The following is a 111,410-nucleotide window of genomic DNA, read 5'->3' on the forward strand; positions in this document are numbered from 1 at the left end:
ATCGGCCGCCTGCTCGGCCTCTGGCAGAACAGCCAGCGCACCAGCGCCGAGGTCAAGGCCCTGGCCAGCGCGCACATCGCGGCACTGGAGCGGCGGATCGAGGAACTCGCCGGCCTGCGCGACACGCTGCGGGATCTGGTCGATCATTGCCGCGGGGACGAGCGCCCGGACTGCCCGATCCTCCGGGAGCTGGAGTCGGGCGGCTGCTGCAAGGAGCAGGGCCTGTCCTGACGACAGGCCCGCAGCGATGCTCCGGCCGACGGCCGGAGCGGGGCTCACATCTGCGATTGCAGGTAGTTCTGCAGGCCGATGCGGTCGATCAGGCCGAGCTGCTGCTCCAGCCAGTAGGCGTGGTCTTCCTCGGTATCGTTGAGCTGGGCCTGCAGAATGTTGCGGGTGACGTAGTCGCCGAGCTGCTCGCAGAGCTCGATGCCCTTGGCCAGCGCATCGCGCACGTGGTACTCCAGGGCCAGGTCGTTGCGCAGCATTTCCGGTACGGTCTGCCCCGGATTGATCGGCTCGGGGCTCATGTCCGGCGTGCCCTGCAGGAACAGGATGCGCTGCAACAGCGCATCGGCGTGCTGGGCCTCTTCGTGCATCTCGTGGTCCAGACGCTCGTGGAGCTTGCTCAGCCCCCAGTCGGCGTACATCCGCGAGTGGAGCATGTACTGGTCGCGCGCCGCCAGCTCGCCGCGCAGCAGTCCTTTCAGATAGTCGACGACTTGCGCCTGTCCCTGCATTTCAACCCCCGGTTCTCTATCGGTAAAAAAGCGCGCAAGGATCCGCGTTGAGCGCCCCTTGGTCAAGCCCGGCAGCGCGCCGGGCTTTTCCCCAGCATAGCGCCAGAGGATGAGCGGGAAAACCCGCCACGACGGATTCGCGGCCGCCAGCGGCCTTGAGCCGCAGCGCGCGCGCCGGCGATACTCCGGTCCTGTCCCGCGGAGCCCCGCCATGTCCCTGCCGCTGGTCTACCACGACGCCTACAGCCCGCCCTTCCCGGACGGCCACCGCTTCCCTATGGAGAAGTTCCGCCTGCTGCGCGACCACCTGGTCGCCAGCGGCCTGACCAGCGACGCCGCACTGCGCCGCCCCGAGCCCTGTCCGGCGGAGATCCTCGCCCTGGCCCACGACCCGGCCTACATCGAACGCTACTGCAGCGGCGCGCTGAGCCGCGAGGAGCTGCGCCGCCTGGGCCTGCCCTGGACTCCGGCGCTGGCCCGACGCACCGTGCTGGCGGTGGGCGGCTCGCTGCTGGCCGCCGAACTGGCCCTCGAGCACGGCCTGGCCTGCCACCTGGCCGGCGGCACCCACCACGCCCACTACGATCATCCTTCCGGCTTCTGCATCTTCAACGACTTGGCGGTGATCGCCCGCTACCTGCTGGCGAGCGGACGGGCCGGCCGCGTGCTGATCTTCGACTGCGACGTGCACCAGGGCGACGGCACCGCGCGGATCCTCGAAGACACCCCGGACGCGATCACCGTGTCGCTGCACTGCGAGCAGAACTTCCCGGCGCGCAAGGCCAAAAGCGACTGGGACATCGGCCTGCCGCACGGCATGGGCGATGCCGACTACCTGAAGGTGGTCGACGACGCGCTGAACTATCTGCTGCCGCTGTACCAGCCGGACATGGTGCTCTACGACGCCGGGGTCGACGTGCACAAGGACGACGCGCTCGGCTATCTGCAACTCAGCGACGCCGGCCTCGCCGCCCGCGACAGCGCCGTGCTGCGCCACTGCCTGGAGCGCGAGATCCCGGTGCTCGGCGTGATCGGCGGCGGCTACGACCGGGACCGCGCCGCCCTGGCGCGGCGCCACGGCATCCTCCACCACAGCGCAGCGCGCCTCTGGCGGGAATGGGGTCTCGGCTGAAGCGGTGCCGCCGGCGGAGTAGAATGCGCGCCCCCTCCCCTGCCCCGGAGCCAGCATGCCCGACGTCACTTCCACTTCCGCGGTCGCCATCATCGGCGGCGGACCGGCCGGCCTGATGGCCGCCGAGGTGCTCAGCCAGGCGGGCCTCGCGGTCGAGCTGTACGAGCGCATGCCCTCGGTCGGACGCAAGTTCCTGCTCGCCGGGGTCGGCGGAATGAACATCACCCACTCCGAGGCGCGCGAACCCTTCCTGTCCCGCTACGGTGCCCGCCGCGAGGAGATCGGCCGGCTCTTGGCGGACTTCGACGCCGAGGCGCTGCGCCAGTGGGTGCACGGTCTGGGCATCGACACCTTCGTCGGCAGCTCCGGGCGGGTATTCCCCGCCGACATGAAGGCCGCGCCGCTGCTGCGCGCCTGGCTGCGGCGCCTGCGCGAAGCCGGGGTGCAGATCCACACCCGCCACCGCTGGCTCGGCTGGGATGCCGGCGGCGCCCTGCGCCTGGCCGGTCCGGCGGGCGAGCGGAGCATCCGCCCCGCGGCCTGCCTGCTCGCCCTGGGCGGCGGCAGCTGGGCGCGGCTCGGCTCGGATGGCGCCTGGGTGCCGCTGCTGGAAGCGCGCGGGGTGCAGATCGCCCCCCTGCGCCCGGCCAACTGCGGCTTCGAGGTGGCCGGCTGGAGCGCACACCTGCGCGAGCGCTTCGCCGGCACACCGCTGAAGCACATCGGCCTGCGCCTGGACGACGGGCCGGCGCGCCACGGCGAATGCGTGCTAACCGCCGGCGGCGTCGAGGGCAGCCTGGTCTATGCGCTGTCGGCAGAGATCCGCGAGCGCATCGAGCGCGACGGCAGCGCCACCGTCCTCGTCGACCTGCTGCCGCAGCAGGCCCCGGCCAGGGTGCTCGCCGCCCTGAACAAGCCGCGCGGCTCGCGCTCCATGGCCAAACACCTGCACGGCCAACTCGGCCTCGACGGGGCCAAGGCCGCCCTGCTGCGCGAACTGGCGCCGGCGGCGGCCTTCGCCGAACCGGCCCGGCTGGCCGAACTGATCAAGGCATTGCCGCTGACGCTGGTACGCCCGCGACCGCTGGACGAGGCGATAAGCAGCGCCGGCGGCGTGCCCTTCGAGGCGCTGGACGGCAACCTGATGCTGCACGGCATGCGGGGAGTCTTCTGCGCCGGCGAGATGCTCGACTGGGAGGCGCCCACCGGCGGCTACCTGCTCACCGCCTGCCTGGCCAGCGGCCGCGCCGCCGCCCGGGGCATGCTGCGCTGGCTGGAGCGGCGCTAGACGCCGGCGCCCGCGCGCCGGGTCTCGGCCGGCCTACTTCTTCTTGCCAGGCGCGCTCAGGTTGGGCATCTGGCGCACCGCTTCCACGGCCGGCCGGGCCTTGTCGTCGAGCAGGCCGCCGAGGTGGATGCGGCTGTTGCCGGCCGCGCCGGGGATCAGCTTCTGCTTGGGCTTCTTCGGCTTCTTCAGGATCGCCCCGCCCAGGGCGGTTTCCGGCACCCGGTGCTCGGGGCTGAAGTCCGGCTCCTCGTGGCGCGGCAACAGCTGGCGGATCAGCAGCTCGATGGCGGCCAGCTGTTCGACCTCGTCGGCGCAGACCAGCGAGATCGCCTCGCCGCTGGCGCCGGCGCGGCCGGTGCGGCCGATGCGGTGCACGTAGTACTCAGGGGCGACCGGCAGATCAAGGTTGACCACCAGCGGCAGCCCCTGGATGTCCAGCCCGCGGGACGCCACGTCGGTGGCCACCAGCACCTGCAGCTCGCCGGCCTTGAACTGCTCCAGGGCGCGCAGGCGCGCCGGCTGCGGCAGGTCGCCGTGGATCGCGCCGGCCCGGTAACCGCGCTGCTGCAGCTCTTCGGCCAGCCGCTCGACGCCCTTGCGGGTCCGCGAGAAGACCAGCACCTGCTCCCAGCGCTCGCGCTCCAGCAGGTGCAGGAACAGCTCGACCTTGCGCTTCTTGTCCACCGGGATCAGCCACTGGTCGACGCTCGGCGCCGCCGAGTTGGGCGCGCTGATCTCGATGGTCAGCGGATCGCGCAGCAGGCCAGTGGCGATCTGGCGGATCTCCTCGGAGAAGGTCGCCGAGCAGAGCAGGGTCTGGCGCTGCTTCGGCAGCAGGGCGAAAAGCTCGTCCAGCTCGCGGGCGAAGCCCAGGTCGAGCATGCGGTCGGCCTCGTCGAGGACGAGGATCTGCAGCCGGTCGAAGCGCACGGCGTTCTGCCGGTACAGGTCGAGCAGGCGGCCGGGCGTGGCCACCAGCACGTCGAGGCCCGGACGCAGCATCATCATCTGCGGGTTGATGCTCACCCCGCCGTAGGCCACGGCGGTGCGCAGCGGCAGCTCCATGCCGCAGGCGCGAATGGATCCATGGACCTGCTCGGCCAGCTCGCGGGTCGGCACCAGCACCAGCGCGCGCACCGAATTGGCGGCCACCGGCGGACCCTCCAGGGTCAGCCGCTGCAGCACCGGCAGGGCGAAACCGGCAGTCTTGCCGCTGCCGGTCTGCGCCGCCACCAGCAGGTCGCGGCCGGCGAGCAGCGCAGGAATCGCCTGGCGCTGCACCGGCGTGGGCAGGATGTAACCGAGTACGGGCAAAGTCCGCAAAAGAGGCTCGATCAGGCCAAGAGAGGCAAAGGTCATGACAGGCCACCAATATGTAAAGGCGCCATTTTACCCGCAAACTTTGCAGGGTTGCTCGAAAAATGGACAACAAGCGAAGCGGCGCCGGGCGAAAAGGACAGCTGACGACGAAACGAAGCGATTATTCCACGGCCGGCCGGAGTGCGAAGGCCGTTCCGGATACGCGGGCCGTACCGGGCGCGCATGTTCATATCCTGTCTCGCCGCCGTCGGCAAGCCTCCCCCCTCAGCCCCCACCCGCCAATGGGCCGCCAGCGGCTATTGGGCGAGCCGTGCCAGCAGCCGGGCGCGCCAGTCGTGGCCGGACAGCACCACCAGATGACGGCGGCGCAGCGCGCCCTGGAAGATCGCCTCGGCGACGTCCTGCGCCGCGGGCGGACGATCTGCCGTGTCGTCGAACGGGTCGTCACGACCCGGCTCGCCGGCGCGGGAGCCGGGACAGACCAGCATCACGTTGACCCCGTCCGCCGCCACCTCGAGGCGCAGCGCCTCGAACAAGCCGAGCAGGGCCTGCCGGCTGGCGGCCACGGCGCCGTTACCGGGGCGCGCCGCGGCGAAGGCGGACAGCGCGCCGGCCACGACGATCTGCCCGCGCCGCGCGAGCAGGCTGGGCAGCGCCGCCCGGGCGCAGTGCAGGGCGCCGAAGAAGTTGACCGCCATGACCTCGCGGAACACCTCCGGCTCGGTGTCGAGGAGGCTGCCGTGCCGGCCGACGGCGGCGCAGCAGGCCAGCAGGTCGATGCCGCCGAAGCGTTCGCCGACCAGCGCCACGGCACGCTCCACCGCCTGCGCATCGGTCAGCTCGCAGGGCAGGCCAAAGACCTCGGCATTGTGGTGATCGGCCAGGTGCTCGACCAGGCTGTCCAGCGCCGGCGGGTCGACGTCGAGGATGGCCAGCTGCGCGCCGGCCTGCGCCAGGCGCACCGCCAGCGCCCGGCCGACGCCGGAGCAGCCGCCGCTGATCAGCGCCACCTGGCGCTCGAATACCCTGCTGGCGAAGATCCTGCGATGCATGCTTCCTCCCTGGAGCGATGCGGGCAATCCTGCCGAGACCTTCCAGCATAGTCCGGCAGGCCGGGGCTACTGCCTCGGCTTGGCACGGGCGGTGGGTTCGGCGATCAGCGGATCGTCCGGCCAGTAGTGCTTGGGATAGCGGCCCTTGAGATCCTTCTTCACCTCGGCGTAGGTATTGGCCCAGAAACTGGCCAGATCCTGGGTGACCTGCACCGGCCGGCGCGCCGGCGACAGCAGGTGCAGCTTGACCGCCAGCCGGCCGCCGGCGAGGCGCGGCGTCGCGGCCAGGCCGAACAGCTCCTGCAGGCGCACGGCGAGCACCGGCGGCTCCTCGGCGTAGTCGAGGCGGATGCGCGAGCCGGAGGGCACGGCGATGGCGGTCGGCGCCAGCTCGTCGAGACGCTGCGGCAGCGGCCAGGGCAGCAGGCCGGCGAGGATGCCGGGCAGGTCCAGCGCGGCGAAGTGGCTGAGCCGCGAGACCCGCCCCAGATACGGCGCCAGCCAATCCTCCAGGCCCGCCAGCAGGGCCGCGTCGGACAGGTCCGGCCAGTCGCTCTCGCCCTTTTCCGCCACATCGAGGCGGCGCAGCAGCGCCACCCGCGCCTGCCACTGGCGCAGCTCGGGCGTCCAGGGCAGCAGCTCCAGGCCCTTGCGCCGCACCAGGGCGACCAGCGCCCGGCCGCGCGCCGCCTCGTCGAGCCCCGGCAGCGCCTGGCGCTCCAGCACCAGCTCGCCGACCCGCCGCTGGCGCTCGGCGCGCAGCACGCCCTCGCGCTCGTCCCAGTCCAGTTCGTCGCGCACCGTCACCTGCTCGGCAAGCACGCCGTCGAACAGCGCCGGATCGAGCTCGGCGGCCAGGTAGATGCGCTCCTCGCGCTGACCCTGGCGGCTGCCCAGCTCGGCGACCACCAGCCAGGCGTGCTTCATCAGCGCATCGGGCTCGGCGAACAGCGCGGCGCGGCCGTTGGCCAGGCGGTACTCGCCGCCGCCGGGACGCCGCTGGCAGGCGATGCGGTCCGGATAGGCGAAGGCCAGCAGCGCCCCCAGCCAGCGCGGATCGTCCGGATCGGCGACCGCCTCCTGCACGCCCTTCGGCAGCAGTCCGCGGTATTGCCGGGCCAGCTGGCGGGCGCGCTGCACGCCGCCTTGGGCGGCACCGCGCCCGGCCCTTTCCGCGCCGCTCAGCAGAACCAGCCGGCTGTGCAGGTCGGCGCCGGCACCAGGTCCGCGCAGGATGTCGCGCTCGCCGAGCAGCGCGGCGACGTCGCAGGCCAGCGCGCCGAGGCCGAGGGCCTGGCCACGCAGCAGCAGATGGGCGATGCGCGGGTGCGCCGGCAGCCCGGCCATGGCCTGGCCGTGAGCGCTGAGGCTGCCGTTGGCATTGAGCGCACCGAGTCGGGCCAGCAGGTCACGGGCCTGGGCGAAAGCGGCCGCCGGTGGCGCATCGAGCCAGGCGAGCTCGGCTGGTTCCACGCCCCAGCGCGCCAGCTGCAGGGCGAGCCCGGCGAGATCGGCCGCCAGAATCTCCGGGCTGTCGTGGGCGGCCAGCTGCTCGTGCTGGGCCTGCGACCACAGCCGGTAGCACACCCCCGGCTCCAGGCGCCCGGCGCGCCCGGCGCGCTGGGTCGCCGAGGCGCGGGAGATGTGCTGGGTGTCCAGGCGGGTCATGCCGCTGCCGGGATCGAAGCGCGGCACCCGCGCCAGTCCCGCGTCGACCACCACGCGCACACCGTCGATGGTCAGGCTGGTCTCGGCGATGTTGGTGGCCAGCACCACCTTGCGTTTGCCGCCCGGCGCCGGCTCGATGGCAGCGCGCTGGGCGGCAAGGTCCAGCTCGCCATGCAGCGGGCAGAGCAGGATATCGCTGCGTTCGCCCAGCGCCTCGGACAGCTGCTCGTGAATACGGCGGATCTCCGCCTGGCCGGGCAGGAACACGAGCAGGCTGCCGCCCTCCTCGTCGAGCGCCTGCAGCACGGTCTGCAGGACCCGCGGCTCGATCCGCTCGCCGGGCTGGTACGGACGCCCCCAGCGCATCTCCACCGGGTACATGCGCCCCTCGCTGCGCACCACCGGCGCATCGTCCAGCAGCGTGGCCAGCCGCTCGCCCTCCAGGGTGGCGGACATCGGCAGCACCCGGAGCGGCGTGTCGCGCAACAGGGCGCGGCCGTTCAGGGTCAGCGCCAGGGCCAGGTCGGCGTCCAGGCTGCGTTCGTGGAACTCGTCGAAGATCACCAGGCCGACGCCCTCCAGCGCCGGGTCGTCCTGCAGGCGGCGGGTGAGGATGCCCTCGGTGACCACCTCGATGCGCGTGCGCGGGCCGACCCGGCTGTCCAGGCGGATGCGGTAGCCGACCGTCTCGCCGACCGCCTCGCCCAGCTCGGCGGCCAGGCGCTCGGCGGCGGCCCGCGCGGCCAGCCGGCGCGGCTCGAGCATCAGGATGCGCTGCCCGGCGAGCCAGGGCTCGTCGAGCAGCGCCAGCGGCACGCGGGTGGTCTTGCCGGCGCCGGGCGGGGCCTCCAGTACGGCTTCGTGGCGCAGGGACAGGGCTTCGCGCAGGGCGGGCAGGACGGCGTCTATGGGTAGCGGGTTCATCGGACACTCCACGGCAGGGGGTCGATTATAGGGCCCGCCACCAGCAGTGGACGCCTGTCACGGAGGCCTTGGTATAGTTCGCCCCCGACCACCTTCAGGACAGCTTCATGCACACCCGAACCCGCATTCTGGGCGGCCTGCTGGCCGTCGCCCTGACCACCCAGCTGAGCGCCTGCGGCAGCCTCTTCTTCCCCGACCGGCGCGGCCAGATCGACGGCCAGATCGACTACCTGGTCGCCGGCCTGGACGCCGTCGGCCTGCTTTTCTACATCATTCCGGGGGTGATCGCCTTCGCCGTCGACTTCACCACCGGCGCCATCTACCTGCCGCCGGGCGAGCGCTATTCGGTTTCCCCGGAAAGCCTGCGCGATACCCTTGACGCCGACGGGCGCGTCGATCCGGCGCGGCTCAGGACGCTGATCGAGCGGCAAACCGGCCGCCCCCTGCCGGCGGGAGAATGGCGTGCGCTGCCGCGCGGCGCCAGCGCCGAGCAGCTCGCCGCCCTCGGCCTGGCCCCGGCCGCCTGAGCCGGCCGCCGGCTCCGGCGCGGCGGCGCCCCTGCTATCATGCCGCCCCGCTTTCCATTCGCCGTTGAAGATCCTTCCGATGACGACCCCGCAGGAACATGCCCGCCTGATGCGCCTGGCCAGCGCCGCCGCCCTGGCCGTGGCCATCGGCCTGGCGCTGGCCAAGGCGATCGCCTGGTGGCTGAGCGGCTCGGTCAGCCTGCTCGCCGGCCTGACCGACTCGCTGCTGGACGGCGCCGCCTCGCTGATCAACCTGCTGGCGGTGCACTACTCGCTGCGCCCGGCAGACGACGACCACCGCTACGGCCACGGCAAGGCCGAGGCGCTGGCCGGCCTGGGCCAGGCGGTGTTCATCGGCGTCAGTGCCATCCTGGTCGGCGTGCAGGGCGTCGACCGCCTGCTGCATCCGCAGCCGCTGCACGCGCAGACCCTCGGCATCGCGGTGATCCTGCTGTCGCTCGCCGCCACCGCCGCCCTGCTGGTGTTCCAGCGCCACGTGGTGCGGGTGACCGGCTCCACGGCGATCCGCGCCGACTCGCTGCACTACCGCTCCGACCTGCTGCTCAACGCCAGCATCCTGTTCGCCCTGCTGCTGGTCAATTTCGGCCTCGGCGAGCTGGATGCGCTGTTCGGCCTCGCCATCGCCGGCTACATCCTGTGGAGCGCCGTGCAGATCGGCCACGAAGCGGTGACCGTGCTGATGGACACCGAACTGTCGCCCGAGGTGCGCGAGCAGATCGCCGCACTGGCCGGCGCAGTGCCGGAGGTCATCGACGTGCACGACCTGCGCACCCGCATCTCGGGCACCCGCTGGTTCGTCCAACTGCACGTGCGGCTGCCCGGCGAGATGACGCTGATCGAGGCTCACCGGCGTACCGAGGCGGTGGAGCGGGCGATCCACGCGGAATTTCCGCGCGCCGAGGTGCTGGTCCACGCCGACCCGCCACAGGGCGAGGCGGGCTGAGCGAAAGGGCGCAGCAACGAAAACGGGAGGAAAGGCCATGACCTTTCCTCCCGTTTCGGTTTCGTCCATTGCCGGCGGGGCTGTCGCCGTCTTCCCGCGCGCCTGGTTGGGCACAGCGAGCCCGGGTGCCGCGCGACCCGGTAAGATCGCGCGGCGCCGGAGTGCCTGGTTGGGCGCTCCGGGTGGACCAGATGTCCGGGCCTCGAAGTTGGGAAAAGAATAAACCTGCGAATCCGGCAGGCGATTGCGAACATTGTCCAGTAAAGTATGTCTTGCGCAATCGCTCGTCAGGAAAGCAAGATAATCGGCAATCTTTCCAAACGAGCTATCCGTCATGGGCAAACTCGACCGCTACGACCTGCGCATCCTCGCCGAACTGCAGCACGACGCCCGCCTGTCCAACCAGGAGCTGGCCGAACGCATCGGCCTGTCGCCCTCGCCCTGCTCGCGACGGGTCAAGCAGCTCGAGGACGACGGCTACATCCTGCGCCAGGTGGCGCTGCTCGACCGCAAGCGGCTCGGCCTGACCCTCACCGCCTACGTGCTGATCGGCATGGACCGGCACACCCCGGAGCGCTTCGAGCATTTCGAGGCGGTGATCGGCAAGTGCCCGGAGGTGCAGGAGTGCAGCCTGGTCACCGGGATGGACGCCGACTACCAGCTGAAGGTGGTGGTGCCGGACATGGACAGCTACCAGCAGTTCCTGCTCGGCACCCTGACCCGCATTGACGGGGTCTCCAGCGTGCGCTCGAGCTTCGTCCTGCGCCAGGTGCAGTCGAGCACCGAACTGCCGCTCGGCCACCTGCGCTCCTGAGGCGAAGCCAACTCCGTTATACTCGTCGGCCTGCCCCGTAAGCCCCGCAGGAGGTTGCAGTGGATCCCGCAGTGTTCGAAGAGTGGATGATGATCGGCCTGGTCACCGGCCTCATCCTGTACATGGCATTCATCGTCTGGGACCTGGCGCGCAAGTCCAACGCCGGCCGTCTCGGCACCATGGTCCTGTTCTTCGCCCTCGGCCTCGGCGTGCTCGGCTTCGTCATCAAGACCCTGGTGATCGGCAGCCTGGAAGGGTTCTGACGGTCTCCCTCACAACCGCGCCGGCACCTCCTTCCACTCCCCTGGCGCCAGGCCGTCCAGGCTCCAGGGACCGATGCGCACCCGCACCAGGCGCAGGGTCGGCAGGCCGACCGCGGCGGTCATGCGCCGCACCTGGCGGTTGCGCCCCTCGCGGATGGTCAGCTCCAGCCAGGCGGTCGGCACGCTCTTGCGAAAGCGCACCGGCGGGTTGCGCGGCCAGAGTTCGGGCTCCGGGAGCCTGCACGCCTCGGCCGGGCGGGTCGGGCCGTCGTTGAGCGTCACCCCCTCGCGCAGGCGCTCGAGCTGCTCATCGCTCGGCTCGCCCTCCACCTGCACCCAGTAGGTCTTGGCCAGCTTGTGCTGCGGATCGGCGATGCGCGCCTGCAGGCGGCCGTCGCTGGTCAAGAGCAGCAGACCCTCGCTGTCGCGGTCCAGGCGCCCGGCCGGATAGACGCCGGGGACCGGGACGAAGTCCTTGAGGGTCGCCCGCCCGTCGCCGCCGCTGAACTGGGTGAGCACGTCGAACGGCTTGTTGAACAGGATCAGCCGCGGCGCGGCCGGCGGCGCCTTGGGCGGTCCCGGACGGCGGGCGGGCGCCTGGCCGGCGGGGCGGCGGGGAGCGGGACGGGCTGGGCGGGCCATGGAAGGTTCACCGGCAAAAAGGGGCGCCCATGCTAGGGGTGCCCCCGACCTCCGGCAAGCCTCAGTCCTCGCCGAGCAGGAAGTTGCCCGGCCCCGAGCCGGCGCCGTCCAGCCGCGGCACTTCGGCCTCGTCCTTCAGCTCCACCCCGGAGCGCTGGCGGCGGTCGGCCTCGCGCATCAGGTAGAGCAGCTTGTGGGCGGCCATGGCGTAGCTCAGCCCCTCCGGGCGCACGTTGGAAATGCAGTTGCGCGCGGCGTCGGTGAGGCCGACACGCGGTGCGAAGGTGAAGTACAGACCCAGGCTGTCCGGCGAGCTGAGACCGGGGCGTTCGCCGATGAGGATGACCGTCATCCGCGCGCCGAGCAGCTCGCCGATCTCGTCGGCCACCGCCACCCGGCCCTGCTCGACCAGGCTGACCGGCGCCAGCGACCAGCCCTCGGCCGGCCATCGCTCCCGCAGGCAGTCGAGCAGCGGCAGGGCGTGGCGCTGCACGGCCAGCGCCGACAACCCGTCGGCGACGACGATGGCCAGGTCCCGGCCACCGCCGTGCGCGGCCCGGTGCTCGCGCAGCCGGTTGGCGGAATCGGCCTGCAGCCGGCGGCCCAGATCGGGGCGCTGCAGATAGGTGTCGCGGTCCCGGGCGGCGCTGTGCAGCAGCAGGCTGTCGAGGCCGCGCCGGTGCAGCCCGTCCTGCAGGGCGGCGGGCTCAAACGGCAGGTGCACGGCGTCGCGGGCCTGGGCGTGGGCGAACTGGAAGTCGAGGTGCGCCGCGGTCGGCAGGCTGGTTCCGGCGCGGCCGAGGGCGACGCGCGCCGGGGTCAGGCGGCGCAGCTGCTGCCAGGGGTTTTCGGTAGTAGGGGATCTGTCGGACATCGGAAACCTCGGGATAGGTGGCTCTTGTTGGAGCGGATTTACCCGCGATCCAGCGGAATATCGCGGATAAATCCGCCCCTACAGGGCAAGCGGCTCAGGACAGGCGCGCCAGCGCCGGGCGGAAGGCCGCCGGCAACTCGTCGCCGAGGCTCAGCCGGCCGCCGTCCTGGCGCAGGATGCCCATCCGCGCGAGCCACTCCTCGAACTCCGGCGCGGCACGCAGGCCGAGGCTCTGCCGGGCGTAGAGGGCATCGTGGAAGGAGGTGCTCTGGTAGTTGAGCATCACGTCGTCGGAGCCGGGCACGCCCATGATGAAGTTGACCCCGGCCACGCCGAGCAAGGTCAGCAGCATGTCCATGTCGTCCTGGTCGGCCTCGGCGTGGTTGGTGTAGCAGATGTCGCAGCCCATCGGCAGGCCGAGCAGCTTGCCGCAGAAGTGGTCCTCCAGGCCGGCGCGGATGATCTGCTTGCCGTTGTAGAGGTATTCCGGGCCGATGAAGCCGACCACGGTGTTCACCAGAAGCGGCTTGAACTGCCGCGCCACGCCGTAGGCGCGCGCCTCGCAGGTCTGCTGGTCGACGCCGTGGTGGGCATTGGCCGACAGCGCGCTGCCCTGGCCGGTCTCGAAGTACATGACGTTGTCGCCGAGGCTGCCGCGCCTCTGGCCGAGGCCGGCCTCGTACCCCTCGCGCAGCAGTGCGAGGTCGATGCCGAAGCTGGCGTTGGCCGCCTGGGTGCCGGCAATGGACTGGAACACCAGGTCGACCGGCAGGCCGCGCTCGATGGCGGCGATCGACGAGGTGACGTGGGTGAGCACGCAGGCCTGGGTGGGGATCTGGTAGCGCTGGATCACCGCGTCGAGCATCTTCAGGAGTTCGCCGATCGCCTCCAGGCTGTCGCTGGCCGGGTTGACGCCGATCACCGCGTCGCCGTTGCCGTAGAGCAGGCCGTCCAGCACGCTGGCGGCGATGCCCGCCGGATCGTCGGTGGGATGGTTGGGCTGCAAGCGGGTGGAAAGCCGTCCGCGCAGCCCGAGGCTGTTGCGAAAGCGCGTCTCCACGCGGATCTTCTGCGCCACCAGCACCAGATCCTGGACGCGCATCAGCTTGGACACCGCGGCGGCCATCTCCGGGGTCAGCCCCGGCGCCAGGGCGGCCAGCGCCGCCTCGTCGGCCTCGGGGCCGAGCAGCCAGTCGCGCAGGCCGCCGACGGTGAGATGGCTGACCAGGGCGAAGGCCGCGGCGTCGTGGCCGTCGAGGATCAGCCGGGTGACCTCGTCCGCCTCGTAGGGGATCACCGCCTCGCTCAGGAAGTGCCCGAGCGGCACCTCGGCCAGCGCCATCTGCGCCGCCACCCGCTCGGCGTCGCTCTCTGCCGCCACCCCGGCCAGATAATCGCCGGAGCGCGCCGGACTGGCCTTGGCCAGCAATTCGCGAAGACTGTCGAAGCGCCAGGTCTGGCCGCCGACGGCATGGGCAAAACCGCTCATGGGAATCCCCTCCCGGAATAAGGTCGTGTGCGGAAACCTTAGGGCCTGTTGACGTTTGGGCGTGAGCCGCGTTGCCGCGTCAAATGCCGCCAGGCCGGGCCGCGTTCGGCAAGGCGAGGGGCGCCGGCAATGGTCATTCCCTTGCCAAGTCCCGCAACGCCGCAGGCGGCATTTGCCGCGCAACCCGAAGGGACGGGGCCTACGCCCAAACGTCAACAGGCCCTAGCATCCCTCGTCCCGACGGGACGCCCTGGCGCTATTGAAGCAGACCCGCCGCGGCCGGCCTACCCGCAGCAAGCGGACCGGCCTAGAGCAGCCCTCGGCTGCCACGCTACACTGGCGCTCCACGACCACGGCAGATCCCGATGAACGCGCCCACGGCCCCCGTCCTGTTCAGCCCCGCCTGGCACGCCGAGCTGGACCTCGCCTATGCCCGCGCCGGCGACGCCACGCGTCCGGTCCGCCGCCGCCACGCGGGACCGCTGCGGGTGCAGAAGCACCTTTACCCGGAAGGGCCCGAGGTCTGCCAGCACATCCTCGTCCATCCGCCGGGCGGCATCGCCGGCGGCGACCGCCTGGAGATCGCCGCCGAGGTCGGCAGCGGCGCCTGGGCGCAGCTGACCAGCCCCGGCGCGGCCAAGTGGTACCGCGCCGCCGCCCCGGCCACGCAGCGGCTGCGGCTGCGCGTGGCGGCCGGCGCCACCCTGGAATGGCTGCCCCAGGAAACCATCGTCTACTCCGCCGCCCAGGCCGAGCTGGACACCCGCATCGAACTGGAGGGCGACGCCCGGCTGTGCTACTGGGACATCGTCGCCCTCGGCCGTCCGGCCAGCGGCGAGCGCTTCGCCGCCGGCCGCTACCGCGCCGCCCTGGATATTCGCCGCGACGGCCGCCTGCTCTGGCACGAGCGCCAGTGCCTGGACGGCGGCGACGGCCTGCTCGACTCGCCGATCGGCCTGGACGGCGCGCCGGTATTCGCCACTCTCTTGGTCACCGGCGAGATCGACGCCGCGCTGCTGGCGCGCTGCCGCGAGCTGCCCGCCCGGGTGCGCGGCGACCTCACCCAACTGCCGAATCTGCTGGTCGGCCGCTGCCTGGCCGACCAGGCCCTGCACGCCCGGGCCTGGCTGATCGGCCTCTGGCGCCTGCTGCGCCCCGCCCTGCTCGGCCGCAACGCCCTTCCCCCCGCATCTGGAGCACCTGAATGGATCTGACGCCCCGCGAGAAAGACAAGCTGCTGATCTTCACCGCCGGCCTGCTGGCCGAGCGGCGCCTGGCCCGCGGCCTCAGGCTCAACCACCCGGAAACCGTGGCCTACATTTCCGCCGCCCTGCTCGAGGGCGCCCGCGACGGCCATACGGTGGCCGAGCTGATGCACATCGGCACCACCCTGCTGACCCGCGACCAGGTGATGGAGGGCGTGCCGGAGATGATCCCGGAGATCCAGATCGAGGCCACCTTCCCCGACGGCACCAAGCTGGTGACCGTGCACCAACCGATCGCATGAGGAACCCGCGATGATCCCCGGCGAATACCAGATCCAGGACGGCGAGATCGAACTCAACGCCGGCCGCCGCACCCTCGTCCTGTCCGTGGCCAACACGGGCGACCGGCCGATCCAGGTCGGCTCGCACTACCACTTCTTCGAGACCAACGATGCCCTGCTCTTCGACCGCGCCCAGGCCCGCGGCATGCGCCTGAACATCCCGGCCGGCACCGCGGTGCGCTTCGAGCCGGGGCAGAGCCGCGAGGTCGAGCTGGTCGAGCTGGCCGGCCTGCGCCGGGTCTACGGCTTCGCCGGGCGGGTGATGGGCGAGCTGTAGCCGTCCCTCGCCATACCCTTGCGTAGGGTGGAAAACGCCGCAGGCTTTTCCACCGCTCACGGAAAATGCGGTGGACAAGCAGAGCGTTGTCCACCCTACAGACAGGAACGAACGCCATGAAAATCAGCAGACAAGCCTACGCCGACATGTTCGGCCCCACGGTCGGCGACCGGGTGCGCCTGGCCGACACCGACCTGTGGATCGAGGTGGAGCAGGACTTCACCGTTTACGGCGAGGAAGTGAAGTTCGGCGGCGGCAAGGTGATCCGCGACGGCATGGGCCAGAGCCAGCTCGCGAGTGACGCGGTGGTCGACACCCTGATCACCAACGCGCTGATCCTCGATCACTGGGGCATCGTCAAGGCCGACGTCGGCCTCAAGAACGGACGCATCGCCGCCATCGGCAAGGCCGGCAACCCGGACATCCAGCCGGGGTGACCATCGCCGTCGGCGCCGCCACCGAGGTGATCGCCGGCGAGGGGATGATCCTCACCGCCGGCGGCATCGACAGCCACATCCACTTCATCTGCCCGCAGCAGATCGAGGAGGCGCTGATGAGCGGCGTCACCACCATGATCGGCGGCGGCACGGGACCGGCCACCGGCACCAACGCCACCACCGTCACCCCCGGCCCCTGGCACATCGCGCGCATGCTGCAGGCCGCCGACGCCTTCCCGATGAACATCGGCTTCACCGGCAAGGGCAACGCCAGCCTCCCGGGCCCGCTGGTCGAGCAGATCGAGGCCGGCGCCATCGGCCTCAAGCTGCACGAGGACTGGGGCACCACCCCGGCGGCCATCGACAACTGCCTCACCGTCGCCGACCGCTACGACGTGCAGGTGGCGATCCACACCGACACCCTCAACGAATCCGGCTTCGTCGAGACCACCCTGGCCGCCTTCCAGGGCCGCACCATCCACACCTACCACACCGAGGGCGCCGGCGGCGGCCACGCGCCGGACATCATCAAGGCCTGCGCCCTGCCCAACGTGCTGCCCAGCTCGACCAACCCGACCCGGCCGTTCACCCGCAACACCATCGACGAGCACCTGGACATGCTGATGGTCTGCCACCACCTCGACCCGAGCATCGCCGAGGACGTGGCCTTCGCCGAATCGCGCATCCGCCGCGAGACCATCGCCGCCGAGGACATCCTCCACGACCTCGGCGCCTTCTCGATGATTTCCTCCGACAGCCAGGCCATGGGGCGGGTCGGCGAGGTGATCACCCGCACCTGGCAAACCGCCGACAAGATGAAGAAGCAACGCGGCGCCCTGCCCGAGGATGCGCCGGGCAACGACAACTTCCGGGTCAAGCGCTACGTCGCCAAGTACAGCATCAACCCGGCGATCACCCACGGCATCAGCCACGAGGTCGGCTCGGTGGAGGTCGGCAAGTGGGCCGACCTGGTGCTCTGGCGCCCGGCCTTCTTCGGCGTGAAGCCGTCCCTGATCCTCAAGGGCGGTGCTATCGCCGCGAGCCTGATGGGCGACGCCAACGCCTCGATCCCCACCCCGCAGCCGGTGCACTACCGGCCGATGTTCGCCAGCTTCGCCGGCGCGCGCCACGCCACCAGCCTCACCTTCGTCAGCCAGGCGGCCTTCGACGCCGGGGTGCCGGAACGGCTCGGGCTGCAAAAGAGAATCGGCGTGGTCAAGGGCTGCCGGAATGTGCAGAAGAAGGACCTGATCCACAACGGCGCCACCCCGCAGATCGAGGTCGACCCGCAGACCTACCAGGTCAAGGCCGACGGCCAGCTGCTCTGGTGCGAACCGGCCGAGGTGCTGCCGCTGGCGCAGCGCTATTTCCTCTTCTGACGCAGGATGCGGCGCCGCCGTGCAGGACCGCGGGGGCGGGTCCAGACTGGAGGGACTGTCGCGCTTCGGCGCACCTCCGGAGGACCGCCCCATGTTCCGATTCACCGCCACACCCGCCTTCGCCGGACTGCTGCTGGCCGGCGCGCTGCTCGATGCCCAGGCCGCCACCGTGATCCCGTTGAAGGGCCAGACACCGGAACAGATCCAGGCGGATGCCGCCGCCTGCCAGTCGCAGGCCGGCAGCGCCCAGGCCAGCTCGTCCAGCCAGAGCGACGATTCCCGCGAGGGCGGCCGCGTGCGCGGCGCGGCGCGGGGCGCCGCGGCCGGCGCGGCGGTCGCCGAGGTACGCGGCCAGCAGCACGAGAACCTCTACGACAAGGTCGACGACGACATCAAGGAGGAATATCGTCAGGAACAGGCACGCCAGGCAGCTGCCGCCGGCGTGGCGGTCAGCGGCTCCCGGCAGCGCCAGGATCGTCGCGAGGACCGTCGTGCCGATCGCAGCAGCGAGCAGAGCAGCGCCAACGCGGAGCAGGCCTATGCCAACTGCATGAGCGCCCGCGGCTACTCGATCAGCCCCTGACGGCGTGCCCTGACGCCCGGCAGCAGGGGCTCGCCGGGCAGCGGGGCGGACGCCGCCCTTGAAACTCCAAAATTCGGATACATATCCACTCCTGCGCCGGACGCCAGGCTCCGTGCGGATCGCCGGGCCTGCCCCGCGCAAGGCCCGGGCACGGCACTGGCCAAACCGCAGCGGATCGACCATAGTCGGCCGCTGTTCCCGGCAATATTTGATCAGGAGTAATTCAATGCTCGATTGGCTGAAAAGCAACACGGCTGCCGCACGCGAGAAGCTCGCTACCGAAGTGGCCAAGTTCCGCAACCGCGAGTTCATGGAAGCAGTGGTCGCCGGCTGCGCGCTGGTGGCGGCCGCCGACGGCAGCATCAGCAGCAGCGAAAAGCAGAAGATGATCGGCTTCATCCAGAACTCGAACGAACTGAAGGTGTTCGACCTCCAGGACGTCATCAAGGCCTTCACCGACATCTGCCTCAAGTTCGAATTCGACGCCGAGATCGGCCGCGCCGAGGCCCTGCGCACGATCTGCAAGCTGCGCGGCAAGGACGACGCGGCCCGCCTGCTGGTGCGCGTCTGCTGCGCGATCGGCAGCTCCGACGGCAACTTCGACGAGAGCGAGCGCACCGTCTGCCGCAGCATCTGCGCCGAGCTGGGCCTGAACGCCGGCGACTTCGGTCTCTGACCTCGCCCCGGCGGCCGGCAGGCGTTCAGGCCGTCTGCCGCTGCACCCAGACCGACAGCACCCCGCTGGCGATGACGATGGCGATGCCCAGCAGGGCACCGCCGTCCGGCACGTGGTCGAAGGCGACGAAACCGACCAGCACGGCGAACACCAGCTGCGAATAGGTGAAGGGCGCCAGGGTCGCGGCGCTGGCGTAGCGATAGGCATGGCTCAGCAGCAGGTGCCCGCACATCGCCACGCCGCCCACCCCGGCGAGCATCAGGCCGTCGTGCAGACCGGGAACTTCCCAGTAGAACGGCACCAGCAGGCTCATCAGCAGGGAACCGACCAGGCTGGAGAGGAAGTTGCAGGTGACCGGATCGTCGGTTTCGCTGAGACGCCGGGTGAGCAGCATGAAGGCCGCCAGGCAGAAGGCCGCGCTCAGCGGCAGCAGCGCCGCCGGGGTGAACAGCGCACTGCCCGGCCGCACGATGACCAGCACCCCCAGCATGCCGAGGATCACCGCCCCCCACTGCCCGCGGCTGACCCGCTCGCGCAGCAGCGTCGCCGACAGGCCGGTGACGAACAGCGGCGAGAGGAACAGCACCGCGGTCGCCTCGCCGATGGGGATGTGGCGCAGCCCGGAAACGAACAGCAGGCTCACCGCGACCAGGCACAGGCCGCGCACCAGCTGCAGGACCGGATGCCGGGTGCGGACCAGGGACACGCCCCGGCGCGGCCCGAACAGCAGCAGCATCACCACGTTCTGCGACAGGTAGCGCGCCCAGACCACCAGGACCAGCGGATGGCCCAGGGCCAGGTACTTGGCGATGCCGTCGTGGCTGGCCAGGACCAGTCCGGCGGCGAGAATCAGCAGTATCCCGTGGAACGGATGAGAAGCGGTGTTCAAGGATGGACCCTCGGCAGGGAAAGGGGGAACGGCAGGGAATGAAAGCAGCCTAAGCGTTAAGCTCGATAAGCATCAAGCGCAAAAATGCCGGTATGCTCCGCGCATGCGGCCAGCGCCCTGGCCCTTTGACACGACTGGGCCCGGCCGTCGAGCTAGCGCTATCCTGCGGCCTGGTCCGCAGCGTCGGCTCCGCCGCGGGAGCAGCCGGTGGCCCGACCGGAAACAGGGAGAAAGCGATGATCGGCAGGAGCAAGGCGGTTCTGGCACTGCTCGCCTGGGCGGCCGCGAGCGCACAGGCCGAGGTGCTGGAGCGCGAACTGGGCGATTTCGAGCTGAAACTCGGCTCGACGCCGAGCCGCAGCATGGCCCAGGGACTGGTGCAGCCGGAACGGGTCGGCGCCTTCCACGGCGGCTTCGACCTGACCCACCCCGACGGCTGGTACCTGGGCAACTGGTCGCCGAGCGCCGGCGTGCTCGGCAACAGCCGGCTGGAGATGAACTCCTACCTGGGCTACCAGCGCGCCTCCGACGACACCCTGGGCTACGAGCTCGGCCTGATCCGCTACAGCTTTCCGCGCCAGGAAGACCTCGACCGGCACGAGATCTACGCCGGCATCGGCCTCGCCGACAGCCGCCTGGGTGCCGCCTGGAGCCTGGCCCCGGCGCGCAGCGACGGCACCCTGCTGCTCGATCTGGACCTGTTGCACCCGCTGAACCTGGACATGAGCCTGAAATACGCCAACCACGCCCTGGACCGCCCGGTGCCGCTGTCCGACGGCGGCAGCGTGCAGCGCTTCAACGACTGGTCGCTGAACCTGTCGCGCCCCTGGCTCGGCCTGCAGGTCGGCGTCAGCTACAGCGGCTCGGACCTGCGCGGCAGCGGCTGCAGCGCCTATTCGGGGCAGAACGCCCAGTGCGACGACTCCCTGACCCTGAAGCTGGAGCATCCGCTGTTCTAGACCTGGCGCCCCGCTTGGCCCTACAGTCGGCCGATGACCGCCTGCCGCCGGCGAACGGCGCCGGGCCCCGGCCGCCCCTCCAGGAATCCGCCATGCTGACGATTCGCCAACGCACCGCGCCGCGTCCCGCCTGGGACGCCGAACTGGAACTGACCTACGAGGCGCGCAGCAAGAGCCGCCTGCGCTGCTTCACCACCGCTGGCGAGGACGTCGGCCTGTTCCTCGAGCGCGGCCAGCCGCCTTTGGCCGACGGCGACTGCCTGCTGGCCGACGACGGCCGTATCGTCCGCGTGCGCGCCCGCCCCGAGCGGCTGCTGCACGTCACCTGCGCCAGCGCCTTCGAGCTGACCCGCGCCGCCTACCACCTGGGCAACCGCCACGTCGCCCTGCAGCTCGGCGACGGCTGGCTGCGCCTGCTCGACGACTACGTGCTGAAGGACATGCTGCTCAAGCTCGGCGCCGGCGTCGAAGCCATCGAGGCGCCCTTCCAGCCCGAGCACGGCGCCTACGGCGGCGGCCACCACCACTCCCACGGCGGCGAGGCCGAATTCAGCTACGCGCCGAAGCTGCACCAGTTCGGCGTGCGCAAATGAACGCGACCTGGGCGTTGTTGAGACTCGCCAGCCCGCAGCTGCCGATCGGCGGCTACAGCTACTCCCAGGGTCTGGAACTGGCCGTCGAGCAGGGCCTGGTGCACGACTCGCAGAGCGCCCGGCGCTGGCTGGAGGACCAGTTGCTGCTCAACCTCGCCCGCTTCGAGGCGCCGCTGCTGCTCGCCCACTGCAGGGCCGCCACGGAGGGCGACTGGGCGGCGCTGGAGGAGCTCGCCGAGCGCCACCGCGCCAGCCGCGAGACCCGCGAGCTGCACCTGGAGAGCCGGCAGATGGGCTACTCCCTGCGCCAGTTGCTGGAGGACTTGCCGGAGCTGGACGCGCCGTCCCGCGCCTGCCTGGCGCGGCTCGCCGAGCCGGGCCTGGCGCCGGCCTGGGCGCTGGCCGCGCGCGCCTGGGGCATCGCGCCGGAGGACTCCCTCGCCGCCTGGCTGTGGGGCTGGCTGGAGAACCAGCTGGCGGTGCTGATGAAGGCCTTGCCGCTCGGCCAGCAGGCCGCCCAGCGCCTCACCTCGCTGCTGCTGCCCACGCTGTCCGAGGCGCAACGCACGGCCGGCGAACGCGAACCCGACGACTGGGGCAGCGCCGCCTTCGGACTGGCCCTGGCCAGCATGGCCCACGAGCGGCAGTACAGCCGTCTTTTCCGTTCCTGACAGGAGACAACCATAATGAACAGCCACCCCCTGCGCGTCGGCATCGGCGGCCCGGTCGGCTCCGGCAAGACCGCCCTGACCCTGGCGCTGTGCCGGGCCCTGCGCGACCGCTACAACCTCGCCGTGGTGACCAACGACATCTATACCCAGGAGGACGCCGAGTTCCTGGTGCGCAACGAGGCGCTGGCGCCGGAGCGGATCATCGGCGTGGAAACCGGCGGCTGCCCGCACACGGCGATCCGCGAGGACGCCTCGATCAATCTGGAGGCGGTCGACCAGCTCAACCGGCGCTTCCCCGGCCTCGAGCTGATTCTGGTGGAATCCGGCGGCGACAACCTGTCCGCCACCTTCAGCCCGGAACTCTCCGACCTGACCCTCTACGTGATCGACGTGTCCGCCGGCGACAAGCTGCCGCGCAAGGGCGGCCCGGGGATCTGCAAGTCGGACCTCCTGGTGATCAACAAGATCGACCTGGCGCCCCTGGTCGGCGCCTCGCTGGAGGTGATGGAACGCGACGCCCGCAAGATGCGCGGCGAGCGGCCGTTCGTGTTCAGCAACCAGAAGACCGGCCAGGGCCTCGACGCGATCATCGCCTTCATCGAGCGGCAGGGCATGCTCGGCGCGGCCTGACCGTCGCGTCCGGGCAGGGTGGGCAACGGCGCAGCCTTGCCCACCAGAGCCCGCGCCGGTGGAAAACGCTGCGCGGTTTTCCAGCCTACGACGCGCGCCTCAGCGGAACGGCGGTTCGTCGAAGCTGCGCAGCTTGCGCGAGTGCAGGGTGTCGAGCTGGCCGCGCAACAGGTCGAGGGCGGCGATGCCGATGCGCAGGTGCTGGCTCACCGCCCGCTCGTAGAAGGCGTTCGCCGCGCCGGGCAGCTTGATCTCGCTGTGCAGCGGCTTGTCCGAGACGCACAGCAGCGTGCCGTAGGGCACCCGCAGGCGATAGCCCTGGGCGGCGATGGTGCCGCTCTCCATGTCCACCGCCACCGCCCGCGACAGGTTGATCAGCGGGCGCTCCTGGGCCCAGCGCAGCTCCCAGTTGCGGTCGTCGTAGGTCAGCACGGTGCCGGTGCGCAGGCGACGCTTGAGCGCCTCGCCCTGCTCGCCGGTGACCTGCGCGGCGGCCTCCTGCAGCGCCTGCTGCACCTCGGCCAGCGCCGGCAGCGGGATGTGCGGCGGCAGCACCCGGTCGAGGATGCCGTCGCGGCGCATGTAGGCGTGCGCCAGCACGTAGTCGCCGATGGTCTGCGACTGCCGCAGGCCGCCGCAGTGGCCGATCATCAGCCAGCAGTGCGGGCGCAGCACCGCCAGGTGGTCGGTGATGTTCTTCGCGTTGGACGGGCCGACGCCGATGTTCACCAGGGTGATGCCGTGGCCGTCCTCGGCGATCAGATGGTAGGCCGGCATCTGGTAGCGGTGCCAGACCACCGCGTCGGCCACCGCCTGGGCATCCTCCTCGGACGTCCCGCGCTCGATGATCACGTTGCCGGGCAGCACCAGGCGCACGAAGCGGCCGTCCTCGCGCAGGCGCTCGAGGCCGTGGCGGACGAACTGGTCGACGTAGCGGTGGTAGTTGGTCAAGAGGATCCACGGCTGCACGTGGCGCCAGTCGCTGCCGGTGTAGTGCACCAGGCGACGCAGGGAGAAGTCCACCCGCGCCGCATCGAACAGCGCCAGCGGGAAGGACTCGGCGCCGGCCCAGGCGAGCAGGCCGTCGGCGACGTCGTCGGAGGCCGCGGCCAGGTCGGTGCTGGGGAAGACCCGCGCCAGCTCGGCGGCGGTGATCCCCGAGCCGGCCAGCTCGTCGCCCTGCTCCACCACATAGGGATAGGGAATGTCCTGCATCCCCACGCCGACCTCGACCTGCACGTTGAAGTCGTTCATCAGCGGGCGCAGCTGGTCGAGCAGATAGCGGCGGAAGGCCTGCGGCTGGGTCACGGTGGCGCTGTAGACGCCGGCGGCCTGGACCCGGGCATAGGCCCGGATGGTGGAGGGCACCTTGCCCTGCGGCAGATGGGTCAGGCGCAGCTCGGGATAGCGGAACAGCTGGCGCTGCGCGGCATCCGGCTCGATCCGCTCGCTCAGGTAGCGCTTGAGCGCCTGGCGCAGAGCGGAGGTGGCACGCAGGTGCAGGGCGGCGAGACGGTCCACCGCCTCCTCGGCGGTGGCCGCGACGACGAAGGCTTCGGTGTCGGTATTCACGATCGGACTCTCTGTCTGGTGTAGCGGCCTATCTTGCCCGGATTTGCCGCTCGGGCGTTAGCCGGGCGCTCGACGGCCGATTTTCACCCATGACGATAAGACGAAACGGAGTGCTTGACGTTTCGCTTACAAAACAATAACAATTCTCATTAATACAACAGTCAGACTTACATACACCCCTATGCTTCGACAATCCAATGTGTTCGCACGGCTGCAGCAAGGCGACGAAGTCTTTGGTTTGCTCAATTCGCTGCCCTCCCCGCTGCTCTGCGAAATGATCGCCGCCGCCGGCTATCACTTCGTGATCCTCGACATGGAGCACCTGCTGCGCTCCGGGGACGAGCTGATGCACTGCCTGCGCGCCTGCGAAAGCGCCGGCATCGCGCCCTGGCTGCGCCTGCCCGAGGCGGACGAGAAGCTGATCGGCCGGGCCCTGGACGCCGGCTTCGAAGCCATCGTGCTGCCGCGCGTGGAAAGCGCCGCGGAAGTCGAGCGGGCCATCGCCGCCGCCTGTTTCCCGCCCCGCGGCCGGCGCGGCATCAGCGGCGGCCGGGTCACCGGCTTCGGCGCCCTGGCCCTGCCGGACTACATCGAACTGGCCAACGGCGAGCCGCGCATCGTGCCGATGATCGAAAGCGCCGCCGGCCTCGCCGCCCTGCCGGAGATCCTCGCCCTGCCGGGGGTCGGCATGATTCTGGAAGGCGCCCTCGACCTGTCCCTGGACCTCGGACTCGGCCCCGAGCCGACCCATCCGCAGGTCTGGGCAGCGCTGCAGTCGATGGCCGCCGCCTGCGCCGCCGCCGGCGTGCCCTTCTGCGCCAACCCGCGCACCGCCGAACAGATGGGCCACTGGCGCGGACAGGGCATCAAGAGCTTCCTCGCCGGCGAAGACCGCGGCCTGCTGCTCGCCGCGCTGAAGAGTCGCCTGAACAGTTTCCAATCACCCACAGAAGTCTGACCATCCATGAAGACCAACACTCGCCAGTGCAGCTGGCGTTTCAGCCTGCTGGCTGTGGCTGTAGCCCTCGCCCAGCCTGCGCTCGCCGCAGAACGACAGGAAAACGAGACCGACAAGGACGAACAGGTCTCGCTCTCTCCCACGACGATCAAGGGTGACGTGCTGGGACAAGCCACTGACGAGGAGGTCCGCACCTACGCCGGCAGCCGCAGCGTGGTCAAGGCCGAGGATCTGGAGAAGGCCAGCGTGCGCGGTCTGGACGACGCCCTGCAGCGCGTGCCGGGCGTGAAGATCTTCGACGAGACCGGCACCGGCGTGCTGCCGCAGATTTCCGTGCGCGGCCTCTACGAGAGCCGCAGCGGCCGCGTGCAGGTGCTCTCCGACGGTATCCCGCTGTCCCTGTCGCCCTACGGCCAGACCAGCCTGTCGCTGTTCCCGCAGACCCTGGCGACCGTCGACCGGATCGACATCGTGCGCGGCGGCGCCGCGGTGCAGTACGGCCCGAACAACGTCGGCGGGGTGATCAACTTCATCAGCAAGCCGATTCCCAAGGAGTGGGAGAACACCCTCTCCGAGCGCATCACCTTCTACGAAGGCGGCCACCAGCTGTACGACACCTACTTCAGCACCGGCGGCCACGTCACCGACAACCTCGGCCTGTTCTTCGAGTACGACACCAAGAGCGGCCACTACGAGCGCGACAACTCCGACACCGACGTCGAGAACATCCGCCTGCGCGGCCAGTGGGACATCGACGAGAACCGCAGCCTGAGCTTCGGCATCCAGCGCTACGACGCCGACATGGACCTGGCCGGCGCCCTCAGCAAGAAGGACTACGACAAGGACCGCCGCGACTCGACCCGCCCCCTCGACCGCTTCGAGGGCGACACCGACCGCCTGTGGGGCACCTACAAGCAGTACCTGGGCAGCCTCGGCTTCGCCGACGACGTGGAATTTAGCTTCACCGGCTTCGGCCACCACGACTACCGCAACTATTACGTCGGCCTGGATTCGGCGAGGACCTTCAACCCGGCCAATCCGCCGGCCTTCGAGCAGGACGCGCCCCGCGACTACAAGGTCTGGGGACTCGAACCGCGCGTGAGCTTCACCATCTACGGCGACAAGGTGAACCAGACCTGGATGATCGGCGGCCGCTACGTGCGCGAGGACACCGAGTTCGAGGTCTACCGGAGAAGCCTGAAGACCGACGCGGTGACCACCGTCCGCGACTGGGACTTCGACACCGAAGGCAAGGCCACCTACATCAGCAACGCCATCAGCATGCTCGACGGCCGTCTGACCGTCACCCCCGGCATCCGCCACGAACGCGTGCACCAGGACTACTCGGACGCGGTCACCGGCAAGAAGACCGAGAACCTCGACGACGAATGGCTGCCCGGCCTGACCGTGGGCTTCCAGATGACCGACGACTGGTACCTGTTCGCCAACGCCCAGCGCTCGCTGCGCGTGCCGCAGATCACCACCATCGTCTACGACGGCGACGTCAGCTCCGAGGTCGCCTGGAACTACGAGGCCGGCTTCCGCTACACGCCCCTGCCGAACCTGCGCTACGACTTCAACCTGTACCGCATCGACTTCGACGACCAGATCGTCTTCCAGGACGGCGCCTGGAAGAACGTCGGCAGCACCCGCCAGCAGGGCTTCGAGACCGAGCTGTTCTGGACCCCGGCGGCCATGCCCAACCTCGACCTGCACGCCAGCTACGCCTTCCTCGACGCCAAGATCCGTACCGGCCAGTACGAAGGCAACGAGGTGCCCTACGCCTCGCAGAGCCAGTTCAACGTCGACGGCCGCTGGCGCTTCGCCGAGGGCTGGACCTACACCCTGGACGGCCTGTACGTCAGCGAAGCCTATTCGGACGACGCCAACCACCGCGAGGAGAACGCCACCGGCTCCTACGGCGAGCTGCCCTCCTACTGGATCTGGAACACCTCGCTGGAGCGCAAGTTCAAGCTCAAGGAAAGCGAGCTGACCACCTCGGTCGGCGTCAGCAACCTGTTCGACCGCGAGTACTACTTCCGCGGCATCGACACCAGTCCCATGGGCCGCCAGCCGGCGCCCGGACGCGCCGTCACGGTCGCGGCCAACTACCGCTTCTAAGCCTCACCCCCTACCCCCACTGCACAGCAGGCATCGCCGTCCAGCCTCACGGTCGGACGGCTCCTGCCCGGAGAACGCTCATGCAAAGGCCTTTCGTCATTCTCAGTCACGTCGCCACCCATGCCGTCTGCGAAGGCTTCCTGCCTGCCGCGCAGCGGCACGGGCACCCGCTTCTGCTCATCACCGACCATGCCCAGGGCCATTGGCGCCACCTGGCCGACGCGGGGATCTCGCTCGACGGGCTGGAGATCCTCGAATGCGACGTCTTCAACCCGATGGCGGTGATCGAGCTGCTGCACGCCCACGGCCAGCGCCCGCGGGCGGTGTTCTCCAACAGCGACCACCTGCAGACCAGCTGCGCCCTGGTGGCCGAAGCCTTCGACTGCCCCGGCAAGGACTGGCGGATCTGCCACGCGGCGAAGAACAAGGCGGAGATGCGCGAGCGCCTGCAGCGCCTCGGTCTGCCCGGCCCCTGGTTCCAGGTGCTGACTCCCGGTACGGCGCTGCCGGCGGACGCGCCTTTCCCGCTGGTCGCCAAGCCGCGCGAGGGCGTCGCCAGCCTGGACGTGCAGCTGTGCCGCAACGCCGCCGAACTGGCCGCCTACTGCGAGGCCTTCTGGCAGCGCCAGCCGAACCGTGCGCTGCTCCTCGAGGCCTACATGCAGGGTCCGCTGTTCACCCTGGAAACCCTCGGCGACGGCCAGCGCCTGCAGCCCATCGGCGGCTTCGACGTGAGCCTCTCGCCGCCGCCGCACTTCGTCGAGCTCGAAGCGCGCTGGAACGGCCCCATCGGGCGGGCCGTGCGCAACGCGGCGCTGGCCCAGGTCGCCGCCTTCGGCGTCAACTTCGGCGTCTGCCACAGCGAATTCATCCTCACCGCCGACGGCCCGGTGCTGGTCGAGATCAACTACCGCAGCATCGGCGACGGCCGCGAGTTCCTCCTCGACCGCCTGCTGCCGCAGGGCTGGTTCGAGCGCATCCTCGCCCTGCACCTGGGCGAGCCGCTGGACGACACCGAAAACAGCAGCGCCGAGGCCCTGGTGCACTACCTGGTCGCCCCGCACGGCGGCCGCCTGCAGGCGGCCAGCCCGAGTTTTCGCGACGAGGGCGACGGCTACTGGGTCGACTACTGCGCGCTGCGCGAGGTCGGCGAGGAAATCCGCCTGAGCAACTCGAACAAGGACTACCTGGGCGTGCTGCGCCTGATCGCTTCCGACGCCGCCGCGCTCGCCGCGCGCTTCGATGCCGCGCGCAGCGATCTGCGCTGGGAGCTGGTATGAACGCGAACACAGCGGACCAAGACCGCGCGGCCATCGGCCAGCGCATCCTCGACTGCTGCCTGCGCGAGGACATCCGCGGCCTGCTCGGCCGGGCACGGCCGGGCGCCCTGCCGGCCGAGCTGGCCGCCCACTGGCCGCAGCCGGCGGAAGCGGACTGGCTGTGCATCGACCACCTGGGCGGCGGCGAACTCTGGCTGCCGGTGCGCCGCGGCGCGCCGCTGCAGGACTGGAGCGCGGTCGGCGACCGCTGGCTGCGCCGCCAGGGCGACAGCGTGCACCTGGAGCAGGGCTACCGCCGCTGGCTCGAACACCTGGCCAGCGACCTGGATGCCGAGAGCCTAGCGCTGTTCGCCGACTACGTCGCGGAAGCCGACTGCGCGGCCGAGCACCGCCGCCTGTGCCGCGAGGCCTATGCCACGCACGCCGTCGATCTGGACGAGGTTCTCGTCGAAGCGGACTGGGGTCGGCGCCTGCTCGGTATCGACCGCCTGGCCAGCTACCTGGACCATCCCTTCTACCCCACCGCGCGGGCCAAGAGCGGCTTCGACGCCGCGGCCCTGCAGGGCTACGCCCCGGAGTTCGCACCGCGCTTCCGGCTCAACTGGCTGGCCGTGCCCAGAGCGCTCCTCGAGCAGACCAGCGCGCCGCCGGCGCTCTGGCCGAGCTTCGCCGCGGTCGGCCTGGACCCGGCGCTGGAGGACAGCCACGCCCTGCTGCCGGTGCACCCGCTGACCTGGCCCGAGCTGGACGCCCACGGCCTGCCGGAAGGCTGCCTGCGCGCGCCGCTCGGTGCTCTGGAAGTGGAGCCGACCCTCTCGGTGCGCACCGTGCTGTGCGTCGCGGACCCGCGCTGCCACATCAAGCTGCCGCTCTTGGTGCGCACCCTCGGCGCGCGCAACCTGCGGCTGATCAAGCCGAGCACCCTGTACGACGGCCACTGGTTCCAGACCGTCCTCGAAGCGCTCGCCGCCCGCGACGCCCAGCTCGGCACGCGCTATCTGCACGTCGACGAGCAGCACGGCGGGCATGCCGCCGGCGAGCGCCACCTGGCCTACATCGTGCGCCGCTACCCGGCGGGCCTGGAGCAGGCCAGCCTGGTGCCGGTCGCCGCCCTGGCCAGCCGTCTGCCCGACGGCCGGCTGCTGGTCGAGGCGCTGGTCGAGCGCTTCCACGGCGGCGACCTGCTGGCCTGGTGGCAGGACTACCTCGACCTGCTCTTCGCCGTGCACCTGCGCCTCTGGCTGCGCTACGGCATCGCCCTGGAAGCCAACCAGCAGAACGCCGTGCTGCTCTTCGAGGCCGGCCGGCCGCTGCACCTGCTGATGAAGGACAACGACGCCGCGCGGCTCTGGCCGGCGCGCTTCGCTGCCGCCTGCCCGGACCTGGCGCCGCGCCTGGCCGAACTGCGCGACGAGCGGATTCGCGTCGACGGCGTGCAGCCCCTGGCGGAGATGTTCTGCACCATCACCCTGCAGCTGAACATCGTCGCGCCGCTGGAGGCCATCGCCGCAGCCGGTCTGGCCGGGCGCGAAGCGCTCTACGCCGTCCTGCGCCAGCGCCTGCGCGCCGCCCTCGATGCGCTGGAGGGCGAAGGCGTGGATGTCGAGGAGGCGCGCCGCTTCCTGCTCGAGGCCCCGAAACTGCCGGTGAAGTACCTGCTCAGCGCCGGCAGCCTGTTCAGCAAGGAGCGCTCCGGCGCGGCGGACATCAACAAGTTCTACGGCTACAGCGCGGCGAACTTCCTCCAGGATACGGCCCCATGTCCCGGCGACTGACCGCCAGCGTCCTGCTTGGCCACTACCTGTCGGCCTTCACCGCCCTGGGTGCGCCGCTGTTCCTGCCGCGCATCCTCGCCGATCTGGGCAGCGCGGCGCCGACCTGGAGCATCGGCGCGCTCTACGTGCTGCCGACGCTCTGCACCGCGCTGGCGGCGCCGCTCTGGGGTCGCCTGGCCGACCGCCACGGCTGCCGGCTGTCGCTGCTGCGCGCCCACGCCGGCCTCGCCGCCGGCTTCCTGCTCGCCGGGTTCAGCCCGAACCTGGCGGTCTTCACCCTCGCGCTGATCGTCCAGGGCACCTTCGGCGGCGCCATGGCGGCGTCGAACGCCTACCTGGCGACCCAGCTCGACGGCGAAGGCCTGTCGCGCGCCCTCAACCTGACCCAGTACTCGGCGCGCCTGGCGATGCTCAGCGGCCCGGTGCTGGTCGGCCTGCTGGCCGGCGCCGGCCTGGGCGTCGAGATGTACCGCTACCTGGCCTGGCTGCCGCTCGCCGCCTTCCTGCTGGTCCTGCCGCTGCCGGCCGATGCGCCACGCGCCGAGGCGCGGAGCGCGGACGGCAAGCCGGAGGCCGGCGAGCTGCCGGCCGATCTGCTGCGCCTGCTCGCCGTGCAGTTCCTGTTCAGCTTCGCCATGGTGGTGACCTTCCCCTACTTCGTGCCCTACGGCGAAGCCTTGGGCATCGCCAACGACGCGCTGATCGGCCTGCTCTACAGCCTGCCGCACCTGGTCTACCTGCTCGCCCTGCCCTGGGTCCAGCGCCGGAGCGGCCCGCTGCTGCCGGCCGGGCTCGCCCTGCTGGCGCTCGGCAACCTGCTGCAGTTCCTGCGCCTGCCGGCCGAGCTCTTGTTCGCCCTGCGCCTGCTCGCCGGGCTGGGCATGCTGCTCGCCTTCGTCGGCCTGCACCGCTGCCTCGCCGCGCGGCGCCGCGCCGGCGGCGCCGGCCGGCTGTTCGGCTGGTTCGATGCCAGCGGCAAGTGGGCCGGCACCGCCGCCGGCCTGGTCGCCGGCCTGGCCTGCCAGCACTACGGCATCGCCATGCCCTTCCTGATCGCCTGCCTGGCCGCGCTCGCCGCGCTGGCCGTGGCCCACCCTCTATTCATACGCTCGCCGGAGATTGCCCCATGATCCGTGTCGCCCGCTCCCCCTACGAACGCACCCTGGACGGCGAGGCCCAGCGCCACGCCATCGACTGCCTGCTCAACTGCTACCTGCGCGAGTACGCCCTGCCGCGCGGCGAGGCGAGCCTCGACTGCCAGGCGCCGGACCTGCCGATGACCCTGCGCCACGCCGAAGGCCGCTGCGTCGGCATCCAGCTCGCCGACGGCAGCCGCCTGGCGCTGCTCGCCGACCGCACCAGCGTGCTCGGCCGCTGCCGCTTCGTCAGCCCGCCCTACTTCAAGGGCCATGGCCAGGGCTGGCGACCGCTCGACGCCGCCGAGCTGGCGCGTCTGCTGCTCGCCCCGCTGAACGGCCCGGAACGCCACGGCGAGCTGCTCGAGCAGATCGACAACAGCTTGCGCATCACCCGCACCTTTCTCACCCACGCCCGCGCCGCCAACCACGATCCCGCCGACACGCTGTTGCGCTCCGAGCAGGGCCAGGTCTGGGGCCATGCCCTGCACCCGACGCCGAAAAGCCGCGACGGCGTTTCCGAGGCCGACCTCTTGGCCTGCTCGCCGGAAGTCGGCGCGCAGTTCGCGCTGCACTGGTTCCGCGTCGACCCTGCGCTGATCCGCCACCAGGGCGACGACCCGCGCGGCCTGCTCGCCCAGGTCGCCGGCGCCGAGCACCTCTACCCCTGCCACCCCTGGGAGGTTGCGCGGGTGCTGGCCGACCCGCTGGTCCAGCGGGTGCGCGACCTCGGCCTGCTCGAATACCTCGGCCCGCAGGGCCTGGCGCTCTACCCGACCTCCTCGGTGCGCACTCTCTACCACCCGGCGCTGAGCCATTTCCTGAAATTCTCGATCCACGTGCGGCTGACCAACTGCGTGCGCAAGAACGCCTGGTACGAGCTGGACAGCGCGGTGGCCCTGACCCGCCTGCTCGGCCCGCTGATGAGCGAACTGGACGCCAGCCAGCCGGGCTTCGCGCTGATGCCCGAGCCGGCCGCCAGCACCCTGGACCTGTCCGCCTACGGCAGCGCGGAGGAGGCCCGCGAGGTCACCGAGTGCTTCGGCATCCTCTACCGGCAGAACCTCGACGAGGCCAGCCGCGCGCGCTACCAGCCGCGGGTCGCCATGGCCCTGTTCACCTGGACCCTGGACGGCATCAGCGCCTGCCAGCCGTTGGTCGCGCACTGCGCGGCGCAGCTCGGCGTGGACCCGGCCGAGGCCGCCGTGCGCTGGCTGCGCGCCTACGCCGGGCTGCTGCTCGGCGGCTCGCTGCATTGCCTGTTCCGCCACGGCGTGGTGCTCGAGCCGCACCTGCAGAACACCCTGCTCGGCTTCGACGCCCAGGGCCTGCCCTGCCGGGTGTGGATCCGCGACCTGGAGGGCACCAAGCTGGTCCCCGAGCACTGGCCGGCCGAGCGCCTCGCCCACCTCGACGAACGCACCCGCGCCTCGCTGCACTACGACGCCGACAAGGCCTGGAAGCGGGTCGCCTACTGCGCCCTGGTCAACAACCTCGGCGAGGCCGTGTTCCACCTGGCGGGCGGCGATGCGGCGCTGGAGAAACGCCTGTGGCGCGAGATCGCCGACCTCCTCGAAGCGCAGCGCGCGCCGCTCGGCGACCCGCCGGCGCTGCGCGAGCTGTGCGCCGGCGCGCCCCTGCCGAGCAAGGAGAACTTCATGACCCGCCTGCTGATGAAGGCCGACCGCGAGGCCGGCTACACCGCCCTGCCCAACCCGCTGACCGCCGCGGGTGCCACCGCCTGCTGTGGAGAGTGCCGATGAGCCTGCCCGCGTCCGTCCAACAGGCCATCGCCGGGCTGCGCCGCTCCTGCGCCGAGCCGCTGTGCGCCTATGTCTACGACCTGCCGGCGCTGGCGCGCCATGCCCGCGCCGTGCGCGAGGCGCTGCCGGCCGGCTGCGAGCTGTTCTACGCCGCCAAGGCCAACCCCGAGGCGCCGATCCTGCGCACCCTGGCGCCCTGGGTCGACGGCTTCGAGGCGGCCTCCGGCGGCGAGCTGCGCTGGCTCCACGAGTGTCATCCGGACAAGCCGCTGATCTTCGGCGGCCCCGGCAAGCTGGACAGCGAACTGGCCGCCGCCATGGACTGCGGGCTCTCCGCCTTCCACGTCGAGAGCCTCGGCGAGCTGCGCCGCCTGGCGGTCGTCGCCAAGGCCCATGGCCGCCCGGCCCCGGTGCTGCTGCGCCTCAACCTCAAGCTCGACGAGGCGCCGGACAGCCGCCTGGTGATGGGCGGCAAGCCGACCCCCTTCGGCCTCGACGAGGAGGCCCTGGACGAGGCCCTGGCGCTGCTCGCCGGCGAGCCCTGGCTGAAGCTTGAGGGCCTGCACTTCCACCTGCTCTCCCACCAGTTGGACACCAGCGCCCACCTGCAGCTGATGCGCAGCTACTTCCGCTGCTTCCGCCAGCTGAACGCGCGCTACGGCCTGGACCTGGAACTGCTCAACGTCGGCGGCGGCATGGGCATCAATTACCAGGACCACGCCCGCTCCTTCGACTGGTCGGGCTTCTGCGCGGGACTGGCGGCGCTAATCGCCGAGGAAGGCATGGCCGGCACGCGCATCCGCTTCGAGATCGGCCGCTTCCTCAGCGCCGCCTGCGGCTACTACCTGATGGAGGTGCTGGACATCAAGCGCAACCACGGCCAGTACTTCGCCGTGGCCCGCGGCGGCACCCACCACTTCCGCACCCCGGCGGCCCAGGGCCACGACCATCCCTTCGTGGTGGTCCGCGGCGAACGCCCGGCGGAGCTGGAGAACCAGCCAGTGACTCTGGTCGGCCAGCTGTGCACGCCCAAGGACGTGCTGGCCCGCCAGCAGCCGGTGGCCGCCCTGGCGGTCGGCGACCTGCTGGTGTTCACCCTGGCCGGCGCCTACGCCTGGAACATCTCGCACCAGCACTTTCTGATGCACGAGCCGCCGCGGATGCTGTTCCTTGAGGCCTGAGCGCCGCCTAGACCGGCTGCGGCGCGCTGCGCGCCAGCAGCTTCTCCACCTCCAGGCCGCGCGGCAGGGTGCCGTAGACCCGGCCGCCTTCGCCGAGGCGGCTGTGGATGAAGGCGTCCGACACCGCTGCGTTGCCGGCCTCCAGCAGCAGCCCGGCCTGCAGGGTCACGGCCAGCTCCTCGACCAGCCGGCGGGCGCAGTAGTGGATCTCGGTGCGGTCGGCCAGCGCCTTCCTGAGCCATTCGATGCGCGCCTTGAGCCGCGCATCGCCGTGGCCGCCGTCCAGCTCGTCGAACAGCGCCTCCAGCGCTTGCGGCTCCTTGCCGAGCACGCGCAGCACGTCCAGGCACTGCACGTTGCCCGAACCCTCCCAGATCGAGTTGACCGGCGCCTCGCGGTACAGCCGCGGCAGGAGGCTCTCCTCGACGTAGCCGGCGCCGCCCAGGCACTCGGCGGCCTCGCCGATCATTTCCGGAGCGCGCTTGCAGATCCAGTACTTGCCGATCGCGGTGAGCAGCCGGGCGAGCAGCCGCTCGCTCTCGTCCTCGCCATGATCCAGCGCCCGTGCCAGGCGCAGGGTCAGGGCCAGTGCCGCCTCGCTTTCCAGGGCCAGGTCGGCCAGCACGTTCTGCATCAGCGCGTGCTCGATCAGCACCTGGCCGCCGACCAGGCGGTGCGCGCAGTGGTGCAGCGCCTGGGTCAGCGCCTGGCGCATCAGCGCGCTGGAGCCGATCATGCAGTCGAAGCGGGTCAGGCCGACCATCTCCAGGATGGTGTTCACGCCGCGCCCCTCCTCGCCGATCATCCAGGCCAGGGCGCCGCGGTATTCCACCTCGGCGGAGGCGTTCGACCAGTTGCCCAGCTTGTTCTTCAGGCGCTGGATGTACAGCTGGTTGCGCCCGCCGTCCGGGCGGTGGCGCGGCAGCAGGAAGCAGGACAGCCCGCCATCGCTGTAGGCCAGGGTGAGGAAGGCATCGCTCATCGGCGCCGAGCAGAACCACTTGTGGCCGAGCAGCTCGTAAGCCTGCCCCGGCCCCGCGGCGCCGACCGGCCAGGCGCGGGTGGTGTTGGCGCGCACGTCGGTGCCGCCCTGCTTCTCGGTCATCGCCATGCCGAGGGTCACGCCGCTCTTGCGCTCCATCGGCAGGTTGCGCGAATCGTAGTCGCCGGCCAGCACCTTGGGCAGCCAGCGCTCGGCGATCTCTGGCTGCTGGCGCAGCGCCGCCACGCTGGCGAAGGTCATGGTCAGCGGACAGGCGGTGCCGGCCTCGACCTGGTTGTGCAGGTACATCAGCCCGGCGCGGGCCACCTGGGCGCCGGGGCGCGGCTCGCGCCAGGGCAGCGCCGGCAGGCCGTGGTCGATGGCGGTGGCCATCAGCTCGTGGTAGGCGGGGTGGAAGTCCACCTGGTCGATGCGCTGGCCGTAGCGGTCGTGGCTACGGAAGAGCGGCCGGTTCTCGTTGGCGGCGAAGCCGGCCGCCAGCAGCGGCCCGCCGGCCAGCGCGCCATAGGCCTCCAGCTGCCGGTCCGCCCAGTCGCCGTCGTAGCGGCACAGCCATTCCTGCAGCGGCCGGTCGATGCGGTAGAGGTTGGCGCCGTCCAGGGGCGGCACCTGGTTGGTCACCTCGTGGGTTTCGGCGTACTGGTGCAGGTCCATGGGGGCGCTCCTCGGCGGGCGGTTGCTCCGTTGAGTGAAGCACGCGAGCCCCGCTGCGACGGGCGCATCCGACGAGGGTTCCGCCCGGGCGATTAGTGGTAAGCTCGCACGCCATGAACATGCCGAACTTTCGTCCCGTCGTCCTCTGCCTGTCCGGCCACGATCCCAGTGGCGGCGCCGGCCTGCAGGCGGACATCGAGGCCCTGCTCGCCCAGGGCTGCCACGCCGCGCCGGCGGTCACCGCGCTGACCGTGCAGGACACCCGCAACGTCAGCGACTTCCGCGTGCTCGAGCCGGCCTGGGTGCTGGCCCAGGCCGAGGCGGTGATCGCCGACCTGCCGGTCGCCGCGATCAAGCTGGGCATGCTCGGCTCGCTGGAGATGGTCGACACCGTCGCCCAGATCGCCCGGCGCCTGCCCGGCGTGCCGCTGGTCTGCGACCCGGTGCTGCGCGCCGGCGGCGGCGGCGCGCTGGGCAAGGACGAGGTCGGCCAGGCGATCCGCGAGCGCCTGCTGCCGCTGTGCCGCATCGCCACCCCGAACCTGCCGGAGGCGCGCCTGCTCGCCGAACTGCCCGAAGGCAGCGCCGATGCCTGCGCCGAGCGGCTGCTCGAGCAGTGCGAGCACCTCTTGATCACCGGCGGCCACGGCGACGAAACCGAGGTGCACAACCGCCTGTACTCGCGGGACGGCGGCGCCCGGACCTTCACCTGCGTGCGCCTGCCGGGCAGCTACCACGGCTCCGGCTGCACCCTGGCCAGCGCCCTGGCCGGCCGCCTGGCCCTCGGCGAGGAACTGGCCAGCGCGGTGCGCTCGGCGCTCGACTACACCTGGCGCACCCTGCGCGACGCCGAGGCGCCGGGCCACGGCCAGTACGTGCCGCGCCGCCTGCCGCTGGATTTCGGCAGCTGATCCGGCGGCGCCTGGCGCAGGCCGGGCGCATCGGCTTGACTGGCCGGGGACGATCCATCCCCGGCAACTTCCGCCGGCCCTTCGCAGACGAGGCGAATCCACCATGAAACTACGCGGTCTCTACGCCATCACCGACAGCCAGCTGCTCGCCGACGGCAGGCTCCTGCCCTATGTCGAAGCCGCGCTCAGGGGCGGCGCCCGGCTGCTGCAGTATCGCGACAAGTCCGACGACGATGCCCGCCGGCTGCGCGAGGCCGAAGCGCTGCGCGACCTCTGCCTGCGCTACGGCGCGCAGCTGATCGTCAACGACGACCTGGAGCTGGCCGTGCGCCTGGGCGTCGGCCTGCACCTCGGCCAGCAGGACGGCTCGCTGTCCGCCGCCCGCGCCCTGCTCGGGCCCAAGGCCGTCATCGGCGCCACCTGCCACGGGCAGCTGGAACTGGCCGAGCAGGCCGCCGCCGACGGCGCCAGCTACCTGGCCTTCGGCCGCTTCTTCGACTCCTCGACCAAGCCCGGCGCGCCGCCGGCCAGCCCCGAACTGCTGGAAGAGGCCCGCGCGCGCCTTCCCCAGCCGCTGGTGGCCATCGGCGGCGTGACCCTGGACAACGCGCCGGAGCTGATCGGCCGCGGCGCCGCCATGATCGCGGTGATCAACGCGCTGTTCGCCGCCGAGAACGCCGCCGAGGTCGAGCGCCGCGCCCGCGCCTTCAGCCAACTGTTCGAAGGCTCCTGACTTCCCCTCACGGTGGCGCCCGCCGCGCGGCGCCGCCTCACGCTTGCGAGGCCCACATGTCCCGTTCCGAAACCCTCTTCGCCAACGCCCAGAAGCACATCCCCGGCGGCGTCAACTCGCCGGTGCGCGCCTTCCGCGGCGTCGGCGGCACCCCGCTGTTCTTCAAGCACGCCGAAGGCGCCTACGTGATCGACGAGGACGACAAGCGCTATGTCGACTACGTCGGCTCCTGGGGGCCGATGATCCTCGGCCACAGCCATCCGGAGGTGCTCGAGGCGGTGCGCCGGCAGCTGGAGCACGGCCTCTCCTACGGCGCGCCGACCGCTCTGGAAACCGAGATGGCCGAGCTGGTCTGCTCGCTGGTGCCGTCGATGGACATGGTGCGCATGGTCAGCTCCGGCACCGAGGCGACCATGAGCGCGATCCGCCTGGCCCGCGGCTACACCGGCCGCGACAGCATCATCAAGTTCGAGGGCTGCTACCACGGCCACTCCGACAGCCTGCTGGTCAAGGCCGGCTCCGGCGCCCTGACCCTCGGCGTGCCCAGCTCCCCCGGCGTGCCGGCGGCCTTCGCCAAGCACACCCTGACCCTGCCCTACAACGACCTGGGCGCGGTGGAAAAGACCCTCGCCGAGGTCGGCCGGGACATCGCCTGCATCATCGTCGAGCCGGTGGCCGGCAACATGAACTGCGTGCCGCCGGCGCCGGGCTTCCTCGAAGGACTGCGCGAGCAATGCGACAAGCACGGCGTGGTGCTGATCTTCGACGAGGTGATGACCGGCTTCCGCGTCGCCCTGGGCGGCGCCCAGGCGCACTACGGCGTCGTCCCGGACCTCTCGACCTTCGGCAAGATCGTCGGCGGCGGCATGCCGGTCGGCTGCTTCGGCGGCAAGCGGGCGATCATGGAATGCATCGCCCCGCTCGGTCCGGTCTACCAGGCCGGCACCCTCTCCGGCAATCCGCTGGCCATGGCCGCCGGCCTCGCCACCCTCCGGCTGATCGGCCGGCCGGGCTTCCACGCCGAGCTGAGCGACTACACTGCACGCATGCTCGACGGCCTGCAGCAACGCGCCGATGCCGCCGGCCTCCCCTTCGTCACCACCCAGGCGGGCGGCATGTTCGGCCTGTACTTCAGCGGCGCCGACGAGATCGTCACCTTCGCCGACGTGATGGCCAGCGACGCCGAGCGCTTCAAGCGCTTCTTCCACCTGATGCTGGACGGCGGCGTCTATCTGGCGCCTTCCGCCTTCGAGGCCGGCTTCACCTCGATCGCCCACGGCGAGACGGAGCTGTCGATCACTCTCGACGCCGCCGAGCGCGCCTTCGCCACCCTGGCCAAGGGCTGAGCGGCGGACCGCTCCCCCCGCTTGCGGGGGTGGCAAAACACGGTAAAGGCTTTGTAAGGCCGGCGCCGCTTATTCATAATGTGGCGGCCGGCACACTTTGCCGGCCGGGCGACCGCCCGCTCCGACTCGAGGCGCAGCGATTCCATGACCCGCCGTAACCTGACCCTGGGTTGCCTGTTGCTATTTTTCTTCTCCCTGCCAGTGGTGGCCGGGGAGAACACCCTGCTGATCCCGGCGCCGGGCAGCTGCGCCCTGGACAGCCCCGCCGACGAGCTGCCGGCGGCGCTGTCGCGCTGCGAGCAGGCCGCGCAGAACGGCGACCTGCAGGCCGAGTACGAGCTGGGCCAGTTCTACTACGACGGCAAACGCACCCCGCGCGACCTGTCCCGCGCGCTGAACTGGTTCGAACAGGCCTCGCTCAAGGGCCATGCCGAAGCGCAGCATCGCCTGGGGCTGATGTTCTTCCGCGGCGAGGGCGTGCCGGCCAACAACGTGCAGGCCTACATCGTGCTGAAGATGGCCGCGGTGAACGGTTCGGAGGAAGCCCTGGACAGCGCCGACCTGGTCGCCGAGCAGATGAGCCGCAACGAGCTGGAGATCGCCACCCAGGTGCTCGGCCAGATCTTCCGCAACTACCTCATGGAACTGCAGGCCCTCGAAGGCCGCTCGCCGTTCTCGCCGCTGCCCTAGGCCCGCTCGATTCGTACCGCGCGAGCCGCGGACGCTGCGTGAACTCAGCTCTTGTCCGGCATCGGCGGCAGCGGGAACGGCGTGACGTTGCCGCTGCCCTTGGCCTCGCTGATCCGCGCCGTGCCCAGGCGCTCCACCGCGTCGATGCGGACGATCGCGTGCAGCGGCACGTAACTGCGCTGCACACCCTCGAACTGGCTGCGCAGGCGCTCCTCGCCGGGATCGATCACCACCTGGGTGCGCTCGCCGAAGACGAACTCCTCGATCTCCAGAAAGCCCCACAGATCGCTCTGGCGGATCTGCTTGGCATACAGCTCGTAGAGCTGGCCCTGGTTGAGGAAGATCACCTTGTAGATCGTGGCGTCGCGCTTGCTCATCGGACTGCGGGGAAATCGCTGCAAAGGGGCTGCGAAGGATAGCACAAGGGCCGCGGCAGACGGTCGGCGCGCCACCCGCCCGACGTCTCTGGCCGAGCCTTCTTCACCTACCTATAATGCGCGGTCCTTCGAATCACCCAGACCAGACCCCCATGGCCAAGAAGCTTTTCATCGAAACCCACGGCTGCCAGATGAACGAGTACGACAGCTCGCGCATGGCCGACCTGCTGGGTGAGCACCAGGCTCTGGAAATCACAGAGAATCCGGCGGAAGCCGACGTCATCCTCCTCAATACCTGCTCGATCCGCGAAAAGGCCCAGGAAAAGGTGTTCTCCCAGCTGGGCCGCTGGCGCGAGCTGAAGCAGCGGAACCCGGCGCTGGTGATCGGCGTCGGCGGCTGCGTGGCCAGCCAGGAAGGCGCGGCGATCCGCGAGCGCGCGCCCTACGTCGACGTGGTGTTCGGCCCGCAGACCCTGCACCGCCTGCCGGAGATGATCGACGCCGCGCGCAGCACCCGCCAGCCGCAGGTGGACGTCTCCTTCCCGGAGATCGAGAAGTTCGACCGCCTGCCCGAGCCGCGGGTCGACGGCCCGAGCGCCTTCGTCTCGGTGATGGAGGGCTGCAGCAAGTACTGCACCTACTGCGTGGTGCCCTACACCCGCGGCGAGGAGGTCAGCCGGCCGCCGGAGGACGTGCTCGCCGAGGTCATCCACCTGGCCGAGAACGGCGTGCGCGAAGTCACCCTGCTCGGCCAGAACGTCAACGGCTACCGCGGCACGGCCGCCGACGGGCGCCTGGTCGACTTCGCCGAGCTGCTCTACCTGGTCGCCGCCATCGACGGCATCGACCGTTTGCGCTACACCACCAGCCACCCGCTGGAATTCTCCGACGCCATCATCCAGGCCCACGCCGAGATCCCCGAGCTGGTGAAGTTCATCCACCTGCCGGTGCAGTCCGGCTCCGACCGGATCCTCGCGGCGATGAAGCGCAACCACACTGCGCTGGAGTACAAGTCGCGGATCCGCAAGCTGAAGGCGGCGGTGCCGGACATCAGCATCAGCTCGGACTTCATCGTCGGCTTCCCCGGCGAAACCGAGCAGGACTTCGCGCAGACCATGAAGCTGATCGAGGAGGTCGGCTTCGACTTCTCCTTCTCCTTCGTCTACAGCGCGCGTCCCGGCACCCCGGCGGCGGAGCTGCCCGACGACACCCCGGAGGAAGTGAAGAAGCAGCGCCTGCAAATCCTGCAGAACCGCATCTACCAGCAGGGCTTCGAGATCAGCCGGCGGATGGTCGGCAGCACCCAGCGCATCCTGGTCAGCGACTACTCGAAGAAGGACCCGGGCATGCTCCAGGGCCGTACCGAAAACAACCGCATCGTCAACTTCCCGGCGAGCAACCCGCGGCTGATCGGCCAGTTCGTCGAGGTGCGCATCGACGACGCCCTGCCCCACTCCCTGCGCGGCAGCCTGCTCGACTGACGCCCACGCCAGGGTCTGGCCCGGCGGGCGGCGCCCGTCGGGTCCGCCGTTCGTCGGGCCTTGCCGGCTTCCCCCCGCCATCGACAACGCTATCCTTTCCTCATCACCCTGCCGCAGGACGGTTGTCCTCTAAAGCCCTTGAACGCACCCACAGAACCCCGTCGCTTCACCCTCGACCCCTTCGAAGCCCGCCGCTTCGCCAATCTCTGCGGACAGTTCGACGAACATCTGCGCCTGATCGAACAGCGCCTGGACATCGAGATCCGCAACCGCGGCAACCAGTTCGAACTGCTCGGCGAACCGAAACACACCCAGGCCGCCGAACAGCTGCTGCGCCGCCTCTACCGCGAAACCCACGGCGCCGACCTGTCGCTGGAGCTGGTCCACCTGTATCTCCAGGAATCGGGCATGGAGGCGCTGGCCGATCCCAAGGCCGAAGCCGGTGTCGCCCTGCGCACCCGCAAGGGGCTGATCCGCCCGCGCGGCGCCAACCAGCAGCGCTACGTCAAGGCGATCCTCGACAACGACATCAACTTCGGCATCGGCCCGGCCGGCACCGGCAAGACCTACCTCGCCGTGGCCTGCGCGGTGGACGCCCTGGAGCGCGAGCAGGTACGGCGCATCCTTCTGGTGCGCCCGGCGGTGGAGGCCGGCGAGAAGCTCGGCTTTTTGCCCGGCGACCTGGCGCAGAAGATCGACCCCTATCTGCGCCCGCTGTACGACGCCCTCTACGAGATGCTCGGTTTCGAACAGGTGGCCAAGCTGATCGAGAAGCAGGTGATCGAGATCGCCCCGCTGGCCTACATGCGCGGCCGCACCCTGAACAACAGCTTCATCATCCTCGACGAGAGCCAGAACACCACCCTGGAACAGATGAAGATGTTCCTCACCCGCATCGGCTTCGGCTCCACCGCGGTGATCACCGGCGACATCACCCAGGTCGACCTGCCGCGCGGCACCAAATCGGGTCTGGCCCATGTGATGGAAGTGCTCAAGGACATCCCAGGGATCAGCTTCACCCGCTTCCTGCCCAAGGACGTGGTGCGCCATCCGCTGGTGCAGCGCATCGTCGAGGCCTACGAGCGCTTCGAGGAGCGCCATCCGCCCCGCCCGCAGGGCGAGCCGTACCCGGAAGGACGCCGCGATGCTTGAGCTGGACCTGCAGGTGGCCAGCGCCCGGCCGCTGCCCACCGAGAGCGACTTCCGCCGCTGGTGCGAACTGGCCCTGCGCCAGCGCAGCGCCGACTCCGAACTGACCATCCGCCTGGTCGACGAGGCGGAAGGCCGCGAGCTGAACCGCACCTGGCGGCACAAGGACTACCCGACCAACGTGCTGTCCTTTCCGGCCGACGTGCCCGACGGCTTGCTGGACATCCCGCTGCTCGGCGACCTGGTGATCTGCGTGCCGGTGGTCGAGCGCGAGGCGGCCGAACAGGACAAGGCGCCGGATGCCCACTGGGCCCATCTGGTGATCCACGGCTGCCTGCACCTGCTCGGCTACGACCACATCGAAGACGCGGAAGCCGAGGAAATGGAATCTCTGGAACGGGACTTGCTAGCTGAGCTGGGCTATCCCGATCCCTACGATGGCGACGACCAGCCCGAATCCCCGGGCACCACGAGCGAAGGAAGATGAGCGACGATCGATCGAGCAACGGGCAATCCTGGCTGAGCAAGCTCACCCAGGCCTTTGCCCACGAACCCCGCAACCGCCAGGAACTGCTGGAGATCCTCCACGAGGCGCACGAGAACGAGCTGCTCGACAGCGAGGCGCTGACCATCGTGGAGGGCGCCATCCAGGTCGCCGACCTGCAGGTCCGCGACATCATGGTTCCGCGTTCGCAGATGATCACCGTCAAGGCCGGCCAGACGCCGCAGGAGTTCCTGCCGACCATCATCGACGCCGCCCACTCGCGCTATCCGGTGATCGGCGAAAGCCTCGACGACATCGTCGGCATCCTGCTCGCCAAGGACCTGCTGCCGCTCCTGCTGCGCGGCACCGGCGAGACCTGCGCCTGCGACCTCAAGCAGTTGCTGCGCCCGGCGACCTTCGTCCCGAATCCAAGCGCCTGAACGTGCTGCTGCGCGAATTCCGCAGCACCCACAATCACATGGCCATCGTCATCGACGAATACGGCGGCGTCGCCGGCCTGGTGACCATCGAGGACGTGCTCGAGCAGATCGTCGGCGACATCGAGGACGAGCACGACGTCGAGGAGGACAGCTACATCAAGGAGCTGCCCAGCGGCGATTTCGTGATCAAGGCGCTGATGCCGATCGAGGACTTCAACAAGCACTTCGGCAGCCAGCTGCCCGACAACGAGTTCGACACCCTGGGCGGCCTGGTGGCCCATGCCTTCGGCCATCTGCCCAAGCGCAACGAGACCGTCGACCTCGACGACTTCCACTTCCGCGTGCTGAATGCCGACAGCCGGCGCATCCACCTGCTGCGCCTGACCCCGCCGCGCCACTGAGCCTTCAGGGCACCGCAGCAATGCGGTGCCCTGCTCCTTCCTTTCACCGGACTGCCATGGCATGCCGCGGGCCGCTCCATTAAGCTTGCGCCGCCTCTTTTCCGAGCAAGGAATCCCGATGCGCTGGATCACCCGCCCCGGCTGGCCGGGCAACCTGCTGGCGCTGGCCGCCGGCGCCCTGACGCCCCTGGCCCAGGCCCCTTCGACTTCTGGCCGCTGGCCCTGCTGTCCATCGCCCTGTTCTACCTGGGCCTGCGCGAGCTGGCGCCGCGGGCGGCGCTGTGGCGCGGCTGGTGCTACGGCTTCGGCCTCTACGCCGCCGGCACCAGCTGGATCTATATCAGCATCCACGACTACGGCGCCGCCTCGCTGCCGCTGGCCGGCCTGCTCACCCTGGCGCTGATGCTCGCCCTGGCGTTCTTCTTCGCCCTGCCCGCCTGGCTGTGGAGCCGCTGGCTGCGCCGGAGCGAAGCGCCGCTGACCGACGCGCTGGGTTTCGCCGCCCTCTGGCTGGCCCTGGAGGGTTTTCGCGGCTGGTTCCTCACCGGCTTTCCCTGGCTCTACGCCGGCTACAGCCAGCTCGACGGCCCGCTCGCCGGCCTGGCGCCGCTGGGCGGGGTCTGGCTGCTGTCCTTCGCCCTGGCGCTGTCCGCGGCGCTCTCGGTCAACCTGCCGCGCTTGATGCGCCGGCCGCTGGCGCTGGTCGGCGCCCTCGGCCTGCTGCTCGCCCCCTGGGGTGCCGGCCTGGCGCTCAAGGGACACGCCTGGACCGCGCCGGCCGGTGCGCCGCTGAAGCTCGCCGCGGTGCAGGGCAACGTGCCGCAGAACCTCAAATGGGACCCGGAACAGCTCAGCGCCCAGTTGATGCTCTACCGCGACCTCACCCTGCAGCGCGCCGCGGCGGTCGACCTGGTGGTCTGGCCGGAAACCGCGGTGCCGATCCTCAAGGAGTACGCCGAGGACTACCTCGCCGGCCTCGACCGCTACGCCCGTCCGCGCAACATCGCGCTGCTCACCGGGGTGCCGATCCGCCAGCACAACGCCCAGGGCGAGCCGCGCTATTACAACGGCATCGTCGTGGCCGGCGAAGGCGCGGGCACCTACCTGAAACAGAAGCTGGTGCCCTTCGGCGAGTACGTGCCGCTGCAGGAGCTGCTGCGCGGGCTGATCGCCTTCTTCGACCTGCCGATGTCCGACTTCGCCCGCGGCCCGGCCGACCAGCCGCTACTGCAGGCCCGCGGCTGGCGAATCGCCCCCTACATCTGCTACGAGGTGGTCTATCCGGAGTTCGCCGCCGGCCTGGCCGCGCAGAGCGATCTCTTGCTCACCATCAGCAACGACGCCTGGTTCGGCACCTCCATCGGTCCCCTGCAGCACCTGCAGATGGCGCAGATGCGCGCCCTGGAAGCCGGCCGCTGGATGATCCGCACCACCAACAACGGCGTCACCGCGCTGATCGATCCCTTCGGGCGGATCACCGAGCGGCTGCCGCAGTTCCAGCGCGCCGTGCTCTACGGCGAGGTGACGCCGATGCGGGGCCTCACCCCCTACCTGCAGTGGCGCGCCTGGCCGCTGGCGACCCTCGCCGCCCTGCTGCTCTGCTGGGCGCTGCTGCGCCGACGCGCCGAACGCGCCGCGGCCAGCCCGGCCGTCGAGGCTCAGCGGTAGAGCAGCGGATAGGCCAGTTGTCCCAGCGCCTCGTTGAGCAGCAGGCCGCTCTGCCACAGCGCCCGCCCCTCCGGCAGCCAGCCGCCCAGCGGGCGCCCGTTGGGCACGCCGAGGAAGCCCGCCGGGGCCGGCACCACCGCAAAGCCGGCCCGCTCGAAGCACCAGCGCGCCCGCGGCATGTGCCAGGCCTGGGTCACCAGCACCACCCGGCGGATGCCCTGCGCCTGCAGCAGTTCGGCGCTGTAGCGGGCATTCTCCCAGGTGGTGCGGCTGCGCTCCTCGCGCCAGCGCAGCGTCAGACCATGGTCCTTCTCCAGCACCTCGCCGAGCAGCGCCGCCTCGCTGGGCGGCGCGCCGAAATGCAGGCCGCCGCTGGCCAGCAACGGCAGACCCGAGGCCTTGGCCAGGCGCGCGGCGTAGCGCAGCCGCTCGAGCGCCAGCGGACTCGGCTGGTCGCCGCCCCAGGCCGGATCGCCGCGCTCGCGGCCGCCGCCCAGCACCACGATGGCCTCGGCACGCTGCGCCAGCTGCGGCCACTGCGCCGCGTCCAGCGCCGGCTCGCGCTCGATGGCCCGTGCCGCCCATTCCACCGTCACCGGCAGGCTGAGCAGCCACAACCCGCCCGCGCCGAGCACGAAGCACAACCCGGCCGTCCGCGGCGCACGGCGGCGCAGCCACCAGCCGAGCGCCAGCAGAAGGAGCAGGCCGGACGGCGGCAGCAGGAGTTGTTTGAACAGGTAGCGAAACGGCATCGGCACCTCCAGGCGAGGCGCAGAGCCTAACCCGAGCGGCACCGCCGAGCGACCCGGAACAGCCGCGAAGCGCAGACCGGACAGGCCGCGATGCTGCCGGCGCGCCGCCAGCGCACGGCCCGACCGCACAGGGCGCAGAGCAAGTGGGCATGGCGCAGCGGGCGAAGCCGCGGTGGCGCGGCGGGACGCTCCCTCGGCACGAAGAGATGGGCACGCTGCTGGCGCTCGAGCAGCGCCAGCTCCTCGGCCGCCGCTTGCCAGCCGCGCAGCCACTGCAGGTCCTGGCGCAGCCAGGCGCGGATGAATGCCCGTTCGGCAGACGACAGATCGTGCAGCTCCAGCACGGCCGGCACCATACCACCCCGCCAGCCTGAGGCCTCGGCTCCGGCGAGAGCGCAGGCGATCCGCTCGATCAGGCGCCGGTACAGTCCGCCACGCACGCTCGCTTCGTCCATCCCACACCTCGACGTCGGGAAAAGCGGCCTCTTTCCCTGAGCTTAGCGCCCGTCCCCGCCGCGGTTTGCCGCCGCGACCAACGGCAGCGGAGCGCCAGCGGGCGGCGCCCGCGCCGGCCCGGCGTTTCCCATGGTCAAGGCCGCTCATGTATGCTACCGGGTTTTCCACGCCCTCTTTTCCAGCGCCAGCAGACCATGCACGAACAGTATCAGCCCCGCGAGATCGAAGCCGCCGCGCAGTCCCTCTGGGATGCCCAGAAGTCCTTTGAAGTGCGCGAGCAGCCCGGCAAGGACACCTTCTACTGCCTGTCGATGTTCCCCTACCCCAGCGGCAAGCTGCACATGGGGCACGTGCGCAACTACACCATCGGCGACGTGATCGCCCGCTACCAGCGCATGCAGGGCCGCAACGTGCTGCAGCCGATGGGCTGGGACGCCTTCGGCATGCCGGCGGAAAACGCCGCGATGAAGAACCAGGTGGCACCGGCCAAGTGGACCTACGAGAACATCGCCTACATGAAGTCCCAGCTGAAAAGCCTGGGCCTGGGCATCGACTGGTCGCGCGAGGTCACCACCTGCAAGCCGGACTACTACCGCTGGGAGCAGTGGCTGTTCACCCGGCTGTTCGAGAAGGGCGTCATCTACCGCAAGAACGGCACCGTCAACTGGGACCCGGTGGACCAGACCGTGCTGGCCAACGAGCAGGTCATCGACGGGCGCGGCTGGCGCTCCGGCGCGCTGGTCGAAAAGCGCGAGATCCCCATGTACTACTTCCGCATCACCGCCTATGCGGAAGAACTGCTGGCGAGCCTCGACGAGCTGAGCGGCTGGCCCGAGCAGGTCAAGACCATGCAGCGCAACTGGATCGGCAAGAGCTTCGGCGCCGACATTGTCTTCGACTACGACGAAGCCTCCGTCGGTGAGGAAGGCCAGCTGAAGGTCTACTCGACCCGCCCGGATACCCTGATGGGCGCCACCTACGTCGCCGTCGCCGCCGAGCACCCGCTGGCCCAGCGCGCCGCCGAAAACAATCCTGAGTTGCAGGCCTTCATCGCCGAGTGCAAGGCCGGCTCGGTGGCCGAGGCGGACATGGCCACCATGGAGAAGAAGGGGCTGGCCACCGGCCAGTTCGTCGTCCATCCGCTGACCGGCGACAAACTGCCGGTGTTCGTCGCCAACTACGTGCTCTGGGGTTACGGCGAGGGTGCGGTGATGGCCGTGCCGGCTCACGACGAGCGCGACTTCGAGTTCGCCAACAAGTACGGTCTGCCGATCAAGCAGGTCTACGCCGCCGAAGGCAGGGACTTCAGCGCCAGCGAATGGCAGGCCTGGTACGCCGACAAGGAAGGCCTGACTACCGTGGGCTCCGGCAAATACGACGGCAAGAGCTTCACCGAAGCCTTCGACGCCATCGTCGCCGACCTGGAAAGCGCCGCCCACGGCGCGCGCAAGACCCAGTTCCGCCTGCGCGACTGGGGCATCAGCCGTCAGCGCTATTGGGGCTGCCCGATCCCGATCATCCACTGCGACAGCTGCGGCGACGTGCCGGTACCGGAAGACCAGCTGCCGGTGGTGCTGCCCGAGGACGTGGTGCCGGACGGCACCGGCAGTCCGCTGGCCAAGATGCCGGAATTCTACGCATGCAGCTGCCCGAAGTGCGGCAAGCCGGCCAAGCGCGAAACCGACACCATGGACACCTTCGTCGAGTCGTCCTGGTACTACGCCCGCTACGCCTCGCCGCAATACGCCGGCGGCATGGTCGATCCCGAAGCGGCCAACCACTGGCTGCCGGTGGATCAGTACATCGGCGGCATCGAGCACGCCATCCTGCACCTGCTCTACGCGCGCTTCTTCCACAAGCTGATGCGCGACGAGGGCCTGGTGTCCTCCAACGAGCCGTTCAGGAACCTGCTGACCCAGGGCATGGTGGTCGCCGAGACCTACTACCGCACCCTGGAGAACGGCGGCAAGGACTGGTTCAACCCGGCCGACGTGGAAGTCGAGCGCGACGCCAAGGCCAAGGTGATCGGCGCCAAGCTCAAGTCCGACGGCCTGCCGGTGGAAATCGGCGGCACCGAGAAGATGTCCAAGTCGAAGAACAATGGCGTCGACCCGCAGGCGATGATCGACGCCTACGGCGCCGACACCTGCCGCCTGTTCATGATGTTCGCCGCCCCGCCGGAACTCTCCCTGGAGTGGTCCGACGCCGGCGTCGAGGGCGCCAGCCGCTTCCTGCGCCGGGTCTGGCGCCTGGCCCAGAGCCATGTGGGCGCCGGCCTGCCGGGCGCGCTGGACAAGGCCCGGCTCTCGGATGCCCAGAAAGAGATCCGCCGCGCCATCCACCTGGCCATCAAGCAGGCCAGCCAGGATGTCGGCCAGCACCACAAGTTCAACACCGCCATCGCCCAGGTGATGACCCTGATGAACGTGCTGGAGAAGGCGCCGAGCGCCGGCGAACAGGACCGCGCCCTGCTCCAGGAAGGCCTGGAGACCGTGGCCCTGCTGCTGGCGCCGATCACCCCGCACATCTGCCACGCGCTCTGGGAGGCGCTCGGCAAGGACGGCCTGATCATCGACGCCGCCTGGCCGGCGGTAGACGAGTCGGCCCTGGTGCAGGACACCCTGACCCTGGTGGTGCAGGTCAACGGCAAGCTGCGCGGGGAAATCCAGGTGCCCGCCGCCGCCTCCCGCGAGGAGGTCGAGGCTACCGCCCGCGCCAACGAGAACGTGCTGCGCTTCACCGAGGGTCTGGCCATCCGCAAGGTCATCGTGGTGCCGGGCAAGCTGGTCAACATCGTCGCCAACTGATGCGCCGTTCCGGCGGCAAGAAGCCGCCGGTCACTGAAGGGGAAACCAGATGATCAAACGAAGCCTCGCGCTCATCGCCCTGACCGGCCTGCTCGGCGCCTGCGGCTTCCAGCTGCGCGGCACCGGCGGCACCGGGAACATTGCCCTCAAGGAGCTCAACCTGAGTGCCCGCAATGCCTACGGCGAGACCCAGCGGATGCTGCGCAAGCAGCTCGAAGCCAGCGGCGTCAAGGTCTATCCCGGCGCGCCCTACGAGCTGGTGCTGACCAGCGAGAAAGAGGAACGCCGCACCGCCAGCTACACCAGCACCTCACGCAGCATGGAATACGAGCTGAGCACCACCCTCGCATACGAGCTGCTCGACGCCCACAAGCAACTGCTCGGCAACAACGAGCTGAAGGTGCAGAAGGTCTACGTCCACGACCAGAACAACATCACCGGCTCGACCCAGGAGGCCCAGCAGCTGCGCGAGGAAATGCGCCGCGAGATGGTCCAGCAGTTGATCCTGCGCCTGCAGCAGCTCACTCCGGACCGCATCGCCCAGATGGAGCAGGCTGCCAAGGAGCGCGCCCAGGCCGAGGCTCAGGCCGCGGAAGCGGCACGCCGCGCCCAGGAAGAACAGCAGAACGCGCCGCAGCAGTCGCCGCTCGAACTGCTGCCGCCCGCCCTCCTGCCCTGACGCCGCCGGGCGGGGCCGCGGCCCCGCCCCTCTCCGCATGAAACTCGCCCCCGCCCAACTGCCCAAACAGCTCAAGGATGCCCTGGCCCCCGTCTACGTGGTCAGCGGCGACGAGCCGCTGCTCTGCCAGGAGGCCTGCGATGCCATCCGCGCCGCCGCCCGCGCCCAGGGCTTCAGCGAGCGCCAGGTGTTCAACGCCGACGCCAACTTCGACTGGAACCAGCTCTACGCGGCCAGCGCCAGCCTCTCGCTGTTCGCCGAGAAACGTCTGCTGGAGTTGCGCATCGCCAATGGCAAGCCCGGCGACAAGGGCGCCGCGGCGCTGCTCGAATACCTGGCGCGGCCCGCCGAGGACAGCCTGCTGCTGATCGCCCTGCCCAGGCTCGACGCCGCCACCCAGAAGAGCAAGTGGGCCAAGGCGCTGCTCGACGGCGCGCAAGTGCAATTCGTTCAGATCTGGCCGGTCGACGCCCAGCAGCTGCCGCAGTGGATCCGCCAGCGCCTGGCCCAGGCCGGGCTGGCCGCCAGCCAGGAGGCGGTGGAACTGATCGCCGCCCGCGTCGAAGGCAACCTGCTGGCCGCCGCCCAGGAGATCGAGAAGCTCAAGCTGCTCGCCGAGGACAACCAGGTCGGTGCCGACACCGTGCAGGCGGCGGTGGCCGACAGCGCCCGCTTCGACGTCTTCGGTCTGCTCGACGCCGCCCTCGCCGGCCAGGCCGCCCATGCCCTGCGCATGCTCGAGGGGCTACGCGGCGAAGGCGTGGAGACGCCGGTGATCCTCTGGGCGCTGGCCCGCGAACTGCGCCAGCTGGCCGGCCTGGCCCAGCAGTACGCCCAGGGCGTGCCGCTGGAAAAGGCCTTCGCGCAAACGCGCCCGCCGGTCTGGGAAAAGCGCCGGCCGCTGCTGGCCAAGGCCCTGCAGCGCCATCCGGCGGCCCGCTGGAACCAGCTGTTGCGCGACGCCCAGCTGATCGACGCGCAGATCAAGGGCCAGGCCGAGGGCGAGCCGTGGAACGGCCTCGCCCGGCTGACCCTGGCCATCGCCGGCCAGCGCCTGCAGCTGCCGCCGGAAAGCTGAGATGCGCGGCGGCCCCTGCGGCATTTCCGCCGGGGTGCCAGGGAATCGGGGAGCCAGAAAAAAGCCCCGGATATCGGGGCTTGTCTTAAAAGCGGCGTCACAGAACAGACGGGTCAGGCCCAGCGCAGCACATTGGCGTCCAGTTCCATGCCGCTTTTCGGGATGATTTTTGCGTTCAGTATTTCCGCCAGCGCCTCTACCGACAGCGAGGACTCGCCGCCGGAGTCCGCGATGCGCGCGTACACCTCCAGCATCCGCCGATAGCCGTCGGCCAGGATCCTGTGCGAGTCGGTATCGCGCCCCTTGAAGATCGGCCAGCGGCCCAGGTCATCCACGAGGACATGGACGATCCTCCGCAGATCGGCCTCATGGCTGCCATCGAAGCCGCGAAACTGCGGGTCGCGCCCGAAGGTCGGGGCCAACTCGGCCAACCGGTCTTTCCGGGCCCGATCGAACCCGGCATAGGTCTCCTCGATGGCCTCCCACATGGTCAGCACCTCGGCGACGAAGGTGACGGCCTCCGGCGGCTCGATGGCGTCATCGAACAAGCCGGGGTAGGCCCAGCCCAGCGCCCAGCCGTGACCGCCCTGGACCATCCGTTGCACGAAGCGCGGGTCGACGCTGTTGTCGATCCCGAGACGGGCGTGGATATCGGTGAGCAGGGTGATGATCAGCTTCTGTTGGTTGGAAAACTCCATTTCTACTTCATCCTTGTTTTTGTTGTGGTGGGCATTACCTGCATATAGTCCGTCCATCAGGCAAATGCCAGTCGGACCGTCCGGGTATCGGGCAGCAAGGGCCTGGACGGACGAACGGAGCCAAACGCCCGCACCGCTGGACATTTTTTGACCAGCCGCGCATGATGCGCGCGCCCGCACGGAGCGGGTCTACAGGAGGACGCTATGGCCAAGAAATCCCCTTCCCGGCCGAACAAGGCCAAATCCCTGGTCGCCCAACCGCTGTTCCGCTGCCGCCAGGAACAACCGAAGAAGGGCAAGGGCAGCTACCGCCGCGAAGCCTTCCGGTCCGACGACCGGGAGGCTTTTGTCCTTCTGGCCGCCTGAAAGGCCCGCTTCCCCTCTCCTCCCCCGTATCGCTCCGCTTCGCCGCCACGGCAGAAATCTCCCCGGCATCAGCCGCAAGCCGTACGTCTTGCAGCCCTCCCCGCCGTGCGCCTCGCGACCCGGATGTCCCGCCGTGAGAACCATCGTCCTCGCATGCCGTGCTCTCGGTCGGCCTGCATCAACAAAGCGACCGCTGTGCCGGGAGATGGGCCTGTCCAGCCGTCGAAAACCGAAAGATCTCGTCCGGAATCCACTGAAGAATGTCCAGACGCCCCGTCATCCACAGGTAGGCGCCGCCTATCAGTGCACCCGCCGCCAGCATCCATGGCCATGGGTTCCAGCCCTTTTCAACTGGCCGAGCTTTCCCCTTCCCGAGCTTGCGCCACTCCCACGGCGGCACGCGCTTTGCCTTCGGCAGGGCCCACAGCCCTTGCCTGGCCTTGCGTGCCCGCTCCTCCAGCCGGGCAAATTCCGGCTCCCTGGAATAGTCATGGTAAACCCAGGCATGGCCATGCCTGACCATCTCCTCGTTGACAAACGTACGCCCGCGAAAGACCCTGCCGACAATGCGGCCATAGCGATCCCGGGCCGTCTGCTCGATCCTGACGCTCTTGTTGAGCACCATCGCCGCCAGCGCCGCTCTCGCCTCCGCACCATAGGGCTGAGCCTGCTCCGGGGTATCGATGCTGCACAGTCGCACCACCACGGTCAGGCCGTCGCCACAGTTCGCCCTCAAGGTATCCCCGTCGGGAACATGCACCACCTTTGCTTCCAGCAGTTTCTTCCTACCTGTCATCAATCGACACCACTCATGCTGCAACCCCGTCCGGGCCCCCTCGAAGCTCGTGGCCCCGGACTGACGATGAAAAAAGCCGCGCAGTATGACAGGGGAGTCCCGTGCCGTAAGCCATCGCCTACAGCAGATCGAGCGCTCTCCCCATTGGTTCGGAACGGCCACCGGCGTAGATTGAATCCCACCAAGACGTCGAAGGATCGACGCAGGCCGACCACGGATGGCGGCCAGAGGGACAGTCGCAGGATGCGGCTACTTCGTCAGGACGACGAGCACAGGGACGTAAGGAAGCAAAAACGGCGAGGCCAACCCCCTCGCCGTTTTTGCGTGCGCCGGAAAAAGCAGCCGCCCAGTTCCGCCGCCGCCGAAAGCGACCACGGAAAAGCGCGGCGGCGCGCTATGCCGAAGGCGCATCCAGCAGGGCCAGCACGGCGTGCAGCGCCGCCTGGGCGCACTGCTCGTCCTGCTGCTCGGAAGCGCCCGAGACGCCGATGGCGCCCACTGCCGCCCCCTCGAACAGAAAAGGCTCGCCGCCGCCGAACAGCGCCATGCGCGGCTGCAGCGGCAGACCCTGGCGGACGGCATCAGACATCCCGGCCAGGCGCTCCTCCCAGACCCGCGTCGGCGCCGCGAAGCCGACGGCGGTCAGCGCCTTGTTCAGGGCGATGTTCCGGCAGTGCAGCGGCGCGCCGTCCATGTGCGCGGTGTGGATCGGCTGGCCGGCCGCGTCGACCACGGCGATGCTGACCCGCACCGACAGCGCCGTGGCCTGGTCGAGCGCCGCCCGCAGGGCGTGCATGGCCAGGGCCAGGTTGATGCTGTCGGCCCGGCGCAGAGAAGGTTTCATCGGGTTCGCTTCCTGTCTTGGCAAAAAAGGCCCGGAAGCGAAACCGCTCCCGGGATCGAAAAACCGCCGCGGCGCCGCCGGGCGGAACGGTTGTGCGTTACGCGGAAGCCTGGCGGGCAACCTCGCCCCGCTGGCGCAGCAGATCCAGGGCCACGTCGACGATCATGTCTTCCTGGCCGCCGACCATCCGCCGCTTGCCCAGTTCGACGAGGATGTCCACGGTGCTCAGGCCGTATTTGTTCGCCGCCACCTCGGCGTGGCGCAGGAAGCTCGAGTAGACCCCGGCGTAGCCGAGGGCCAGGGTCTCGCGGTCGACCCGCACCGGGCGGTCCTGCAGCGGACGGACGATCTCGTCGGCGGCGTCCATCAGGGTGTAGAGGTCGGTGCCGTGGTTCCAGCCCAGGCGCTCGGCCGCGGCGATGAACACCTCCAGCGGCGCGTTGCCGGCGCCGGCGCCCATCCCGGCGAGGCTGGCGTCGATGCGGTCGCAGCCCTCCTCCACGGCGACGATGGAGTTGGCCACCCGAGCGACAGGTTGTGGTGGGCGTGGATACCGGTCTGGGTGGCCGGGTCCAGCACGTCCTTGACCGCGCGGAAGCGCTCGCGCACGTCCTGCATGCTCAGCGCGCCGCCGGAGTCGACCACGTAGATGCAGGTGGCGCCGTAGCTCTCCATCTTCTTGGCTTCCACGGCGAGGTTCTGCGGGCTGGTCATGTGGCTCATCATCAGAAAGCCCACGGTGTCCATGCCCAGCTCGCGCGCATAGGCGATGTGCTGGCGGGACACGTCGGCCTCGGTGCAATGGGTGGCGACCCGCACCACGCGGGCGCCGGCCTCGTAGGCTTCCTTGAGATGGTGCACCGTGCCGATGCCCGGCAGCAGCAGGGTGGCAATCCTGGCGTGGCTGACCACCTCGGCCACCGCCTCGATCCACTCGATGTCACTGTGGGCGCCGAAGCCGTAGTTGAAGCTCGAGCCCTGCAGGCCATCGCCGTGGGCGACCTCGATGGAGTCGACCTTGGCCTTGTCCAGCGCGCGGGCGATGTCCTGCACGTTCTGGATCGAGTACTGGTGACGCACGGCGTGGCTGCCGTCGCGCAGGGTCACGTCGGAGATGTACAGCTTCTTGTTCGGATCGAAAGTCATCTTGGCTCTCCTCAAGCGGCGCCACGGGCGCCGCTTTCCTTGACGGGTGTCTGTCTCACAGCTTCACGCAGACGTTCTTCAGCTCGGTATAGAACTCCAACGAGTGCACCCCGCCTTCGCGACCGATGCCCGACTGCTTGGCACCGCCGAAGGCGGTGCGCAGGTCGCGCAGGAACCAGCTGTTGACCCAGACGATGCCGGCCTCGATCTGCCCGGCGATACGGTGGGCGCGCGAGGCGTTCTCGGTCCAGATCGCCGAGGCCAGGCCGTAGGGCAGGCTGTTGGCCAGCTCGATGGCTTCTTCCTCGGTATCGAACGGGCGGATGTGGCAGCAGGGCCCGAAGATCTCCTCGGTGACCACCGGCGAATCGTCCTTCAGGCCGGTCCAGATGGTCGGCTGCACCCAGGCGCCGCCGGCCAGGTGCGAAGGCATGTCCGGCACGCCGCCGCCGGTGACGATGGTGGCGCCCTCGTCGGCAGCCTTCTGGTAGTAGCTGAGGACCTTCTCGCGGTGCTTGTGGCTGACCAGCGGACCGAAGTTGGCCTTCGGATCGTTCGGCTCGCCGATCGTCAGCGCCTCGGCGCCGGCCTTCAGGCGGGCGACGAACGCCTCGAAGATCGGCCGCTCTACGTAGACGCGCTCGGTGCCCAGGCAGACCTGACCGCAGTTGGCGAAGGCCGAGCGCAGGGTGCCCTCGATGGCCTTGTCCAAGTCGCAATCGGCGAAGACGATGCCGGCGTTCTTGCCGCCCAGCTCCAGCGACACCTGGCGCACGCCCTTGGCCGCGGCGCGCATGATGGTTTCGCCGGTGCCGGTTTCGCCGGTGAAGGTGATGCCGTCGACGTCCGGGTGGGCGGTGAGGAAGGCGCCGGCCGAGTCGCCGCCGAAGCCGTGCACCACGTTGTATACGCCGGCCGGCACGCCGGCGGCGTTCATCACCTCGCCGAGCAATGCGGTGGTGCTCGGGGTTTCCTCGGACGGCTTGACCACCACGGTGTTGCCGCAGGCCAGCGCCGGGCCGACCTTCCAGGTCATCAGCAGCAGCGGCAGGTTCCACGGGCTGATCACGCCGATCACCCCCTTGGGCCGGCGCACGCCGTAGTTGAGCGCGCCGCTGCCGTCCGGGGTGGCCATCTCGAAGGCCTCGGTGGGCACATTCTTCACCAGGTCGGCGAACACCTTGAAGTTGGCCGCGCCACGCGGAATGTCGATGTGGCTGGCCAGCGACTTCGGCTTGCCGGTGTCCTGGCACTCGGCCTCGAGGAACTCGTCGAAGCGCGCGGTGATGCCGTCGGCGACGCGGTGCAGGATCTCGCAGCGCTCCTGCACGCTCATCTTGCCCCAGGGGCCTTTGAGGGCGGCGCGGGCGGCCTTGACCGCGGCGTCCACCTCGGCCTCGCCGGCTTCGTGGATCCTGGCGATCACCTGGCCGTTGGCCGGGTTGACGTTGTCGAACAGCTTGCCGCTCGCCGAGCCGACGTACTGGCCGTCGATGAAGTGCTTGATCTCTTTCATGGGCTCAATCTCGTGAAATCTGGAATCAGGTCAGGGCGGTGAGGAAGCGTTCGTTGAGCTGGCGGTCGTGGTAGAAGATCGCCTTGCCCAACTGGTCGGCGGTCCAGGTCACCGGCGGATGGTCCGGGTAGTGGTAGTCGCCGCCGCAGAACACCTCGTTGCGGTTGCCCGAGGGATCGAAGAAATAGATGGTCTTGCCGTGGGTCAGGCCGTGGCGGGTCGGGCCGATGTCCAGCGAGGTGCCGCTCATGCTGATCAGGTCGGCGGCGCGCAGCACGTCCTCCCAGCTCTCGAGGAAGAACGAGGCGTGGTGGAAGCGGCCCTTCTCCGGGTGCTGGATGAAGGCCACGTCGTGGGCCTTCATGCCGACGGTGAGGAACTGGGCGACGCGCTTGCCCGCCTCGTCGAGCACCTGCTCGGCGAGGCTGAAGCCGAGCACCTCGGTGAACAGGCGCAGGGTCTCCGGCAGCTCGACGCCGTACAGCAGGCAATGGTCGAAGCGGGTCGCCTTCATGCCCTGCAGGCCGCGCGGCCAGGCTTCCGGGTTGACCTCGGAGACGCCCCACTTGCCGGTCTGCTCCTTCTCGGCGAACAGCTCGAAGCGGTGGCCGGAGGGCGCCTCGAAGCGGATGCGCCGGCCGCAGCCCTTGAGCTCGCCGGCCGGCAGACTCTCCACCGGGCAGCCGAAGGCGGCCAGCTCCTCGCTCAAGCGGCAGAGGGTGGCATCGTCGACGACCTTGAAGCCGAGAAAGTCCATGCCCGGCTCGTCGGCCTCGCGCAGCACCACCGAGAACCGGTCGACTTCGGTCCAGCCCTTGAGATAGACGCGGCCCTGCTCGTCCCTGTCCATTTCGATCAGCCCGAGCAGATCGACGTAGTGTTGCAGGGCAGCTTGCAGGTCCAGCACGCGCAGCTGGATATGGCCCGGACGCATTACACCTTTTTTCATGATGACACCTATTGTTGTTCTGGAGCCGCCCGGACTGCCTCGCCGCACGCCTGTATCTCGGCATCGCCCAGGGGAAACAGCCGGCAGGCCAGGGCCAGGCCCTGACCGCGCTCGTCGGCACTTACGTGGCGGCAACTCATGGCGCCGAAGTCGAACCGGCCGGCAACCACCCGGACCTTGCAGACTCCGCAACCGCCGCCCCGGCAACCGACCGGAATGCACCGCTTCCCCTGGCGTTCCATGGCGCGCAGCAACGATTCGCCAGGCCGCACTTCAAGCACTTCTCCACTGACCCGCTCGAGGACCCGATACAGTCGATTCATGGCCTTCTCCCGCGAGCCCGGTCCACCGTCTAAACCAACGCCGAAGGCAGCACCCGTACCTTGCCGCGCTCGGCCATCCGCTCGGCGCAGGACAGCGCCGCCGAGGTCATGATGTCGAGGTTGCCCGCATAGGCCGGCAGGTAGTGGGCGGCGCCTTCCACCTCGAGGAAGATCGAGGTCTTGAGCCCCGCCACCAGGCCCACGCCGGGCACGTTGACCGGCGTTTCGAGCAGGTCGAACTGCACTTCCTGCTTGAGCCGGTAGCCCGGCACGTAGCGCTGCACGCTGGCGACCATCTCCGCGACGCTGGCGGCGATGGCGTCCCGGTCGACCGCCTCGGAGAGCACGAACACGCTGTCGCGCATGATCAGCGGCGGCTCGGCCGGGTTGAGGACGATGATCGCCTTGCCCTTGCGCGCCCCGCCGATCACCTCGATGGCCGTGGAGGTGGTCTCGGTGAACTCGTCGATGTTGGCGCGGGTGCCGGGACCGGCGGATTTCGAGGCGATCGAGGCGACGATCTCGGCGTAGTGGACCTGGGCCACGCGCGACACCGCGGCGACCATCGGGATGGTCGCCTGGCCGCCGCAGGTGACCATGTTGATGTTCGGCGCATCGAGCTCGGCATCCAGGTTGATCGCCGGGACCACGTAGGGGCCGATGGCCGCCGGGGTCAGGTCGATGACCTTCACCCCGTGGGCCTGCAGCAGCTCGTTGTGACGGGCATGCGCGCCGGCCGAGGTGGCGTCGAAGGCGATGCCGATGTCCTTGAACTCCGGCAGCGCCAGGAGGCCCTCCACGCCTTGCGCGGTGGTGGCGACGCCGAGCCGCTTGGCGCGCGCCAGGCCGTCGGATGCCGGGTCGATACCAACCATGGCGCCCATTTCCAGGTGCTGGCCATGGCGCAGCACCTTGATCATCAGGTCGGTGCCGATGTTGCCCGAACCGATGATCGCAACCTTGCAACGGGACGATGTCTTTTCCACGGAAAACCTCGACTTGTTGTCCTTGTGATGAATGTCGAGCGGCACGCTCAGCGGCCGCGCTGCTTGGCCGTCTGGCCGGCGATGCCGAAGTTGGTGTTGGGCACCTCGGTGATCACCACGCGCACGCTCTCGATCGGCGCGTCGAGGGCATCCACGGTGGCACGGGTCAGGGCGTCGATCAGGCGGGCCTTCTGCTCTTCGCTGCGGCCTTCGATCAGGTAAACCTGCATGATGGGCATGGTGTCTTCCTCGCGGTCATACGAAGCGCATCGATACGCTGCCCAGATGCTGGTAGCGCACGGTGACGTTGTCGCCGGCGGCCACCGCCACCGCCTCGGTGACCCCGCCGGTGAGAATCAGGGTGCCGGCGGGAATCTCCCGGCCGCGGGCGCCCAACATGTTGGCGAGCATCGCCACGCTCTGCGCCGGATGGCCGAGCACCGCCGCGCCGGAGGCCATGGCCACCACCTCGCCGTTCTTCTCCATCACCACGCCGAGGTTCTTCAGGTCGATGCCTTCGGCGTTGCGGTAGGTGCCGCCGAGGACGTAGCGCGCCGACGAGGTGTTGTCGGCGATCACGCTTTTGAGGTCGAAGCGGAAGTTCTCGTAGCGCGAGTCGATGATTTCCACCGCCGGCAGGATGAAGTCGGTGGCCGCCAGCACGCTGCCGATGTGGCAGCCCGGCCCCTTCAGCGGGCGCTTGGTGACGAAGGCGATCTCCGCCTCGACCTTGGGGTGGATCAGGCGCTGGGTGTCGATCTCGCCGCCGTCGGCCACCGCACCGTAGTCGGTGATGAAGCCGTAGACCGGATCGACGACGCCCATCTGGCGCATCTTGGCGTGGGAGGTCAGGCCCATCTTCAGGCCGGCGACGCGCACGCCGCGGGCTTCCTTGAGCGCACGCTGGGCGTCCTGGATGGCGTAGGCGTCCTCCCAGTCCATGTCCGGGTAGTCGTCGGTGATCTTGTGCACTTCGCGACGCTCGGTTTCGGCGGCGTCGAGATGGGCGGCGAGGCGCTCGATGGTTTGCGGGTCGAGATTCATCGAAATTCTCCTGTCAGACGAAACGCACGCCGGCCGAGCCGATGCCGCCGATGCCGATGCGCAGGTTGTCGCCGGCCTTGACCGGCAGCATGGTGGAGAGGGAGCCGGAGAGGATCACCTCGCCGGCCTTGAGCGGCACTTCCAGGCGGCCGAGGGTGTTGGCCAGCCAGGCCACGGCGTTGGCCGGATGGCCCAGCGCGGCGGCGCCGGCGCCGGTGGCGGCGATCTCGCCGTTGAGTTCGAGGGTCATGCCGACCACGCCCAGATCCAGGCGGCGCGGATCGACGGCGGCATCGCCGAGCACGAACAGCGCCGAGGAGGCGTTGTCGGCCACGGTGTCCTGAATCTTGATTTTCCAGTCGGCGATCCGCGAATCGACGATCTCGAAGCAGGGCACCACGTATTCGGTGGCACGCAGCACGTCGGCGACGGTCACCCCCGGCCCGGCCAGCTCGTGCTTGAGCACGAAGGCGATCTCGCCCTCGGCCTTCGGCGCGATCAGCCCGGCGGCCTCGATGGCCGCGCCGTCCGCGCGGAGCATGCCGGAGGTCAGGTGGCCGAAGTCGGGCTGGTCGACCTTGAGCAGGTCCATGACCACCCGGCTGGTGACGCCGATCTTCTTGCCGATCACGGTCTCGCCATCGGCGTCCAGGCGCCGGGCGATCAGGCGCAGCTGGATCTGGTAGGCCTCTTCCAGGCTGAGGTCGGGATCGCGCTCGGTCAGCGGGGCGATGGGACGACGGTCCTTGAGCGAGCGGTAGAGCTCGTCGGCGTACTGGTTGAGCAGGGCTTGGCGCATAGTGGTTTTCCTGCGGGCTAAGCGTGAATGGCGAAAGGGGTGTCGGTAGCGAGGCGCCCGCCAGGAGCGGAACGCGTCGGGAGTGGCTGGAAGGTAAACAGGGGCAGCAATGCCGTCCAATCGAATCTAGTCACCAAACGATGCCTTAAAGGCATCGTCGCATTGCGTTCTTCGCGACTGCCGAAGAACTTTCGGCAAATCAGGCAATTGCCTTGTTGCGCGGGCGGAAGTTGCCGGCCCAAGTTCGAGCAAATGCTCTTGCCGGATATCCGGTTTTCAATCGGGCATGGTTGGCCGAAAACGAAAAAACGCTCTTTTTCGATCATCAACCAAAACGACAACAGTCTGTTGCGCATTTATGCCTTGTCCTCCCGAGCAGATAACCCTGAAAATTCGGAAACGTTGTACGGAACAGTACGGCAGCCTGTTTCTTGCAACTTCATATATCCATAGGGTCTGGTGTTAGTTGCCCCCCTACAGGGAGCGCCTAATAACAGCGGCTAAAACAACTTGATCGCGTAGTTGATGATGATGCGGTTCTCGTCGATGTCGCTGGCGTAGTTGGAACGGGCGATCGCGTTGCGCCAGCGGATGCTGACGTTCTTCAACGGGCCGCTCTGGACGGTGTAGGCCAGGTCCAGGTCGCGCTCCCACTCCTCGCCCTCGAAGCCGCGCGGCCCGGTGTCGACGTTGTCGCCCTGGACGTAGCGCAGGGTGCTGGTCAGGCCGGGCAGGCCGAGGGTGGCGAAGTCGAAGTCGTGGCGGATCTGCCAGGAGCGCTCGTCCGGCGCGGAGAACTGGTAGGTCGGCAGTTCGTTGCCGAGCGGCGAGAGGGTGTCGCCGATGCGCAGGAAGCCGTCGTCGCCGTAGACGCCCTGGTAGCCGACGAAGAAGGTATGGCCCTGGTATTTGGCCGAGAACAGCCCGTACAGCAGCTGGTTGTCGAGGCTGCCGGCGTCGGTGTTGCCGTCGTCCTGGGCGGTGTAGTAGCCGATGTCGGCAGCCAGGGTCCAGGCACCCAGCGGCAGGGCATGCCTGATGCCGTAGAAGCGCTGCTGGTAGATGTCCTCCAGCTGGCCCTGCCAGAAACTCAGCGTGGTGCGGTTGGCGTTGAAGCTGTAGTCGCCGCCGAGGTAGTTGTAGTGATCGCCCGTGACGTGGGCCAGGCGCCTGGGGTTGATCGGGTCGTTGATGATCAGCGCGGTCATCTCGCCGTCGTCGGTCGAGTTGCGCATGCTGGCCGAGTTCAGCCGGCCGGCCTGCAGGGTCAGCCCGGGGATCTCCCGGGAAGTCAGGGTCGTGCCCTGGTAGGTCTGCGGCAGCAGGCGGTTGTCGGTGTGCGCCAGGATCGGCAGGTTCGGCGTCTGCTCGCCGAAGCGCAGCTCGGTGTTGGAGAAGCGGGTCTTCAGCGTCAGCCCCAGGCGGGAATACTCGTCGGCGGCCTCGCCGTCGTCGTGCACCGGCAGCAGGCCGGTGCCAGCGCGGTCGCGGCTGCTGTCGAGCTTGACGCCCACCAGGGCGAGCGCGTCGAGGCCGAAGCCGACCGGTCCCTGGGTATAACCGGACTTGAAGTTGAGGATGAAGCCCTGCGCCCACTCCTCCGCCTTGGACTGCCGGTTGCGTCCCTGGATATCGGAGAAGTCGCGCATGAAATAATAATTGCGCAGTTGCAGGGTGGCGGTGGAGTCTTCGACGAAGCCACTTTCGGCCATTGCTGCCGGAATGCCGCCGGCCGTCGCAAGCGTTATAGCGAATTGCAGTTTTCGCTTCATGATGTGTCTCTTGTTGTTATTGTAAGAAGTGCCTTGGAAGTTTTCGGGCGCACTTGCAGGCAGATATTGGCAATATATTTTCAGGGCGCAGCAATACCGGCTTCTGTTCGGCTGCCTTGATTAACGGTGCCGTGTTTATTTCCCGTTTCCGAAACAACTTTCGTCAGGCGGCAGAAGGAAGGCGCACAAACAGACCCGGCAGCCCCTTGCCTCCCTCCGCCGCCTCTTCCCCCGTTATGCCAGCGCCTCGCCGGCCGCAGCGCCGGTCGCCTGCCGGTGCGCGCAGAACAGGGTCATGGCGATGGCCGCGACCAGGCCGGGGATGGCGAAGGCGATGAAGTTCACCTGCAGCGGCAGGCTCATGCCGACCAGCGCCCCGCCGAGCAGCGGGCCGACGATGGCGCCGTTGCGGCCGATCCCCGAGGCCCAGCCCAGACCGGTGGAGCGGATGGCCATGGCGTAGAACTGCGCGGCGCAGGCGTAGAGCAGGATCTGCGAGCCGATGGTGGTCGCGCCGGCGATGGCGATCAGGCTGTAGAGCACCGGCGTCGGGCTCTTGAAGCCGAGCAGGCCAATCGACAGGGCGGCGACGGCGAAGAACGCCACCAGCACCCTGGGCAGGTTCAGCCGGTCGCCCAGCCAGCCGCCGCCGATGGCGCCGAACACCGCGCCGAAGTTCAGCGCCAGCAGGAACGACAGGCTGGAGCCGAGGCTGTAGCCGGCACTGGCCATCATCTTCGGCAGCCAGGAGCTGAGCGCATAGACCATCAGCAGGCAGCAGAAGAACGCCACCCAGATCGACAGGGTGCGCAGCGCGCGGCCCTCGCGGAACAGCTGCAGCACCGGCGCGCCCTCGCTCCTGGCCTCGGCCATCTCCAGCACATCGTCGTCCTGCAGTGCCCGGTCAGGATCGACGCGCCGGAGGATGGCGCGCGCCTCTTCGCTGCGGCCCTGGCGCAGCAGGTAGCCGACCGATTCGGGCAGGAACCAGAGGATCAGCGGCACGGCGGCGGCCTGGAACATCGCCTCCCAGCCGAAGCGCGGCAGCATGTAGATGCCGAGGCCGGCGGAAAGCATGCCGCCCAGCGAATAGCCGCTGAACATGATGGCCACCAGGGTGCTGCGGATCTTCTTCGGCGCGTATTCGTTCATCAGCGCCACCACGTTGGGCATCAGCCCGCCGATGCCGAGCCCGGCCATGAAGCGGCAGATGCCGAACTCGGTGGGGGTACGGGTGAAGCCGTTGAGCACGGTGAAGCCGCTGAACAGCACAAAGCAGATGGCGATGCCCTTCTTGCGGCCGATCCGGTCGGCCAGCGGGCCGAAGAACAGCGCGCCGAACATCATGCCGAACAGCGCATAGCTGCCCAGGGCGCCGGCTTCCAGCGGGCTCAGGCCCCAGGTTTTCATCAACACCGGCAGGACCACCCCGTAGATGAACAGGTCATAGCCGTCGAAGATCAGCAGCAGTGCGCACCAGCACAGCACCCTCCAGTGGAAGCGGTTGAAGCGCGCCTCGTCGATGAGGCGATTGACATCGATCGTTTGCATGGCGTGGATCTCTGTTGTTGTTGTAATTGCAAAACCACGTGCGCGCTCCGCCCGACGGCGGAGCGCCGGCCTCAACCCAGGTCGCCGCCCCCACCGGCAGGGTCGTGCCGGTGATGTAGGAGGCTTCGTCGGAAGCCAGGAAGAGGATTGCCCCGACCTGCTCGTCGATGGTCCCGTAGCGCTTCATCAGCGAGCTGTCGACGGTCTGCTCGACGATCTGCTGATACCAGGCCTTGTCCTGTCCGCTCGGCTCGGCGGCGTTGCGCGGGATGCGCCGCGGCGGCGCCTCGGTGCCGCCGGGGGCGGTGGCGTTGACGCGGATGCCGCGCTCGGCGGTCTCGAAGGCCAGGCAGGCGGTGAGCGCGTTGACGCCGCCCTTGGCCGCGCCGTAGGGCACCCGGTTGACGCCGCGGGTGGCGATCGAGGAGACGTTGACGATGGCCCCCGGCCCTGCTCGAGCATCGCCGGCAGGGCGGCGCGGCAGCACCACAGGGTGGGGAACAGCGAACGGCGCACCTCGGCCTCGATCTGTTCCTCGGCGTAGTGCTCGAAGGGCTTGGCCCAGATGGTACCGCCGACGTTGTTGATCAGGATGTCGAGGCGGTCGAAGCGCTCGACCGCCGCCGTCATCACCCCCTGGCAGTCGGCGAAGCGCTCCAGGTCGGCGGTCAGGGTCAGCACCCGGCCGGCGCCCAGTTCCTGCAGTTCGTGGACCAGCTCGGAGCGGTCCACGGCGACCAGCCGGGCGCCCTCGCCGACCAGCCGCTCGGCGACGCGCCGGCCGATGCCCTGGGCCGCGCCGGTGACCACCGCGACCCTGTCTTGAAAGCGTTTTTCATGCATGGCGTTTCTATCCTTGGGGCCGCCCGTGCGGACACGGGCGGTGGCGGTTCAGACGCTGGCGGCGAACTTCTCGTAGTGGAAATTGGCCGGCTGGATGCCCTGCTCGCGGAGGAACCCGTTGACTGCCTCGACCATCGGCGGCGGGCCGCACAGGTAGATGTCCACCTCGCCGTCGTTCAGGTGGTGCGGCTTGATGTGCTGGGTGACGTAACCCTTCTGCGGATAGTGGCTCTCCGGGCTGGCCACGCAGGCGGTGAAGCTGAAGGTGGGAATGCGCGAGGCGAACTCCTGCAGGCGGTCCATCTCCACCAGGTCGGCATCGTGGGTGACGCCGTAGATCAGGTGGAGCGGGTGCGCGCTGCCGCTCTCGGCGATCTTCTCCAGCATGGCGGTGAAGGGCGCGAGGCCGGTGCCGCCGGCCAGCATCAACAGCGGGCGGCGGATCTCGCGCAGGTAGAAGCTGCCCAAGGGTCCGGTCAGGGTCATGGCGTCGCCGGCCCTGGCCTGCTGGCTGAGATAGCCGCTCATCAGGCCGCCCGGCACGTTGCGGATCAGGAAGCTGACCTCGCCGTCCTGCGGCAGCGAGCTGAACGAGTAGGCGCGAGTCTGGTCGCTGCCCGGCACCCGGAGATTGACGTACTGGCCCGGCAGGAAAGACAGCCTGGCCAGGGACGCGCCCTTGATCGACAGGGCAATCACGCTGGGAGAAAGCGCGCGCACGTCGCTGATGAGCGCCTCGTAGCTGGCCTGCTCGGTCTTGCAGACTTCGGAGGAAGCCGGAATGCGCAGCACGCAGTCGCTTTCCAGACGCATCTGGCAGGTCAGCACCAGGCCTTCGGCCTTCTCCGCCTCGCTCAGCGCGTCCTCGATGTAATTGTCGCCCAGGTCGTAACGACCGGCTTCGGCAAGGCACTTGCAGGCGCCACAGGCTCCATCGCGGCAGTCCAGCGGAATATTGATGCCCTGACGGTAGGAGGCGTCGGCGACGGTTTCACCACTGTCCACCTCGATGAAACGGGTGACCCCGTCTTCGAAATTCAGCGCAGCCTTGTATGACATATGGCACCCCGCTCTCATTCTTCGGTTGGTGCGAGCGCCGGACGGCGGGCGGGACGCAGGGGCCCCGCACGGCGCCGGCGGCGCACGGTCTTCGAGCTGTGTTCAGATGTGGTAGACGTCGAGGACGTGACGCACGTAGTCGTTCTTCAGCACCACCTTTTTCGCCTTGATCAGCGGGTTTTCGCCGCGGATGTCGAGGGTGTAGTAGCTGGTGCCGTAGAACTGGTCGACGGTCTTGTAGCGGAAGCTCAGGGTGTGCCAGTTGAAGCGCAGGCGGCACAGCTCGTCGGTCTTTTCGAGGATTTCCAGGTTGGCGATGTTGTGCGAGGTGCGGGTATCCGGGATGGTCGCGCTGGAGCGCTCGGTGCGGATGCGGAACACCCGGTCCTCCAGGCCGCTGCGGTTGCCGTACCAGATCAGCGAGATCTGGCTCTGCGGATCGTCGGTCAGCTGGTCGCGGTCGTCCCAGGACGGCATCCAGAAGGTGCAGTCCGGAGCGTACTGCTCCAGCCAGCTGTCCCAGTCCTTCTCGTCCAGGTAGCGGGCTTCGCGGTAGAGGAAGTCGCGTACGGCTTCGTAGGATGCGTTCATGATCAGTTGCCCTCCACGTGAATCAGCCTGTCCTGCTCGCTCTTCAATGCCGCGGTCATGCGCTCCTGCCAGTAGCGGTGCTGCATGATGTAAAGCCCTTCGTCCTCGGCCCGCACGCCGCTCATTTTCGGCGCCAGGCCGATTTCCCGGGCGGACTCGTCGGGTCCGTCGATCCAATGGGTGGCACCGCGGGACATGTCGTTCCAGACCGCCGCGCGGCCCTGGAAGCCCTGCTGGCAGGCGCGGAACTCCTCGAGGTCGTCCGGGGTAGCCATGCCGGTCACGTTGAAGAAGTCTTCGTACTGGCGGATGCGGTGGGCGCGCGCCTCGGCGTTCTCGCCCTTGGGCGCGATGCAGTAGATGGTCACCTCGGTCTGGTCGACCGAGATCGGCCGGAGCACGCGCAGCTGCGAACCGAACTGATCCATCAGGTAGAGGTTGGGGTAGAGGCAGAGGTTGCGCGAATGGCCGATCATCCAGTCGGCGCGGGCCTGGCCGAACGCCTGGGCCAGCTCGTCGCGGCGCTGGTACAGCGGACGGTCCTCCGGGTTGTCCCAGCGGGTCCAGAGCAGGATGTGGCCGTTCTCGAAGGCGTAGAAACCGCCGCCCTTCTTGCCCCAGCCGCCGGCGCTCATGGCGCGGATGTCGTCGCCCGCCTCCTTCTGCTTGCGCTGGCCCTGGGTCGCGGCGTAGTTCCAGTGGGTGGCGGTCACGTGGTAGCCGTCGGCGCCGTTCTCCGCCTGCAGCTTCCAGTTGCCCTCGAACACGTAGGTAGAGGCGCCGCGCAGCACTTCCAGGCCTTCCGGCGACTGGTCGGCCACCATGTCGATGATCTTCGCCGACTCGCCGAGGAATTCGCCCAACGGCTGGACGTCGGCATTCAGGCTGCCGAACAGGAAGCCGCGGTAGGACTCGAAGCGGGCGATCTTCTTGAGGTCGTGCGAGCCGTTGCAGTTGAAGCTGTTCGGGTAGCCCGCATCGGCCGGGTCCTTCACTTTCAGGAGTTTGCCCGAGTTGCTGAAGGTCCAGCCGTGGAACGGACAGGTGTAGGTGGCCTTGTTGCCGCTCTTGAAGCGGCACAGCGCCGCGCCGCGGTGGCTGCAGGCGTTGATGAAGGCGTTCAGCTCACCGTCCTTGGTGCGGGCGATGATGATCGGCTGGCGGCCGATGTGGGTGGTGTAGTAGTCGTTCTTCTCGGGGATCTGGCTGTCGTGGGCCAGGTAGATCCAGTTCCCTTCGAAGATGTGCTTCATCTCCAGCTCGAAGAGTTCCGGGTCGATGAACATGTCCCGCTTGCAGCGGTAGAGGCCCTTTTCGCGGTCCTCTTCCAGTAGGCCATTGATCTCGTCGATTCCAAGAGTCATTGCCGTCGGCTCCGTTGTTGTTATGTCAGAGCCCCATGCTAAGAACCGGCGACAGCCGGCAATATCCGTTTCCTGCAGGACCTTTATCCACTCTCTGCAAACGCGGTACGCAGGTTTCGGACAGAAGCGAAAGCGCCGCCCCGGTGCAAGACCGGGGCGGCGCGGAGGACGGCGCGGTGAGGTGGAAGGCTCAGCAGGCGCGGCGCTTGAGGGTGTCCGAAGGCAGCTCGCCGAAGGCGTTGCGGTAGGATTCGGAGAAGCGCCCGAGGTGCAGGAAGCCGTAGTCGAGCGCCACCTCGGTGATATTGCGCACCGGCACCGCGGGGTCGCGCAGGCTGGCGTTGATCCGTTCGAGCCGCTTCTGCCGCACGTAGTGCCTGGGCGTGGTCCTGGCGTGCTTTTCGAACAGCGCATACAGCGAACGCGGGCTGACGTGCACCAGTCCGGCCAGCTGTTCGAGGGTGATGTCCTGCTTGAGGTTTTCCTCGATGAACTGCACGACCCGCTCGAAGATCGCCGAGGCGCCGCCCGGCTGCTCGCGGCGCACGTTGTTCCGCAGGCAGAGCAGCTTGTTGGCGATGATCCGCCCGTAGTGCTCCTGCAGCCGCGGCGGCGCGACGCCGGACTCGGCCTCCTCGCAGACCAGGCCGAGCAAGTTGAGCAGGCCGCCGAGCTCCTGCAGGCTGTGCCGGCTGGCGGTGAAGCGGATGCCCTCGCCGGGCCAGTGCCAGTGGTTCTCGGCACAGGCCGCTTCCAGCAGGGCGCCGGGCATCTTGACGATGAACTTCTCGCAGTCCTGGGAATAGGTCAGGTCCACCGGGTCGTCCGGATTGATCAAGAGCAGCTCGCCCGGCACGAAGTGGTGCTCCTGGCCGCACGCACCGCGCCACAGGCAGTGGCCCTTGAGCAGGATCTGCAGGTGGTAGATGGTTTCCAGCGCCTCGGAGGTGACGCGCACGGTGCCACCGTAGCTGATCCGGCACAGGTCGAGATCGCCGAACTTGCGGTGGCTGAGGTCGGCGGTGGGATGGCTGGACTGCGACAGACGGATGGAATGGGAGCCGACATGCTGGTTCACGTAGCCGGAAACGTCGTAGGGGTCGGCGCCCCGGAAGACCACGCTCTTTTCTCTCAGTAAGGAAAACTCCATCACTCAAGGCCTCTTGGTATTGTTTTTCTTATTCTCGGAGCGGTTTTGCCGCTCTGGATTCGCCTTTTACAGCGCGCGTCGCCGGTACTTGGCGAGGTTTCTCCCACTCCGTTTGCCGAATGCCGGCAAAGTCGTGGCGTAAAGATAAACAGCCGCGGCGATGCCGTCCAATCGAATACAATCACCGAACGATACCCGAGCGGCATCATTGTCCCGCCCTTTTCCGACCCGCATGGTGATCCCTTGGAAATCAGGCAGTTGAAGTATTTCGTCGCGGTGGCCGAGGAGCTGAACTTCAATCGCGCCGCCGAGCGGCTGTACATCACCCAGCCCGCCCTGAGCCGGCAGATCCAGCAGCTCGAGGACGCCATTCCCGCCGTGCTGCTGGAGCGCAACTCCAAGCGCGTCGCGCTGACCGAGGCCGGCCAGGCCTTCTACCAGCAGGCGCTGAACATTCTCGCCCAGTTGCAGCACGCGGCCGACGAGTCGCGCCTGCTCGCCGAGGGCAAGAAGGGCAGCCTGGTGATCGGCATCTTCGGCTCGTCGATCCTCGACTTCATCCCGCAGGTGCTGCTGGAGTTCGGCCGCACCCATCCGGCCGTGGAGATCTCCCTGCATCCGATGGACAAGGACGCGCAGATCCAGGCGCTGCGCGAGCGGCGCCTGAGCATCGGCTTCAACCGCCTGGTGCCGGACGAGCCGGACATCGAGCAGGAACTGGTGCGCGAGGAGGCGCTGATGCTGGCGCTGCCGGCCAAGCACCCCCTGGCGGCGCGGCAGGCCGTCGAACTGGGCGAGGTGCTGCAGGAACCCTTCATTCTCTACCCGCGCGGCGTACGGCGCGGCCTGGCCAGCCACGTGCATCGGCTGTTCGCCGACTACGACGCGGTGCCGCGAACGATCCAGGAAGTCACCGACGTGACCACCAGCATCGCCCTGGTGGCCGGCGGCCTGGGGCTCTGCGTGGTGCCCCAGGCCGCCGTCAACCTGCGCCTGCCGGGGGTGGAATACCGCCCCCTGCGCTGCCGCGGCAAGGCCGAGATCGAGCTGGCCTGCCTGTACCGCAAGGGCGACGGCTCGCCGGTCCTGCGCGCCTTCCTCGCCACGGTCCGCCGGCTCGCCAGCGTCGAGGCGGCGCCCGCGGCGCACGGCCAGGAAGCGCCCTGAGCCCCGCTAGCCGAACAGCCCGAGCCGGAACAACCGGTCGAGGCCGAGCAGGACGGCATAGGCCAGCAGTGTCGCCAGCACGCTCGCCCCCAGCGCCGGCCAGAAGCCCCAGCCGACCTTGACCGCCGCGGGAAACACCAGGAAGAACGCCAGCGACGGCAGCACCAGCCAGAAGATCCCGCGCGCCAGGTCGGCGGCCTGCAGCGCGCTGCCGGTGTCCCGGTACAGCCAGACCAGCGCCAGCAGCGAGGTCAGCGGCAGGGCGGCGAGCAGCGCGCCGGCGAAGGCGTTGCGCTTGCCCAGCTCGCTGATCAGCGCCACCAGCAGCGCGGTCACCAGCACCTTGACCGTGAAGGCGATCATGGGCTGAGCTCCTTCTGCAGATGTGCCGGAACGGCCGCCCGCTCCTCCGCCCGCGCCGCGGGCGCCTGCTCTTCGCGGTGCAGCCAGCGGTACAGCGCCGGCAGCACCAACAGGGTCAGCAGGGTCGAGGAGACGATCCCGCCGATGACCACGGTGGCCAGCGGCCGCTGCACCTCGGAGCCGGCGCCGACGTTGAAGGCCATCGGCAGGAAGCCCAGCGAGGCCACCAGGGCGGTCATCAGCACCGGGCGCAGGCGGCCGAGGGCGCCCTCGACGATCGCCGTCTCGAGACCGGCGCCGCGCTCGCGCAGCTTGCGCACGAAGGCGATCATCACCAGCCCGTTGAGCACCGCCACCCCGGACAGGGCGATGAAGCCGACCGCGGCGGAGATCGACAGCGGAATGCCGCGCAGCGCCAGGGCGATCACCCCGCCGGTCAGCGCCAGCGGCACGCCGCTGAACACGATCAGCGCGTCGCGCACCGAGTTGAAGGCCCAGAACAGCAGGGCGAAGATCAGCGCCAGGGTCGCCGGCACCACGATCGCCAGGCGCTGGCTGGCCGAGATCAGCTGCTCGAAGGTGCCGCCGTAGTCGACCCAGTAGCCGGCCGGCACCTCGACCTCGGCGGCCACCCGCTGGCGCAGCTCGGCGACGAAGCCGCCGAGGTCGCGGCCGCGCACGTTGGCGGTCACCACCACCCGGCGCTTGCCGTTCTCGCGGTTGATCTGGTTGGGGCCCTGGTGGACCTCCAGCGTCGCCACCTCGCGCAGCGGCACGGTCTGCGGCGCGCCGGCCAGCCAGGCGGCGGCGCGGCTCGACTCGTCGGCGTTGAGGCTGGCGCCGAGCGGGATCGGCAGGTCGGCCAGCGCCGCCGGGTCCTGGCGCAGGCGCTCGGGCAGGCGCACCACGATGTCGAAGCGCCGGTCGCCCTCGAACAGCTGGCCGGCGACCTCTCCGCCGACCGCCGTGGCCAGGGTGTCCTGCACCGCGCCGGGGTTGAGGCCGTAGCGCGCCAGCGCTTGGCGGTCGGGGCTGACGCTGAGCAGCGGCAGCCCGGTGGCCTGCTCCAGCTTGACGTCGGCGGCGCCCGGCACCGCCTTGGCGACGCGCTCGATCTTTTGGCCGACCGCCACCAGTTGCTCCAGGTCGTCGCCGTAGAGCTTGATCGCCACGTCGGCGCGCACCCCGGAGATCAGCTCGTTCATGCGCATCTGGATCGGCTGGGTGAACTCGTAGTTGTTGCCCGGCAGGCGCTTGACCGCCGCCTCGATCTCGGCGATCAGCGCGGCCTTGGGCTTGCGCGGGTCGGGCCACTGCGCGCGCGGCTTGAGGATCAGGAAGGTGTCGGCCACCGAGGGCGGCATCGGGTCGGTGGCCACCTCGGCGGTGCCGAGCTTGCCGAACACCCGCTCGACTTCGGGAAACTGCTTGATCCGCGCCTCCAGGGTCGCCTGCATGCGGATCGCCTGGTCCAGGCTGGTGCCGGGAATGCGCAACGCGTGCAGGGCGATGTCGCCCTCGTCGAGGCCCGGCACGAACTCGCTGCCCAGGCGGGTGGCGAGCGTCCCGCAGGCGGCGACCAGCGCCAGCGCCGCGGCGATCATCCAGCCGCGCCGGCGCAGCGACCAGCCCAGCACCGGCGCATAACCGCGCCGCGCCCAGCGCATCAGGCGGGTGTCGTGCTCGGCCACGCGGCCGCGCAGGAACAGCGCGACGGCCGCCGGGACGAAGGTCAGCGAGAGCAGCATGGCGCCGCTCAGGGCCAGCACCACGGTGATCGCCATCGGCTGGAACATCCGCCCCTCGACGCCGCCGAGGGCGAAGATCGGCAGGTAGACGGCGGTGATGATGCCCAGGCCGAACAGGCTCGGGCGGATCACCTCGGCGGTGGCCGCAGCCGCGGCGTCCAGCCGCTCGCCCTCGCCCAGCGGCCGGCCCAGCGCCTGCTGCAGCATCCCGAAGCGACGCAGGCAGTTCTCGATGATGATCACCGCACCGTCGACGATCAGGCCGAAGTCCAGCGCGCCCAGGCTCATCAGGTTGCCCGACACCCCGCCGCGCAGCATGCCGGTGACGGTGAGCAGCATGGACAGCGGGATCACCGCCGCGGTGATCAGCGCGGCGCGAAAGTTGCCGAGCAGCAGGAACAGCACCACGATCACCAGCAAGGCGCCTTCGGCCAGGTTCTTGGCCACCGTCTCGATGGTGCGCTCGACCAGCCGGGTGCGGTCGTAGACCGGGTTGGCGCTGACCCCGGGCGGCAGGCTCAGGCTGGCCTGGGCCAGCTTCTCCGCCGAGGCCTGGGCGACCTCGCGGCTGTTCGCGCCGATCAGCATGAACACCGTACCGAGCACCACCTCGCGGCCGTTCTGGGTGGCCGCGCCGTTGCGCAGCTCCGGCCCCTCGCCCACCTCGGCCACGTCGCGCACGCGGATCGGCACGCCCTCGCGGCGGTCCAGCACGATGTCGCGCAGGGCGTCGAGGTCGGCGATCTGCCCGGGGGCACGGACCAGGAACTGCTGGCCGTTGCGCTCGATGTAGCCGGCGCCGACGTTCTGGTTGTTCGCCGCCACCGCGGCGACCACGTCGTGCAGGGTGAAGCCCAGGGCGACCAGCCGGGCCGGATCGGGGGTGATGTGGATCTGCCGGGCGAAGCCGCCGATGGTGTTAACCTCGGTGACCCCGGCGGTGTTACGCAGCTGCGGGCGCACCACCCAGTCCTGCAGGGTGCGCAGGTCGGTGGCGCTCCAGGGCGTGCCGTCGGGCTTGCGCGCCGCGGGGTCGGCCTCGAGCGTGTACATGAAGATCTCGCCCATGCCGGTGGCGATCGGCCCCATGGCCGGCTCGAGGCCGGCCGGCAGCTGGCCGCGCACCTGCTGCAGGCGCTCGCCGACCTGCTGGCGGGCGAAGTACAGGTCGGTGCCGTCCTTGAACACCACGGTGACCTGCGACAGGCCGTAGCGCGAGATCGAGCGCGTGTAGTCGAGGCCGGGCAGGCCGGCCAGCGCGGTCTCGATCGGGAAGGTCACGCGCTGCTCGGCCTCGAGCGGCGAGTAGCCGGCGGCCTCGGTGTTGATCTGCACCTGGACGTTGGTGATGTCCGGGGTGACGTCGATTGGCAGCTTGGTGAAGCTCCAGCCGCCCAGGCCGGCCAGGGCCAGGGTGAGGGCGAGCATCAGCCAGCGCTGGGCGATGGCGAAGCGGATGATTCTTTCGAGCATCGCGGCGTCCTCAGTGGTCGTGGGAAGCGCCGGACTTCTCGATGTCCGCCTTCACCAGGTAGCTCTGCTCGACCACGATCTGGTCGCCCTTCTCTATTCCGGCCAGCACCTCGACCCGCTCGGCGTCGCGCCGGCCCAGCTCGACCGGGCGCACCTCGTAGGTGTCGCCGACGCGGACGAACACCACCTCCCAGTCGCGGAAGCTCTGCAGCGCCGCCAGCGGCACGACCAGTTCGGCCGGCTGGCGGGCGACGACGATGCGCGCCTTGACCGCCGAGCCGGGGCGCCAGAAGCCGTCGGCATTGGCCAGGCTGGCGCGGGCCACGGTGCTCTGGCTGACGGTCGCGGTGCCGGGCAGTACGCGTTCGAGCACGCTCCTGGCGGTGGCACCGTCGCTCAGGCGGGTCACCTCGACGGGCAGGCCGGGGCGGATGTGCTGGGCATCGGCGCCGAACAGGTGCAGGTCGACCCACAGGCTCGACAGGTCGGCGACCTCGAACAAGGGCGTGCCCTCGCCGGCCAAGGCGCCGAGGCTGGCGTTGCGCGCCAGCACCACGCCGGAGATCGGCGCGGTCACCGGGTACTCGGTCAGGCTCAGGTTGCTCTCCACGCTGGCCAGGGTCTGCCCGGCACGCACCGGGTCGCCGACGTTGGCGGCGAGGCGGCGGATCGGCCCGGGGAAGCGCGCGGTGACCCGGGCGACCTTGCCGTCGACCGGAGTCAGCAGGCCCTGCACCTCATGGGCGTCGGCGATCTCGCCGGGGCCGGCCGGGGCCACGCGGATGCCGGCCTCCTCGGCGACCGCCCGCTCGATCTCGGTGCGTCCTTCGTAGCTCGGGTAGGCCCAGCGCAGCGCCTGGCCCTCGATGCTGGCGAGCACTTCGACGTCGAAGGAGTGCGGCTCGCCGACCACGCTGGAGGCCATCAGGCTGCCATCAGCCTGGGCTTCCAGCCGGTGGTTCTCGGCGCGATCGAGACGCTTGAGGCGCACCTCGACGCTGCCGGCCGAGGGCGGCAGCAGCTGGCCGTCGCGGTACAGCCAGGCCTGGTACTTGGGCGGCGTGCCCTTTTCGGCGATGGCCAGCTCGACGGTCAGCGCCCCCTCTTCGAGCAGGCGCCCGCCGTGTCCGCCCTTGCGCGGCTCGTCGTGTGCTTCGTGCTCGCCATGCCCGCCGTGCTCGCCGGCATGCGCGTGAGGGGCGGATTCGGCCGGCGCATGGCCGTCGCAGGCGCTCAGCGCCAGGCTCAGGGCCAGCGGCAGGCCGGCCAGGAAGGATGCTTTCACGGGGTGTTTCCTTTGTCGGTGGACTGACCGGCGACGAACGCCTGGCCGGTGAGTCGCTGGATTTCGATGAGGGTGCGCTGGGCGTCGAGCGCGGCGTCGAGCTGCTGGCGGCGGGCGGCGGTCCGCTCGGACTGCAGCTGGGCCCATTCCAGGTAGCTGGCGGCGCCTCCGCGGTAGGCGCGCTCGGCGGCGCCCTCGGCGCGCGACAGCAGGGGGATCACCTCGTCTTGCAGGCGGCGCACTTCGAGCTGCGCGGCGCGGTAGCGGCCGTGGGCCTCGGCCAGGGTGGAGTGCAGCGACAGCTCGCGGGCCTCGCGTTCGATCTCCAGCGACCCCAGCTCGGCCTCGGCGGCACGGATCTCCGGCGCGGCGCGGCGCTCCGCGCCCAGCGGCAGCGACAGGGTGCCGACCAGGCCGAAATCGTCGCTGGCCTCGAGGCGGCGCACGCCGGCCTGCCAGCTCAGATCCGCGCTCGCCTGGCTGCGCGCCAGTTGCAGGCGCGCTTCGCGGATGCGCTGCTGGCCGACGAACTGGCTCAGCTCCGGGGTGCGCTCGAGCAGCGCGCTCAGCGCGGCGAAGTCGGCGATCTCCGGCAGGGCGGCAGGATCAGCGGCGGCGATCTCGAACTGCGGATCGCGCTCGCCCCAGAGCGCCGCCAGGTACTGGCGCGCGGCGCCGAGGCGCTGCTGCGCGCGGGCCTTCTCCAGCTCGGCGCGGGCCAGCGCCGCCTCGGCGGTGAAGACCACCGACTCCGGCGAGGCGCCGGCCTGCAGGCGCTGGCGCGCGCCGGCCAGGGTGCGCCGGCGCTGGGCGATGTCCTGCGCGGCGATCTCGCCCTGGCGGCGGGCGGCGACCATCGCCAGATAGCGCCGGGCCACCTCGGCGAGCAGGTCCAGGCGGCGCGCCTCGCGCTCGACCGCCAGGGCGTCGATGTGGCTGCGGGCCAGGGTCTTGCGCGCGTCGAGCTTGCCGCCGCGCTCCAGCACCGAGGCCAGGGTCAGGGTCAGCTCGGCACCCTGCAGGCCGTGCGCCTCGCCGCTGCCGAAGGCATTCTCCAGGGTGGCGCCGGCGACCAGCGCCGGACGCAGCGCGGCACGCTCCTGCTCCGCGGCGAGCACTGCGCCGCGACTGTCGAACAGGCGCAGCTCCGGATGGGTGGCGGCGACGCGGGCGAAGGCGTCGTCCAGGGAAAGGCGGTCGGCGGCAAGCGCGGGCCAGGCCGCGGCGGACACCGCGATCCAGGCGGCGAGCGCCGCGAATCGTAAACGCATGTAGGGACTCCGATCGATCAGGGTAAGGGAACGCCGGCCATGGGCCGGCAGAGGCTTACGCGGCGATCGGCGGTCGGTAGGGAACGTGGAGGGGCGATGCGGGCAGCAGCGGCGTCTCGTCCGGCGCGCAGGCATGGCCCGCCGGAATGGCGGTCAGGTGCGGGAAAGCGCCGAGGGCGAGCTGCGCGGCATGCCCGGCGCAATGGGCGGAGTGGAGCAGCGCATGGAAGCCGCCATCGCCCTCCTGGCCCGACTCCGGCTGGGCGAGCGGGTCGCCGTCGTGCCCGGAGGCCTGCCCGAGATGGGCATGCGCGCCGAGCGGCGCATGGGACAGATCGTGGAGTTCGCCGAGCGAAGTCAGTACCGGCATCAGCAGCATGGCCAGCAGCAGCGTCAGTGCGACGAAGCACGCGACGGGCGCGGGGCGATGGCGAGAGAAACCGGACATGGCTGCGAGGACCTGGGCAATCCGCTGTCGACAAGGGGAGACGGGAAGCGCGGCCACCCTACACGCGCCGGCCGCGCAGCGCAACCGGGCCGGCGCCTTCCGGCGCTCCGGGCGGACAAGCCTGCCCCGGCGTGTTATGGTCATCGCTTGATCGCAGCCTTCGAGATGTACCGATGCTCCGCACCCCGGCCCCTGGCCAGATCCTCCGCCAGCTGATCGCCGGCAGCGCAATGGCCCTGCTGACTGCCTGCGTCGACACCCCCACGGCCGACTCCGCCCCGGCCCCGGCTCCGAGCGCCGCCCGCCTGGCGCCGCCTGCAGCCGCCGTGCCGAGCGCGCTGCCGAGCGCACCGCTCGCCGCCATCAGCTTCGACGACTGGCGCGACACCTTTCGCCAGGAGGCCCTGAGCGCCGGCATCCAGCCGCTGGTCTTCGACCGGGCGTTCGCCGGCGTCGCGCCCGATCCGGCGGTGATCTCCGCGGACCGCAGCCAGCCGGAATTCACCCGGCCGGTCTGGGAGTACCTGGCGGGCGCCCTCGCCGAGAAGCGGGTGCGCAGCGGCCAGAACCTGTTGAACCAGCATGCCGAACTGCTGGGACAGATCGAGGCGCGCTACGGCGTCGACCGCCAGACGCTGGTGGCGGTCTGGGGCATGGAAAGCAACTTCGGCCAGGTCATGGGCAACAAGTCGGTGATCCGCTCGCTGGCCACCCTGGCCTTCGAGGGCCGGCGTCCGCAGTTCGCCCACGACCAGCTGCTGGCGGCCCTGTCGATCCTGCAGAACGGCGACGTGCGACCGGAGCGGATGATCGGCTCCTGGGCCGGCGCCATGGGCCAGACCCAGTTCATCCCGACCACCTACCACAGCCACGCGGTGGACTTCGACGGCGACGGTCGCCGCGACATCTGGGATTCGACCGCCGATGCCCTGGCCTCCACCGCCCACTACCTGCAGGCTTCCGGCTGGCGCCGGGGCCAGCCGTGGGGCTTCGAGGTGCGCCTGCCGCAGGGCTTCGACTATGCCCAGGCCGACATGGCCATCCGCAAGTCGCTGGGCGAGTGGCGCCAGCTCGGCGTGACCCTGCCCGTCAGCGCAGTCCAGGAGAACGAACAGGCCAGCCTGCTGCTGCCCGCCGGCCATCGCGGCCCGGCCTTCCTGGTGCTGGACAACTTCCGCAGCGTGCTCAAGTACAACAACTCCACCTCCTACGCGCTGGCCATCGGCCTGCTCGGCGAGCGCTTCCAGAACCGCGGGCAGATCGTCGCCGCCTGGCCGCGCGGCGAGACGCCGCTGAGCCGCAGCGAGCGCATCGAACTGCAGAACCTCCTGGCCGGCAACGGCTTCGACCCCGGCAGTGCCGACGGCATCATCGGCGCCAATACCCGCAAGGCGGTGCGCAGCTTCCAGCAGCGCCTCGGCTGGCCGGCCGACGGCTACCCGACCAGCGAACTGCTCGAAGCCCTGCGTCGGCACTGAAGCGTCGGCGCCACCCGCTGACCGCCGTTCGCCGCGAACCCGTTCCGGAAAAAACGAAGCCCCCTTGCGGGGGCTTCGTTTCGATGCACGGCGGGCGATCAGTCGCCCTTGGCGCCGTGGGCCTGCTGGTCGGCGTGGTAGGAGGAACGCACCAGCGGGCCGGAAGTGACGTTCTTGAAGCCCATCTTCTTACCCTCCTCGGCGAACCAGGCGAAGGTGTCGGGATGGACGAAGCGCTGCACCGCCAGGTGGTTGCGCGAGGGCTGCAGGTACTGGCCGAGGGTGAGCATGTCGATCTCGTGCTCGCGCATGCGCTGCATCACCTCGATGACTTCCTCGTCGGTCTCGCCGAGGCCGAGCATCAGCCCGGACTTGGTCGGCACGCCCGGAATACGCTGTTTGAAGGCTTCCAGCAAATCGAGCGACCACTCGAAGTCCGAGCCCGGACGCGCGGCCTTGTACAGGCGCGGCACGGTTTCCAGGTTGTGGTTGAACACGTCCGGCGGCTCGGTGGCGGTGATGTCGAGGGCGATCTCCATACGTCCGCGGTAGTCGGGCACCAGGGTCTCCAGCTGGGTGCCGGGACTCAGCTGGCGGATCTCGCGCAGGCAGTCGGCGAAATGCTGGGCGCCGCCGTCGCGCAGGTCGTCGCGATCCACCGAGGTGATCACCACGTACTTCAGGCGCAGGTCGGCGACGGCCACGGCGAGGTTCTTCGGCTCGGCCGGATCGAGCGGGTTCGGCCGGCCGTGGCCGACGTCGCAGAACGGGCAGCGGCGGGTGCAGATGTCGCCCATGATCATGAAGGTCGCGGTGCCGCCGGCGAAGCACTCGCCGAGGTTCGGGCAGGACGCCTCCTCGCAGACGCTGTGCAGCTTGTGCTGGCGCAGCAGCTGCTTGATCCGCTCGACTTCGGGGGACGCCGGCATGCGCACGCGGATCCAGTCCGGCTTGCGCGGCAGCTCCTCGGTCGGAATGACTTTCACCGGGATGCGGGCGACCTTCTCCGCGCCACGCAGTTTGACCCCGGTTTCCACCTTGGACGGGCCCTTGCCCGTGGTTTCCGTCGTGCTCATATGCTTTCGATCCCGCCCGTAAGGGTCTTCGCTTCAGCGTAACCGAGCTGCGCAGCGAGCTGTGCACGCAGGCGGCTGCGCACCTCGGCGAATTCGACCGGCCCGCGGGCCTGATCCTTGAGTTGTGTCATGACCATGCCGGCATAGCCGCAGGGGTTGATGCGCTGGAAGGGCGCCAGATCCATGTCCACGTTCAGCGCCAGACCATGGAAGGAGCGACCGTTGCGGATGCGCAGGCCGAGGGAGGCGATCTTCATGTCGCCGACATAGACCCCCGGCGCATCCGGCTTGGCATAGGCCTCGACCGCGTAGCCGGCGAGCAGCTCGATCAGGCTGCGCTCGATGCGGCTGACCAGCTCGCGCACGCCGATGCCCAGGCGGCGCACGTCCAGCAGCAGGTAGCCGACCAGCTGGCCGGGACCGTGGTAGGTCACCTGGCCGCCGCGGTCCACCTGCACCACCGGGATGTCGCCGGGGAACAGCACGTGCTCGGCCTTGCCGGCCTGTCCCTGGGTGAACACCGGCGGATGCTCGAGCAGCCAGAGTTCGTCGGGCGTATCCGGGCCTCGCCCGTTGGTGAAGCGCTGCATCGCCTGCCAGGTCGGCAGGTAGTCGAGCAGCCCCGGCTCGCGGACGCCGATGCTACCCTGCATCAGAGCACCATGTGCACGCGCCCGGTGGCGCGCAGGTCGAGGTGGATGGCCTGCAGCTGCTCGACGCCGGTGGCAGTGATCAGCACCTGCACGGCGAGATAGCGCCCGTTGCGGCTGTCGCGCACTCTCAGGGTCGAGCTGTCCAGCCCGGGCGCATGGCGCCGGATCACCTCGACGACCAGGTCGGCGAAACCCTCGCCGGCGTCGCCGATCACCTTGATCGGGTAGCGCTCGCAGGGAAATTCGATTTTCGGAGCTTGTACGTCGGTATCGGTCATGGCGGCGGCGGGCCGTTCGGCCCGCGGGGACGGCCGCCCACCGGAAGCGGCGGACGGCGGTCGGCAGAGGTTCAGTTGAACAAACCGTAGAAGAACAGTCGGATGCTATCCCATAGACGACGGAACAGGCCACCCTCCTCGACGGTTTCCAGGGCGACCAGATCGGCGCTGCGCAGCACCTGCTCGCCCAGCTTGACCTCGACCTTGCCGACCACGGTGCCCTGCTGGATCGGCGCGATCAGCTGCGGCTCGAGGCTGCTGGCGGTGGTCAGCTGCTTGAGCTGGCCGCGCGGCATGGTGAGGGTCAGATCCTCGGCCAGGCCGACCTTGACCTCGCGGCTGGCACCCTTCCACACCGGCGAGCGGGCCAGCTCGGTGTTCTTCTGGAAGAAGGTCTGGGTCTCGAAGAAGCGGAAGCCGTAGGTCAACAGCTTCTGGGTCTCGGCAGCGCGCGCCTGTTCGCTCTTGGTGCCGAACACCACGGCGATCAGTCGCTGGCCCTCGCGCACCGCGGAGGCCACCAGGCAGTAGCCGGCCTCCTCGGTGTGGCCGGTCTTCAGGCCGTCGACGGTCTTGTCGCGCCACAGCAGCAGATTGCGGTTCGGCTGCTTGATGTTGTTCCAGAAGAACTCCTTCTGCGCGTAGATGGCGTAGTGGGCCGGGTCGTCGTAGATGATCGCGCGGGCCAGCTTGGCCATATCGTGGGCCGAGGAGTAATGCTCCGGATGCGGCAGGCCGGTGGCGTTCATGAAGTGGCTGTTGCTCAGGCCGAGACGCTTGGCGGTCTCGTTCATCATGTCGGCGAAGGCGTCCTCGCTGCCGGCGATGTGTTCGGCGAGCGCCACGCTGGAGTCGTTGCCGGACTGAATGATGATGCCGTGCAGCAGGTCGCCGACGCTCACCTGGGTGCCGACCTGGATGAACATCCGCGAGCCGCCGGTACGCCAGGCATGCTCGCTGACGGTGACCAGATCGCCCTCCTTGATCTGCCCGCGCTTGATCTCCAGGGTGGCGATGTAGGCGGTCATCAGCTTGGTCAGGCTGGCCGGCGGCAGGCGCATGTCGCCGCTGCTCTCGATCAGCACCTGGCCGCTGGCGGCATCCATCAGCAGATAGGCGGAAGCGGCCAGCTGCGGCGGCGCCGGGACGGCCTGGGGTTCTGTCGCCCGCGTCGGCGTCGGCACCGGGGTGGCCTGAGGCTCGGCGGCCCAGGCGCTCGGCACGCTGATCAGAAGGGCCAGGAAAAGGCGTTGCACAAGTCGGGTGGTTTTCATCGTTTCTCGGGTCGTTGGCTAGTCGGACACACCCTTGCGGGCTGTGGAGAGGAAGCGCGAATCAATCGGGCTTGACCAGGGTCGGCTGGCCGAGTCTGGCCAGGCGGACGCTGTCCTGCAGCTGCCGGGCCTCGTCCGGGTTGGCGATCGGCCCCAGGCGCACGCGGTGGAAGGTCTGCCGGTCGCGCACCACCGAGCTGACGAACGCCGGGGTGGCGCTGATCCGGCTCAGCTTGTCCTTGAGCAGCTCCGCCGCGTCCGGGTTGGCGAAGGCGCCGACCTGCAGGTACAGGCCCTGGGTCGCGGAATCGGCCGCGTTGCTGGCGGCGACCTCCACCGGCAGCATGGCCGCCGCATGCTGGCTGGGCGGCGGCGAGTATTCCTCGATCACCGTCGTTGCCGGGCGGGGCGCCGGCTGCGCCTGGGCCATCTGCGGCTGGGCCAGCACCAGCGGCGGCTTGCGGCCCTGCTGGGCCCACCACTCCTGCGGATCGATGCCCTCCACGCTGACCCGCGCGGTGCCGGTTTCGGCGTAGCCGAGCTTCTTCGCCGCGGCGAAGGACAGGTCGATGATCCGGTCGGAGTAGAAGGGGCCGCGGTCGTTGACCCGCAGGATCACGCTCTTGCCGTTGTCCAGGTTGGTCACCCGGACGTAGCAGGGCAGCGGCAGGGTCTTGTGCGCCGCGCTCATCCCATAGAGGTCGTAGGCCTCGCCGTTGGCGGTGGCCTGGCCATGGAACTTGGTGCCGTACCAGGAGGCGGTGCCGGTGGCCTTGTAGCGGCGACCGTCGTTCATCGGGTAGTAGGTCTTGCCCAGCACCGTGTACGGGTTGGCCTTGACCGGGCCGTTGTGGGGCGTGGGCACCGCGTCGGGAATCTTCGAAACGTCGACGTCCCACCAGGGCGCACCGTCCTTGAGCGGCCGCGGGTAGTGGGCCTTGGCGGCAGAGCCCGACGACGTGCCGCGTTCCGGCGACGTGCTGGAGCAGCTGGCCAGCACTACCAGACTGCCGAGCAGGAACAGGCGGAACGGCAGGACATGCCTCGTCATCGGCGGCCGCTCCGCGCCTGGAGCAACTGTTCGGAGAGCTGGTACACGGCCATGGCGTACATCGCGCTGCGGTTGTAGCGGGTGATGGTGTAGAAGTTCGGCAGCCCCATCCAGTATTCCGCGCCGTCCGCGCCGTCCAGCCGGAAGGCGGTGACCGGCAAGCCATCGTCGAGGCGGTCGCGGGTCTGCCAGCCGAGGCTGCGCAGTTCGCCGACGCTCTTCACCGGGTCCAGCCCCTCGGTCAGGCCCTGCTCGGCCTGCGGGCCGGCGATCTCGGCACGGCTGGCCACCGGCCCGCCGGCGACCCAGCCGTGGCGCTTGAAATAGCTGGCGACGCTGCCGATGGCGTCGGTCGGGTTCTTCCAGATATCGATGTGGCCGTCGCTGTCGAAGTCCACCGCATAGGTGCGGAAGCTGCTCGGCATGAACTGCGGCAGGCCCATGGCGCCGGCGTAGGAGCCGGTCAGGGTGAGCGGGTCGACCTGCTCCTCGCGGGTCATCAGCAAAAATTCGCGCAGCTCCTTGCGGAAGAAGGGCGCGCGCGGCGGATAGTCGAAGCCCAGGGTCGACAGCGCGTCGATCACCCGGTAGTTGCCGGTGTTGCGCCCGTAGAAGGTTTCCACGCCGATGATCGCCACGATCACCTGGGCGGGCACGCCGTATTCCCGCTCGGCACGGGCCAAGGCCGCCTCGTGCTGGCGCCAGAAGTCCAGCCCGCGGGCCACGCGGGCCTCGGTGATGAAGATCGGCCGGTACTCCTTCCACGGCTTGGCCTTCTCGGCCGGCCGCGAGATGGCGTCGAGAATCGGCTGCTTGCGCTCCACCTCGCCAAACAGGCCGAGCAGCTGCTCGCTGGCGAAGCCGTAGTCGCGGGTCATCTCCGCGACGAACTCGTCGACCTGCGGTGAATTCGCGTATTCGCCGGCCTGCACCGCGCCGCCGTCTAGCGCGCAGGTCAGCCCCAGGGAGCCGGCAAGGCCGGCCAAAGACAGGGTTCTGGCCGCCCGGCCACGCCTCATGTGCATCGATCCGTCACTCTTCAAACCTGCGCGATCCACTTGCGATGGGTGTGGATCGACATCAAAACCCCGAACCCTGACAGCAGGGTCACCAGTGAAGTTCCACCGTAGCTAATGAACGGCAGGGGTACGCCTACCACCGGCAACAGGCCGCTCACCATACCGATGTTGACGAATACGTAGACGAAGAAAGTCATGGTCAGGCCGCCGGCCCACAGCTTGCCGAACAGCGTCTGCGCCTGCACGGTGATCACCAGTCCGCGGGCGATCAGCAGCAGGTAGACCAGCAGCAGCAGGCAGACGCCGACCAGGCCGAACTCCTCGGCCAGGACCGCAATGATAAAGTCCGTATGGCTTTCCGGCAAAAAATCCAAGTGCGACTGGGTGCCGAGCAGCCAGCCCTTGCCGAATACCCCGCCCGAGCCGATCGCCGCCTTCGACTGGATGATGTTCCAGCCGGTGCCCAGGGGGTCGCTTTCCGGGTCGAGGAAGGTGTGGATGCGCTGCTTCTGGTAGTCGTGCAGGACGAAGTACCACATGCCCACCGCAACCGGCACCACGGCGGCCACCGCCCCGATGATCCACAGCCAGGGCAGCCCGGCGACGAACAGCACGAAGGCTCCGGAGGCGAGGATCAACAGCGAGGTGCCGAGGTCGGGCTGGCGCAGGATCAGCACGAAGGGTATGCCGACCAGCACCAGGCTGACAGCGGTGTGCTTGAGTCCCGGCGGCAGGTTGTTGCGGGCGAGATACCAGGCGATGGTCGCCGGCATGATGATCTTCATGAACTCCGAGGGCTGGAAGCGGATCACCCCGGGGATGTTGATCCAGCGCGTGGCGCCCATGGCGTTGTGGCCCATGACCTCCACCACCACCAGCAGGATCACGCCCAGCACGTAGGCCAGCGGCACCCAGCGGGCGATGAAGCGCGCCTCCACCTGGGCGATGACCAGCATGCAGAGCATGCCGAGGCCGAACGAACTGGCCTGCTTGACCAGCAGGCCGAGGTTCTTGCCGCTCGCCGAATAGAGGACGAACAGGCTGCCGGCGGCGAGCAGCAACAGCAGCAGCAGCAGCGGGCCGTCGATGTGCAGGCGCTGCAGCAGGGTGGCACGGCGGCGCAGCACGTCCTCGTCGGACAGGGTACGGTCGAAGCTAGCGTTGATAGTCATGGGCAACGTCCTGCGGCGCCGGGGCGAACTGCGCTTTCAACCGGCCATTTTCGTCGAGCAGCCAGGCGTCCATCACCTGCTTGACCACCGGCGCGGCGACACCGGAGCCGGACTCGCCGTTCTCCACCATCACCGCCACGGCGATCCGCGGATTCTCGGCCGGGGCGAAGCCGACGAACAGGGCGTGGTCGCGATGGCGCTCCTGCAGCTTGTTGCGGTCGTATTTCTCGCCCTGGCGGATCGCCACCACCTGGGCCGTACCGCTCTTGCCGGCGATGCGATAGCGCGCCGTGGCACCGACCTTGTGCGCGGTGCCGCGTGCGCCGTGCACGACCTGCTGCATGTCGGAGCTGATCAGGTCCCAGTTGCGCGGATCCTTGAGCTGGATGTCCGGCGGCGCCGGGCGCGCCTCCAGCAGGCCGCTGGCCATCAACTGCTCGGGCGTCAGACCATCGGCCGTCATCAGCAGCCGCGGCCGGTGCCACCTGCCCTTGTTCGCCAGGAGGGCGGTGGCCTGGGCCAGTTGCAGCGGAGTGGCCAGCATGTAGCCCTGGCCGATGCCGGTGATCAAAGTTTCCCCCGGATACCAGGCCTGGCGGCGGCTGACCCGCTTCCACTCGCGCGACGGCATCAGCCCGGCGGCCTCCTCGAACATGTCCAGGGACACCCGCTGACCGATGCCGAAGTGGCTCAGGTAGCGATGCAGGCGATCGATGCCCATGCGGTGCGCCAGGGAGTAGAAATAGGTGTCGTTGGAGCGGGCGATCGCCGCCTCCATGTTCACCCAGCCGTCGCCGCCGCGGTTCCAGTTGCGGTACTTGTGCTTGACGTTGGGCAGCTGGAAGAAGCCCGGGTCGAAGACCCGTGTGCTGCGCTCCACCGCCCCGCTGTCGAGACCGGCCAGGGCGACCACCGGCTTGATCGTCGAGCCCGGCGGGTAGACGCCGCGCAGCACCCGGTTGTACAGCGGGCGATCGATGGAGTCGCGCAGCGCGGCATAGTCCTTGACGCTGATTCCGGTGACGAACAGGTTGGGATTGAAGCTCGGCTGGCTGACCATCGCCAGCACCCCACCGCTCGCCGGGTCGATGGCGACCACCGCGCCGCGGCGGTCGCCGAGGGCTGCTTCGGCGGCCTTCTGCAGGTTCAGGTCGAGGCTCAGGGTGAGGTCCTTGCCGGGCACCGGGTCGGTGTGCTTGAGCACCCGCAGCACCCGCCCTCGGGCGTTGGTCTCGACTTCCTCGTAGCCCACCTGGCCGTGCAGCAGGTCTTCGTAGAACAGCTCGACGCCGGTCTTGCCGATGTGGTGGGTGCCGCTGTAATCGACCGGATCGAGCTTCTTCAGCTCGCGCTCGTTGATCCGTCCGACGTAGCCGACCGAATGGGCGAAATGCTCGCCCTGCGGGTAGTGGCGGACCAGCTGGGCGGCCACCTCGACGCCGGGCAGGAGAAACTGGTTGACCGCGATGCGGGCGATCTGCTCCTCGGACAGCTCGAACAGCACCGGCACCGGCTCGAAGGGCCGGCGCCCCTGGCGCACGCGCTTCTCGAACAGGCTGCGCTCCTCCGGGCCGAGTTCGAGCACCTTGACGATGGTGTCCAGCACCTTCTGCCAGTCGCCGGCGCGCTCGCGGGTCACCGTCAGGCTGAAGCTCGGCCGGTTGTCGGCGAGGATCACCCCGTTGCGGTCGAAGATCAGCCCGCGGTTCGGCGGAATCGGCTGCACGTGGATGCGGTTGTTTTCCGCCAGGGTCGAATGTTGCTCGTACTGGATCACCTGCAGGTAGAACAGGCGCGCCACCAGCGTCAACGACAGCAGCACGATGGCCACGGCGCCGACGACGGCCCGCGCACGGACCTGGCGCGCGTCCTTCTCGTGGTCTTTGAGGCGAATCGGCTCCGGCATCTGCGCAAACCGCGGTCACTTGTGATACGGATGCCCGGACAGCAGGGTCCAGGCACGATAGATCTGCTCGCCGACGAGGATGCGGACCAGGGGATGCGGCAGGGTCAGCGGCGACAGCGACCAGCGCTGCTCGCTGCGCGCGCAGACCTCCGGGGCCAACCCTTCCGGGCCGCCGACCATGAGGTTGACGGTGCGCGCGTCGAGCCGCCAGCGCTCCAGCTCGGCGGCCAACTGCTCGGTGCTCCAGGACTTGCCGGTCACCTCGAGGGTGACGATGCGCTCGCCCGCCTGCACCTTGCCGAGCATGGCCTCGCCCTCCTGGCGGATCAGGCGGGCCACGTCGGCATTCTTGCCGCGGGTGTGCAGGGGGATTTCCACCAGTTCGAGGGCCAGCTCGGGCGGCAGGCGCTTGGCGTACTCGTGCCAGCCCTCCTCCACCCAGCGCGGCATGCGCGAACCCACGGCGATCAGGCGCAGACGCACGACGACTTCATTCCTCGCCGTGCTGGGCCCGGCTCTGCTCCGCGCCCTGCCAGAGACGCTCGAGGTCGTAGAACTGACGGGTGGCGACCTGCATCACGTGGACCACCACGTCGCCCAGGTCGAGCAGCGCCCATTCGCCGCCCTCCAGCCCCTCGCTGCCGAGCGGCCGCACGCCCTGCTCCTTGACCTTCTCCAGGACGTTGTCGGCGAGGGATTTCACATGGCGGCTGGAGGTGCCGCTGGCGACCACCATGAAATCGGTGACGCTGGTCTTGCCACGCACATCGATGACGGTGATGTCCTTGGCCTTGAGATCTTCCAGGGCGTCGATCGCCAGCTGGACCAATTGTTCGTTCTGCATGGAGGGCTCGTATGTGATGTTCAGTTCGACGCCGGGTACAACCCGTGCGCATGGATATAGGCCAGTACCGCGTCGGGTACCAGGAAGCGCACCGAGCGGCCGCTGGCCAGACGTTCGCGGATCTTGGTGGCGGACACCTCCAGCGGCGTCTGCCAGACGAAGGCGATGTGCCCGCCCGGTCCGCCGAGGGCCTGGGGATCGCCGACACTGCGCGCCGCCAGCAGGTTGCGCAGGGCCTCCGGCGGCTCGCTGGCGGCATCCGGGCGCTGCAGGACCAGGATGTGGCAGTGGTCGAGCAGCTCCTGCCAGCGATGCCAGCCCGGCAGGCCGCAGAAGGCGTCCCAGCCGAGCAGGAGGAACAGCTGGTCGTCCGCGGCCAGCTCGCTGCGCAGAGACTCCAGGGTGTCAATGGTATAGGACGGCCGCTCGCGGCGAAGTTCACGGTCGTCCACGGTCAAAGGCGGCACGCCGTCGACCGCGCAGCGGACCATCGCCAGGCGGTCGGCCGCCGACACCTGCGGCGACTGCCGGTGCGGCGGGCGGGCGCAGGGAATCAGGCGCAGCTCGTCGAGGCCGAACTGCTCGGCGACCTCGAGGGCACCGCGCAGATGACCGATATGGATGGGGTCGAAGGTGCCGCCGAGGATTCCGATCTTTTTCGCCATCAGCCGCGCACGTGGCCATCGCCGAACACGACGTACTTCTCGCTGGTCAGCCCTTCCAGGCCGACCGGACCGCGGGCGTGCAGCTTGTCGGTGGAGATGCCGATCTCCGCCCCCAGGCCGTACTCGAAGCCGTCGGCGAAGCGCGTCGAGGCGTTGACCATCACCGAGCTGGAGTCCACCTCGGCGAGAAAGCGCCGCGCGTCGGTGAAGCTCTCGGTGACGATGGCGTCGGTGTGGTGCGAACCGTAATGGTTGATGTGGGCGATGGCCTCGTCCAGCGAGTCCACCACGCGCACCGAGAGGATCGGCGCGTTGTACTCGGTGGACCAGTCCTCCTCGCTCGCCTCCAGAGCGCCTGGGCCGAGCAGCTCGCGGCTGCGCGGGCAGCCGCGCAGCTCGACGCCCTTGGCCCGGTAGATCTCGCCGAGCGGCGGCAGCGCGCGGGCGGCGATGCCGGCATGCACCAGCAGCGTCTCCATGGTGTTGCAGGGCGCGAAGCGCTGGGTCTTGGCGTTGTCGGCGACGCGGATCGCCTTGTCGAGGTCGGCGGCGACGTCGATGTAGACGTGGCAGATGCCGTCCAGGTGCTTGATCACCGGCACCTTCGCCTCGCGGCTGACGCGCTCGATCAGGCTCTTGCCGCCGCGCGGCACGATCACGTCGACGAACTCCGGCATGGTGATCAGCGCGCCGACGGCGGCGCGGTCGGTGGTTTCCACCACCTGCACGGCGGCGGCCGGCAGGCCGGCCTCGGCCAGGCCGAGCTGGATGCAGCGGGCGATCGCCTGGTTGGAGTGGATCGCCTCGGAGCCGCCGCGCAGGATGGTGGCGTTGCCGGACTTCAGGCACAGGCTGGCGGCGTCGATGGTCACGTTGGGGCGCGACTCGTAGACGATACCGATCACCCCCAGCGGCACGCGCATCTTGCCGACCTGGATGCCCGAAGGCATGTAGCGCATGTCGCGGATCTCGCCGATCGGGTCGGGCAGCCGGGCGACCTGGCGCAGCCCCTCGATCATCTCGTCGATGCGCGCCGGGGTCAGCGCCAGGCGGTCGAGCATGGCCTCGTCCAGGCCGTTGGCGCGGCCGGCGGCCAGATCCTGCGCATTGGCCGCGGCGAGCGCTTCGCGGGCGGCGTCCAGAGCGGCGGCGGCAGCGTCCAGGGCACGGTTCTTCTGCGCGGTGCTGGTGCGCGCGAGCACCCGCGAGGCTTCACGGGCGGCGCGGCCCAGGCGGGTCATGTAGTCGAGCACGGACTCGGTCATGGTCTCGGGTCTGGCAGTCGGGGAAAGCGGCTGATTATAGCGATACCGCCGCCCTGCGCCCAGCAGGCTCGGGCAGAAGGTCGCGCCGCAGGGCACACCTCCGTGCCGCCGGCGGCGGCTGTTATCATGCGCCTTTTTTGGCGGCACGGAGCCGCCCTCTCACTGGCCCACGACAAGGAGCGCCGCCCGATGAGCGCATGGCTCGACAGCCTGACCGGCTGGCTGACCGCCCACCCCGAATGGCTGGGACTGGCCATCTTCCTGATCGCCTTCGTCGAATGCGTGGCGATACTCGGCATCATCGTTCCCGGCACCGTGCTGATGTTCGCCGTCGCCGCCATGGCCGGCAGCGGCGCCCTGACCCTCGGCGAGACCCTGCTGCTGGGCTATGCCGGCGGCCTGCTCGGCGACGCGATCTCCTACGCGCTGGGCCGGCACTTCCACCAGGGCATCCGGCGCCTGCCGGTACTGCGCGATCATCCGGAATGGCTGGTCAGCGCCGAGGTGTACTTCCAGCGCTACGGCATCGCCAGCCTGCTGGTCGGCCGCTACATCGGCCTGCTGCGGCCGATGCTGCCGATGACCGCCGGCATGCTCGACATGCCGCTGCCGCGCTTCATCGCGGTCAGCCTGCTGGCCGCCGCCGGCTGGGCGGTGGTCTACCTGCTGCCCGGCTGGACCACCGGCGCCGCCCTGCGCCTGCCGCTGCCGGAAGGCTTCTGGCGTGAGGCCGGCGTGGTCGCGGCGGTTCTGGCGGCGGCCATCGGCCTGATCGTCTACGCCAGCCTGCGCCGCCAGCGCTGGGCCACGGCGCTGGCGGCCGGCCTGTGCCTGGCGTCGCTCGCCGCCCTGCTGCTGGGCTGGAGCCATCTGCACGAGCTCGACCAGGGGCTGCTGACGCTGATCCAGGAGCATCGTCACGCCGCCCTGGACCAGGCGATGGTGCTGATCACCCGTCTGGGCGATTTCAAGACCCAGGCGTATGCCGGTACGCTGCTCGGCCTGCTGCTGCTGGCCGTCCGGCAATGGCGCGCGGCGCTGTTCGCCGGCATGGCCCTGCTCGGCACGGCCATGAGCAACGGCGGCCTGAAGCTGCTGTTCGCCCGCGGCCGCCCGGAGATCCTGATCGAGCCGCTGCATACCTACAGCCTGCCCAGCGGACACAGCTCGTCCGCCTTCGCCTTCTGCCTCACCCTGGGCATCCTCGCCGGGCGTGGCCAGACGCCACGGATGCGCCTGACCTGGCTGCTGCTGGCCTGCCTGCCGGCAACGACCATCGCCCTGTCGCGGGTCTACCTGGGCGTGCACTGGCCGACCGACATCATCGCCGGCGCCCTGCTCGCCGGCAGCCTGTGCGCCTTCAGTCTGACCCTGGTGCAATGGAGGACTCCGCTCGAGGGGCTCGGCGCCCGCACCTGGTGGCTGATCCTGCCGCTGTGCCTGGCGCTGCTCGGCGGCATCGCCACCTGGGCGCTGCCGGAAGCCCTGGCGATGTACCGCTATCGTTGAGCCTGCTTCAGGCCGGCGCCTCGCCCTGCAGGCGCTCCAGCAGCTGCTGGATGTGTTCCAGACGTCGGGCCGGCTCGCCCATCGCCAACAGCTTCAGTTTTTCCTCGGCCTCGAACGGCAGCAGGTAGCTCAACTGGTTGGCCAGAGCCTGCTGGTCCGCCGGCGTGCTGGCCATGCCCAGCTCTGCGATCAGCGGATGCTGCGCCAGCGCCTGCAGCAGGGCAGCCAGCTCGGCGTGCTCGGCGGCCAGCGGTGCCGCCTGGACCTCGTGCAGCCAGTCCACTTCGGCGACCGTCAGCTGGTCGCGGCGCACCTCGGCCCGGTTGACGCGAAAACGCCGAGCACCCTCGACGCGGATCTCCAGCACCCCGTCGGGGCGCTGCTGCCAGTCGCGGATCAGCGCCTCGCAGCCGAGCGCAGCGAAGCGGCTGGCCGCCTCGCCGACCTCCTCGCCCTCGAGGATGCACACCACGCCGAAGCCCGTGCCCTGGCGCAGACAGCGGCTGAGCATGTCCAGATAGCGCGCCTCGAAGATCGACAGGTCCAGCCGGCAGCCGGGAAACAGTACGGTGTTCAGGGGAAACAGCGGAAAGTCCATTGCGCCTCCTCAGACGACCATGGCCACGCCCAAGGGCAGCAGGACCGCGGTGAACACCCCCATCAGGCTCATCCCCAGGGCGGCGAAGGCGCCGCACTCCTCGCCCTCCTGCAGGGCCCGCGAGGTGCCCACCGCATGGGAGGTCAGGCCCAGGGCCATGCCCAGCGCGGCCGGATGGCGCACGCCGCAGCGGCGCAGCAGCGCGGGACCGCACACCGCGCCGAGGATGCCGGTGATGAGCACGAACACCGCCGCCAGACCGGCCACGCCGCCGATCTGCTCGGACACCAGCATGGCGATCGGCGAAGTGACCGACTTCGGCGCCAGGGTCATCAGCATCAGCCGCCCGGTGCCGAACAGCCAGGCCAGCCCCACGCCCAGCAGGGTGGTGAACAGGCCGCCGACCAGCAGGGTCGTCACCACCGGCCAGAACAGCAGGCGAATGCGCTTTAGGTTGAGAAACAGCGGCACCGCCAGCGCCACCGTGGCCGGGCCGAGAAATACGGTGAGAATCTTCGCGCCGTCGCGATAGGCGGCGTAATCCACCCCGCAGGCCAGCAGCACGCCAATCACCAGCAGCATCGACACCAGCACCGGCTGCAGGAACACCCAGCGGGTCTTCTCGTAGGCGGCCACCGCCAGCTGGTAAGCGCCGAGCGTGATGCCGAAGGCGAACAGCGGATGCTGCACCAACGCCTGCCAGGAACCCTGCCAATCGAAGCTCATGCGCCCCCCTCCCCGCGTGCCTGACGGTCGATCAAGCGCTGCATCAGCCAGCCGACGAAGGCCAGCGACGCCAGCAGGGACAGCAGCAGCGCTCCGACGATGGACCAGAAATCGGCGGCGATGGCCCCGGCATAGGCCATCATCCCCACCGCCGGCGGCACCAGCAACAGCGGCAGGTAGCGCAGCAGGCTGCCGGCAGCCTCTTGCACCGGCGCGCTCACCTCGCCGCGCCAGACCAGATAGACGAACAACAGCAGCAGGCCGATGATCGGCCCCGGCAGCATGGGCAGACAGAGCGCCTGGATGGCCGTACCGAGCAACTGGAACAACACCAGCCAAGTGAGGCCTCGCAACAACATATCAACCTCCGCGGTCGAGCCGTCTGCCCGGGGCCGCACGGCAACGGGACAGAGGGACGGAAAAGGGCCCATTATAGGCAGGCACAGCGGTCCGCCATAAAGCGCGACAGCCTATCCGGCTCCGCCACGAGGACACCCGGCAGGGACAGGGCCTTTGGGCCACACTACAACTCACCATAACAAACGAAACGGCAGCCCTGGCCGATACACGGAGCGCACTTGCGCCAGCCGCTCGCCCCATCACCTTGCGCGAGGATCGTTCTATGTATCTGACGCCCCAACACATCCTGCTCGCCGGTGCCACCGGCCTGTCCGGCGAGCACCTGCTCGATCGCCTGCTCACCGAACCGACCATCGCCCGGGTGCTGGCTCCCACCCGTCAGGCGCTGTCCGAACATCCGCGCCTGGAAAACCCCCAGGGCCGCCTGGCCGACCTGCTGCCGGAGCTGAGCGGACCGGTCGACACCGCCTTCTGCTGCCTCGGCAGCAATGCCGAGCAGGCCGGCACCCAGGAAGCCTTCCGCACCATCGACCACGACCTCGTCCTGGCCTTCGCCCGCCGCGCCCGCGAGCTGGGCGCCCGCCACCTGCTGGTGATCAGCGCCCAGGGCGCCGATCCGCGCTCGTCGCGCTTCTACTGCCAGGTCAAGGGAGAGATGGAGGACGGCCTCAGGGCCCAGGACTGGCCGCAGCTGACCATCGCCCGGCCGACCCAGTTGCTCGGCCCGCGCCGCGAACTGCGCCTGCTCGACCAGCTGGCCGATCCGCTGCTGCGCCTGACCCCGAGCCATTACCGCGCCATCGATCCCTGCACCCTGGCCCGCGCCCTCTGGCGCCTGGCCCTGGAGGAGGAAGACGGCGTGCGCGTCGTCGAGGCGGAGGAGCTGCACCGGCTGGGGCGCTAGGATGCCCTACTCCGCCGGCTCGGGGGCATGCCGGGCCTGCCACTCGGCCAATGCCCGGGCGTACTCGGCGCGGGCCTCGTGATACTGTTCCCAGACGCAGGACTCGCCGCAGCCGCCCTCGCAGCACTCGCCCTCCAAGGGCGGCTCGGGCGGCTGCGGACAAGCATCGTCGCGCTCGTGGCGATCGCTCATGGTTGCGTCACTCCGGATGGTTCCAGGCTACTACCCTGCGCCTTGCCGACCAGCTCGGCCAACTGCTCGGCGTCGAGGGTCTCCTCTTCCAGCAGGCGCCGGGCGCTGCGCTCGAGCAGTTCGCGGCGCTCCGAGAGCAGCGCCACGGTACGCTGGAAGGCGCGCTCGACGATAGCCTGCACTTCGGCGTCGATGGCCGTCGCGGTGGTTTCGCCGTATTCGTGACGGGGCGGCAGGCCGTACATCTGCTCGACGCCCAGGTAGCTGTGCTGTTCGCGCTCGAGGGTGACGTGGCCGAGGCGCTCGGACATGCCGTAGCGAGTGACCATGGCGCGGGCGATATCGGTGACCTTGGCCAGGTCGTCGGCGGCGCCGGTGGAGAAATGGGAATAGATGACCCACTCCGCCGCGCGGCCGCCGAGCAGCACCGCCATCTTGTTCTCCAGCTCCTCATGGGTCATCAGGAAGCGGTCCTCGGTGGGGCGCTGGATGGTGTAGCCGAGCGCGCCCATACCGCGCGGGATGATCGACACCTTGTGCACCACGTCCATCCCCGGCAGGGCCATGGCCACCAGCGCATGACCCATCTCGTGATGGGCGACGATCTCCCGCTCCTTCGGATTGAGCAGGCGGTTGCGCTTTTCCAGGCCGGCGACGATGCGCTCCACGGCCGCGGTGAAGTCGTCCATACTCACCGCCTCGGCCTGCCGGCGGGTGGCGAGCAGGGCCGCTTCGTTGACCAGGTTGGCCAGGTCGGCACCGGTGAAGCCGGGAGTCAGCGCGGCGATCTGCTGCGGGTCGACATCGGTCGCCAGCCGCGCCCGCTTCAGATGCACCTGGAGGATCTGCACCCGTCCAGCCTTGTCCGGGCGGTCGACCAGCACCTGGCGGTCGAAACGGCCGGCGCGCAGCAGCGCCGGGTCGAGAATCTCCGGACGGTTGGTGGCGGCCAGCAGGACCAGCCCGGTCGAGGTGTCGAAGCCGTCCAGTTCCACCAGCAACTGGTTGAGGGTCTGCTCCTTCTCGTCGTGGCCGCCGCCCAGCGGGCCGACCCCGCGGGCCCGGCCCAGGGCGTCCAGCTCGTCGATGAAGATGATCGCCGGCGCCTGCGCCCGGGCCTGCTCGAACAGGTCGCGGACCCGTGCGGCACCGACGCCGACGAACATCTCGACGAACTCGGAGCCGGAGATGGAGAAGAACGGCACCTTCGCCTCGCCGGCCACCGCCCGCGCCAGCAGGGTCTTGCCGGTGCCCGGCGGGCCGACCAGCAGCACGCCCTTGGGCATGCGCCCGCCGAGGCGGCCGTAGGTCTGCGGGTCCTTGAGGAAGTCGACGATCTCCTTGAGCTCGTCCTTGGCCTCGTCGACCCCGGCCACGTCGGCGAAGGTCACTTTCATGTCGGTCTCGACGTAGACCTTCGCCTTGCTCTTGCCGATCTGCATCATGCCGCCGCCCAGGCCGCCGCCGATGCGCTTGAGCAGGAACAGCCAGAGGCTGAAGAAGATCAGCGCCGGCAGGGTCCAGGACAGCAGGTCGCGCAGCAGGGTGCTCTCGATCTTGCCGGCATAGCGCACCGGGTACTGTTGCAGGTGCTCGGCCAGCTGCGGCTCGATGCGGATGGCCGCGAAGCGGGTCTGCCCGCCGGGCAGCGGCTCCTTGAGCTTGCCCTCGATCTGCCGGTCGGTGACCGCCAGCTCCTCGACCCGCCCCTCCTTCAGGTACTGCTCGAACTCGCTGTAGGGAATCTGCGCCACCTGCTGCTGCTCGGTGAGCAGGCTCTGGATGAGCACGAACCCCAGCACGGCGAGGAACCAGTAGCCGATATGAAACTGCGCCTGTTGCTTCACTATGCCTCCCATGAATATCCGCCCGCTTCCCGCGGACCTCGCCCGCGCATTATCTGCGCAGTCGACGGAAAGCGGGCAAGCCGGACAACATTTCTGACCTTTGCATTATCGGCCCGGATCGATAATGGCCATATGCTACGCAGCCGACGGCGCGGTACGGATCCCTCGCCGCCCTCCCTTTCACAGGAATCGATGCCAGACCCGCACGGAAGGGGGACGGCCTGCCCTTGCCAGACATGCCCATGCGTATCCACACCCGGCTCGACCTCCGCCGCCTGATTCTTCTGCTCAGCCTGACGGTCGCCCTGCTCAGCTTCTTCAACAGCTTCTACGCCAGCTACCAGACCCAGCGCGACCTGCTGATCCGCCACACCCTGGAGGCCAACCGCGTCTACGCCGCCAAGCTGCGCCTGAGTGCCGAGAAGCTGCTCGGCACCATGCATCAGGAGCTGGCCTACAGCGCCGACCAGCTGAAGGGCCGCATGGATCAGCCGGAACGCACGGCCGGCGAGACCGAGCGCCTGATCCGCCAGAATCGCCATTTCAATTCGGCCTTCGTCATCCGCCACGACGGTAAGGTACTGGCTGCCTCGCCCGAGGGCCTCGGCCTGCTCGGCAAGATGCTCGACACCGCCGGTGCCAGAGAAGCCCTGGAAAAGCGCCGCCCGCTGATCAGCGACCCCTACATCAGTGCCAAAAACAGGCTGGTGGTATTCATCTCGCAGCCGATCTTCGCCACCGACGGCAGCTACCAGGGCTATATCGGCGGCAGCCTCTACCTGCAGCACGAGAACATCCTGCACAGCCTGCTCGGCGAGCATTTCTATCAGGACGGCTCCTATCTCTATGTGGTCGACCGCAATCGCCGGCTGATCTACCACCAGGATCAGGGGCGGGTCGGCGAGATCGCCACCGGCAATCCGGTGGTCGAGCGGGTGATCCGCGGCGAGGCGGGAAGCCAGGCGCTGACCAACTCCCGGGGCATCGAGATGCTCGCCGGCTTCGCCCCGGTGGCGGCGAGCGGCTGGGGCATCGTCGCCCAGCGGCCTCTGGATCTCGCCTTGGCGGAACTGGACGGTCTGATGCTGAACATCCTGTACCTGTCCCTGCCGCTGCTGCTGCTGTCGCTGGGCGGCATCTGGTGGCTCTCGCAGCTGATCTCGCGACCGCTCTGGCAACTGGCGAGAAGCGCCCAGCAATGGGACACCGAAGCGTCTCCGGAGCAGGTACGCCACGTGCGCGCCTGGTACTTCGAGGCCGACCAGCTCAAGCGTGCGATACTCGCCAGCCTGGCGCAGATCCATCAGCGCCTCGGCCGGCTCAGCCAGGAAAGCCTCACCGACCCGCTGACCGGGCTCAGCAACCGCCGCGGCCTGCAGGCCCAGCTGGAGCAGTGGCAGCAGCAACGCCAGCCCTTCGCGATCATCACCCTCGACATCGACCACTTCAAGCAGGTCAACGACAACCACGGGCACGAGTTCGGCGATCGTGTGCTGCAATATCTCGCCCAGCAGATGCGCGACTGCTCGCGGGCCAGCGACCTGCTTTGCCGCAGCGGCGGCGAGGAGTTCCTCATGCTCCTGCCGGGCGCCAGCCTGGAGGCTGCCCGCCAGGTCGCCGAGCGGGTCCGGATCAGGATGGGCACGACCTGCTACGACGACTGTCCGAGTATCACCGTCTCGGCCGGTGTGGCGCACTGGCCGGACAGTGCCGCCAGCGTCGAGACGGTTCTCCAGCGCGCCGATGCCGCCCTCTACCGGGCCAAGCGCGCCGGGCGGAACCGGGTGGAGATGGCCTGAGCCCCGTCCGGCTCAGAGGCCGCCGGACACGCTCAGCGCCACTCCCAGCTCGGCGGCCAGGGTGAACGGCAGGAACAGGGTGTCGAGCAGGGCGCTGGCGGGCAGGTCGAGGGCCGGATAGCCGGGCGGCTCGGCACCGAAGTGGTCGACCGGGCAGCAGCCGCCGCGGATCGCATACCAGTCCAGGCGGGTGCCCGAGTAGACCAGCGGCGCATCGGGCTTGGCGGCGTTCAGGGTCCGAAAGGTGGCGCAGCCGCTCAGCGCGAGCGCGGCCAGCAGCAGCAGGCCGCGGCCAGCGTCACGCCTCGCTGCTCGCCACATGATGCTCGCCCCAGCGCGGCAGCATGTCCTGCGGGATGTCCAGCAGGTTGAGGATGCGCGCCACCACGAAGTCGACCAGATCGTCGAGGCTCTGCGGCTGGTGGTAGAAGCCCGGCGAGGCTGGCAGGATGATGGCGCCGAGGTTCGACAGCTTGAGCATGTTCTCCAGGTGGATGGTCGAGTACGGCGCCTCGCGCGGCACCAGGATCAGCTGGCGGCGCTCCTTGAGGGCCACGTCGGCGGCGCGCTCGATCAGGTTGTTGCAGGCGCCGCTGGCGATCGCCGACAGGCTGCCGGTGGAGCACGGCACCACCACCATGGCGTTCGGCGCGCTGGAGCCGGAGGCCGGCGGCGCCAGCCAGTCCTCCTGGCCGAACACGCGGATCTGTCCCGGCGCCGCGCCGGTGTATTCGCTGAGGAAGGCCTGCATCGCCTGCGGCTTGGCCGGCAGGGTGACGTCGGTTTCGGTGGCGATCACCAGCTGCGCCGCCTTGGAGATCAGGAAGTGCACCTCGCGCTCCTCCTGCACCAGGCAGTCGAGCAGGCGCAGGCCGTACTGGGCGCCGGAGGCGCCGGTCATCGCCAGGGTGACGCGTTGCGGTCCGGCCATGCTCAGTCCTCCAGGGCCTTGGCCAGCTTGCCGTGCAGGCCGCCGAAACCGCCGTTGCTCATGACCACCACCTGGGTGCCGGGCGCCGCCTGGCTCGCGACCCGCGCGATGATCGCCTCCAGCGAGTCGCAGACCACCGCCGGCACCGAGCAGGCGGCGGCAGTGGCAGCCAGGTCCCAACCGAGGTTCGGCGGCGCGTACCAGACCACCTGGTCGGCCTGGGCCACCGACTCCGGCAGGCCGTCGCGGTGGGCGCCGAGCTTCATGGAATTGGAGCGCGGCTCGATCACCGCGATGATCGGCGCCTCGCCGACCCGCTTGCGCAACCCGTCGAGGGTGGTGGCGATGGCCGTCGGGTGGTGGGCGAAATCGTCGTAGATGGTGATACCCCTCACCTCGGCGACTTTCTCCATGCGCCGCTTGACGCTCAGGAAGCTGGCCAGCGCGGCGATGCCCTGCTCCGCGACCACCCCCACGTGACGCGCCGCAGCCAGGGCGGCCAGGGCGTTGGCGACGTTGTGCCGGCCGGTCAGTTCCCAGTCGACCACGCCCTGCACGGCGCCCTCGAACAGCACCTCGAAGCGCGAGCCGTCCTCGGCCAGCAGGCGCGCCTGCCACTGGCCGCCCTCCCGGTGGTCTGCACCGGCGTCCAGCGGCCCATGGCGAGCACCCGCTCGATGGCCTGCTCGGTGGTCGGGTGGACGATCAGTCCCTGGCTGGGGATGGTCCGCACCAGATGGTGGAACTGCCGCTCGATGGCCGCGAGGTCCGGAAAGATGTCCGCGTGGTCGAATTCCAGGTTGTTGAGGATGGCGGTCCGCGGCCGGTAGTGGACGAACTTCGAGCGCTTGTCGAAGAAGGCGCTGTCGTACTCGTCGGCCTCGACCACGAAGAACGGCGTGCCGCCCAGGCGCGCCGAAACGGCGAAGTTCTGCGGCACCCCGCCGATCAGGAACCCCGGGCTCATCCCGGCATGCTCCAGTATCCAGGCCAGCATGCTGCTGGTGGTGGTCTTGCCGTGGGTGCCGGCCACCGCCAGCACCCAACGGCCCTGCAGCACGTGGTCGGCCAGCCACTGCGGGCCGGAGACGTAGGGCAGGCCCTGGTTCAGCACGTACTCGACCGCCGGGTTGCCGCGCGACAGGGCGTTGCCGACCACCACCAGGTCCGGCGCCGGGTCCAGGTGCTCGGGCCGATAGCCCTGCATCAGCTCGATGCCCTGGGCCTCCAGCTGGGTGCTCATGGGCGGGTAGACGTTGGCGTCGGAGCCGGTGACCCGGTGGCCGAGTTCCTTGGCGAGCACGGCCAGCGAGCCCATGAAGGTGCCGCAGATGCCGAGTATGTGGATGTGCATGAATGGGTCCTGGCCTGAAAAGCGATGCGCGGCAGGTTAGCACAGCGCCCGGCGCCGCAGCAGGCGGCCGGGCACGGCGAAGCCCTCTCAGTCGCCTTCGCGGCGGATGCCGTGGCGCTGCAGCTTGCGGTAGAGGGTGTTGCGGCTGATGCCGAGCTGCTCGGCGGTGCGGCTGACGTGCCAGTGGTTGGCGTCGAGGACGGCCAGCAGGGCGTCGCGCTCGGCCTGTTCCAGCAGGCCGCCGGTCTCCAGCGGCACCGGCGCCGGCAGCACCGGTGCCAGGCGCAGCTCCGCCGGCAGGTCGGCCAGGCGGATCAGGCCGTCCTCGCAGAGCGCCACCTGGGCGCGCAGCACGCTGCGCAGCTGACGCACGTTGCCCGGCCAGGCATAACCGAGCAGCGCCTGGCGCGCCGCCGGCTCGAGGCGGATCGCTTCGCCGCGCGCCTCGCGCTCGAGCAGGTGGTCGATCAGCGCGCCCTTGTCGGTCCGCTCGCGCAGCGGCGGCAGGGTCACCGCCAGACCGTCCAGGCGATAGAACAGGTCTTCGCGGAACAACCCGGCGGCGACCCGCTCGCGCAGGTCGCGGTGGGTGGCGCTGATCACCCGCACGTCCACCGGCTCCGGCTCGCCGCCGATGGGCACCACCTGGCGCTCGTCGAGCACGCGCAGCAGGCGGGTCTGCAGCGCCAGCGGCATGTCGCCGATCTCGTCGAGGAACAGCGTGCCGCCGTCGGCCTGCTGCAGCTTGCCGCGCATGCCTTCCTTGCGCGCGCCGGTGAAACTGCCGCCGCGGTAGCCGAACAGCTCGCTCTCGATCAGGTTCTCCGGGATCGCCGCACAGTTCAGCGCGACGAACGGCCGTTCGGCACGGCTGCCGGCCTGGTGCACGGCCTTGGCGAACGCCTCCTTGCCGGAGCCGGTCTCGCCGTGCAGCAACAACGGCACATCGCGCTCGACCACCCGCAGCGCGCGGCGGAAGGCCTGCTGCAGGGCGGCATCGCCCAGGCAGATGCTCGCCGGCACCGCGGGCACGGCAGGCTCCGCCACCGGCACCGCACTCACCGGGCGGCGCGCCCGCCCGCGCAGCAGGGCGAAGAGCATCCGGCCGTCCTGGGTGCGCAGCGGCCAGCTGGCGTTCGGCTGCTCGCTGGCCAGCGCCAGCAGGTCGTCCAGGCGGCTGGCGAACAGGGCCTCGACCGACTGGCCGAGCAGCTCGCGACGGCTGCCGCCGAGCAGGTTGATGGCGGTCTGGTTGACCGCCAGCACCCGGCCCTCGCCGTCGAAGGCCAGCAGCCCTTCACTGAACAGACCGACGTATTCGGCCTGCAGGTGGAAACGCAGCAGCCAGTCGTTCTCGAAGCGGCGCAGGAAATAGCAGCTCTCGATCACCTTGGCCGAGAGGTTGACCAGCGCCATGGTGTGGAACTGGCTCTGCCGCGACACGCTACCCTGCAGCGAGGACACGTCGAGCACCGCGAGCAGTTCGCCGTGCGGGTCGAACACCGGACTGGCCGAGCAGGTCAGCCCGGTGTGGCAGCTGCGGAAATGCTCCTCCTGCTGGATGGTCAGCGGCTGGCGCTCGACCAGGCAGGTGCCGATGCCGTTGGTGCCCTCGCAGGCCTCGCTCCAGTCCGCGCCCAGCCAGAGCCCGGCATGTTCGAAGGTCGACTGTTCGACGGCGGCGCTGACGCGGTTGAGGATCACCCCGCGGGCATCGGTCAGCAGCACCGCATGGGCGCTGCCGGCCAGTTGCAGATGAAGGCTGTTCATTTCGCCGCTGGCGATCTCCAGCACCTGCTGCAGGCGCTCGCGACGCTCCAGCAGATGGGCGTGCTCCAGCACGCTGGTCGCCAGCGGCTTCGACGGGTCCAGCTGGTGCTGCTCCAGGCAGCGCAGCCAGGAACGGGCGATGGAGGGATCGTTGGCCGGCCCGATGGCCCTTCCCTCGGCCAGGGTTCGTACCTGCTGCGCGTGGCGCAGCATGCGGTTCGCTTGCATTGTCATTGTTGTCTCCGCGGTGATCGGCGGGCAGCTCCCGTAGTGACCGCACAGCATCGTCCAGCCGAGGCGGCTTTGCAATGGCGTCACGTCCGGCCTCGACTGTCACTGTCAAGCTTGCGGGACAAAATGTCACGCCCCTGTTCCAGCCCTGTCACAGAACACCCCGCTCCGGCCCCGACAAACTGCGGCGAATCCGCACAGCCAGTGGGGTTGCGGCACATTGGCACACCTTCTGCACTATCCATTCGCAGACGTGCTCTTGCGCACTCCCCAGAAAATCCAAGAACCACAAGAATCAGGAGAATCCTCCATGCGGTATGCCCATCCTGGCAGTGAAGGCGCCATCGTTTCCTACAAGGTTCGCTACGGCAACTATATCGGCGGCCAGTTCGTGCCCCCGGTGAAAGGTCAGTACTTCACCAACAGCTCGCCGGTCACCGGCGAGGAATTCGCCGAATTCCCCCGCTCCACCGCCGAGGACATCGAGAAGGCACTGGATGCCGCCCACGCCGCTACCGCCGCCTGGGGCCGCACCTCGGTGCAGGAACGCGCCGCCATCCTGCTGAAGATCGCCGACCGCATCGAGCAGAACCTGGAAGTGCTGGCCGTCACCGAAACCTGGGACAACGGCAAGCCGGTCCGCGAGACCCTGAACGCCGACGTGCCGCTGTCCGCCGACCACTTCCGCTACTACGCCGGCTGCATCCGCGCCCAGGAAGGCAGCGTCGGCGAGATCAACGAGAACACCGTCGCCTATCACTTCCACGAGCCGCTGGGCGTGGTCGGCCAGATCATCCCGTGGAACTTCCCGCTGCTGATGGCCGCCTGGAAACTGGCCCCGGCCCTGGCCACCGGCAACTGCATCGTGCTCAAGCCCGCCGAGCAGACGCCGCTGTCGATCACCGTGCTGCTCGAGCTGATCGGCGACCTGCTGCCGCCCGGCGTGCTGAACGTCGTCCACGGCTTCGGCCGCGAGGCCGGCGAGGCGCTGGCGACCAGCAAGCGCATCGCCAAGATCGCCTTTACCGGCTCCACCCCGGTGGGCGCGCACATCCTCAAGTGCGCCGCCGACAACATCATCCCGAGCACCGTCGAGCTGGGCGGCAAGTCGCCGAACATCTTCTTCGAGGACATCATGCAGGCCGAGCCGGCCTTCATCGAGAAGGCCGCCGAAGGCCTGGTGCTGGCCTTCTTCAACCAGGGCGAGGTGTGCACCTGCCCGTCGCGCGCGCTGATCCAGGAATCCATCTACGACGACTTCATGAAGGTCGTGATGAAGAAGGTCGGCCAGATCAAGCGCGGCCACCCGCTGGACACCGAGACCATGGTCGGCGCCCAGGCCTCCGGCCAGCAGTTCGAGAAGATCCTCTCCTACCTGGAGATCGCCCGCAGCGAGGGCGCCGAGGTACTGACCGGCGGCGCCGCCGAGAAGCTCGAGGGCAGCCTGGCCAGCGGCTACTACATCCAGCCAACCCTGCTCAAGGGCCACAACAAGATGCGCGTGTTCCAGGAAGAGATCTTCGGCCCGGTGGTCGGCGTCACCACCTTCAAGACCGAAGCCGAGGCCCTGGCCATCGCCAACGACACCGAGTTCGGCCTGGGCGCCGGCGTCTGGACCCGCGACATCAACCGCGCCTACCGCATGGGCCGCGGCATCCAGGCCGGCCGCGTATGGACCAACTGCTACCACCTGTACCCGGCGCACGCCGCCTTCGGTGGCTACAAGAAGTCCGGTGTCGGCCGCGAAACCCACAAGATGATGCTCGACCACTACCAGCAGACCAAGAACCTGCTGGTCAGCTACGACATCAACCCGCTGGGCTTCTTCTGATGCACTGCCCCCGTCCCCAGCCCTCCACGGGCCGGGGACGGGACTGAATCGAGACGGTCAGGGCGAACCCTCGCCCGAATCACGGTAAAGCCTGGCCGACGGACGTACCTTCCCATCGGTGCCCGCGTGCGCGACCCGCGCGGGCATCGGGAAGGTCCGGCGCGGCCGCCTGGTGTGCAAGGTCGCTTTAAAAACAAGACAACAATAGAGAGGAAATCCTCATGAGCAGCACCTTCTTCATCCCTGCAGTGAACATGATGGGCATCGGCAGCCTCGACGAGGCCATGGGCGCGATCAAGAACCATGGCTTCCGCAAGGCGCTGATCGTCACCGACGCCGGCCTGGCGAAAGCCGGCGTGGCCGACAGGGTTTCCCAGTTGCTGGCCCAGCAGGATATCGCTTCCGTTCTGTATGACGGTGCCAAGCCGAACCCCACCGTCAGCAACGTCGAAAACGGCCTGACCCTGCTCAAGAGCAGCGGCTGCGACTTCGTCATCTCCCTGGGCGGCGGCTCGCCGCACGACTGCGCCAAGGGCATCGCCCTGTGCGCCGCCAACGGCGGGCACATCAGCGAGTACGAGGGCGTCGACCGCTCGGCCCGCCCGCAGCTGCCGCTGGTCGCCATCAACACCACCGCCGGCACCGCCAGCGAGATGACCCGCTTCTGCATCATCACCGACGAAGCCCGCCACGTGAAAATGGCCATCGTCGACCGCAACGTCACCCCGCTGCTGTCGGTCAACGATCCCTCGCTGATGGCCGCCATGCCCAAGGGCCTGACCGCCGCCACCGGCATGGACGCCCTGACCCACGCGGTCGAGGCCTATGTCTCCACCGCCGCCACCCCGATCACCGACGCCTGCGCCCTGAAGGCCGTCGAGCTGATCGCCGCCAACCTGCGCAACGCCGTGGCCAACGGCGGCGACATGACCGCCCGCGAGAACATGGCCTACGCCCAGTTCCTCGCCGGCATGGCCTTCAACAACGCCTCGCTGGGCTACGTGCACGCCATGGCACACCAGCTGGGTGGCTTCTACGACCTGCCGCACGGCGTCTGCAACGCGGTCCTGCTGCCGCACGTGGAAAGCTTCAACGCCAGTGTCTGCCCGGAGCGTCTGCGCGACGTGGCCAAGGCCATGGGCGTCGACGTCCAGGGCCTGAGCGCCGAGCAGGGCGCCCAGGCGGCCCTGACCGCGATCCGCACCCTGTCCAAGGACATCGGCATCCCGGGCGGTCTGAAGGAGCTGGGCGCCAAGGCCGACGATATCCCGGTCCTCGCCGCCAACACCCTGAAGGACGCCTGCGGCCTGACCAACCCGCGCCCGGCCGACCAGCAGCAGATCGAAGAAATCTTCCGCAACGCCTTCTAAGGCCTGCGGATCGCCCGGGCCGGCCGCCCCGCTCCGGCCGGCCCGGGCTCTCCAGAGTCACCGTCACTGTGCTCCCCGCCATGTCCCATCCCTCTGGTGGCAGGGAGCAACTTTTTCGCTTTTCTTCGCAGTCCGTCCCCTGCCCTGGCGAGCCGACCCGATCGGGCATTTACTGATTGAGTCACCCATCCGCTCCACGAGGGCCACCATCATGGCCAAGACGATGAAAGCGGCCGTTGTCGCCGAGTTCGGCAAACCGCTGGAGATCCGCGAAGTACCGGTGCCCACGCCGGGTCCCGGGCAACTGCTGGTGAAGATCGCCGCCTGCGGCGTCTGCCACACCGACCTGCACGCCGCCGAGGGCGACTGGCCGGTCAAGCCCAATCCCCCCTTCATTCCCGGCCATGAGGGCGTCGGCCAGGTGGTCGCCGTAGGCGCCGGCGTCAACCACATCAAGGAAGGCGACCGGGTCGGCATTCCCTGGCTGCACGCCAGCTGCGGCCACTGCGAGCACTGCCTGGGCGGCTGGGAAACCCTCTGTCACGCGCAGAGCAACACCGGCTACTCGGTGAACGGCGGCTTCGCCGAATACGCCCTGGCCGAGGCCGAGTACGTCGGCCATCTGCCGGACAACGCCGACTTCATCGAGATCGCCCCCATCCTCTGCGCCGGGGTGACCGTCTACAAGGGCCTGAAGATGACCGACACCCGCCCCGGCCAGTGGGTGGCGATCTCCGGCATCGGCGGCCTCGGCCACATGGCCGTGCAGTACGCCCGGGCCATGGGCCTGAACGTCGCCGCCGTGGACGTCGACGACGCCAAGCTGGAGTTCGCCCGGCGGCTCGGCGCCAGCCTCACCGTCAACGCCCGCCAGCAGGACCCGGCGGCCTTCCTGCAGCAGGAAATCGGCGGCATGCACGGCGTGCTGGTCACCGCCGTCTCGCCGAAGGCTTTCGAGCAGGCCCTGGGAATGGCCCGCCGCGGCGGCACCGTCGCCCTCAACGGCCTGCCGCCCGGCGAGTTCAGCCTGTCGATCTTCGACATGGTGCTCAACGGCACCACGGTGCGCGGCTCCATCGTCGGCACCCGCCTGGACCTGCAGGAGGCGCTGGACTTCGCCGGGCAGGGCAAGGTGCGCGCCACGGTCGCCAGCGAGCCGCTGGAGAACATCAACGACATCTTCGCCCGCATGCGCAAGGGACAGATCGAGGGACGCATCGTCCTCGACCTCGCTGCCTGAATCGCCCGCGGGCGCAGCGCTTGCCCCCGCCCGCGGCGCCCTTAAGGTGGGCTCCCGTATTCTGGAGCCCTACCGATGTGGTCCTTTCGCGCCTGGCGCCGCCGGCGCATCCTCGCCCGCTTGCCGGTCGACGCCGAACTCTGGCGCCAGGTCCTCGCCAGCCTGCCGATCCTCGACGGCCTGAGCGCCGAGGAGACCGAGCGGCTGCGCGAGCGCTGCGTGCTCTTCCTGCACGCCAAGCGGCTCACCGCGCTGCCGGGGGTCGAGCTGGACGCCTTCGCCCGCCTGCGCCTGGCCGCCCAGGCCGAGCTGCCGCTGCTCAACCTGCCGGAGCTGGACTGGTACCGGGGCTTCCACGAACTGGTGCTGTATCCCGACGACTTCCTCAGCCCGCAGAAGCACCGCGACGCCGCCGGGGTGGTCCACGAATGGGACGCCGAACGCAGCGGCGAGGCCTGGCACCAGGGCCCGGTGATCCTCGCCTGGCCGGGCATCGCGGCCAGCGGCGAGTGGGACGGCTACAACCTGGCGATCCACGAGCTGGCGCACAAGCTGGACATGCTCAACGGCGAGGCCAACGGCCTGCCGCCGCTGCACGCTGACATGCGCGTGCAGGACTGGGCCGCCGCCCTGCAGGCCGCCTACGACGACCTCGACGCCCGCCTGGAGGCCGCCCCGGACGCCGAGACGCCCATCGACCCCTACGCCGCCGAGGACCCGGCGGAATTCTTCGCGGTGACCAGCGAGTACTTCTTCACCGCCCCGGACCTGCTCGCCGAAGCCTACCCGGCGGTCTACGACCAATTGGCGGCCTTCTATCGCCAGGATCCGCTGGCACGATTGCGCCGCCTGCAGGTCGAAGATCCCCAGTACCGTGCGGCGCTCCGGCCGGCGAGCGAGGGCTGAGCCGGCCGTCATGGCAAGCGCACGGGAATCTACCTATAATCCCGGCCACTTTTCGGCCCTCCCTGAGAAACAGTCCATGAGCTACAGCAAGATCCCCGCGGGCAAAGACCTGCCGAACGACATCTACGTCGCGATCGAGATCCCGGCCAACCACGCGCCGATCAAGTACGAGATCGACAAGGACAGCGACTGCCTGTTCGTCGACCGCTTCATGGCCACGCCGATGTTCTACCCGGCCAACTACGGCTACATCCCCAACACCCTGGCCGACGACGGCGACCCGCTGGACGTGCTGGTGGTGACCCCCTACCCGGTCGCCCCCGGCTCGGTGATCCGCGCCCGTCCGGTCGGCGTGCTGCACATGACCGACGAGGGTGGCGGCGACGCCAAGCTGATCGCCGTCCCGCACGACAAACTGACCGTCCTCTACCAGGACGTGAAGGAATACACCGACCTGCCGGCGCTGCTGCTGGAGCAGATCAAGCACTTCTTCGAGAACTACAAGGACCTCGAAAAGGGCAAGTGGGTGAAGGTGGAAGGCTGGGGCAACGCCGACGCGGCGCGTGCCGAGATTCTCAAGGCGGTGGCGGCTTACCAGAAGTAAGCCAGTCCCCCTTTGAAAAGGCCGGCCACAAGCCGGCTTTTTTTATTTCCCCGCAGCGCGCCGAGCAGTCCCAGCCCTCTCCTGTTCGATGGCATTTTCTTGAATCGAGGCAACTTTTTGAAGTGTCACGATTCACGCTGACATGCACTTTCGTTAACGTGTCACTTCCCTGATTGGAGTGACAGGATGCGCATACTCCTGTTGGCGCTGATCCCCCTGACCCTGCTGGCCTGCAGGATGGAACCGGACACGATCCGTATCGGCGGCAACCGCTGGCCCGGCTATGCCCCGCTGTACCTGGCCGACGAGTTGCAATGGATGGAGCCGGCCGGCCTGCGGCTGGTCGAATACCCCAACACCAGCGGCGTACTGCGCGGCTTTCGCAACGGCTTGCTGGATGCCGCCCTGCTCACCCTGGACGAAACCCTGACGCTGCAGAGCAGCGGCCTGGACCTGGAGATAGTGTTGGTCGCCGATCTTTCGGCCGGCGCCGATGCGCTCTATGCCCGCCCGCCGATCCTGGGGCCCGCCGATCTCAGGGGACGGCGCGTCGGCGTCGAAAGCAGCGCCCTCGGCACATTCTTCCTGTCGCGCATTCTCGACAAGACCGGTCTGCAGCCTACCGATGTGAGCGTCGTCAATCTGCCGATCCACGAGCAGGTGACCGCCTTGGCCGAAGATCGCGTCGATGCGCTGGTCACCTTCGCGTCCCAGGGACCGGCCCTGGAGGCGCTCGGCGCCCGGCGCATCTTCGACAGCCACGCGCTGCCCGGCGAAATCATCGATGTGTTGGTGATCGACCGCCAGCGCGTCTCCGTCGGCCAGCGCAAGCGCCTGAAGGCGCTGTGGTACGAGGCCCTGCACCTCTGGCAGACTGCCCCCGACTGCGCCGGAACGGAGCTGCAGCGGCGCCTGGGGCTGACCGCGCAGAACCTGCAGGCCAGCCTCGCCGGGCTGGTGCCGGGCGACGCCGCGCTCAACCGGCAGATGTTGGAGGATGGTCGCCTGCTACGCAGCATCGAACGACTCAACCGCTACATGGTCGAACGCGGTCTGTTGTCCCGCCCGGCCAGGCCACGGGAACTGCTCGCCAGCTGCGGGGCCTATGGATGCTGACCCGACTCGCCCAACTTTCTCTGCGCAAATCCCTGCCGCTTCTGCTCGGCCTCTTCGCCCTGCTCTTCACCCTCCTGCTGACCACCCTGTACCTGCCGCGCAGCATCGACAAGGAGCTGCATGCCTGGCGCAGCCATACCAACCAGTTGCTCGTGCTGCTGCAGAGCACCCTGAGCGACCACCTGCGTCACGGGCGCCAGGCGGAGCTGGAAACCGCGCTGGCCGACTTCGCCAGCCTGCAGGGAATCCGCTGGGCGATGGTGGCCGACCCGCAGTTGCGGGTGCTGGCCGCCTCCCGCCTGGGTCTCGGTCCCCGGCAGCTCGGCATCAGCACCGAGCAGTTGCAGGCGCAGATGGCCAGCGGCCATTCCGCCTGGCTGGAACAAGCAGAGCAGGGCTATCTGGCCATCCTCCCGCTGAACCAGACGAATCCGCGCGACGGTGGCGGCGAGGCGCTGCTGGTCGACCTGGACTTCAGCCCGCTGCTCAGCCAGACCCGCTTCGAGGCCTGGCTCTACCTCAGCCAGATCCTCGTGCTGCTACTGCTGCTCGGACTGCTCCTCAACCGCCTCTACCACCGCCTGATCACCCAACGTCTGGCGCGCATCGACCAGGCTGCCCGGCGCTTCGCCGCCAACCAGCAGCCGCAGCCGGCCGCGGTCGACGGCTACGACGAGATCGGCCAGCTGGCCGAGACCTTCAGCCAGATGATGGGCCAGCTGCATGCGCGCCAGCAGGCCCTGCAGGGCAGCGAGCAACTGATGCGCGAGCTGTTCGACAGCTCGCCGGCCGGCATGCTGGTGGTGAACAGCATGCTGCGGGTGGAGCAGGCCAACCCGGCGGCGGCGGCACTGTTCGGCTGTGCGCCGGAGGACTTGCTGAACAGCCGCCCGCGCAACCGTCTGCTGACCGGCGACTCACTCAAGCGTCTGTTGCACGCGCCCGCCAACAGCCCGGTGGAGGTGAGCGGCCTGCGCCAGGGCCGGGAGCTGCCGCTGGAGGTCACCTGGACCCCCTTCATGCGCGACGGCCGGCAGCGCTATTTGATCCTGCTGCGCGACATCAGCGAGCGCCTGCAGGCCGAGCAGCGTCTGCGCTTTCTCGCCCATTTCGACCCGCTGACCAATCTGGCCAACCGCCACTGCCTGGTCCAGCGCCTGGAACAGCTGCTGGCCGCCCGCACCCCGCTGAGCCTGCTGTTTCTCGACGTCGACCACTTCAAGCGGATCAACGACACCCTCGGCCACGAGGTCGGCGACCGCCTGTTGGTGGAAATCGCCCGGCGCCTGAACCAGCTGACGCCCGAGCATGTTCTGGTAGCGCGCTCCGGCGGCGACGAATTCCTTCTGCTCCTCGAGGAGCACACGGCGGAACAGGCCCGCGAATTGGCCGAGACCCTGCTGCGCGGCTTCAAGGCGCCCCTGCAGATCGGCCAGTACGAGTGTTTCGTCACCCCCAGCATCGGCGTTGCCGGCAGCGACGGCCAAGGCGACGCCACCGAACTGCTCAAGCAGGCCGACCTGGCCCTCTATGCCGCCAAGGACGCCGGTCGCAACCGTCTGGCCGTCTACAGTCGTCCGCTCGGCGAAGCCGCCGAGCGCCGTCTGCAGCTGGAGCAGGAACTGCGCCGCGCTCTGGACCGGCAGGAATTCGTCCTGCACTACCAGGCCCAGGTCGACGACCAAGGCCGCCCGCAGGCCGTGGAAGCCCTGCTGCGCTGGAACTCACCGAGTCGCGGGCTGGTGCTGCCGAGCGAATTCATCCCGGTGCTGGAAGAGAGCGGGATGATCATCGAAGCCACCCGCTGGGTGTTTCGCGAAGCCTGCCGCCAGGCCCGCCGCTGGGCCGAGCAGGGCCATCCCCTGCGCATCGCGGTCAACCTGTCGCCGCTCGACTTCCGCCAGGCCGACCTGGCCGGCAGCCTGCTGGCCATCCTCGCCGAAGAACGGACCCCGCCCGAGCTGCTCGAACTGGAAATCACCGAGAGCGCCCTGCTCGACGCCGGCCAGGAGGTCCAGCAGACCCTGGCCAGTCTCAAGGCCGCCGGCATGCCGCTGCTGCTGGACGACTTCGGCACCGGTTACGCCTCGCTGACCTACCTGCAGCAGTTCCCCTTCGACGGCATCAAGATCGACCGCCAGTTCGTCGCCGGCCTGCCGGACAGCGAGCACTCGGTGGCCCTGGTGCGCGGCATCCTGACCATGGCCCGGCACCTGGGCCTGCACGTGGTGGCCGAAGGGGTGAGCAACGAGCGTCAAGCCGCCTTCCTGCGCTTCAACGGCTGCCCCAGCCTGCAGGGCTACCACTACTGCCGCCCGCAGCCGGCCGCCGCCATCGAGCGCGGCTGGAGCGAGGCCAGGCCGCGCAACCTGCAGCCGCTGGGACACTGAAGCGGCGGGACGGGCTCCCGCGTTAGCGTTTGCCGCCCTGCCCCGGCTCTGCTAGTGTCGCGGCGATTTTCAAGTGCCGCCGACACAGGTTCCCGTCCATGGCCCGCAAGAAAGCCGCCGTCGATTTCGAAACGTCCCTCGCCGAACTGCAGCAACTGGTCGAGCGCCTGGAAGGCGGCGAGCTGTCGCTGGAGGACTCCTTGGCCTGCTTCGAACAGGGCATCCGCCTGACCCGCGACTGCCAGGCGGCGCTGAGCCAGGCCGAGC

At 69.4% G+C, this 111,410-nt stretch carries 101 protein-coding genes and 7 pseudogenes (2 of these 108 cut by a window edge); 50 read left to right on the forward strand and 58 right to left on the reverse strand.

Annotated features, from left to right (window positions below):
• A protein-coding gene (cueR, locus tag Atro_RS09385) for a Cu(I)-responsive transcriptional regulator (protein ID WP_497927363.1) crosses the window boundary here: on the forward strand, window positions 1–231 show its 3' portion. 186 nt of this gene lie to the left of the window's left edge; 231 of the gene's 417 nt are visible here — the last part of the coding sequence; its start codon lies beyond the left edge, outside the window; the stop codon is at window positions 229–231.
• A gap of 44 nt (window positions 232–275) precedes the next feature.
• Here the strand turns inward: cueR and bfr are convergent, their stop codons facing one another.
• On the reverse strand, window positions 276–740 hold the full coding sequence (gene bfr, locus Atro_RS09390; protein ID WP_497927364.1) for a bacterioferritin: 465 nt from the start codon (window positions 738–740) through the stop codon (window positions 276–278).
• A 211-nt stretch (window positions 741–951) separates the two neighbouring features.
• Between bfr and Atro_RS09395 the strand changes: the two genes are divergently transcribed.
• Together Atro_RS09395 and Atro_RS09400 are read left to right on the forward strand one after the other, a co-directional pair.
• Window positions 952–1,872, forward strand: coding sequence for a histone deacetylase family protein (locus Atro_RS09395; protein ID WP_497927365.1), 921 nt, complete (start codon window positions 952–954; stop codon window positions 1,870–1,872).
• 55 nt (window positions 1,873–1,927) lie between these two features.
• A complete protein-coding gene (locus tag Atro_RS09400; protein ID WP_497927366.1) occupies window positions 1,928–3,160 on the forward strand; it encodes a TIGR03862 family flavoprotein in 1,233 nt (410 codons plus the stop codon).
• Between the two features lie 33 nt (window positions 3,161–3,193).
• Here the strand turns inward: Atro_RS09400 and rhlE1 are convergent, their stop codons facing one another.
• The 3 genes from rhlE1 to hrpB all read right to left on the reverse strand — a co-directional run bounded on the left by rhlE1 (window position 3,194) and on the right by hrpB (window position 8,124).
• The gene (gene rhlE1 / locus Atro_RS09405) at window positions 3,194–4,519 is read right to left on the reverse strand and encodes an RNA helicase RhlE1 (protein WP_497927367.1); all 1,326 of its coding nucleotides are present in this window, start codon (window positions 4,517–4,519) and stop codon (window positions 3,194–3,196) included.
• A 257-nt stretch (window positions 4,520–4,776) separates the two neighbouring features.
• Window positions 4,777–5,532 (reverse strand): SDR family oxidoreductase, encoded by a 756-nt coding sequence (locus Atro_RS09410; protein WP_497927368.1) that lies wholly within the window; start codon window positions 5,530–5,532, stop codon window positions 4,777–4,779.
• Window positions 5,533–5,598: 66 nt separating this feature from the next.
• Complete coding sequence (gene hrpB, locus Atro_RS09415; RefSeq protein WP_497927369.1) at window positions 5,599–8,124, reverse strand: ATP-dependent helicase HrpB; 2,526 nt, start codon at window positions 8,122–8,124, stop codon at window positions 5,599–5,601.
• Between the two features lie 107 nt (window positions 8,125–8,231).
• Between hrpB and pmcY the strand changes: the two genes are divergently transcribed.
• The 4 genes from pmcY (at window position 8,232) to Atro_RS09435 (ending at window position 10,692) form a co-directional block, all read left to right on the forward strand.
• Window positions 8,232–8,651, forward strand: coding sequence for a periplasmic Zn2+ metallochaperone PmcY (gene pmcY, locus Atro_RS09420; protein WP_497927370.1), 420 nt, complete (start codon window positions 8,232–8,234; stop codon window positions 8,649–8,651).
• 79 nt (window positions 8,652–8,730) lie between these two features.
• Entirely contained in the window at window positions 8,731–9,615 is an 885-nt protein-coding gene (locus tag Atro_RS09425; protein WP_497927371.1) for a cation diffusion facilitator family transporter, read from the forward strand.
• Window positions 9,616–9,949: 334 nt separating this feature from the next.
• Window positions 9,950–10,429: an Lrp/AsnC family transcriptional regulator gene (locus Atro_RS09430; protein ID WP_497927372.1), complete on the forward strand. Its 480-nt coding sequence runs from the start codon at window positions 9,950–9,952 to the stop codon at window positions 10,427–10,429.
• Window positions 10,430–10,488: 59 nt separating this feature from the next.
• A complete protein-coding gene (locus tag Atro_RS09435) occupies window positions 10,489–10,692 on the forward strand; it encodes a DUF2788 domain-containing protein (RefSeq protein WP_497927373.1) in 204 nt (67 codons plus the stop codon).
• Window positions 10,693–10,701: 9 nt separating this feature from the next.
• On the opposite strand, the gene Atro_RS09440 is transcribed toward Atro_RS09435, so the two are convergent.
• From Atro_RS09440 to Atro_RS09450, 3 genes are all read right to left on the reverse strand, one after another.
• Window positions 10,702–11,334: a pseudouridine synthase gene (locus Atro_RS09440; protein ID WP_497927374.1), complete on the reverse strand. Its 633-nt coding sequence runs from the start codon at window positions 11,332–11,334 to the stop codon at window positions 10,702–10,704.
• A gap of 61 nt (window positions 11,335–11,395) precedes the next feature.
• On the reverse strand, window positions 11,396–12,208 hold the full coding sequence (eutC, locus tag Atro_RS09445) for an ethanolamine ammonia-lyase subunit EutC (protein WP_497927375.1): 813 nt from the start codon (window positions 12,206–12,208) through the stop codon (window positions 11,396–11,398).
• Window positions 12,209–12,302: 94 nt separating this feature from the next.
• Window positions 12,303–13,697: an ethanolamine ammonia-lyase subunit EutB gene (locus tag Atro_RS09450; protein WP_497927376.1), complete on the reverse strand. Its 1,395-nt coding sequence runs from the start codon at window positions 13,695–13,697 to the stop codon at window positions 12,303–12,305.
• A gap of 365 nt (window positions 13,698–14,062) precedes the next feature.
• Here Atro_RS09450 and Atro_RS09455 point away from each other — a divergent pair.
• The 6 genes and pseudogenes from Atro_RS09455 to Atro_RS09480 all read left to right on the forward strand — a co-directional run bounded on the left by Atro_RS09455 (window position 14,063) and on the right by Atro_RS09480 (window position 18,595).
• Window positions 14,063–14,901 (forward strand): annotated as a pseudogene (locus Atro_RS09455) (urease accessory protein UreD).
• The gene (locus Atro_RS09460; RefSeq protein ID WP_497927377.1) at window positions 14,902–15,204 is read left to right on the forward strand and encodes an urease subunit gamma; all 303 of its coding nucleotides are present in this window, start codon (window positions 14,902–14,904) and stop codon (window positions 15,202–15,204) included.
• A 10-nt stretch (window positions 15,205–15,214) separates the two neighbouring features.
• Window positions 15,215–15,520 (forward strand): urease subunit beta, encoded by a 306-nt coding sequence (locus Atro_RS09465; protein ID WP_039805844.1) that lies wholly within the window; start codon window positions 15,215–15,217, stop codon window positions 15,518–15,520.
• A 116-nt stretch (window positions 15,521–15,636) separates the two neighbouring features.
• Window positions 15,637–17,336 (forward strand): annotated as a pseudogene (gene ureC / locus Atro_RS09470) (urease subunit alpha).
• A 91-nt stretch (window positions 17,337–17,427) separates the two neighbouring features.
• Window positions 17,428–17,919, forward strand: a complete 492-nt coding sequence (locus tag Atro_RS09475; protein WP_497927378.1) for a hypothetical protein — start codon at window positions 17,428–17,430, stop codon at window positions 17,917–17,919.
• A gap of 226 nt (window positions 17,920–18,145) precedes the next feature.
• On the forward strand, window positions 18,146–18,595 hold the full coding sequence (locus Atro_RS09480) for a tellurite resistance TerB family protein (RefSeq protein WP_497927379.1): 450 nt from the start codon (window positions 18,146–18,148) through the stop codon (window positions 18,593–18,595).
• Between the two features lie 25 nt (window positions 18,596–18,620).
• Here Atro_RS09480 and Atro_RS09485 read toward each other — a convergent pair whose 3' ends face one another.
• Window positions 18,621–19,484 carry a DMT family transporter gene (locus Atro_RS09485; protein WP_497927380.1) on the reverse strand — a complete coding sequence of 288 codons (864 nt, stop codon included), beginning with the start codon at window positions 19,482–19,484 and terminating at the stop codon, window positions 18,621–18,623.
• A gap of 236 nt (window positions 19,485–19,720) precedes the next feature.
• Here Atro_RS09485 and Atro_RS09490 point away from each other — a divergent pair, with 236 nt between their 5' ends.
• From Atro_RS09490 to ureG, 4 genes are all read left to right on the forward strand, one after another.
• The gene (locus Atro_RS09490) at window positions 19,721–20,443 is read left to right on the forward strand and encodes a TorF family putative porin (protein WP_497927381.1); all 723 of its coding nucleotides are present in this window, start codon (window positions 19,721–19,723) and stop codon (window positions 20,441–20,443) included.
• Between the two features lie 92 nt (window positions 20,444–20,535).
• Window positions 20,536–21,036 carry an urease accessory protein UreE gene (gene ureE / locus Atro_RS09495; RefSeq protein WP_497927382.1) on the forward strand — a complete coding sequence of 167 codons (501 nt, stop codon included), beginning with the start codon at window positions 20,536–20,538 and terminating at the stop codon, window positions 21,034–21,036.
• The gene (locus Atro_RS09500; protein WP_497927383.1) at window positions 21,033–21,707 is read left to right on the forward strand and encodes an urease accessory protein UreF; all 675 of its coding nucleotides are present in this window, start codon (window positions 21,033–21,035) and stop codon (window positions 21,705–21,707) included. The genes ureE and Atro_RS09500 overlap by 4 nt, the downstream gene beginning before the upstream one ends.
• A gap of 15 nt (window positions 21,708–21,722) precedes the next feature.
• Complete coding sequence (gene ureG / locus Atro_RS09505) at window positions 21,723–22,337, forward strand: urease accessory protein UreG (RefSeq protein ID WP_497927384.1); 615 nt, start codon at window positions 21,723–21,725, stop codon at window positions 22,335–22,337.
• A 99-nt stretch (window positions 22,338–22,436) separates the two neighbouring features.
• Here the strand turns inward: ureG and amn are convergent, their stop codons facing one another.
• Complete coding sequence (amn, locus tag Atro_RS09510) at window positions 22,437–23,909, reverse strand: AMP nucleosidase (protein ID WP_497927385.1); 1,473 nt, start codon at window positions 23,907–23,909, stop codon at window positions 22,437–22,439.
• 181 nt (window positions 23,910–24,090) lie between these two features.
• Here amn and Atro_RS09515 point away from each other — a divergent pair, with 181 nt between their 5' ends.
• From Atro_RS09515 to Atro_RS09545, 7 genes are all read left to right on the forward strand, one after another.
• Window positions 24,091–24,867 carry an HpcH/HpaI aldolase family protein gene (locus Atro_RS09515; RefSeq protein WP_497927386.1) on the forward strand — a complete coding sequence of 259 codons (777 nt, stop codon included), beginning with the start codon at window positions 24,091–24,093 and terminating at the stop codon, window positions 24,865–24,867.
• Window positions 24,868–24,873: 6 nt separating this feature from the next.
• A complete protein-coding gene (locus Atro_RS09520) occupies window positions 24,874–26,988 on the forward strand; it encodes a TonB-dependent receptor family protein (protein ID WP_497927387.1) in 2,115 nt (704 codons plus the stop codon).
• An 80-nt stretch (window positions 26,989–27,068) separates the two neighbouring features.
• Window positions 27,069–28,268 carry an ATP-grasp domain-containing protein gene (locus Atro_RS09525; protein ID WP_497927388.1) on the forward strand — a complete coding sequence of 400 codons (1,200 nt, stop codon included), beginning with the start codon at window positions 27,069–27,071 and terminating at the stop codon, window positions 28,266–28,268.
• Window positions 28,265–30,043: an IucA/IucC family protein gene (locus tag Atro_RS09530; RefSeq protein WP_497927389.1), complete on the forward strand. Its 1,779-nt coding sequence runs from the start codon at window positions 28,265–28,267 to the stop codon at window positions 30,041–30,043. The genes Atro_RS09525 and Atro_RS09530 overlap by 4 nt, the downstream gene beginning before the upstream one ends.
• On the forward strand, window positions 30,028–31,173 hold the full coding sequence (locus tag Atro_RS09535; protein WP_497927390.1) for an MFS transporter: 1,146 nt from the start codon (window positions 30,028–30,030) through the stop codon (window positions 31,171–31,173). Before Atro_RS09530 ends, Atro_RS09535 begins: the two co-directional genes overlap by 16 nt.
• Complete coding sequence (locus tag Atro_RS09540) at window positions 31,170–32,942, forward strand: IucA/IucC family protein (protein WP_497927391.1); 1,773 nt, start codon at window positions 31,170–31,172, stop codon at window positions 32,940–32,942. The genes Atro_RS09535 and Atro_RS09540 overlap by 4 nt, the downstream gene beginning before the upstream one ends.
• On the forward strand, window positions 32,933–34,123 hold the full coding sequence (locus tag Atro_RS09545) for a type III PLP-dependent enzyme (protein ID WP_497927392.1): 1,191 nt from the start codon (window positions 32,933–32,935) through the stop codon (window positions 34,121–34,123). Before Atro_RS09540 ends, Atro_RS09545 begins: the two co-directional genes overlap by 10 nt.
• A gap of 7 nt (window positions 34,124–34,130) precedes the next feature.
• Here Atro_RS09545 and Atro_RS09550 read toward each other — a convergent pair whose 3' ends face one another.
• Entirely contained in the window at window positions 34,131–35,780 is a 1,650-nt protein-coding gene (locus Atro_RS09550; protein WP_497927393.1) for an acyl-CoA dehydrogenase family protein, read from the reverse strand.
• A 113-nt stretch (window positions 35,781–35,893) separates the two neighbouring features.
• On the opposite strand from Atro_RS09550, the gene Atro_RS09555 reads away from it, so the two are divergent.
• The 4 genes from Atro_RS09555 (at window position 35,894) to Atro_RS09570 (ending at window position 39,460) form a co-directional block, all read left to right on the forward strand.
• Complete coding sequence (locus tag Atro_RS09555; RefSeq protein ID WP_497927394.1) at window positions 35,894–36,691, forward strand: hydroxymethylpyrimidine/phosphomethylpyrimidine kinase; 798 nt, start codon at window positions 35,894–35,896, stop codon at window positions 36,689–36,691.
• A gap of 103 nt (window positions 36,692–36,794) precedes the next feature.
• Window positions 36,795–37,424 (forward strand): thiamine phosphate synthase, encoded by a 630-nt coding sequence (gene thiE, locus Atro_RS09560; protein WP_497927395.1) that lies wholly within the window; start codon window positions 36,795–36,797, stop codon window positions 37,422–37,424.
• A 56-nt stretch (window positions 37,425–37,480) separates the two neighbouring features.
• The gene (hemL, locus tag Atro_RS09565; protein WP_497927396.1) at window positions 37,481–38,770 is read left to right on the forward strand and encodes a glutamate-1-semialdehyde 2,1-aminomutase; all 1,290 of its coding nucleotides are present in this window, start codon (window positions 37,481–37,483) and stop codon (window positions 38,768–38,770) included.
• Window positions 38,771–38,914: 144 nt separating this feature from the next.
• A complete protein-coding gene (locus Atro_RS09570) occupies window positions 38,915–39,460 on the forward strand; it encodes a tetratricopeptide repeat protein (RefSeq protein ID WP_497927397.1) in 546 nt (181 codons plus the stop codon).
• A 44-nt stretch (window positions 39,461–39,504) separates the two neighbouring features.
• Here Atro_RS09570 and Atro_RS09575 read toward each other — a convergent pair whose 3' ends face one another.
• Complete coding sequence (locus Atro_RS09575; RefSeq protein WP_497927398.1) at window positions 39,505–39,837, reverse strand: DUF1820 family protein; 333 nt, start codon at window positions 39,835–39,837, stop codon at window positions 39,505–39,507.
• Between the two features lie 152 nt (window positions 39,838–39,989).
• On the opposite strand from Atro_RS09575, the gene miaB reads away from it, so the two are divergent.
• From miaB to lnt, 5 genes and pseudogenes are all read left to right on the forward strand, one after another.
• Window positions 39,990–41,318 (forward strand): tRNA (N6-isopentenyl adenosine(37)-C2)-methylthiotransferase MiaB, encoded by a 1,329-nt coding sequence (gene miaB, locus Atro_RS09580; protein WP_497927399.1) that lies wholly within the window; start codon window positions 39,990–39,992, stop codon window positions 41,316–41,318.
• A gap of 138 nt (window positions 41,319–41,456) precedes the next feature.
• A complete protein-coding gene (locus Atro_RS09585; protein WP_497927400.1) occupies window positions 41,457–42,470 on the forward strand; it encodes a PhoH family protein in 1,014 nt (337 codons plus the stop codon).
• Window positions 42,463–42,954 carry an rRNA maturation RNase YbeY gene (gene ybeY / locus Atro_RS09590; RefSeq protein ID WP_497927401.1) on the forward strand — a complete coding sequence of 164 codons (492 nt, stop codon included), beginning with the start codon at window positions 42,463–42,465 and terminating at the stop codon, window positions 42,952–42,954. Before Atro_RS09585 ends, ybeY begins: the two co-directional genes overlap by 8 nt.
• A pseudogene (locus Atro_RS09595) lies at window positions 42,951–43,792 on the forward strand (CorC family transporter). Before ybeY ends, Atro_RS09595 begins: the two are co-directional and overlap by 4 nt.
• Window positions 43,793–43,910: 118 nt before the next feature.
• A pseudogene (gene lnt / locus Atro_RS09600) lies at window positions 43,911–45,460 on the forward strand (apolipoprotein N-acyltransferase).
• Here lnt and Atro_RS09605 read toward each other — a convergent pair.
• Together Atro_RS09605 and Atro_RS09610 are read right to left on the reverse strand one after the other, a co-directional pair.
• Complete coding sequence (locus Atro_RS09605; protein ID WP_497927402.1) at window positions 45,451–46,212, reverse strand: YdcF family protein; 762 nt, start codon at window positions 46,210–46,212, stop codon at window positions 45,451–45,453. The pseudogene lnt and the gene Atro_RS09605 sit on opposite strands and share 10 nt — an antisense overlap.
• A 26-nt stretch (window positions 46,213–46,238) precedes the next feature.
• A complete protein-coding gene (locus tag Atro_RS09610; RefSeq protein WP_497927403.1) occupies window positions 46,239–46,667 on the reverse strand; it encodes a hypothetical protein in 429 nt (142 codons plus the stop codon).
• 195 nt (window positions 46,668–46,862) lie between these two features.
• Here Atro_RS09610 and leuS point away from each other — a divergent pair, with 195 nt between their 5' ends.
• The 3 genes from leuS to holA are packed head-to-tail and all read left to right on the forward strand — an operon-like array spanning window position 46,863 to window position 51,232.
• Window positions 46,863–49,475, forward strand: coding sequence for a leucine--tRNA ligase (gene leuS / locus Atro_RS09615; RefSeq protein WP_497927404.1), 2,613 nt, complete (start codon window positions 46,863–46,865; stop codon window positions 49,473–49,475).
• Window positions 49,476–49,524: 49 nt separating this feature from the next.
• Window positions 49,525–50,154 (forward strand): LPS-assembly lipoprotein LptE, encoded by a 630-nt coding sequence (locus Atro_RS09620; RefSeq protein WP_497927405.1) that lies wholly within the window; start codon window positions 49,525–49,527, stop codon window positions 50,152–50,154.
• 37 nt (window positions 50,155–50,191) lie between these two features.
• Window positions 50,192–51,232 (forward strand): DNA polymerase III subunit delta, encoded by a 1,041-nt coding sequence (gene holA, locus Atro_RS09625; RefSeq protein WP_497927406.1) that lies wholly within the window; start codon window positions 50,192–50,194, stop codon window positions 51,230–51,232.
• Between the two features lie 113 nt (window positions 51,233–51,345).
• On the opposite strand, the gene Atro_RS09630 is transcribed toward holA, so the two are convergent.
• Complete coding sequence (locus Atro_RS09630) at window positions 51,346–52,074, reverse strand: YfbU family protein (RefSeq protein WP_497927407.1); 729 nt, start codon at window positions 52,072–52,074, stop codon at window positions 51,346–51,348.
• Window positions 52,075–52,134: 60 nt separating this feature from the next.
• On the opposite strand from Atro_RS09630, the gene arfA reads away from it, so the two are divergent.
• Window positions 52,135–52,296, forward strand: coding sequence for an alternative ribosome rescue factor ArfA (gene arfA, locus Atro_RS09635; RefSeq protein ID WP_497927408.1), 162 nt, complete (start codon window positions 52,135–52,137; stop codon window positions 52,294–52,296).
• 178 nt (window positions 52,297–52,474) lie between these two features.
• Here arfA and Atro_RS09640 read toward each other — a convergent pair whose 3' ends face one another.
• From Atro_RS09640 to Atro_RS09725, 18 genes and pseudogenes are all read right to left on the reverse strand, one after another.
• The gene (locus Atro_RS09640; protein ID WP_497927409.1) at window positions 52,475–53,092 is read right to left on the reverse strand and encodes a thermonuclease family protein; all 618 of its coding nucleotides are present in this window, start codon (window positions 53,090–53,092) and stop codon (window positions 52,475–52,477) included.
• A gap of 394 nt (window positions 53,093–53,486) precedes the next feature.
• Window positions 53,487–53,936, reverse strand: a complete 450-nt coding sequence (locus Atro_RS09645; RefSeq protein WP_497927410.1) for a GlcG/HbpS family heme-binding protein — start codon at window positions 53,934–53,936, stop codon at window positions 53,487–53,489.
• Between the two features lie 97 nt (window positions 53,937–54,033).
• Window positions 54,034–55,082, reverse strand: a pseudogene (dmpG, locus tag Atro_RS09650) (4-hydroxy-2-oxovalerate aldolase).
• Between the two features lie 55 nt (window positions 55,083–55,137).
• Complete coding sequence (locus tag Atro_RS09655) at window positions 55,138–56,598, reverse strand: 2-hydroxymuconic semialdehyde dehydrogenase (RefSeq protein ID WP_497927411.1); 1,461 nt, start codon at window positions 56,596–56,598, stop codon at window positions 55,138–55,140.
• A 25-nt stretch (window positions 56,599–56,623) separates the two neighbouring features.
• On the reverse strand, window positions 56,624–57,547 hold the full coding sequence (locus tag Atro_RS09660; RefSeq protein ID WP_497927412.1) for a catechol 2,3-dioxygenase: 924 nt from the start codon (window positions 57,545–57,547) through the stop codon (window positions 56,624–56,626).
• An 8-nt stretch (window positions 57,548–57,555) separates the two neighbouring features.
• Window positions 57,556–57,870 (reverse strand): 2Fe-2S iron-sulfur cluster-binding protein, encoded by a 315-nt coding sequence (locus Atro_RS09665; RefSeq protein ID WP_497927413.1) that lies wholly within the window; start codon window positions 57,868–57,870, stop codon window positions 57,556–57,558.
• Window positions 57,871–57,899: 29 nt separating this feature from the next.
• Window positions 57,900–58,856: an acetaldehyde dehydrogenase (acetylating) gene (locus tag Atro_RS09670; protein WP_497927655.1), complete on the reverse strand. Its 957-nt coding sequence runs from the start codon at window positions 58,854–58,856 to the stop codon at window positions 57,900–57,902.
• Between the two features lie 47 nt (window positions 58,857–58,903).
• Window positions 58,904–59,095, reverse strand: coding sequence for a tautomerase family protein (locus tag Atro_RS09675; protein WP_131298801.1), 192 nt, complete (start codon window positions 59,093–59,095; stop codon window positions 58,904–58,906).
• A 16-nt stretch (window positions 59,096–59,111) separates the two neighbouring features.
• The gene (dmpH, locus tag Atro_RS09680; protein ID WP_497927414.1) at window positions 59,112–59,900 is read right to left on the reverse strand and encodes a 2-oxo-3-hexenedioate decarboxylase; all 789 of its coding nucleotides are present in this window, start codon (window positions 59,898–59,900) and stop codon (window positions 59,112–59,114) included.
• A 13-nt stretch (window positions 59,901–59,913) separates the two neighbouring features.
• Entirely contained in the window at window positions 59,914–60,699 is a 786-nt protein-coding gene (dmpE, locus tag Atro_RS09685; protein WP_497927415.1) for a 2-oxopent-4-enoate hydratase, read from the reverse strand.
• Window positions 60,700–60,716: 17 nt separating this feature from the next.
• Entirely contained in the window at window positions 60,717–61,055 is a 339-nt protein-coding gene (locus tag Atro_RS09690; protein ID WP_497927416.1) for a hypothetical protein, read from the reverse strand.
• Window positions 61,056–61,199: 144 nt separating this feature from the next.
• Complete coding sequence (locus Atro_RS09695; protein ID WP_497927417.1) at window positions 61,200–62,471, reverse strand: OprD family porin; 1,272 nt, start codon at window positions 62,469–62,471, stop codon at window positions 61,200–61,202.
• Between the two features lie 234 nt (window positions 62,472–62,705).
• Window positions 62,706–64,022 carry an MFS transporter gene (locus Atro_RS09700; protein ID WP_497927418.1) on the reverse strand — a complete coding sequence of 439 codons (1,317 nt, stop codon included), beginning with the start codon at window positions 64,020–64,022 and terminating at the stop codon, window positions 62,706–62,708.
• 71 nt (window positions 64,023–64,093) lie between these two features.
• Window positions 64,094–64,865: pseudogene (locus Atro_RS09705) on the reverse strand (1,6-dihydroxycyclohexa-2,4-diene-1-carboxylate dehydrogenase).
• 48 nt (window positions 64,866–64,913) lie between these two features.
• Entirely contained in the window at window positions 64,914–65,924 is a 1,011-nt protein-coding gene (gene benC, locus Atro_RS09710) for a benzoate 1,2-dioxygenase electron transfer component BenC (protein ID WP_497927419.1), read from the reverse strand.
• Window positions 65,925–66,026: 102 nt separating this feature from the next.
• Window positions 66,027–66,515, reverse strand: coding sequence for a benzoate 1,2-dioxygenase small subunit (benB, locus tag Atro_RS09715; protein WP_497927420.1), 489 nt, complete (start codon window positions 66,513–66,515; stop codon window positions 66,027–66,029).
• 2 nt (window positions 66,516–66,517) lie between these two features.
• Entirely contained in the window at window positions 66,518–67,879 is a 1,362-nt protein-coding gene (gene benA, locus Atro_RS09720; RefSeq protein ID WP_497927421.1) for a benzoate 1,2-dioxygenase large subunit, read from the reverse strand.
• A 190-nt stretch (window positions 67,880–68,069) separates the two neighbouring features.
• The gene (locus Atro_RS09725) at window positions 68,070–69,029 is read right to left on the reverse strand and encodes an AraC family transcriptional regulator (RefSeq protein WP_497927422.1); all 960 of its coding nucleotides are present in this window, start codon (window positions 69,027–69,029) and stop codon (window positions 68,070–68,072) included.
• A gap of 258 nt (window positions 69,030–69,287) precedes the next feature.
• Between Atro_RS09725 and Atro_RS09730 the strand changes: the two genes are divergently transcribed.
• Complete coding sequence (locus Atro_RS09730) at window positions 69,288–70,196, forward strand: LysR family transcriptional regulator (protein WP_497927423.1); 909 nt, start codon at window positions 69,288–69,290, stop codon at window positions 70,194–70,196.
• A 6-nt stretch (window positions 70,197–70,202) separates the two neighbouring features.
• Here Atro_RS09730 and Atro_RS09735 read toward each other — a convergent pair whose 3' ends face one another.
• The 5 genes from Atro_RS09735 to Atro_RS09755 are packed head-to-tail and all read right to left on the reverse strand — an operon-like array spanning window position 70,203 to window position 76,784.
• Complete coding sequence (locus tag Atro_RS09735) at window positions 70,203–70,559, reverse strand: DUF3147 family protein (protein ID WP_497927424.1); 357 nt, start codon at window positions 70,557–70,559, stop codon at window positions 70,203–70,205.
• On the reverse strand, window positions 70,556–73,780 hold the full coding sequence (locus tag Atro_RS09740; protein WP_497927425.1) for an efflux RND transporter permease subunit: 3,225 nt from the start codon (window positions 73,778–73,780) through the stop codon (window positions 70,556–70,558). The genes Atro_RS09735 and Atro_RS09740 overlap by 4 nt, the downstream gene beginning before the upstream one ends.
• A gap of 10 nt (window positions 73,781–73,790) precedes the next feature.
• A complete protein-coding gene (locus Atro_RS09745) occupies window positions 73,791–75,065 on the reverse strand; it encodes an efflux RND transporter periplasmic adaptor subunit (protein ID WP_497927426.1) in 1,275 nt (424 codons plus the stop codon).
• Window positions 75,062–76,336, reverse strand: a complete 1,275-nt coding sequence (locus Atro_RS09750; RefSeq protein ID WP_497927427.1) for a TolC family protein — start codon at window positions 76,334–76,336, stop codon at window positions 75,062–75,064. The genes Atro_RS09745 and Atro_RS09750 overlap by 4 nt, the downstream gene beginning before the upstream one ends.
• Before the next feature lie 55 nt (window positions 76,337–76,391).
• Window positions 76,392–76,784 carry a hypothetical protein gene (locus Atro_RS09755; RefSeq protein ID WP_497927428.1) on the reverse strand — a complete coding sequence of 131 codons (393 nt, stop codon included), beginning with the start codon at window positions 76,782–76,784 and terminating at the stop codon, window positions 76,392–76,394.
• Between the two features lie 173 nt (window positions 76,785–76,957).
• Between Atro_RS09755 and Atro_RS09760 the strand changes: the two genes are divergently transcribed.
• Window positions 76,958–78,262, forward strand: a complete 1,305-nt coding sequence (locus Atro_RS09760) for a lytic murein transglycosylase (protein ID WP_497927429.1) — start codon at window positions 76,958–76,960, stop codon at window positions 78,260–78,262.
• Between the two features lie 98 nt (window positions 78,263–78,360).
• Here the strand turns inward: Atro_RS09760 and lipA are convergent, their stop codons facing one another.
• The 12 genes from lipA to Atro_RS09820 form a co-directional block, all read right to left on the reverse strand.
• A complete protein-coding gene (gene lipA / locus Atro_RS09765) occupies window positions 78,361–79,338 on the reverse strand; it encodes a lipoyl synthase (RefSeq protein WP_497927430.1) in 978 nt (325 codons plus the stop codon).
• Window positions 79,335–79,991: a lipoyl(octanoyl) transferase LipB gene (gene lipB, locus Atro_RS09770; RefSeq protein WP_497927431.1), complete on the reverse strand. Its 657-nt coding sequence runs from the start codon at window positions 79,989–79,991 to the stop codon at window positions 79,335–79,337. The genes lipA and lipB overlap by 4 nt, the downstream gene beginning before the upstream one ends.
• Window positions 79,991–80,269 carry a DUF493 domain-containing protein gene (locus Atro_RS09775; RefSeq protein ID WP_131340339.1) on the reverse strand — a complete coding sequence of 93 codons (279 nt, stop codon included), beginning with the start codon at window positions 80,267–80,269 and terminating at the stop codon, window positions 79,991–79,993. Before Atro_RS09775 ends, lipB begins: the two co-directional genes overlap by 1 nt.
• A 71-nt stretch (window positions 80,270–80,340) precedes the next feature.
• Window positions 80,341–81,543 carry a D-alanyl-D-alanine carboxypeptidase family protein gene (locus tag Atro_RS09780; protein ID WP_497927432.1) on the reverse strand — a complete coding sequence of 401 codons (1,203 nt, stop codon included), beginning with the start codon at window positions 81,541–81,543 and terminating at the stop codon, window positions 80,341–80,343.
• A gap of 61 nt (window positions 81,544–81,604) precedes the next feature.
• Window positions 81,605–82,594: a septal ring lytic transglycosylase RlpA family protein gene (locus Atro_RS09785; protein WP_497927433.1), complete on the reverse strand. Its 990-nt coding sequence runs from the start codon at window positions 82,592–82,594 to the stop codon at window positions 81,605–81,607.
• Window positions 82,591–83,619 (reverse strand): lytic murein transglycosylase B, encoded by a 1,029-nt coding sequence (gene mltB, locus Atro_RS09790; protein WP_497927434.1) that lies wholly within the window; start codon window positions 83,617–83,619, stop codon window positions 82,591–82,593. The genes Atro_RS09785 and mltB overlap by 4 nt, the downstream gene beginning before the upstream one ends.
• Window positions 83,620–83,633: 14 nt before the next feature.
• Entirely contained in the window at window positions 83,634–84,779 is a 1,146-nt protein-coding gene (gene rodA, locus Atro_RS09795; protein WP_497927656.1) for a rod shape-determining protein RodA, read from the reverse strand.
• On the reverse strand, window positions 84,769–86,691 hold the full coding sequence (mrdA, locus tag Atro_RS09800) for a penicillin-binding protein 2 (RefSeq protein WP_497927435.1): 1,923 nt from the start codon (window positions 86,689–86,691) through the stop codon (window positions 84,769–84,771). Before mrdA ends, rodA begins: the two co-directional genes overlap by 11 nt.
• Window positions 86,692–86,706: 15 nt before the next feature.
• Window positions 86,707–87,174, reverse strand: a complete 468-nt coding sequence (rlmH, locus tag Atro_RS09805; protein WP_497927436.1) for a 23S rRNA (pseudouridine(1915)-N(3))-methyltransferase RlmH — start codon at window positions 87,172–87,174, stop codon at window positions 86,707–86,709.
• Window positions 87,175–87,181: 7 nt separating this feature from the next.
• Complete coding sequence (rsfS, locus tag Atro_RS09810; RefSeq protein ID WP_152388627.1) at window positions 87,182–87,535, reverse strand: ribosome silencing factor; 354 nt, start codon at window positions 87,533–87,535, stop codon at window positions 87,182–87,184.
• A gap of 20 nt (window positions 87,536–87,555) precedes the next feature.
• A complete protein-coding gene (nadD, locus tag Atro_RS09815) occupies window positions 87,556–88,200 on the reverse strand; it encodes a nicotinate-nucleotide adenylyltransferase (RefSeq protein ID WP_497927437.1) in 645 nt (214 codons plus the stop codon).
• Window positions 88,200–89,465 carry a glutamate-5-semialdehyde dehydrogenase gene (locus Atro_RS09820; RefSeq protein ID WP_497927438.1) on the reverse strand — a complete coding sequence of 422 codons (1,266 nt, stop codon included), beginning with the start codon at window positions 89,463–89,465 and terminating at the stop codon, window positions 88,200–88,202. The genes nadD and Atro_RS09820 overlap by 1 nt, the downstream gene beginning before the upstream one ends.
• A gap of 189 nt (window positions 89,466–89,654) precedes the next feature.
• Here Atro_RS09820 and Atro_RS09825 point away from each other — a divergent pair, with 189 nt between their 5' ends.
• Window positions 89,655–90,974 (forward strand): bifunctional DedA family/phosphatase PAP2 family protein, encoded by a 1,320-nt coding sequence (locus Atro_RS09825; RefSeq protein WP_497927439.1) that lies wholly within the window; start codon window positions 89,655–89,657, stop codon window positions 90,972–90,974.
• Between the two features lie 7 nt (window positions 90,975–90,981).
• On the opposite strand, the gene Atro_RS09830 is transcribed toward Atro_RS09825, so the two are convergent.
• From Atro_RS09830 to Atro_RS09840, 3 genes are read right to left on the reverse strand one after another with little or no spacing between them, the layout of a single operon-like run.
• Window positions 90,982–91,572 carry an LON peptidase substrate-binding domain-containing protein gene (locus Atro_RS09830; RefSeq protein WP_497927440.1) on the reverse strand — a complete coding sequence of 197 codons (591 nt, stop codon included), beginning with the start codon at window positions 91,570–91,572 and terminating at the stop codon, window positions 90,982–90,984.
• 9 nt (window positions 91,573–91,581) lie between these two features.
• Complete coding sequence (locus Atro_RS09835) at window positions 91,582–92,298, reverse strand: LrgB family protein (RefSeq protein WP_497927441.1); 717 nt, start codon at window positions 92,296–92,298, stop codon at window positions 91,582–91,584.
• Complete coding sequence (locus Atro_RS09840) at window positions 92,295–92,657, reverse strand: CidA/LrgA family protein (RefSeq protein WP_497927442.1); 363 nt, start codon at window positions 92,655–92,657, stop codon at window positions 92,295–92,297. Before Atro_RS09840 ends, Atro_RS09835 begins: the two co-directional genes overlap by 4 nt.
• 263 nt (window positions 92,658–92,920) lie before the next feature.
• Here Atro_RS09840 and Atro_RS09845 point away from each other — a divergent pair, with 263 nt between their 5' ends.
• Window positions 92,921–93,562: a Rossmann-fold NAD(P)-binding domain-containing protein gene (locus tag Atro_RS09845; protein ID WP_497927443.1), complete on the forward strand. Its 642-nt coding sequence runs from the start codon at window positions 92,921–92,923 to the stop codon at window positions 93,560–93,562.
• A gap of 6 nt (window positions 93,563–93,568) precedes the next feature.
• Here the strand turns inward: Atro_RS09845 and Atro_RS09850 are convergent, their stop codons facing one another.
• Window positions 93,569–93,754, reverse strand: a complete 186-nt coding sequence (locus tag Atro_RS09850; RefSeq protein ID WP_497927444.1) for an oxidoreductase-like domain-containing protein — start codon at window positions 93,752–93,754, stop codon at window positions 93,569–93,571.
• Window positions 93,751–95,601, reverse strand: coding sequence for an ATP-dependent zinc metalloprotease FtsH (gene ftsH / locus Atro_RS09855; RefSeq protein WP_497927445.1), 1,851 nt, complete (start codon window positions 95,599–95,601; stop codon window positions 93,751–93,753). The genes Atro_RS09850 and ftsH overlap by 4 nt, the downstream gene beginning before the upstream one ends.
• A 236-nt stretch (window positions 95,602–95,837) precedes the next feature.
• On the opposite strand from ftsH, the gene Atro_RS09860 reads away from it, so the two are divergent.
• Entirely contained in the window at window positions 95,838–97,400 is a 1,563-nt protein-coding gene (locus Atro_RS09860; RefSeq protein WP_497927657.1) for a sensor domain-containing diguanylate cyclase, read from the forward strand.
• A gap of 12 nt (window positions 97,401–97,412) precedes the next feature.
• On the opposite strand, the gene Atro_RS09865 is transcribed toward Atro_RS09860, so the two are convergent.
• The 4 genes and pseudogenes from Atro_RS09865 to Atro_RS09880 all read right to left on the reverse strand — a co-directional run bounded on the left by Atro_RS09865 (window position 97,413) and on the right by Atro_RS09880 (window position 101,683).
• Window positions 97,413–97,721: a YceK/YidQ family lipoprotein gene (locus Atro_RS09865; RefSeq protein ID WP_497927446.1), complete on the reverse strand. Its 309-nt coding sequence runs from the start codon at window positions 97,719–97,721 to the stop codon at window positions 97,413–97,415.
• Window positions 97,699–98,331 (reverse strand): flavin prenyltransferase UbiX, encoded by a 633-nt coding sequence (ubiX, locus tag Atro_RS09870; protein ID WP_497927447.1) that lies wholly within the window; start codon window positions 98,329–98,331, stop codon window positions 97,699–97,701. The genes Atro_RS09865 and ubiX overlap by 23 nt, the downstream gene beginning before the upstream one ends.
• Before the next feature lie 2 nt (window positions 98,332–98,333).
• Window positions 98,334–99,685, reverse strand: a pseudogene (gene mpl, locus Atro_RS09875) (UDP-N-acetylmuramate:L-alanyl-gamma-D-glutamyl-meso-diaminopimelate ligase).
• An 87-nt stretch (window positions 99,686–99,772) separates the two neighbouring features.
• A complete protein-coding gene (locus Atro_RS09880; RefSeq protein ID WP_497927658.1) occupies window positions 99,773–101,683 on the reverse strand; it encodes a sigma-54-dependent Fis family transcriptional regulator in 1,911 nt (636 codons plus the stop codon).
• A gap of 313 nt (window positions 101,684–101,996) precedes the next feature.
• Between Atro_RS09880 and exaC the strand changes: the two genes are divergently transcribed.
• From exaC to Atro_RS09920, 8 genes are all read left to right on the forward strand, one after another.
• Window positions 101,997–103,517: an acetaldehyde dehydrogenase ExaC gene (gene exaC, locus Atro_RS09885; protein WP_497927448.1), complete on the forward strand. Its 1,521-nt coding sequence runs from the start codon at window positions 101,997–101,999 to the stop codon at window positions 103,515–103,517.
• 221 nt (window positions 103,518–103,738) lie between these two features.
• On the forward strand, window positions 103,739–104,887 hold the full coding sequence (yiaY, locus tag Atro_RS09890; RefSeq protein WP_497927449.1) for an L-threonine dehydrogenase: 1,149 nt from the start codon (window positions 103,739–103,741) through the stop codon (window positions 104,885–104,887).
• Between the two features lie 211 nt (window positions 104,888–105,098).
• Window positions 105,099–106,127 carry an alcohol dehydrogenase AdhP gene (gene adhP, locus Atro_RS09895; RefSeq protein WP_497927450.1) on the forward strand — a complete coding sequence of 343 codons (1,029 nt, stop codon included), beginning with the start codon at window positions 105,099–105,101 and terminating at the stop codon, window positions 106,125–106,127.
• Window positions 106,128–106,202: 75 nt separating this feature from the next.
• Complete coding sequence (locus tag Atro_RS09900; RefSeq protein ID WP_497927451.1) at window positions 106,203–107,033, forward strand: M90 family metallopeptidase; 831 nt, start codon at window positions 106,203–106,205, stop codon at window positions 107,031–107,033.
• 76 nt (window positions 107,034–107,109) lie between these two features.
• Window positions 107,110–107,637 carry an inorganic diphosphatase gene (gene ppa / locus Atro_RS09905; RefSeq protein WP_497927452.1) on the forward strand — a complete coding sequence of 176 codons (528 nt, stop codon included), beginning with the start codon at window positions 107,110–107,112 and terminating at the stop codon, window positions 107,635–107,637.
• Between the two features lie 186 nt (window positions 107,638–107,823).
• Window positions 107,824–108,753 carry an ABC transporter substrate-binding protein gene (locus Atro_RS09910; protein WP_497927453.1) on the forward strand — a complete coding sequence of 310 codons (930 nt, stop codon included), beginning with the start codon at window positions 107,824–107,826 and terminating at the stop codon, window positions 108,751–108,753.
• Window positions 108,747–111,143, forward strand: coding sequence for a putative bifunctional diguanylate cyclase/phosphodiesterase (locus Atro_RS09915; RefSeq protein WP_497927454.1), 2,397 nt, complete (start codon window positions 108,747–108,749; stop codon window positions 111,141–111,143). The genes Atro_RS09910 and Atro_RS09915 overlap by 7 nt, the downstream gene beginning before the upstream one ends.
• A gap of 98 nt (window positions 111,144–111,241) precedes the next feature.
• A protein-coding gene (locus tag Atro_RS09920) for an exodeoxyribonuclease VII small subunit (protein ID WP_497927455.1) crosses the window boundary here: on the forward strand, window positions 111,242–111,410 show its 5' portion. 74 nt of this gene lie beyond the right edge of the window; the window shows 169 of its 243 coding nt (coding positions 1–169); it begins with the start codon at window positions 111,242–111,244; its stop codon lies off the right edge, out of view.

Source organism: Azotobacter tropicalis (assembly GCF_059739045.1).

What these genes read in the sequence shown, in the direction of transcription:
- bfr (WP_497927364.1), bottom strand. Translation starts at nt 740, where the DNA reads ATGCAGGGACAGGCGCAAGTCGTCGACTATCTGAAAGGACTGCTGCGC.
- Atro_RS09395 (WP_497927365.1), top strand. Translation starts at nt 952, where the DNA reads ATGTCCCTGCCGCTGGTCTACCACGACGCCTACAGCCCGCCCTTCCCG.
- Atro_RS09400 (WP_497927366.1), top strand. Translation starts at nt 1,928, where the DNA reads ATGCCCGACGTCACTTCCACTTCCGCGGTCGCCATCATCGGCGGCGGA.
- rhlE1 (WP_497927367.1), bottom strand. Translation starts at nt 4,519, where the DNA reads ATGACCTTTGCCTCTCTTGGCCTGATCGAGCCTCTTTTGCGGACTTTG.
- Atro_RS09410 (WP_497927368.1), bottom strand. Translation starts at nt 5,532, where the DNA reads ATGCATCGCAGGATCTTCGCCAGCAGGGTATTCGAGCGCCAGGTGGCG.
- hrpB (WP_497927369.1), bottom strand. Translation starts at nt 8,124, where the DNA reads ATGAACCCGCTACCCATAGACGCCGTCCTGCCCGCCCTGCGCGAAGCC.
- pmcY (WP_497927370.1), top strand. Translation starts at nt 8,232, where the DNA reads ATGCACACCCGAACCCGCATTCTGGGCGGCCTGCTGGCCGTCGCCCTG.
- Atro_RS09425 (WP_497927371.1), top strand. Translation starts at nt 8,731, where the DNA reads ATGACGACCCCGCAGGAACATGCCCGCCTGATGCGCCTGGCCAGCGCC.
- Atro_RS09430 (WP_497927372.1), top strand. Translation starts at nt 9,950, where the DNA reads ATGGGCAAACTCGACCGCTACGACCTGCGCATCCTCGCCGAACTGCAG.
- Atro_RS09440 (WP_497927374.1), bottom strand. Translation starts at nt 11,334, where the DNA reads ATGGCCCGCCCAGCCCGTCCCGCTCCCCGCCGCCCCGCCGGCCAGGCG.
- eutC (WP_497927375.1), bottom strand. Translation starts at nt 12,208, where the DNA reads ATGTCCGACAGATCCCCTACTACCGAAAACCCCTGGCAGCAGCTGCGC.
- Atro_RS09450 (WP_497927376.1), bottom strand. Translation starts at nt 13,697, where the DNA reads ATGAGCGGTTTTGCCCATGCCGTCGGCGGCCAGACCTGGCGCTTCGAC.
- Atro_RS09460 (WP_497927377.1), top strand. Translation starts at nt 14,902, where the DNA reads ATGGATCTGACGCCCCGCGAGAAAGACAAGCTGCTGATCTTCACCGCC.
- Atro_RS09465 (WP_039805844.1), top strand. Translation starts at nt 15,215, where the DNA reads ATGATCCCCGGCGAATACCAGATCCAGGACGGCGAGATCGAACTCAAC.
- Atro_RS09475 (WP_497927378.1), top strand. Translation starts at nt 17,428, where the DNA reads ATGTTCCGATTCACCGCCACACCCGCCTTCGCCGGACTGCTGCTGGCC.
- Atro_RS09480 (WP_497927379.1), top strand. Translation starts at nt 18,146, where the DNA reads ATGCTCGATTGGCTGAAAAGCAACACGGCTGCCGCACGCGAGAAGCTC.
- Atro_RS09490 (WP_497927381.1), top strand. Translation starts at nt 19,721, where the DNA reads ATGATCGGCAGGAGCAAGGCGGTTCTGGCACTGCTCGCCTGGGCGGCC.
- ureE (WP_497927382.1), top strand. Translation starts at nt 20,536, where the DNA reads ATGCTGACGATTCGCCAACGCACCGCGCCGCGTCCCGCCTGGGACGCC.
- Atro_RS09500 (WP_497927383.1), top strand. Translation starts at nt 21,033, where the DNA reads ATGAACGCGACCTGGGCGTTGTTGAGACTCGCCAGCCCGCAGCTGCCG.
- ureG (WP_497927384.1), top strand. Translation starts at nt 21,723, where the DNA reads ATGAACAGCCACCCCCTGCGCGTCGGCATCGGCGGCCCGGTCGGCTCC.
- Atro_RS09515 (WP_497927386.1), top strand. Translation starts at nt 24,091, where the DNA reads ATGCTTCGACAATCCAATGTGTTCGCACGGCTGCAGCAAGGCGACGAA.
- Atro_RS09520 (WP_497927387.1), top strand. Translation starts at nt 24,874, where the DNA reads ATGAAGACCAACACTCGCCAGTGCAGCTGGCGTTTCAGCCTGCTGGCT.
- Atro_RS09525 (WP_497927388.1), top strand. Translation starts at nt 27,069, where the DNA reads ATGCAAAGGCCTTTCGTCATTCTCAGTCACGTCGCCACCCATGCCGTC.
- Atro_RS09530 (WP_497927389.1), top strand. Translation starts at nt 28,265, where the DNA reads ATGAACGCGAACACAGCGGACCAAGACCGCGCGGCCATCGGCCAGCGC.
- Atro_RS09535 (WP_497927390.1), top strand. Translation starts at nt 30,028, where the DNA reads ATGTCCCGGCGACTGACCGCCAGCGTCCTGCTTGGCCACTACCTGTCG.
- Atro_RS09540 (WP_497927391.1), top strand. Translation starts at nt 31,170, where the DNA reads ATGATCCGTGTCGCCCGCTCCCCCTACGAACGCACCCTGGACGGCGAG.
- Atro_RS09550 (WP_497927393.1), bottom strand. Translation starts at nt 35,780, where the DNA reads ATGGACCTGCACCAGTACGCCGAAACCCACGAGGTGACCAACCAGGTG.
- Atro_RS09555 (WP_497927394.1), top strand. Translation starts at nt 35,894, where the DNA reads ATGAACATGCCGAACTTTCGTCCCGTCGTCCTCTGCCTGTCCGGCCAC.
- thiE (WP_497927395.1), top strand. Translation starts at nt 36,795, where the DNA reads ATGAAACTACGCGGTCTCTACGCCATCACCGACAGCCAGCTGCTCGCC.
- hemL (WP_497927396.1), top strand. Translation starts at nt 37,481, where the DNA reads ATGTCCCGTTCCGAAACCCTCTTCGCCAACGCCCAGAAGCACATCCCC.
- Atro_RS09570 (WP_497927397.1), top strand. Translation starts at nt 38,915, where the DNA reads ATGACCCGCCGTAACCTGACCCTGGGTTGCCTGTTGCTATTTTTCTTC.
- Atro_RS09575 (WP_497927398.1), bottom strand. Translation starts at nt 39,837, where the DNA reads ATGAGCAAGCGCGACGCCACGATCTACAAGGTGATCTTCCTCAACCAG.
- miaB (WP_497927399.1), top strand. Translation starts at nt 39,990, where the DNA reads ATGGCCAAGAAGCTTTTCATCGAAACCCACGGCTGCCAGATGAACGAG.
- ybeY (WP_497927401.1), top strand. Translation starts at nt 42,463, where the DNA reads ATGCTTGAGCTGGACCTGCAGGTGGCCAGCGCCCGGCCGCTGCCCACC.
- Atro_RS09605 (WP_497927402.1), bottom strand. Translation starts at nt 46,212, where the DNA reads ATGCCGTTTCGCTACCTGTTCAAACAACTCCTGCTGCCGCCGTCCGGC.
- Atro_RS09610 (WP_497927403.1), bottom strand. Translation starts at nt 46,667, where the DNA reads ATGGACGAAGCGAGCGTGCGTGGCGGACTGTACCGGCGCCTGATCGAG.
- leuS (WP_497927404.1), top strand. Translation starts at nt 46,863, where the DNA reads ATGCACGAACAGTATCAGCCCCGCGAGATCGAAGCCGCCGCGCAGTCC.
- Atro_RS09620 (WP_497927405.1), top strand. Translation starts at nt 49,525, where the DNA reads ATGATCAAACGAAGCCTCGCGCTCATCGCCCTGACCGGCCTGCTCGGC.
- holA (WP_497927406.1), top strand. Translation starts at nt 50,192, where the DNA reads ATGAAACTCGCCCCCGCCCAACTGCCCAAACAGCTCAAGGATGCCCTG.
- Atro_RS09630 (WP_497927407.1), bottom strand. Translation starts at nt 52,074, where the DNA reads ATGTCCAGCGGTGCGGGCGTTTGGCTCCGTTCGTCCGTCCAGGCCCTT.
- arfA (WP_497927408.1), top strand. Translation starts at nt 52,135, where the DNA reads ATGGCCAAGAAATCCCCTTCCCGGCCGAACAAGGCCAAATCCCTGGTC.
- Atro_RS09640 (WP_497927409.1), bottom strand. Translation starts at nt 53,092, where the DNA reads ATGACAGGTAGGAAGAAACTGCTGGAAGCAAAGGTGGTGCATGTTCCC.
- Atro_RS09645 (WP_497927410.1), bottom strand. Translation starts at nt 53,936, where the DNA reads ATGAAACCTTCTCTGCGCCGGGCCGACAGCATCAACCTGGCCCTGGCC.
- Atro_RS09655 (WP_497927411.1), bottom strand. Translation starts at nt 56,598, where the DNA reads ATGAAAGAGATCAAGCACTTCATCGACGGCCAGTACGTCGGCTCGGCG.
- Atro_RS09660 (WP_497927412.1), bottom strand. Translation starts at nt 57,547, where the DNA reads ATGAAAAAAGGTGTAATGCGTCCGGGCCATATCCAGCTGCGCGTGCTG.
- Atro_RS09665 (WP_497927413.1), bottom strand. Translation starts at nt 57,870, where the DNA reads ATGAATCGACTGTATCGGGTCCTCGAGCGGGTCAGTGGAGAAGTGCTT.
- Atro_RS09675 (WP_131298801.1), bottom strand. Translation starts at nt 59,095, where the DNA reads ATGCCCATCATGCAGGTTTACCTGATCGAAGGCCGCAGCGAAGAGCAG.
- dmpH (WP_497927414.1), bottom strand. Translation starts at nt 59,900, where the DNA reads ATGAATCTCGACCCGCAAACCATCGAGCGCCTCGCCGCCCATCTCGAC.
- dmpE (WP_497927415.1), bottom strand. Translation starts at nt 60,699, where the DNA reads ATGCGCCAAGCCCTGCTCAACCAGTACGCCGACGAGCTCTACCGCTCG.
- Atro_RS09690 (WP_497927416.1), bottom strand. Translation starts at nt 61,055, where the DNA reads ATGCGCAACAGACTGTTGTCGTTTTGGTTGATGATCGAAAAAGAGCGT.
- Atro_RS09695 (WP_497927417.1), bottom strand. Translation starts at nt 62,471, where the DNA reads ATGAAGCGAAAACTGCAATTCGCTATAACGCTTGCGACGGCCGGCGGC.
- Atro_RS09700 (WP_497927418.1), bottom strand. Translation starts at nt 64,022, where the DNA reads ATGCAAACGATCGATGTCAATCGCCTCATCGACGAGGCGCGCTTCAAC.
- benC (WP_497927419.1), bottom strand. Translation starts at nt 65,924, where the DNA reads ATGTCATACAAGGCTGCGCTGAATTTCGAAGACGGGGTCACCCGTTTC.
- benB (WP_497927420.1), bottom strand. Translation starts at nt 66,515, where the DNA reads ATGAACGCATCCTACGAAGCCGTACGCGACTTCCTCTACCGCGAAGCC.
- benA (WP_497927421.1), bottom strand. Translation starts at nt 67,879, where the DNA reads ATGACTCTTGGAATCGACGAGATCAATGGCCTACTGGAAGAGGACCGC.
- Atro_RS09725 (WP_497927422.1), bottom strand. Translation starts at nt 69,029, where the DNA reads ATGGAGTTTTCCTTACTGAGAGAAAAGAGCGTGGTCTTCCGGGGCGCC.
- Atro_RS09735 (WP_497927424.1), bottom strand. Translation starts at nt 70,559, where the DNA reads ATGATCGCCTTCACGGTCAAGGTGCTGGTGACCGCGCTGCTGGTGGCG.
- Atro_RS09740 (WP_497927425.1), bottom strand. Translation starts at nt 73,780, where the DNA reads ATGCTCGAAAGAATCATCCGCTTCGCCATCGCCCAGCGCTGGCTGATG.
- Atro_RS09750 (WP_497927427.1), bottom strand. Translation starts at nt 76,336, where the DNA reads ATGCGTTTACGATTCGCGGCGCTCGCCGCCTGGATCGCGGTGTCCGCC.
- Atro_RS09755 (WP_497927428.1), bottom strand. Translation starts at nt 76,784, where the DNA reads ATGTCCGGTTTCTCTCGCCATCGCCCCGCGCCCGTCGCGTGCTTCGTC.
- Atro_RS09760 (WP_497927429.1), top strand. Translation starts at nt 76,958, where the DNA reads ATGCTCCGCACCCCGGCCCCTGGCCAGATCCTCCGCCAGCTGATCGCC.
- lipA (WP_497927430.1), bottom strand. Translation starts at nt 79,338, where the DNA reads ATGAGCACGACGGAAACCACGGGCAAGGGCCCGTCCAAGGTGGAAACC.
- lipB (WP_497927431.1), bottom strand. Translation starts at nt 79,991, where the DNA reads ATGCAGGGTAGCATCGGCGTCCGCGAGCCGGGGCTGCTCGACTACCTG.
- Atro_RS09775 (WP_131340339.1), bottom strand. Translation starts at nt 80,269, where the DNA reads ATGACCGATACCGACGTACAAGCTCCGAAAATCGAATTTCCCTGCGAG.
- Atro_RS09780 (WP_497927432.1), bottom strand. Translation starts at nt 81,543, where the DNA reads ATGAAAACCACCCGACTTGTGCAACGCCTTTTCCTGGCCCTTCTGATC.
- Atro_RS09785 (WP_497927433.1), bottom strand. Translation starts at nt 82,594, where the DNA reads ATGACGAGGCATGTCCTGCCGTTCCGCCTGTTCCTGCTCGGCAGTCTG.
- mltB (WP_497927434.1), bottom strand. Translation starts at nt 83,619, where the DNA reads ATGCACATGAGGCGTGGCCGGGCGGCCAGAACCCTGTCTTTGGCCGGC.
- mrdA (WP_497927435.1), bottom strand. Translation starts at nt 86,691, where the DNA reads ATGCCGGAGCCGATTCGCCTCAAAGACCACGAGAAGGACGCGCGCCAG.
- rsfS (WP_152388627.1), bottom strand. Translation starts at nt 87,535, where the DNA reads ATGCAGAACGAACAATTGGTCCAGCTGGCGATCGACGCCCTGGAAGAT.
- nadD (WP_497927437.1), bottom strand. Translation starts at nt 88,200, where the DNA reads ATGGCGAAAAAGATCGGAATCCTCGGCGGCACCTTCGACCCCATCCAT.
- Atro_RS09820 (WP_497927438.1), bottom strand. Translation starts at nt 89,465, where the DNA reads ATGACCGAGTCCGTGCTCGACTACATGACCCGCCTGGGCCGCGCCGCC.
- Atro_RS09825 (WP_497927439.1), top strand. Translation starts at nt 89,655, where the DNA reads ATGAGCGCATGGCTCGACAGCCTGACCGGCTGGCTGACCGCCCACCCC.
- Atro_RS09830 (WP_497927440.1), bottom strand. Translation starts at nt 91,572, where the DNA reads ATGGACTTTCCGCTGTTTCCCCTGAACACCGTACTGTTTCCCGGCTGC.
- Atro_RS09835 (WP_497927441.1), bottom strand. Translation starts at nt 92,298, where the DNA reads ATGAGCTTCGATTGGCAGGGTTCCTGGCAGGCGTTGGTGCAGCATCCG.
- Atro_RS09840 (WP_497927442.1), bottom strand. Translation starts at nt 92,657, where the DNA reads ATGTTGTTGCGAGGCCTCACTTGGCTGGTGTTGTTCCAGTTGCTCGGT.
- Atro_RS09845 (WP_497927443.1), top strand. Translation starts at nt 92,921, where the DNA reads ATGTATCTGACGCCCCAACACATCCTGCTCGCCGGTGCCACCGGCCTG.
- Atro_RS09850 (WP_497927444.1), bottom strand. Translation starts at nt 93,754, where the DNA reads ATGAGCGATCGCCACGAGCGCGACGATGCTTGTCCGCAGCCGCCCGAG.
- Atro_RS09860 (WP_497927657.1), top strand. Translation starts at nt 95,838, where the DNA reads ATGCCCATGCGTATCCACACCCGGCTCGACCTCCGCCGCCTGATTCTT.
- Atro_RS09865 (WP_497927446.1), bottom strand. Translation starts at nt 97,721, where the DNA reads ATGTGGCGAGCAGCGAGGCGTGACGCTGGCCGCGGCCTGCTGCTGCTG.
- ubiX (WP_497927447.1), bottom strand. Translation starts at nt 98,331, where the DNA reads ATGGCCGGACCGCAACGCGTCACCCTGGCGATGACCGGCGCCTCCGGC.
- Atro_RS09880 (WP_497927658.1), bottom strand. Translation starts at nt 101,683, where the DNA reads ATGCAAGCGAACCGCATGCTGCGCCACGCGCAGCAGGTACGAACCCTG.
- exaC (WP_497927448.1), top strand. Translation starts at nt 101,997, where the DNA reads ATGCGGTATGCCCATCCTGGCAGTGAAGGCGCCATCGTTTCCTACAAG.
- yiaY (WP_497927449.1), top strand. Translation starts at nt 103,739, where the DNA reads ATGAGCAGCACCTTCTTCATCCCTGCAGTGAACATGATGGGCATCGGC.
- adhP (WP_497927450.1), top strand. Translation starts at nt 105,099, where the DNA reads ATGGCCAAGACGATGAAAGCGGCCGTTGTCGCCGAGTTCGGCAAACCG.
- Atro_RS09900 (WP_497927451.1), top strand. Translation starts at nt 106,203, where the DNA reads ATGTGGTCCTTTCGCGCCTGGCGCCGCCGGCGCATCCTCGCCCGCTTG.
- ppa (WP_497927452.1), top strand. Translation starts at nt 107,110, where the DNA reads ATGAGCTACAGCAAGATCCCCGCGGGCAAAGACCTGCCGAACGACATC.
- Atro_RS09910 (WP_497927453.1), top strand. Translation starts at nt 107,824, where the DNA reads ATGCGCATACTCCTGTTGGCGCTGATCCCCCTGACCCTGCTGGCCTGC.
- Atro_RS09915 (WP_497927454.1), top strand. Translation starts at nt 108,747, where the DNA reads ATGCTGACCCGACTCGCCCAACTTTCTCTGCGCAAATCCCTGCCGCTT.